The organism is Candidatus Venteria ishoeyi (assembly GCF_030378065.1).
Classification (GTDB): Bacteria; Pseudomonadota; Gammaproteobacteria; order Beggiatoales; family Beggiatoaceae; genus Venteria; species Venteria ishoeyi.
In genome coordinates this window covers 1-100,126 of sequence record NZ_JAUCGJ010000011.1, presented here as the reverse complement: position 1 = coordinate 100,126, position 100,126 = coordinate 1, and the positions used below count along the sequence as shown (strand labels likewise).

Sequence of the window (100,126 nt, the reverse complement as noted above, 5' to 3'; positions counted from 1 at the left end):
ACCTGGAACAGCATTTAAGCCAATTGCCAAAACAAGATGCAAAAACAGAAGCCATACTCAAGCAAATGAAAATTGATGAAAAAGAACATGCCACAACTGCCTTAAATGCAGGCGGCGCACCCTTACCAGCCCCGGTAAAATTCATGATGCACCAGAGTGCAAAACTGATGACCAAAACAACCTACTGGATTTAGAATCTGTCATGGAGCATAACCGAAGAACAAACAGCCATAGATAGTGCTTTTTTCTCGTTTTCCCATTCCCATGTTCCAACGTGGGAATGATACCCAGGCGCTCCAGCACCGAGTCCAATCTCACCAGAACTGTAGGAACGACACGAACCCGATGCCCCGCATTTTCTAACCAGCACTATCATCAACTAGACTCCCGTCTTCACCCGCCCCGATACGGTAAAAATCATCCTCGATAGCTGGCAGTATCTGTGGGAAAAACACGATGTTAAAATTTACGTTTCCCAACACTGCTTATTAAATTGAATCCAAATGAAAGTTCGCTGAAATTTCTGGATAAGCGAACACTGGCCCATCTTTACAAACAAATTTTTCCCCCATCTGACAATGTCCGCATTGTCCAATCCCGCAGTGCATATTACGCTCTAAACTCAACCAGATATTGTCATCGCTCATATTATGCTGCTGCAATTCTGTAATGGCGGCTTTCATCATCAGTTCCGGGCCACATAACATTGCCAGACTGTTATCCGGCCTTAAATCCAGTCGCTTGAATAATTGCACGACATTACCCTTTAAGTCACCGGGCCAATTCACATGATCGGGTAAATCCGCAGTCAGTAATACATTGACATCAGGAGCTTGCGCCCATTGTGCGTAACGCTTGCGCCAAATCATATCATCAGCATGTTTAACGCCTTGCAAAATATCAACATGCGCAAATTGTTCCCGTCTGCGCATGATATATTCGATCACAGAAACCAAAGGCGCACAGCCTAAACCGCCAGTAACCAGCAATAAATCCTTGCCTTCAGCTTCCAGCATGGGCCAGCCACGTCCAAACGGGCCACGTATGCCCACGCAATCTCTGGCTTTTAATTTCGATAAACCTTCCGTGGTGCGTCCCACCACGCGAATGGTATGAGCAAAAAAATGATCATCTAAAGGATCGGAAACAATGGAAATCGCCACTTCGCCCACACCATATAAATAGAGCATATTAAACTGCCCCGGCATGAACTTAAAAGCCTGGGTATTGTCTGCAAATTGCAGGCGCAAGGTGAAAATATTCGGGGATTCCTGAATCCGCTCTAAAATAATTGCTTCACTGGGAACATGGAAAGGACTCATACCGACTCTCCTGGCTGAGTTAAATGCTGCGCTTCTGCTGTCAAATCAATACCCACCGGACACCAAGTGATACAGCGTCCGCATCCCACGCAGCCACTTTTACCAAATTGTTCCAGCCAGCCGGTTAATTTATGACTTAACCATTGGCGATAACGACTTTTAATATCCGCCCGTACAGGATGCCCGTGTAAATTGCTGTGTCCATGACTGAAACAAGAGTCCCATTGTCGTACCTGGGTGGCATTGCCGCCATCTAATGCGGTTTCGGTATGGGCGCTGTAACAAAAACAGGTGGGACATACCATAGTGCAGTTACCGCAAGCCAGACAACGCTCAGCAATAGCTTGCCAATGCGGGTGTTCGGCCTGATTATAAAGCTGTTGGTGGCTGTTATCTTCCGGCAGGCAACGCTGCTGCATATCAGCAGCACGTTGTATGGCTTGTGTTGCAGTTTTTTGTTGCGTGGCTGTGGCGGGTGCTAAATCCAGTTGCGCAAGCAAAGCGCGGCCTTGCCTGCTACCCGGTCTCAGTAAAAAACCTTCAGCCAGTTCGGAAAGAGCTATATCAAAACCAGTTTGTAAGGCAGGGCCATCGTGAGTTGCCGCGCAAAAGCAGGTATTGGCAGGATGAGTGCAATCAACGCCAATTAAAAATAAAGCTTGCCGCCGTGCTTGATATTGTGGATCGGGCTGGGCTTTTTCCAGAAAATGTTGATCCTGCAAAGCCAGCGCCGCTAGATCACAAGCACGAACGCCAATAACTGCAGTTGCTGTTGGCTTTGCAGTCAGCGCAACAAAACCCAGTCGCCCCTGTTCATCACGCTGAGCCTGCCACAAGCTTTCTTTGGGTGAAAATAACAACGGTTTTAAGGCTTGCGCACCATTTGACCAGGCAAAAAACAAGTTATTGTCACTGGCCTCAAGGCTATATTGTCCAGGGTTTTGCTCAACCCTAATCCCCCGAGTAAGCGCATGAATATCGTTAATCGGCTGATATTGTATGGCTTCGTCTTTAACAACAGGGCCAATGATTTTATAACGTTGTTGCACTAATTCCAGAAATTGCTGAAATTGCGCAAGGGGTAAAAATACGGCTTTATCCGGGATCTGTCTATCTTGGGTCTGCCCATCAATATCTGACATCTCATCACCTCTTCCTGTAAACAGCTTGAGGGCGAAAGCGGCTTTCAGCGACTTTAGCGCTGAATGAAGCTTTCACCGATCTCAGGTTAAGATAAGAACACAGATTACTGGGTGAATGCAATATTTTTAAGCTATATTACGTCATTGCATTAACAATAAAACAGTTCATGCCCTGGTACAGACCATCAAAAACCAGGAGGCTGTCCGAGAACAGAGGCCGTAGCGAGGGAAAGCGGTTTTCAGCCATGTTACGGCTGAAAGAAGCTTACATCGAATTCATCTGATTAGATTGCATTATGCAAATCAATGCCACCGATCCGCTCTTTATTCTGGCTTTGTTTAACATTATCTGCGCGTTGCGACTCAATGCGATTCAGATAGGCATTATCAACCGAACCTGTAACATAATCACCATTAAAACAGGAGGTATCAAACGTTTTAATACCCAGGTTGCCTTTACTGGCCGCCTTAATCAAGTCTTCCAAATCCTGGTAAACCAGCCAGTCCACATCCAGTTTTTTTGAGATTTCCTCATCATTATGCTGGTGGGCGAGTAACTCTTTAACCGAAGGCATATCAATGCCGTAGACATTAGGATAACGCACTGGCGGCGCGGCAGAGGCAAAATAGACCTTGTTAGCGCCCGCCTCTCTAGCCATCTGGATAATCTGCTTGGAAGTGGTGCCGCGTACAATGGAGTCATCCACCAGTAACACATTTTTGCCTTTAAACTCCAATTCAATGGCATTGAGTTTTTGGCGTACAGACTTTTTGCGCATACTTTGCCCAGGCATGATGAAAGTACGCGGAATATAACGGTTTTTAACCAAACCTTCACGATATTTCACTTTTAATTCTTTTGCCAGCTCTAAAGCGGAGGTTCGGCTGGTATCGGGAATCGGAATCACCACATCAATATCATGATTCGGGCGTAGCTGTTTGATTTTCTTAGCCAGCAGTTTCCCCATACGCAAACGCGCTTTATACACGGAAATACCGTCAATAATGGAATCCGGGCGGGCAAAATAGACATATTCAAAAATACAGGGATAAGTCTTACTTTTTTTCACACATTGGCGGATATGAAATTTGCCATCCACTGTAATATAAATCGCTTCACCTGGTGCAACATCGCGAATAATCTCAAAGCCCTGCACCGACAAGGCTGCACTTTCTGAAGCCACAGAATATTCAAAGTCTTTCCCGACTTTACGTTTACCAAAAATTAATGGGCGTATGCCATGTGGATCGCGAAAAGCCACAATGCCGTAACCGGTAATCATCGCCACAACAGCATAAGCACCCTGACAACGCTTGTGTACACCAGCAACTGCGGTAAATACATCCTTTTCATTGATTTTGGGTTTGCCAATTAATTGCAATTCATGCGCAAAAATATTCAGTAGAATTTCAGAGTCAGAATTGGTATTAATATGTCTTAAGTCTTCACGAAATAAATCCCATTTTAAGCTTTCAGCATTGGTTAAATTACCATTATGCGCCAGGGTAATGCCATAGGGCGAGTTCACATAAAAGGGCTGTGCCTCTGCTGAAGAAGAAGTCCCGGCAGTGGGGTAACGCACATGGCCAATGCCCATATTACCCAGTAACTGAATCATATGCCGGGTATGAAAAACATCGCGCACCAAACCATTATCTTTGCGTAGATAAAGGTGTCGCCCCTTACAGGTCATGATACCAGCAGCATCCTGACCACGATGTTGCAGTACCGTTAAACCATCATATAAAGCCTGATTAACGCCAGCTTTCCCAACAATTCCGATGATTCCACACATAACAAGTCCTCATTGCAAGCGTTGCAGCAAATCGCTGATCACTATTGAATCCTGCCACCAGGTAAACTGACTACCCTGATTTAAGTAGAGAAGAAATATCACAACAAATAGCATTATAGCGCCCCTGAATATCCCCAGGAACAAGCTTAAGATAATTTCCAGCCAAGAATTATCTTCTGTTTCCAGTACTTGAATCAGCAAATAGCTAAACAAGGCAGTCAACAGTAAACTTAAAATAATTAATGAACTAAAAGCCAGACTTAAACGAATGGATAATACAGAAATTTTTGAAAAAAATAATACCGCTAATTCCTGCATAAACGTAAAGCTGATAAAACAAGCGAGTACCCAGCCTAACAAAGACAATACCGTCTGGGTTAAACCTTGCAGACCCGCTAACAAAATCGAGCCCAGCAAAACGCTCAAGATAATGTAATCTATCCAGTGCATCCATCCCTATCCCTGAATACGAAAAAAACCGCCAAGTCGAAACTTGACGGTTTTAGAATCAGATTAAAACATTATGAAGTTTTATTCTTCAGTCTCTTCATCATCATCTATTTCTGGCAATGGTCGATCAACCAGTTCAATAATCGCCATAGGTGCCATATCCCCTGGACGATAACCACATTTTAAAATCCGGATATAGCCCCCTGGGCGTTCCTGGTAACGTGGCCCTAATTCATTAAACAATTTGCTTACTGTTGGGCGATCACGCAAACGATCAAAAGCCAGACGCCGCTTGGCAACTTCATCTTTTTTTGCCAAAGTAATAAAGGGTTCTGCGAAGCTACGCAGATCTTTAGCTTTTGCTAAAGTCGTCCGAATCATCTCATGATGAAACAAAGAAACAGTCATATTCTTGAACATGGCTTTTCTATGACTTGAAGTTCGACTAAAATGTCGACCAGAATAACGATGACGCATTGTTTCTATTCCCGTCTACAAGGATTTGTTGAGCCAAATCCTGAAATAATAATATTTAACCTGAGTTCGATGTAAGCTTCTTTTTGTGCTAATGGCACAAAAAACTGCTTCTATTTCACGCTAAGCTCTTGATAGTAGATACCAAACTTAGGCAATTAACCCTAAAAAACTATCAGTCGATAGCCGCTTCTTCGCGTAAGTCTGCCGGTGGCCAGTTATCCAGGCTCATGCCTAAGGATAAACCACGTGAGGCCAAAACTTCTTTAATCTCATTGAGCGATTTTTTACCTAAATTAGGTGTTTTCAACAGCTCGTTTTCACTGCGTAAAACTAAATCACCAATATAATAGATGCTTTCAGCTTTCAAGCAATTTGCAGAACGTACTGTCAGTTCCAGCTCATCGACTGGACGGCGGAACACAGGATCCAACACTGGCACATCCACTTCGGGTGTTTCAACCACTTCTGCCACTTTCAGATCAACAATTACTGAAAGCTGATCTTGTAAAATGGTTGCAGCTCTGCGCACTGCTGCTTCTGGATCAACCGTACCATTGGTTTCCAGTTCAATAATCAAGCGATCCAAGTTGGTGCGTTGCTCTACACGCGCACTTTCAACTGAATAAGCAATGCGGCGAATTGGACTAAATGAAGCATCCAAACGCAACCAACCAACGGAGGAAGCGTCTTCATCACTTTGCAAACGCAGATTAGCGGGCTGATAACCCCGTCCAACCCCAACTTTTAATTCCATGTCCAACTCACCGGAATTATCCAGGTTAGCAATGACATGATCAGGATTGACTATTTCAACATCATGTTCTAATTCAATATCTGAAGCACAAACAACACCAGCGCCTTTTTTCTTCAGCTTCAGCGTTACTTCACTGCGCCCCAGCATACGAATCGCAACACCTTTGAGATTCAGCAAAATATCGATTACGTCCTCATGAACCCCTTCCAGGCTCATATATTCGTGATCAACACCCTGAATATTTACTTCTTCAATCGCTGAGCCAGAAAGGGAAGAAAGCAACACCCTGCGCAGCGCATTACCTAATGTATGACCAAAACCACGATCCAGTGGCTCAAGCGTTACTTTGGCAGTTGTTTCATTAATATTTTTAACATCAACAATACGTGGCTTCAATAATTCCATCATACCGGATTGCATAGAGCAGAAACCCCTTTCATACACCTGCCATCAAAATGGCAGGTAAATACCTAAAGATCTTAAAGAACAGATCAGAAAAACAAAGATACAGGTATCTGATTATTTATTTAGAATACAATTCAACAACCAGCTGCTCATTAATATCTGCAGATAACTCCATACGTTCTGGTACTACTTTAAATGTACCTGCCATTTTATTGACATCCACATCGATCCACTCAGGAAAACCAAAACCATCTGCTGCTTCTAATGCTGCTTTGATACGTAATTGATTACGACCTTTTTCAGTGATAGTGACTTCATCACCTGCCTTAATCTGATAAGAAGGCACATTAACCTTCTGACCATTGACTTCAATCGCTTTGTGACTGACTAACTGACGTGCTTCTGCGCGTGTTACCGCAAAACCCATCCGATAAACGACGTTATCCAGACGACATTCCAGCAAGGTCAGCAGATTTTCACCCGTTGAACCTTTGCGACGCACTGCTTCTTTATAATAATTGCGGAACTGTTTCTCTAACACGCCATACATACGGCGCATTTTTTGTTTTTCACGCAACTGCAACGCATAATCAGACAAACGTTGACGACGGTCACCGTGCTGACCTGGAATTTTTTCCAGGCGACATTTGCTATCCAGCGCGCGACCACGCCCTTTAAGAAATAAGTCCGTGCCTTCTCTACGGCTTAATTTACATGTAGGCCCAAGATATCTTGCCATAAGTTACACCCTGCGTCGTTTTGGTGGACGGCAACCGTTATGCGGAATTGGCGTCACGTCAGTAATTCCAGTAATCTTAAATCCATTTGCATTCAATGCCCGAACTGCGGATTCACGACCAGGCCCTGGCCCTTTAATCCGTACTTCAAGATTTTTCATGCCAAAATCTTTTACCATATTGCCCACGCGTTCAGCCGCAACCTGTGCTGCAAACGGTGTACTCTTACGCGAACCACGGAAGCCGCTACCGCCTGAGGTAGCCCATGCTAAGGCATTACCCTGGCGATCCGTAATGGTAATAATCGTATTATTAAAAGAGGCATGCACATGGGCAATACCTTCACTAATAGTCTTTTTAACTTTTTTACGCGCTTGTTCTTTAGCCATTGATCATATCCAACCGATTACTTGCGTACCATTCTGCGCGGACCTTTACGAGTACGGGCATTCGTACGTGTACGCTGCCCTCTTAAAGGTAAACCACGACGATGACGAATACCCCGGTAACAAGCCAGGTCCATCAAACGCTTAATACTCATTGCAACTTCACGTCGCAAATCACCTTCCACGGTATACTTTGCCACAGCAGCGCGCAAAGTTTCCAATTCCTGCTCAGACAGATCTTTTACCTTAGTGTCTGAAGCAATAGCGGTTTCCGCACAAATTTCCTGTGCTCGCGTCGCACCTATACCATAGATAGATTGCAATGCGATCACAATATGCTTGTGAACCGGAATATTAATGCCGGCAATACGAGCCATAGTGTAACTCCCTATGTATCACTGGCCTGTAAAATCAACAGTCTATGCCAGTTTTATTGTTTATGTTTATGAAAAAACATATTCAATTCAAAAAAACCCGAAATTGTAGCAGACAAAATAAATTACCGCAAGAAAACCCGGGGAACAATATACACACTGGCTTTATTCAAAGCAGAGTGTATCACTAACGAACAATTAACCTTGACGTTGTTTATGCTTCGCTTCGCTACAAATCACACGAACCGAACCATTGCGACGGATAATACGACAATTCCGACACATTTTTTTTACTGAAGCTCTTACTTTCATGGTATTTCCTGTTTAACAATGTAGGGTGAAATAACTCCAATTGGTGGAATACGCTACGCTATTTCACCCTACGCAAAAATAATGCTGACAATACTCTAGAAACGAATTTTTATTTCATTTACATTTCTTAGCGCAACATGGAACTGCGTTCCTGGCCCTTAAGATTGGCTTTTTTCATTAAGCCTTCATATTGATGCGACATTAAATGTGCCTGTACCTGTGCCATGAAATCCATGACCACAACCACAATAATCAATAATGAAGTACCGCCAAAGTAAAAAGGGACACTTAATTGCAAATTCAAAAACTCAGGCAATAAACACACTGAAGTCACATAAGCTGCACCAGCCAGCGTTAAACGTGACATCACCTTATCAATATAAGAGGCTGTTTGCGCACCTGGGCGGATACCCGGAATAAAGGCACCTGACTTCTTAAGATTATCGGCTGTTTCCTTTGGATTAAACACCAAAGCGGTATAAAAGAAACAGAAAAAGATAATGGCTGCAGCATAAAACAGAATATACAAAGGCTGCCCTGGAGACAAAGTCTGTGACAGATTCTGCAACCACTCCATACCTTCAGCCGCACCAAACCAACCACCTAATGTTGCTGGAAACAGGATAATACTGGAAGCAAAAATCGGAGGAATTACACCCGCCATATTCAATTTCAATGGTAAATGACTGCTCTGCCCTGCATAAACCTTGCGGCCTACCTGACGTTTTGCATAATTTACCGTAATTCGGCGTTGTCCACGCTCAACAAACACCACAAACGCAGTAACCATCAATACCAGTGCTAACAGAATAAATAAGGTAAAAACGTGCATCTGCCCGGTTCTGGCTAATTCCAGCGTACCACCAATGGCACCTGGCAATCCCGCAACAATCCCGGTAAAGATAATCATCGAAATACCATTACCAATACCGCGCTCGGTAATTTGTTCACCTAACCACATTAAAAACATGGTACCAGTCACTAATGTAACTGCGGCAGTCACCTTAAATCCAAGTCCTGCTGTAACAACAACATTTTGACTTTCTAAAGCAATAGAAATCCCAATCGCCTGGAATGTTGCCAATACCAACGTACCATAACGGGTATACTGCGTAATTTTACGCTGCCCTGATTGACCTTCTTTTTTCAATTGCTCCAGCTTTGGAGAAATCACCGTCAATAATTGAATAATAATTGAGGCAGAAATATAAGGCATAATCCCCAGAGCGAATACAGAAAAACGCTGCAAAGCCCCCCCGGAAAACATGTTAAACATGTCCAGAATGGTGCCTTGCTGTTCTGCAAATAACTGTGACAAACGCACAGGATCAATGCCGGGAACGGGGACAAAAGTACCAATACGGTAGACCAGCAAAGCGCCCATCAGGAATAAAAGGCGCTGACGTAATTCTGTCAGACGACCTATTTTACCTAATTCACCGCCTGCGGCTGAGATATTATTGCTAACCATTAGTCTTCAATACTGCCGCCAGCTGCTTCAATCGCAGCCTTGGCTCCTGCTGTAAGCTTTAAGCCTTGTACAGTCACTGCTTTACTGATTTGTCCAGAAGCAATCACCTTGGCATTCACGATGCGGTCTGCAATCAGGCCTGCTTTTTTCAAAGCATCCAGATTGACCACGTCACCATCAACCAGTTCTAACTCATGCAAACGCACTTCTGTGGATAAACGGCTTTTTCTTGCAGAGAAACCGACTTTAGGTAAGCGGCGCTGCAAAGGCATCTGACCGCCTTCAAAACCAACTTTGTGAAAACCGCCGGAACGTGATTTCTGACCTTTATGACCGCGCCCACAGGTTTTACCCCAACCACAGCCAATGCCACGACCGACACGCTTTGCAGATTTTTTTGTACCTTCTGCAGGTTTTAAAGTATTTAATCGCATCTTATTCTTCCACTTTCAGTAGATAGGATACTTTATTAATCATACCGCGTACCGCTGGTGTATCTTCCAGCTCAACAGTATGATGCATACGACGCAAACCCAAACCACTTACACAAGCTTTATGTTTAGGCAGACGACCATGAACACTGCGCACCAGCGTTACCTTAATTGTACTCATCGCTTACCCCTGAATTTCTTCTACAGTTTTACCACGTTTGGCGGCAATTTCTTCGGGAGAAGACATATCCCATAAGCCATTTAAAGTTGCTCTTACAACATTAATTGGATTAGTGGAACCAATTGACTTCGCTAACACGTTATGTACGCCAACCACTTCAAAAACAGCGCGCATCGCGCCCCCGGCAATGATACCAGTACCATCAGAAGCGGGTTGCATAAACACTTTTGCCGCACCATGACGCGAAGTGATCGGATATTGTAAAGTGCTTTCTTTTAAGTTTACGGATTTCATATTTTTACGCGCTGCTTCCATTGCTTTTTGAATTGCAACAGGCACTTCACGCGCTTTACCGTAACCAAAACCGACTTTACCTTTACCATCTCCAACTACGGTCAATGCGCTAAAGCTAAAAATACGCCCACCTTTAACCACTTTTGCAACACGATTTACGGTTACCAGTTTCTCCAGTAAATCGTCACCATTTTTGGTTTGAGCATCTTGTTTTGTATTTGCCATATTAACACCTAGAATTGAAGACCATTTTCACGCGCTGCATCGGCTAATGCTTTAACCCGCCCATGATATTTAAAACCTGAACGATCAAATGCAATCACATTGATATCAGCAGATTTTGCGCGCTCAGCAATTGTTTTACCAATTAACTTAGCCGCTTCAATATTTCCACCGTGTTTCACTTCTGTGCGACAGGCCTTATCCAAAGTAGAAGCACTGGCTAATACATTGCCTTCAGGGCTGATAATTTGCGCATAAATATGACTGGGTGTTTTATGCACGCATAAGCGGTGCATACCCAATACTTTAATTCGTTCACGAGTACGACGCATCCGGCGTAATCTGGCTGCTTTCTTATCCATACCGATTTATCCGTTATTTCTTTTTAGCTTCTTTACGCGCCACATATTCATCCGCATAACGCACCCCTTTACCCTTATAAGGCTCGGGTGGACGATAAGCTCTGATATTTGCAGCAACCTGACCAACAACCTGCTTACTGATACCTTTGACAATAATTTCAGTCTGGCTGGGGGTTTCAATCTGAATACCCTCAGGAATATTAAAATTAACAGGATGAGAAAATCCTAAGGTTAAGTTCAATATCTTACCCTGAACCTGGGCGCGATAACCGACACCAATCAAGGTTAACTTTTTCTCAAACGCCTGACTGACACCAACAACCATGTTATTGACTAAAGCACGCGTGGTACCTGACAAGGCTTTTGCATTTGCCACACCTTCGTGTGCTGCAAAACGAATTAGGCTACCATCAATAGTAACATCAATACAATCAGGCACTTGATGACTTAACTGCCCTTTTGAGCTTTTAACATCAAGCTGTTGATTATTTAACTGAACTTCAACACCCGCAGGTATTGTCACTGGATTATTTGCGATTCTTGACATGATTCAGCCTCAAAATACGTAACAGAGTACTTCACCACCATGTCCGGCCTGACGCGCTGCACGATCACTCATCAAACCTTTTGATGTAGAAATAACCGCAACACCCAAACCACCCATAACGCGGGGTAACTCATCTTTAGGTTTATAAATACGCAAACCAGGACGGCTTACACGCTGAATCGATTCAATGACAGGCACACCTTGATAATATTTTAATTCAATATTGAGATGTGATTTAGCGTCGTCAGTAACAGAATAGTCACTGATATAACCTTCGTCTTTTAAGACGACAGCAATTGCTTTTTTGCTCTTAGAGGCAGGCATCGTCACAGAGACTTTGTTTGCAGCCTGCCCATTACGGATGCGAGTCAGCATATCCGAAATCGGATCGGTCATACTCATAGTATATATATTCCTTAGACTTAGAAGTGAAAACACTTCCAGTATCTGTTCAAATCCATTTTATTAAAACTATTCAGGGCGGATTTGATAATGCCATGAATAGCAAAATACTAATAACTTAGTCTGAGCTATAAGCCTTTTTCATCAATACCATAGATGAAAGAAGCGGGTTACCAGCTGGCTTTTACAACACCGGGAATCATACCCTGCATTGCATATTCACGCAATTTATTACGTCCTAAGCCAAATTTCCGGTAGAAACCATGTGGACGTCCGGTAATCCGGCAACGATTGCGTCCACGTACAGGACTGGCATCACGCGGCATTTTCTGGAAAGCGATGCGCGCTTGCTCACGCTCTTCTTCACTCAAAGTCATATCAACGATAGCTTTCTTTAAAGCCATCCGTTTTTTGGCATATTTTTCAACCGTTTTTGCTCGTTTCAGCTCACGATTAACCATTGATTTCTTTGCCATAATAGTTCTCTATTTATTTTTTCAGAGGAAAACTGAAGGCAGTCAATAAGGATCGACCTTCATCATCAGTACGCGCAGAGGTCGTAATGGTAATATCCATACCGCGCAAGGCATCGATTTTATCATAATCGATTTCAGGAAAAATAATTTGTTCCTTAATACCTAAGCTGTAATTACCGCGTCCATCAAATGCCTTACCGCTGAAACCACGAAAATCTCGAATACGAGGAATCGCAATACTGATTAAGCGGTCAAGAAACTCGTACATACGCTCACTGCGCAAAGTCACCTTACAGCCAATCGGCCAATCTTCACGCACCTTGAAACCTGCAACAGATTTACGCGCTTTACAAACCACTGGTTTTTGACCGGCAATCGCAGTCATATCACCCAATGCTTTTTCAACGACCTTTTTGTCCCCAATCGCTTCACCAATGCCCATATTTAAAGTGATTTTTTCAATCTTAGGCACTTGCATGACAGTTGAGTATTGAAACTCTTCCATTAATTTAGGAACAACGGTTTCTTTATAAAAATCTTGTAACCTTGCCATATCAAATATCCACCACTTCGTTATTTGATTTAAAATAACGTACTTTTTTACCATCTTCCAGGGTCTTAAAACCGACGCGATCAGCTTTATTGGTCGCTGGATTATATAAACCCACATTGGAGATATTCAATGGCATTTCTTTTTCAACAATCCCGCCAGCTGAACCAGTAGCCGGATTTGACTTGGTGTGGCGTTTTGCGAGATTAATGCCTTCAACAATCACACGATCACTATCAACTATCTTAGTAACCTTGCCTTGCTTTCCTTTATCTTTGCCGGCAATAACAATTACATCATCGCCCTGTTTAATCCTGCGCATTATCGTAAACTCTAAAAAAAGCGAATTAAAGGACTTCCGGTGCCAGTGAAATAATTTTCATAAAGCGCTCACTGCGCAATTCACGAGTAACCGGCCCAAAAATACGGGTACCAATAGGTTGAAGTTGATTGTTTAACAATACCGCAGCATTGCCATCAAAACGAATCAAAGAACCATCTGAGCGCCGAACACCTTTACGGGTTCTAACCACTACCGCATTATATACGTCACCTTTTTTCACTTTTCCTCGCGGAATCGCTTCTTTGACAGTGACTTTAATAACATCACCAATATGTGCATAACGGCGATGAGAACCACCGAGAACCTTAATGCACATCAGGCGGCGAGCCCCACTATTATCTGCTGCTTCCAGCGTGGATTGCATCTGTATCATGATGAAACTCCAAAATTAAAAAGCTGATTTCTGAACATAATAGTTCAGCTCACCTGTTCTAAAACTTTGCATAAACGCCAGGACTTGGATTTTGAAATTGGACGACATTGCTCAATTTCAACTAAATCACCTTCCTGGCAGACATTATCAGCATCATGCACATGCAACTTAGTTGAACGCTTAATGTACTTCCCATACAAAGGATGCTTTACTTTGCGCTCAACCAGGACAGTGACGGTCTTATCCATTTTATTACTGACCACGCGCCCCATCAGAGTGCGTACCGTTACTTCCTCAGTCATGCCTGCTTACCTTTTTCATTTAAAACAGTTTTAACCCGCGCAATATTACGTCTAACCACCCGCAACTGATGATGACGATTCAACTGCTCCGCCCCCCGCTGCATACGTAAAGTAAACTGCTCACGCAACAAGGTTAATAACGCTTGTTTCAGTTCTTCTGTATTTTGTTCTCTTAACTCAATGGCTTTCATTTACATCACCGTTCGAGTGACAAAAGTGGTTTGTACCGGCAGTTTTGCTGCCGCCAAAGTAAATGCTTCACGCGCAATTTCTTCAGAAACCCCTTCAATTTCATAAAGCATACGGCCAGGCTGAATCTGGGCAACCCAATATTCAACATTACCTTTCCCTTTACCCATACGAACCTCAAGCGGTTTCTTACTAATCGGCTTATCAGGAAAAATGCGAATCCATATTTTACCGCCACGCTTTACATGACGACTGATTGCACGTCGTGCTGCTTCAATTTGACGAGAAGTAATACGACCACGCCCGGTTGATTTCAGACCAAACTCACCAAAACTGACTTTATTACCACGCAAAGCCAGTCCGCGGTTACGGCCTTTATGTTGTTTTCTAAATTTAGTGCGATTTGGTTGCAACATCGGCTGTTATCCTTTCTCCGGCTTTGTTTCCAACTCAGGGTGACCAATAATTTCACCTTTGAATATCCAGACCTTAACACCAATAACCCCATAAGTGGTATTGGCTTCAGCAAAACCGTAATCGATATCAGCACGCAAGGTATGTAAAGGCACGCGTCCTTCACGATACCATTCAGTACGTGCAATTTCAGCACCGTTCAAACGTCCGGCAACATTAATACGCACACCTTGTGCGCCTAAACGCATTGCATTACCTACTGCACGTTTCATCGCACGTCTGAACATAATACGGCGTTCTAATTGTTGTGCAACACTTTCTGCAACCAGATAAGCATCTAACTCAGGCTTACGAATTTCTTCAACATTAATATGCACAGGAATTCCCATCATTTCGGAAACTTCCTTACGCAACTTGTCGATATCTTCGCCTTTCTTACCAATTACAATACCTGGACGCGCTGTATGCACAATAATTCTGGCATTACGCGCAGGTCTTTCAATTCTTACTTCACTAACAGATGCCTGCGCCAATTTTTTCTTAATATATTCGCGGACTTTCAAATCGGTATTCAGATAGTCTGCATAATTATTGTTATTGGCATACCATTTGGAAGACCAGTCCCGAATAATACCCAGACGTATACCAGTGGGGTGTACTTTTTGTCCCATAAGATACTCTCTTTGAATGTCCCAATCAGCGATCTGCAACAGTCACTGTAATGTGACTACCACGTTTCAAGATACGATTACCACGACCTTTCGCCCGTGCTCTCATGCGTTTAAATGTAGGCCCTTCATCGACACAAATACGAGAAACCCGTAACTCGTCGATATCTGCCCCTTCATTATTTTCAGCATTCGCAATGGCAGAATCTAATACTTTTTTAACCATCGGCGCTGCTTTTTTATTACTAAAAACTAATAAGTTTAAAGCTTCTTCAACAGCCAAACCACGCACCTGATCTGCGACCAAACGGCACTTTTGCGCCGAAATGCGAGCATAGCGATACTTTGCTGATACTTCCACAAATATTCCCCTTAGCGCTTAGCTTTTCTGTCTGCCGCATGACCACGATAAGTTCGTGTTAATGCAAACTCACCCAACTTGTGGCCAACCATGTTTTCTGTAATAAAAACAGGGACATGCTGGCGACCATTATGTACAGCAATGGTCAAGCCAACCATATCAGGCAGCACCATAGAACGACGCGACCAGGTTTTAATCGGGCGCTTATTATTTGTTTCTCTTGCTGTGTCTACTTTTTTCAACAAATGCAGATCAACAAAAGGACCTTTTTTAATTGAACGTGGCATAATTCACCTTTTTTCCAGATAGAGAGGACAGACGCACTTCTGTCGTCTACCTTATACTTACTTGAGTTCAACGCAAACCCCATTTAGCACTCACGGCGCTAAAAACTGCTTCCGTCTTACGCTATTGAACCCAAGTTATCTTTGTGCCGATTATTTACGACGACGTACAATCATTTTATCCGTACGTTTATTCTTACGCGTTTTCGCGCCTTTAGTTGGGAAACCCCAAGGCGTTACTGGATGACGACCACCAGAAGTACGGCCTTCACCACCACCATGTGGATGGTCAACTGGGTTCATCACCACACCACGCACGGTAGGACGCACACCACGCCAACGTGACGCACCAGCCTTACCTAAAGAACGCAGATTATGTTCATGATTACTGACTTCACCAATCACGGCGCGGCAATCAGAAAGCACTTTACGCATTTCACCAGAACGTAAACGCAAGGTTGCATGACGTCCTTCACGCGCAACTAACTGTACTGAAGCACCTGCACTGCGCGCCATCTGCGCACCCTTACCAGGCTTTAACTCAATACAATGCACAGTACTACCCACAGGAATATTCCGCAACGGCAGGCAATTACCCGGTTTAATGGGAGAATGCTCTCCTGAAACTATTGGGTCACCTGCTTTAATGCCGCGTGGCGCAATAATATAAGTGCGCTCACCATCTGCATATAACAACAGGGCCAAGTGCGCGCTACGATTAGGATCATATTCCAGACGCTCTACCTTTGCTGGCACATCATCTTTATTACGCTTAAAGTCAACTTTACGGTAATGCTGCTTATGGCCACCACCTTGGTGACGCACCGTGATGCGACCATAACTATTACGCCCACCATTTTTTTTCTTGGTTTCCAACAAAGCTGCATGAGGTTTCCCTTTATGCAACTCCGGGGTCACTACCTTAACGACAAAGCGGCGTCCGGCAGAAGTTGGTTTTGTTTTAATAACAGCCATCTTTCACTATCTCCAGCTATTTTGCATGAATGCAAACAACCTTATTCGGTACCAAAATCAATATCGTAGCCTTCTTGCAAGCAAACATACGCTTTCTTCCAATTCACGCGCTTACCAGCAATCCGACCAAAGGTTTTACGTTTACCTTTCACCACAACAGTCTGAACGCTATTGACTTTAACTTCAAACAATAACTCAACTGCCTGCTTAACTTCTTGCTTTGTCGCATCAGAAGCCACTTTAAATACAAACTGGCGATCTTTATCAGCCTGCTGCATTGCTTTTTCAGAAACACGAGGAGACAATAATATCTCCATCAGGCGCGCTTGATCTATTTCATGAACCGCACTCATCCCAGTTTCTCCTCAAGCTGTTTCATTGCAGCAGGAGTGACCAGCACTTTATCTGCCCACAACAAATTGACCGGATCAACAGATACCGCATCAACCGCTGCTATCTTCACCAGATTCCTGGCAGCCAACATCATATTTTCTTCCAAAGCATCAACAACCAGCAATAAACTGCTGCCTTCAAATGCTTTCAATTGTGCAAGCAGTGCTTTAGTTTTTGGCTCACTCACTGAGAGACCATCAACCACAACCAAACGTTCTTGCCGAATTAACTCAGAAAAAATGGAGCGCAATGCGCCTCGATACATTTTTTTATTCAACTTCTGAGTATAATCTCTTGGTGACGCAGCGAAAGTTACACCACCACTACGCCACAAAGGACTGCGCACACAACCTGCACGCGCTCGACCCGTACCTTTCTGCCGCCAAGGTTTTGCTGTACTGCCTCTAACCTGTGAGCGACTTTTTTGTGCTTTGGTACCAGAACGTCCTGCTGCTTGATAAGCAGTAACAACTTGATGCACCAGCGTTTGCTTGAACTCAACCCCAAATACTTCTTCAGAAACATTGACGCTGGAGGATTCACCACCATTTAATGCCTGTAAAGCCAATTCCATGATAAGTCTCCCCTTACTTCGCTTTCACTGCAGCTTTCACAAACACATCACTGCCAGGCGCACCGGGGACACCCCCTTTGACCAGCAGTAAATTACGCTCCACATCAACGCGAACAACTTCCAGACTCTGTACTGTGCAACGCACATTACCCATCTGGCCAGCCATTTTCTTACCCTTAAAGACACGACCTGGGCTTTGGTTTTGACCAATAGAACCCGGCGCTCTGTGCGATAAAGAGTTACCGTGCGTTGCATCTTGCATTTTAAAGTTATGACGCTTTACAACACCTGCAAAACCACGCCCTTTAGAAGTACCCGCTACATCCACCTTAGCCACTTCCTGAAAAATATCGACTTTGATATCGCTACCCGTCTGCATACCTTCCACTTCTTTCTGGCTTAAGCGAAACTCCCAAAAACCACGGCCTGCTTCAACTTCAGCTTTCGCCAAGTGTCCAGCAGTCGCTTTATTAACACGAATAGGTTTGCGCGTACCACAAGTCACTTGCACTGCGCTATAACCTTCACTCTCTTCAGTTTTAATTTGAGTGATTCGATTCGGTTCCATTTCTATTACGGTAACCGGGACAGAGGACCCATCATCCTGAAAAATACGGGTCATGCCACATTTTCGACCAACCATGCCGATACTCATTATGAAATACTCTCCAATTAACCTTTACTCATATTCAATGAACAAAGATTAAAAAGCAAATCAGTTCAATTTAATCTGGACATCTACGCCTGCGGCGAGATCCAGCTTCATCAACGCATCTACTGTTTTATCTGTTGGATCAATAATATCCAACAAACGCTTATGGGTACGCAACTCATACTGATCACGCGCATCTTTATTAACGTGCGGTGAAATCAATACGGTGTACCGTTCTTTTTTTGTCGGCAAGGGAATAGGCCCTTTCAACTGCGCTCCGGTACGACGAGCAGTTTCAACAATCTCTTTTGCAGACTGATCAATTAAACGATGATCAAATGCTTTGAGACGAATACGAATTCTTTGATTTGCCATATGGATACCCAAAAAGAAAGCAGGCAATTATACACCAGTTAATAATAAAAATAAACAAAAAAAGCACCATCAACACAATGTTTGATGATGCTTCTTTACTTATTCAATAACTTTGGAAACAACCCCTGCTCCAACGGTACGACCGCCTTCACGAATTGCAAAGCGCAGACCTTCTTCCATTGCAATCGGCGCAATCAGGGTAACATCCATTTTCACGTTATCACCTGGCATAACCATTTCCACACCTTCAGGCAGTTCAACTGCACCGGTTACATCAGTGGTACGGAAATAGAACTGAGGACGATAGCCGTTAAAGAATGGGGTATGACGCCCACCTTCTTCTTTACTCAGAATATATACTTCAGCTTCAAAATGGGTATGCGGGGTAATGGAACCTGGCTTAGCCAATACCTGACCACGCTCAACATCTTCACGCTTGGTACCACGCAGTAACACACCTACATTGTCACCAGCAACGCCTGAATCCAGGAGTTTACGGAACATTTCCACACCGGTACAGGTGGTTTTGGTGGTTTCTTTAATACCAACGATTTCAATTTCTTCGCCGACTTTAACCACACCACGCTCAATACGACCCGTAACCACCGTGCCACGACCAGAGATAGAGAATACATCTTCAATCGGCATCAGGAAGGCTTGATCAATATCACGCTCTGGCTCTGGAATATAAGAGTCTAATGCTTCAACCAGTTTATTAATGGAAGGTACGCCAATATCACTCTGGTCACCTTCAATTGCTTTCAGTGCAGAACCGATAACAACCGGGGTATCATCACCTGGGAATTCGTAACTGTCGAGCAGTTCACGCACTTCCATTTCTACCAGTTCCAGCAATTCTTCGTCATCCACCATGTCCGCTTTGTTCATGTAGACAACAACATAAGGCACACCCACCTGACGTGCCAGCAAGATATGTTCACGGGTTTGCGGCATAGGGCCATCTGCTGCGGAAACCACCAGAATTGCGCCATCCATCTGCGCCGCGCCAGTGATCATGTTTTTCACATAATCCGCGTGTCCGGGGCAGTCAACGTGTGCATAATGACGGTTATCAGATTCATATTCAACGTGCGCAGTTGCAATAGTAATGCCGCGCTCGCGCTCTTCTGGCGCATTATCGATTTGGTCATAAGCCTTGGATTCACCACCATGGCGCTCTGCCATGCATTTGGTAATCGCTGCGGTTAACGTGGTTTTACCATGATCCACGTGACCGATGGTACCGACATTAACGTGTGGCTTGCCACGCTCAAACTTTTCCTTAGACACAATAAACCCCTTAAATTCCAGGAAATAATACTAAATTATTAAAGAACAAATTGCTTTCATTGCAAAGCAATGAAAGCTAAAAAATCAATTAAAGGCAATTAGCCCTGCGTTTTCTTGATAACCTCATCAGCAATACTACTTGGTGCTTCGGCATAACGCCCGAATTGCATCGTATAGTTTGCACGACCCTGGCTTAAAGAGCGCAAATCAGTGGCATAACCAAACATCTCAGCTAAAGGTACTTCAGCAGAGATTGTCTTACCGGTTGGAATTTCATCCATACCCTGAAGGATGCCGCGACGACGATTTAAATCCCCCATCACATCACCCATATATTCTTCTGGCGTTACCACTTCAACATCCATAATCGGCTCAAGCAATACCGCACCCGCTTTACGCGCACCTTCTTTAAAGGCCATGGAGCCAGCAATCTTAAAGGCCATTTCATTGGAGTCTACATCATGATAAGAACCATCAAATAAGGTTACTTTTACATCAACAACAGGATAACCGGCAATAACACCGTTTTCCATCTGCTCCTGAATACCCTTATCAACGGCTGGAATGTATTCCTTAGGAATTACACCACCGACAATCTGGTTAATAAACTCATAACCTTCACCAGGTTCACGTGGATCGATTTTCAGCCAGACATGACCATACTGACCACGACCACCAGACTGACGCACAAATTTACCTTCAATCTCAATCGCTTTCTTAACTGTTTCACGGTAAGCAACCTGTGGCGCACCCACATTGGCTTCCACATTAAATTCGCGGCGCATCCTGTCAACAATAATATCCAGATGCAGCTCACCCATACCAGCGATAATAGTCTGGCCTGACTCTTCATCAGTGGAAACCCGGAACGAAGGATCTTCTGCGGCTAATTTACCCAGTGCAACCCCCATTTTTTCCTGATCGGCTTTGGTTTTTGGCTCAACAGCAACTGCAATCACTGGTTCAGGAAATTCCATACGCTCAAGAATAATAATATTCTCTTTATCGCATAAGGTATCACCCGTTGTAACATCTTTTAAGCCAACGGCTGCGGCAATATCACCTGCGCGAACTTCTCTGATTTCTTCACGGCTGTTTGAATGCATCTGTACGATACGTCCAACACGCTCTTTTTTACTTCTTACCGAGTTAAAAACACTATCCCCGGAATTCAGCACACCGGAATACACCCGGAAAAAAGTTAGCGTTCCGACAAATGGGTCGGTTGCAATTTTAAATGCCAACGCTGCAAAAGGCTCATCATCTGATGCTTGACGCGAAGCTTCAGTCTCTTCATCATCAAGTAGACCCGTAATTGCTGGCACATCAAGTGGCGATGGCATAAAGTCAACAATGGCATCCAACATGGCCTGCACACCTTTGTTCTTAAAGGCAGAACCACATAAAGCAGGCACAATTTCATTATTCAGGGTTAAAGTCCGAATTCCGCTACGAATTTCTTCCTCAGTCAAGTCACCTTCTTCCAGGTACTTCTCCATGAGTTCTTCAGAAGACTCCGCCACGGACTCCAGCATTTTTTCACGCCACTCATCACAAAGATCGCGCATATCTTCTGCAATTTCACGCTCTTCATAACTCATACCCTGGGTTGAATCATCCCAGTAAATGGCTTTCATTTTAATTAAGTCAACAACCCCTTCAAAACCTTCCTCTGCACCAATAGGCAACTGCAAAGGCACAGGATTTGCTGCCAGACGGGTTTTAATCTGCTCAATAACGCGCAAGAAATCGGCACCCGCACGATCCATTTTATTAACAAATGCCATGCGTGGCACTTTATATTTATTACCTTGACGCCACACAGTTTCTGATTGTGGCTCAACACCACCAACTGCGCAAAATACAGCGCAAGCACCATCTAATACGCGCAAGGAACGCTCTACCTCAATGGTAAAGTCTACGTGTCCCGGGGTATCAATAATATTAACGCGATGCTCGGGAAACTGCTTATCCATCCCGCTCCAGAAACAGGTGGTTGCCGCAGAAGTAATGGTAATACCACGCTCCTGCTCCTGCTCCATCCAGTCCATTGTCGCGGCACCGTCATGAACCTCACCAATTTTGTGAGATAAGCCAGTATAAAACAACACACGCTCTGTTGTTGTTGTTTTACCTGCATCAATGTGAGCCATAATACCAATATTACGGTAGCGCTCGATAGGTGTTTTACGTGCCACGTTATCTAAACCTTCTTAAAAAAACTTTAAAACTTCAGCTGCGGGATCTTGAGCAACTTTCACTCATTCACAGTTAAAAGCAAATCAACTTAAAACCAAACTCAATTACCAACGGAAATGTGCAAAAGCCTTGTTTGCTTCAGCCATACGATGTACGTCTTCACGTTTTTTCATCGCTGTGCCTTTTTTCTCATAGGCATCCATCAGTTCGCCAGCCAGACGCAAACCCATACTTTTTTCACCACGACGGCGCGCAGCATCAACAATCCAGCGCATAGCCAGTGCAGTACGACGTACAGGACGCACTTCGACAGGCACCTGATAAGTTGAGCCACCCACACGACGGGATTTCACCTCAACCACAGGGCGAATATTATCTAGCGCTTTAGAAAAGATCTCTAAAATCTCTTCTTCATTGCTTAATTTTGCTTTCTCGCCTACTTGCTCTAAAGCACCATAAACAACACGCTCAGCAACGGATTTTTTACCACGCTCCATTACCATATTAATAAATTTCGCAATGGTCTCATCCCCAAATTTTGGGTCAGGTAAAATTGCTCGCTTAGCAACAACACGTCTTCTTGGCATAACAAATTCCGCAAATAAATATCAGGACAGAGTAAAAACAGGACAAAAGCTTAGGACTTAGGACGCTTAGCGCCATATTTAGAACGCCCTTGACGACGCTCGCCCACACCAGAGGTATCCAGACTTCCGCGCACGGTATGATAACGCACACCGGGTAAATCCTTAACACGACCACCACGAATCAATACAACAGAGTGCTCCTGAAGATTATGACCCTCACCACCAATATAGCTAGTCACCTCATGCCCGTTAGTTAAACGAACACGCGCAACCTTACGCATTGCTGAGTTCGGTTTTTTCGGGGTTGTTGTATAAACACGGGTACATACACCGCGTTTCTGAGGACAAGCATCCAACGCCGGCACATTACTTTTCTTTAGCTGCCGTTTACGTGGATTGCGTACCAACTGGTTAATTGTAGCCATGCCTACTCCAGATCAAATCTCTTTATAAAAGTCTCGCTCAAATCCAGAGGCTGTAAGGATTTGTAGCTTCAAAAAAATACAATAAACCCATTCAATAAAATCAGACCATAGAAAACACGCCCGACTTTGGGGAAGCGGCACAATATATATTTCAACAGCAACAATGTCAAGTCTAAATAATTTATTCTGCACGCTTTATTTGAATTTCAGATTATCATTAAATCAGCCTGAACAACAAAATTTCAGCTTGAAACCGTAATATGCAGCCTTAGCAGCAGCGATATAAACTCAATTAATTGCCAACTATTTTTATTTTTGCCTATGCTATTATGTATAATCTGAATTTGATATAAGCTTCATTCATCCACTTCGTTCCTGCAAAGCCGCTTACATCTCATGTTATTAATCTCCAAATGCTGGAGGTTTAGCATTTTTGGATAAAAACCCTTATATCGAACTCACGATTAGATAACAATCAATAATCTCCATACACTCAGGAGCAAACAGTAATGGCAGATCGCCGTTTACAAGTTTTTTATACCGTTGCGCGCATGCTAAGCTTTACCAAAGCAGCTGATGCATTACACATGACACAGCCAGCCGTGACTTTTCAAGTACGCCAACTCGAAGAATATTTTAATACCCGTTTGTTTGACAGAACCCATAACCGTATCAGCCTGACAAGTGCAGGAGAGCGTGTTTTTGAATATGCCGAAAAGATTTTTGACCATTATGCAGAAATGGAAAATGCGGTCAAAGAACTCACTGGCGATGTTAGCGGTGTACTTGTCATCGGTGCAAGTACCACTATTGCAGAATATATGCTGCCTACCCTGTTAGGTGATTTTAAACGCAAGTATCCAAAAGTCAGAATACGCCTGAAAATATCCAATACTGAAGGTATTGTTTCGATGATTGAAGATAATGTTATTGATCTTGGCGTTGTCGAAGCACCGGTCAATAATAAGAGTCTGGTTGTCGAGTTGTGCTGGCAGGATCACATGGTGGGCGTGGTACCGATAGATCACCCTTTCGCCAAAAATAAAACCGTATCAGTACATGATTTATTCACCGAGCCTTACATCTGCCGCGAAGAAGGCTCAGGTACCCGGGAAGTCATTTCCGAATATCTGGAAACCGCAGGTATTTCTGCCTGCAACCTCAATATTGTGATGGAACTGGGCAGCCCTGAAGCCATTAAAGGTGCGGTCGAAGCAGGTATGGGTGTTTCCATTTTATCCAGAGCAACCGTACAAAAAGAATTAAAACTTGGCACACTAAAAGCCGTAAAACTCAAACCCACATTACAACGCCCCTTTTCATTCGTACACCAGAAACAGAAATTTCGTCTGCGTGCAATGGATGAGTTGTTAACATTTGCTCGCCAATATTGCAGTGAACACCCGGATAAAGCTCAATAATGACAAACTTAAAAAAACGCCTATTGAAATGCTGGGATAAGCTACCACAGACAGAACGAGAGACCTTGCTTGCTTTTGCCGAGTTTTTGCACGCCCGTGCAGACATACCCGATCCAAAAACCTTGAAACCGGTTTTAATCGCACGCCCGGAGCAGGAGTCTGTCATTGCTGCCATTAAGCGACTATCAGCGAGCTATCCCATGCTGGAAAAATCAAAAATGCTCAATGAAACGGCAGCACTGATGAGTCAGCATATGATTCAGGGACGTGAAGCGAAAGAAGTCATTGATGAGTTAGAAATCATCTTTGAACAACATTACCAGGCATTTTTACAGCCTGCATAACACGGTTTGCAATGTTATACTCCCGCATGGCACGAATATTTCATGCGCTATACGCTTGCGAAATAATCGACAACTGATATAAACCCTTAACACGACATATATAATGATCCAGGTTCTAGGCGTCTGGTTTCGACGCTACTTATCCCATCCTCAGGCCGTATTGCTACTAATCTTGCTCTTGCTGGGCTTTACGGTTATTTTCACCCTGGGCAAAATCCTTGCCCCTATGTTTGCCGCCTTGGTTATCAGCTTCTTATTAGAAGGCTCGGTTTGTGGACTCACAAAATCGCTTAAAACCCCACGACTGCTAAGTGTCTGGTCTGTTTTTATGGCATTTATGGCATTATTAATGTTTATATTATTAATTATGCTGCCACTGCTTTCTTTGCAACTCAGTCAGTTTCTACAGGAAGTGCCAAATTGGATAATGACCGGGCACAGCTTATTACTGCAACTGCCAGAACGCTACCCAGACTTTTTCTCTATCGAACAAGTTGATCGCATCATCACTGATGCGCGTAGCAAAACCAATGATTTTGCACAAATGCTGCTCTCTTACTCCATCAACTCCATGCCACTATTAATCACTTTTTTAGTGTATCTGGTTTTGGTTCCGGTAATGGTATTCTTTTTTATGAAAGATAAAACCCTGATTTTGGGTTGGCTGAAAGGTTTTTTACCCGCAGAGCATACCGCTGCGCAACGCATCTGGGATGAAATGAATAAACAGATGGGGAATTATGTACGGGGTAAATTTTATGAAATTCTGATTGTAGGCAGTGGCAGCTATGTTGCATTTACTTTTATGGGTTTAAATTACGCGCCATTACTGGGAGCACTGGTTGGTTTATCCGTTGTCGTACCCTACATTGGTGCAGCCGTTGTCACCTTTCCCGTGGTACTGGTTGCCTATTTTCAGTGGGGCTGGGGGTCTGACTTTTTATGGTTATCCGCAGTCTATTTTATTATCCAGGCCCTAGATGGCAATGTCCTGGTACCCCTGTTATTTTCTGAAGCAGTCAATCTGCATCCGGTTGCCATTATTATGGCGGTATTGGTATTTGGCGGACTCTGGGGGTTTTGGGGGGTCTTTTTTGCAATCCCTCTGGCAACACTGGTTAAGGCATTACTTGCTGCTTGGCCCAGACTTAGTATTGAAGAAGACAATTTCTCCTCCTTACCAGCACCCTTATCCAAAAAACTTTAAGGGATGAGAGTATTCTGAAAACTCTGGAAAAGTCCGTAAATCATTGATTTTAGGTGATGCATATCCGCATAAGTCATTGATTTTATTAGAGGCAAAAAAGTTCTTCAGAGTTTTCAGGAGTATTAGTATGAAATCGTGGGCAACAATTGAAAATAGTTATAAATTTTATATTTATATAAAATAAATCTATTTTCATTTCAAGCAATTAACAACGATATAATAATATTCTAAATATAATAAAAGCACGACATACGAAAACACCTATCATAAAAGGAAATACCGCCATGCATAAAATTTCTCTTTCCATATTGTATTGCGCACTTGCGTCCTTAACCGCTGAATCAGCCTGGGCCAGAGGTGAACGCTGCTCTCCCAGCAATATTAATTATTGTTCTAAAGAAACCACCTTATTTGGGGGTAAGACCTACATCAAATACAATGTAAAATGTAAAAATGGCAGAAATCGCATTATTACGGCCTGGGACAAGCGTAAAAAATGGTGCGTTGGCACAAGCAAGAAGTGCAGTAAAAACCAACTAAAAACAGCAATTAAAGCCTGTTCCAGCTAAGCAAGCTGAGTTCAACATAAGATTTTTCCAGTCAAAATACTTGAATCAGACACGTACTATCAAGAATCAGATTAATTATTGATAGAGCGCGTCTGATTCCAGCATTAAAATCAGGCACGATAAATTTATCAAACACGGGTCAGTTAATCAGCACCAACCCTCCTTTCACCATCAAAATCGCCCCGGCTTTCACTTCACCCAGCAGTCCGGCCTTATTGGTCAACATCAGCCCACCTTCATTAATCATCATCACCCCACCTTTGTTTTTCATCATCACCCCGGCTTCATTTTTCATCATCACGCCACCTTTGTTATCCATCATCACTCCGGCTTTATTTTTCATCATCACCCCGGCAGTATTTTTCATCATCACCCCAGCTTTAATATCAATATTAACCCCGGCTTTGGTTTTGATATTAACCCCAGCCTGGGTTTGTATATTCATACCGGCTTTGGTTTTGATGTTCATGCCCAATTTGACATCGGCATTTTTTTTGCCTTTAACTTTAATATCCCCGGTAACATCCAGAATCAAATTACCCGTAACTTTCAAGGTGTAGTTGCCTTTCACTGTATGCGAAAAGTCTCCATCATTATTATGGGTTTCATCACTAACCACATGTAATAAACGGGTATCCTGAACCTTGTGGGTTTCCTTGCCTTTTTTCACCTGAATATCGCGGTTGCCCTTGCTGACGGTGAGTTTATAATCCTTTTCATCAATGCTAATGATGCGGCTGCCTTGATTAATCGTCAGTTTGTCGTCTTTTTCCTGGGTGGTAACGGTGCGTGCCAGTTTCACCGTCAATGTGCGATTACCCTTGGCAATGGTGAGCTTGTCATCTTTTTCTTCAATGGTGGTGGTGCGGTTCATTTTGATGTCGTTGATTTCATCATTATCCACCCGCTTGTGGCGATCATTTTCCACCATAATTTTCATGTCTTTCTGGGCATGCTGATAGAATTTCTCTTCGCCTTTTTTATCCTCAAAATAAATTTCGTTAAAATCCTCCACTCCGCCTTTTTTACTGGAACGGGTTTTCCAGGTACTTTTAGTTTTATTGGCAGGCAGGGCGTAAGGCACGGTTTGCTCGGCATTATATAAAGCGCCTGTCACCACTGGACGATCCGGGTCGCCATTGATAAAACTGACCAGCACTTCCTGACCGATGCGCGGCAGGAACAAACGCCCCCAGGCTTTACCCGCCCAGCTTTGATTAACGCGGATAAAACAAGTGGTTTTTTCGTCTTTTTTACCCAGTTGATCCCAGTGAAATTGAACTTTGATACGCCCATATTTATCGGTGTAAATTTCCTCCCCGCTGGGGCCTGTGACTATCGCAGTCTGGTGCCCGGAAATACGTGGCTTGCGGGCAACAACAGGGGGGCGAAACTGGCTTTTAGCAGGGATGGCTTCAAATGAATTCAGGTATTTACTGAGCGTAGCAGAAATGGACAGGGTGCAAATCGTATAACTGTCGTTAATGTCCTTGCGCGGATGTTCTTTTAAGGTGAACTTGCCACCCACGCCAAAACCGATGCAATAACTTTCACCGCGCAGGATTTTATTTTCCCATTCCAGCGATTCTATGCGTTTTTTGGCAATTTTATCGCCATCGGCTTTTTTATCATAACCCCCCTGGAATCCCTGATACTCATAAATACGCATCTTGCCATCCTCCCCGGAAACCTGACTGAGCAGGTCGGTGGATGGGGTTTCAAAATGAAAATCATCCACTGCGTATTTGCCGGTGGTGACGTTTTCTGACAAGGTGCAGGCAAATACAATATCTTCCGGTTGCGAAGCTTCATGCGCATCCCAGAAACGTACACTGGCATAGCCTTCCACATCCTTATGCACGCTGAGATCATCCGCCAATACCAGGGTATGTTTGGCATCGGTATGCTCAAAGAAATAATAAATACCTTCATCTTCCATCAGGCGGGAGACAAAATTAAATGCGGTTTCTTCGTATTGTACGCAGTATTCGCGTTTAGCGTAGGTGCCTTTTAAGCTGTCCTTAAAATCCTTAAAGCTTAAATCCCCAAAGATTTTTTTAATAATCTCCGGCGTACTCATATTCTGGAAAATTTCACTATTACGGGTCAGGGTCAACATCCATAACCAAGGCCGCAAAATAGCGCGGTAGGTGGTCATGTGGCTTTTTTTATCCGGCTCCTGATCGCTGCGGGATTGTTCAAAGCTGGCAACCAAGGCATGAATATAGCGTTTATTGCCGTCGGTGAATTCCAGGGTAACAGTGAGATTTTTACCAACGATAGATTTAAACTTTAAATCATTGGCTTCCGAGAGCATTTCCAGTTCATATTCAAACAGGCCGGAAAGTCGCTCGCTGCCGCGTATGCGCTTAAACAGCAGTTTATCTTTGCCCAGCGGCGTGGTAACACTGAAATATTGATTGTCCTGGGTAAAGGCCATGATTAAACATCCATCTCTGAAAACGGAAAAATGCTTACCATGCTACAACATACGCCACTTTTATGCATCGCTGTTATAAGAAACCCAGCAATTCCAACAACCAAGGCAAAATCACCGCCGTGGCAAAGGCTGACAGCGCCATTGCCAGACCGGAAAATGCACCCATTTCCTGACTCACCTGAAAGGCGCGGGCAGTGCCAACGCCGTGTGCGGCGACCCCCATCGCGATACCTTTAATGCTGTCGTCACGAATCCCTAACAGGCTAAAGACTTTAGTGCCTAATAACGCGCCAAGTATACCGGTCATCACCACCAGCACCGCCGTTAAGGAAGGCAGGCCACCGATGCGCTCGGAAATACCCATCGCAACTGGCGTGGTTACAGACTTGGGGGCCAGCGATAATTGGGTCTGGCTACTGGCACCGAGCAACCAGGCAATGCTAATTGAACTCAACGCGCCTGTCATTACCCCGGAAATAATTGCCAGTGTCACCGGCAACCATAATTTTTTAAGTTTGGAAAACTGACGGTATAAAGGTACGGCTAAGGCTACTGTCGCTGGCCCTAATAAAAAATGGATAAACTGCGCACCTGCAAAATACTGCTGATAAGAAATATCGAAAAGCAGCAGCATCAAAATCAACATGATAACGGCAGTCACCACCGGATTCAGCAACGGATTAGCGTTGACATACAGGTAAAAGCGATGGGCGAGACTGTAAGCCAACAGGGTGATGCTTAGGCCAAATAGAGGGGAGGCTGACAGATAAACCCAGATATGGGTGAAATCTGACTCAATCATTTTTGTCGTTTTTTAATAAAAGTCGCTGACTCATACGCATGATACCTGCCGTTATTATCAGCGTAATCACAGTGCTGAAAATTAAAGCCAGGGTAATAGGCAGCCACTCATTTTGTAGCCGCTGGAAATGTACCATCACCCCAACACCGGCAGGTACAAACAGCAGGGGTAAGTGAGTTAACAAAGCATTGCTGCTGGTTGCCAGTGACTCCGCCAGTTTATGACGCAGCAACAGGCTCAGAAACAGCAGCAACATGCCCACCACGGGGCCGGGTACGGGAATTTTTAATAATAAGACGCTGATTTCACCGATAAGCTGATACAGCAGCAAGATGGTTATGCCATTGATAAAATTCATGCGCCACCGGATTTATGCGCTGGGCTTGGTGCCGGAAACCCGCATCCATTCTTCTTGTTGCGCAATATCTATACGCTGTAGCTGGCTGCCATAGGCTTGCTGAATGGAATCGATTTGTGTATCCAAAATGCCGGATAAAACCAGAAAACCACCAGGTTTACATAAACTCAGCAAATGTGGTGCAAGCTCGCACAAAGGGTTTGCCAGAATATTGGCGAGGATTAAATCTGCCTGTCCACTGACATCTGCGGGCAATTGCTCAGGCAGGCAGGTGTGAAAATTTGTGCTGACCGTATTTTTTTCCGCATTATCCCGCGTTGATACCAGCGCTTGCGGATCGTTATCCACGCCCCATACGACTTTGGCACCCAGTTTTAAGGCAGCAACGCCTAAAATACCGGAACCACAACCATAATCAATCACCGTTTTTTGTGCCAACCAGTCGGCTTTGTCATCCAGCCATTGCAGACACAAAGCCGTTGTAGGATGAGTACCGGTACCAAACGCAAGACCGGGGTCGAGCAGAATATTTACCGCGTCCGCCTGGGGTGGTTGGTGCCAGCTTGGACATATCCACAGTTTTTTACCAAACTGCATGGGCTTAAAATCAGCAATGGAATTGCGTACCCAATCCTGATCCGGTATGTCCTCAAACTTTAACGGTGGCAGTTCTTTCCCCCACTGTACACGCAACTGGTCTAATAAATCATCTTGCTTGGTGTCTGCTTCAAATAAGCCAATCACCTGCGTGTGCGACCAAATCGGTGTTTCTCCCGGTGGCGGTTCGTACAAGGGTTGATCGGCGGCATCTTGCATGGTGACAGATAATGCGCCTGCTTCGCTAAGTAAATCAGATAAGGCATCAACTTGTGTTTGTTCCACTTCCAGGCGAATTTGTAACCAGGGCATAAGATTAGCAGCGCAGGGCGCATCCATTGATTGATGGGTTTTAGACCTTCCAGGTTTTCAAAACCTGGAAGGTCTTAGAGATATTAAAAATTCTGCCACTTAGTATGGCGTAAACTGGTATAAAATGGCAAGTTTTTCAATATTAAAAGTACTGAAAGCCACTTGTAATTTCTGTCATCTCATACGATTATAATTTTTCAGGTAAAAACAGTATGATAATACTAATGAGGATTTTGTTATGCAATTAAAATGGCTGGACATTCAGGATATTGCAATTTCACTTACTGAGAAGTATCCCGATACCGACCCGCAAACAATCAGTTTTCCTGATTTGTATCAGCGGGTGCTTGAACTTGAAGAATTTGAAGATGATCCCAAGCATGCCGGGGAGAAAATCCTGGAAGCCATACAAATGGCCTGGATTGATGAGCAGGATTAGCAAAGGGATAACACCCCCTCGAAGGGGTGCTATCCCTACAGGACACCGAATACTCAGGCAATTTTTGTCACAGAAAATAGCATTAACCTTGTATTAGGAGTGAGAATTTTATAACTTCAGCAACCTGGCTGGTCTTTTCCTCCATTTTCTGCGTTGTGAAAACAGTTACATAGCTTGCTATGCGCCTGTTTTCACGCCTTGAAAATGAATAAAAATCCTGCGCCCAGTTTCTGCATTTATTTCATCCTCACTCCTTAGTTATTTACAGACCGTTCCCTATCAACAGCTTCTGAATGAAACTTACATCGAACTCAGTTACCACCAATAACCTAGCATGAGATATCAGCGGTTTTCAGCGCCGTTTGCGCTGAATGAAGCGGGTATCGAACTCAGTTACCACCAATAACCTAGCGTGAGATATCAGCGGTTTTCAGCACCGTTTGCGCTGAATGAAGCGGGTATCGAACTCGTATATTAGGAATAAATCATGTCAACACATGCTTTTTCACCACCACAAAGAACTTTAATGGGGCCAGGCCCTTCTGATATTCACCATCGCGTATTACTGGCAATGGCTAAACCGACTATTGGACACCTTGATCCCTTATTTATCGGCATGATGGAAGAAATCAAAAGCTTGTTACAAATGGCGTTTCAAACCCAAAATGTGCTGACGCTGCCGATTTCCGGCCCCGGTTCTAGCGGTATGGAAGCCTGTTTTGTTAATTTGCTGGAACCCGGTGATAAGGTGATTATTTGTCAAAACGGTGTGTTTGGCGGACGCATGAAAGAAAATGCGCTGCGCTGTGGTGCCGAGACGATTATGGTGGAAGATGAATGGGGTAAAGCCATTGATTTGAATAAGGTTGAAGCCAGCTTAAAGCAGCATCCTGACGCCAAAGCTTTAGCTTTTGTTCATGCCGAAACCTCAACTGGCGTTCAATCCGATGCCAGAGCCATTGCTGGGCTGGCACAAAAGCAAGGGGTTATGAGCATTATGGACGCGGTGACTTCATTGGCAGGCACCCCGGTTGAAATTGATGAATGGGGTATAGACGCAGTGTATTCCGGTACTCAGAAGTGTTTATCCTGTGTGCCGGGTTTGTCGCCTGTCAGTTTCAATGAATGTGCGCAAAGCGTGATTAGTGGACGCAAGACCCCGGTACAGAGCTGGTTTTTGGATATGAATTTGGTGATGGGTTATTGGGGCAGCCAGAGTAAGCGCAGCTATCATCACACTGCGCCCGTCAACAGCTTGTATGCCTTGCATGAAAGCCTGCGCATGTTGGAGGAAGAGGGCCTGGAAAATGCCTGGAGCCGCCACGAACAAAATCATCAGGCGTTGCGCGCAGGTCTGGAAGTGATGGGTATACAGTTTGTCGTGGATAGCACCGACCGCCTGCCACAACTGAATGCGGTTGCCATTCCAGAGGGCGTGGATGAAGCACAGGTACGCAGCACGCTGTTAAATGATTATGATTTGGAAATTGGCGCAGGTTTAGGGCCGATGGCAGGCAAAATCTGGCGCATTGGTTTGATGGGATACGCTAGTAGAAAACGTAATGTTTTATTCTGTCTTAACAGTCTGGAATCGGTTTTGCTTGGTCAGGGCTTGTCACTGGATGCGGGTGTGGCGGTGAAGGCTGCGTTGGCGGTATACCAATAATAGTTCGATATCAGTTTTTTTCTCCAAAATGACTAAAATCCAGTACGCGCCATCAAGAACTCAGCGTGAGATTTTGGCGGCTTTCATCGCCACCAGCGATGAATGAAGCCTAAATTGAACTCAGGTTGCGTAAAAATATAGCACTAGCGCATAATTTTAGTTATAGTTTATAGCAACATTATTTAACTGATGTTACGCATCCACTTATCTTTGGTTTGCCTCTGTGACTGATTCAAACTGACCCAAAATCAGTGTGAAGCAAAAAGTGTTTTTTGCGTAACACCTATAATTTAAATATTTCAAGGAAAACAGGATGTCTGCCGCTTCCACATCATCATTTAAAAATAGTATATATCTGGTTTTTTCACTGATATTTATACTGATTTCACCAGTCGTTTCGGCTTATATTGTCACCATTGATGAAAATACAGTCTTAAAGCCGAACTATCCCGAAACCTATGTTGTGAAAAAAAATGATACGGTATTGGATATCGTGGATGTTTTTGTGGATAAACCCTGGTTGATGGAAAATGCCTGGTTGCCTGATACGCCATCTTTATATCCGGGTGATGAAATCAGTTTGGTGCAACATGCGGGGAAACCGGCATTTCAGATTAAACGCAATCGCGTGGTCAAACTCAGACCGGGTGTCATTCCAACCCGGACAACCCGTGCTATTCCCAAAATTCCCTTAGGTTCTATTCAACAGTTTTTATTTCGCCCGGTGGTGGTAGAAGCCGATGAGCTGGAAACAGCGCCTTATGTTATTGCCAATGCCAATGAACAATTGCTGATGAGTACCGGCGATCAGGTTTATATACGCAATTTGGAAGAAGAGCAGAAAGGTCAGGCTTATTTGATTGTGCGCCGGGGGCAGGAATACCGCGACCCGGTAACTGATGATGTACTGGCTTATGAAGCCGTCTATCTGGGAGAAGGGCGTTTAACAAAACCAGGCGTCATCGCAACTTTAAATATCACCTCCGCCAAGCAGGATATTCGCCAGGGTGATCGTTTATTAAGCTTGCCGGAAAGGGAATTTGAAGAGGACTTTATTCCCAGCGCACCGGATTATATTGAAGATGCCCGGATTATTGCGGTAGTCAATGGCATGACCCAAATTGGTCAGTATCAGGTTGTGGTGTTGAATAAAGGTCAACGCGATAATATGCAGCGTGGTGATTTATTAGCCGTTTATCGCGGTGGCGATCAGATCAAAGATCCCGTTACCGGGGATGAATTGATTTTACCCAGCATAAAAGCGGGCCGGATTTTATTATTTAAGGTCTTTGAAAGCGTCAGTTTTGCCCTGGTGCAAAAAATCACGCGCACCATTTATGTGGGTGATGAAGTGAATCTGCCTTAATGACAGTCAGTTCTATTGCAAAAGCCCCTCATATAACGGCAACGATTGCAGACGAATGGCCTTATTGGTTGGCTTTATTACATACACCCCACGTTGGCCCCGTGGTATTTGCCAAATTACTCAAGCAGTTTTCCAGCCCCAGAGCGCTATTAACCGCAGGGCGCAGCAGTTGGATGGAAGCAGGTATGCGTGGACGCTTGTTGGCGGCTTTGGAAAAGCCCAACTGGCAGGCGGTGGATGCTGATTTCACTTGGTTAAATGGACATCAAAAACGTTTTTTGCTGACCTGGGATGATCCGCGTTATCCGGCGCAGTTACGGGAAATTCATGATCCGCCACCGATTTTATTTGGTCAGGGTAATCCAGATTTATTGAGTCGTCCACAATTGGCGATGGTGGGTAGTCGTAACCCCAGTCGTGGCGGCGAGGAAACCGCGCAGGATTTCGCTCATCATCTCGCCCAATTAGGCTGGGTGATTACCAGTGGCATGGCATTTGGTATTGATGGGGCCAGTCATCGTGGAGCCTTATCAGCAACCGGAGCAACTGTCGCTGTATTGGGAACCGGGCCGGATAAGGTTTATCCGCTGCGTCATCGTGATTTATACAGCCGTATCTGTCAGCAGGGTGTGATTGTTTCTGAATTTTTCCCCGGCATCACGCCCCGTAGTGGTAACTTCCCCCGCCGCAACCGTATTATCAGTGGCTTGTCGCTGGGTACGCTGGTGGTGGAAGCCACTTTACACAGTGGCTCTTTGATTACCGCCAGACAGGCGGCTGAACAGGGAAGGGAAGTGTTTGCAATTCCCGGTTCCATTCATAATCCTTTAGCAAAAGGCTGTCATGCACTGATTAAGGAAGGCGTTAAGCTGGTGGAAACAGCAGAAGATATTGTTGAAGAACTGGCGTTGTTCGCGCCACCATTAGCATCAATACCTGCTACAACACAAAATCAGACTGTTAATGAGCCAGCGCCATTATCTGAACCAGAGAAAACAAACTTAGAAAACAACATCTTAAATAAAGATGAAGAAAAATATAGCCAATTATTAGCGGTTATGGTCATAGGTGAACCTGTTCCGGTGGACAGTTTGATTGAGCGTTCAGGATTGACGGCGGATGCAGTTTCCTCCATGCTATTAATATTAGAGTTGCAGGGTAAGGTCGATAGCGCTCCCGGTGGCTATATTCGTATTACATAAGGAAAATAATATGAAAGAGAATACGATAGACATCTTAATGTATCTGTTTGAGCATTATGCTGACGAAGAATCCCAGATACAGATGGATCACGAAATGCTCAAAGATGAGCTGAGTGGGGCGGGTTTTTCTGAGCAGGAGATTAATAAAGCCTTTGACTGGTTGGAAGTATTAGCTGATCGCCAAACCCAGAGCCGTGCTGAAAATGGCATGAGCTTACATGAAATCAGTAGTATTCGCCTGTTTCACCCCAATGAAATTGCACGGCTAAGCACTCAATCCCGGGGATTTTTATTATTTCTGGAGCAAATGGACGTGCTTGATCATGAAACACGGGAACTGATCATTGATCGTGCAATGGCACTGGATAATGAAGAAATCAATTTAGACCAACTCAAATGGGTTTGTTTAATGGTATTGTTTAACCAGCCGGGCTTGGAAGAGGGTTTTTCCTGGATGGAAAAACTGGTGTATGACGAAACCCCAAACTGCCTGCATTGATTCAGGGTGCGTAACATCGCCTGCATTAATATAAACGTGACATTTTAATTTTCTGGACACTATGAGCAAACATCTGGTTATTGTGGAATCGCCCGCTAAAGCGAAAACCATTAAAAAATATCTTGGCAAGGGTTTTGAAGTCATGGCCTCTTATGGTCATGTGCGGGATTTGCTGCCCAAAAATGGCGCAGTGGATACTGAGCATGATTTTGCTATGAAATATGAGCTGATTGAAAAAAATGCTCGCCATGTCTCTTCCATCAGCAAAGCAATGAAAGCGGCTGATGCCCTGTATCTGGCAACTGACCCGGATCGCGAAGGTGAAGCGATTTCCTGGCACTTATACGAATTACTCAAAGATCGGGGTTTGCTCAACGACAAGCTGGTTAAACGGGTAGTATTTCACGAGATCACCAAACAGGCGATTAATGATGCGGTCGCCAATCCCCGTGACTTGTCAATGGATTTAATCAATGCCCAGCAAGCGCGGCGGGCATTGGATTATCTGGTGGGGTTTAATCTCTCGCCACTGCTGTGGAAAAAAATTCGCCGTGGTTTGTCCGCAGGCCGTGTGCAGAGTCCGGCGCTGCGTTTGATTGTCGAGCGCGAAGAAGAAATCGAAAAGTTCAAACCCAAAGAATACTGGACAGTTGATGCTGACGTACAGGAACCCAAGAAAAAGGGTAAAAAACAATCCTTGCCATTTATTGGCAAGCTGAATCTTTATAGTGGTAAAAAAGTCAGCCAGTTTAGCTTAAACAGTGAAGAACTGGCACATGGTGCGCGTGACAGCTTACTGGCGACAGCCAATGGCAAACTGACTGTAAACAAAGTTGAAAAGAAACAGCGTCGCCAGCAACCTTCACCGCCGTTTATTACTTCAACCCTGCAACAGGAAGCCGCACGTAAACTGGGTTTTACCGCGCAGCGCACCATGTCGATTGCCCAGCAACTCTATGAAGGCATTGATACAGGTGATGGCGCGGTGGGTTTAATCACCTATATGCGTACCGACTCGGTGAATCTGGCACAGGAAGCCGTGGATGAGTTGCGTAATGTGATTACTCAACGCTATGGCGCAGAAAGCCTGCCCAAAAATCCGCGTGCCTTTAAGACCAAATCCAAAAATGCCCAGGAAGCGCATGAGGCAATTCGCCCGACTTCAGCCTTGCGCCACCCGGATGAAATTAAAGATCGCCTTAAACCTGAGCAACTCAAACTTTACACCCTGATTTGGCGACGTACCGTTGCCTGTCAGATGGTTCACGCCACCTTAAATATGGTGGCAATAGATTTAAGCTGCGGTGAAGGTAATAACTTTCGCGCTACCGGCTCCGTACTCGCTAAACCCGGTTTCCGTCAGGTTTACATGGAAGGCATGGATGACGATAAAAAACCTGATGATGAAGAGCGTTTGCTGCCACCCTTAAAAGAAGGCGAAGAAATTGATTTGCTGGGCATACGCGCCGATCAGCATTTTACCGAGCCACCACCGCGTTATTCTGAAGCACGTTTAATTAAAACCCTGGAAGAACATGGCATTGGCCGCCCTTCCACCTATGCCAGCATTATTTCCACCCTGCAAAACCGTGAATACGTGGAACTGGATAAAAAACGTTTTATCCCCACCGATGTCGGGCGTATTGTGAATAAATTTCTCACTGAACATTTTTCCCAGTACGTGGATTATAAATTCACCGCAAAACTGGAAGATGAACTCGATGCCGTGTCACGCGGTGAGCAGGAATGGGTACCGCTGCTGAAGCGCTTCTGGACCAAATTTGACAAGCTGATTAAGGATAAAACCGAATCGGTACAGCGCAAAGATGTCACCCATGAAGAACTCGATGAAAAATGCCCGGAATGCGACAGCCCCTTATCGATACGTTTGGGTAAACGCGGTAAGTTTATCGGTTGCACCAATTACCCGGAGTGCAAATACACCCGCAACATGGATGGCACGGAATCCTCCAACGAACCGGAAGTGGTGGAAGGCCGCACCTGTCCAAAATGTGATTCAGCGTTGCACATCAAATTAGGCCGTTATGGCAAATTTATCGGTTGCAGCGCCTATCCCAAGTGCAAACACATTGAGCCACTGGAAAAACCCAAAGATACCGGCGTAGAATGTCCAGAATGCAAACAAGCCAATCTGATGGAGAAAAAATCGCGTTATGGTAAGATTTTTTATTCTTGCTCGCGTTATCCAGATTGTAAATACGCCATCTGGAACCCGCCCTTAAAAGAACCCTGCCCTAAATGCGGCTGGCCGGTTTTGACCATTAAAACCACCAAACGCCGGGGTACGGAAAAAGTCTGTCCACAGAAAGAATGTGATTATGCAGAGCAAATACCAGGGGAGGATAAAGATGCAAACGATCCCCATTGAAGATGACTTGATGAGTAAAGCGGTACAAAAAACAGGTATTTCCAACCGCAAACTAATTGTTGAAGCAGGTGTGCAGTTACTTATTGCCATGGCAAATAAACAACCAGATATCATCGCTTTACTGGAAGACATGGAAGACATTCAAGATGCCGAGGCGGTGTTATCTCGCAATGAACCTAGTATTTCTTTAGCAGATTTGAGGAAAGAACTTGGTCTGGAGAATTGAATTTAAAGACTCTGCCCGTAAATCAATATTAAAGCTGGATAAATCAACACAAACAAGAATTCTGAACTTCCTTTCTCAGCGCGTGCAATCGAGTGAGAACCCAAGATTTTCGGGAAAAGCCTTGCAGGGTAACTTAAAAAAACTGTGGCGTTATAGAGTGGGTGATTACCGACTTGTTTGTGATATTCAGGATGAAACGATTACCATAACAGTTATTAAACTGGGTCATCAAAAAGATATTTATCGGCAGTGAGTATATTCATTGATGAAGGATAGTTAACTACTTATAATTGTAGGTATTATTCCTCCCCCGTAAAATCATAACCATAAAACCATATTTGGAGATAACACGTCATGTTTCAGGGCAGTATTGTGGCCTTAGTCACACCGATGCAGGAAGACGGCAGTCTGGACGATGCCGCTTTCCGGCGTTTGATTGAGCATCATATCGAACAGGGCAGCGACGGTCTGGTGATCGTTGGCACCACGGGAGAATCTGCAACCCTCAGTCATCAGGAACATTGCCAGTTATTGAAGACCGCGGTTGAACAAGCCAAAGGGCGTATCCCGATTATTGGCGGCACAGGTGCTAATGCCACGGCTGAAGCGATTGCTTTAAGCAAATGCGCAAAAGCTGCCGGGGTACAAGCCAGCCTTTCGGTGACGCCATATTATAATAAACCCACTCAGGAAGGTTTATATCAACATTTTAAAGCCATCAGCACAGCGGTGGATTTGCCGATCATTCTTTATAATGTACCGGGGCGCACGGGTTGTGATTTATTACCTGAAACTGTGGCGCGTCTGGCAAAACTGCCGGGAATTATCGGCCTGAAAGATGCCACCGGAGATTTGATGCGGGTGCGTTTGCAGCGGCGTTTATGCGGCGAGGATTTTCTGCTGTTCAGCGGTAATGACGACAGCGCTTTAGAACTTATGGCACTGGGTGGTAACGGCGTCATTTCAGTCACGGCCAATGTCGCACCAAAAGCCATGCATGACATGTGTCAGCAGGCACTGGCAGGTAATATCGCAGCAGCAGATGCCATTGATGTGACCTTACAAGGCTTGCACAGCAGTTTATTTGCAGAACCCAATCCCATTCCGGTCAAATGGGCAGTGCAGCAACAAGGTCTGCTTTCGGGTGTGATTCGCTTGCCTTTAACCCCCTTGTCTGAAGTCCATCATGAAGCGGTGAAAAGCGCGATGCAGCAGGCGGAGAAAGTATAACAAAACCTATAACGCTGAATTGGCCTTAGTTTCTGATTCGGCAACCTTTTATACCTCCCGCAGAGGCGCAGGGACGCAGAGAAAAGCTTAAAGACAGCTCTAAAGTCTCTGCACCTTTGCGTCTCTGCGGGAAATATTGATGGATTGATGAGCAAAGCCAATTAATTGCAAGTGGTTTTGTAACGTATTAGTTTTAAACCGTAAACCGAGTCCCCATCATGCCTTATTTTATTTTCCCTCTGTTATTTCTGTTTTCCTTATCAATTTCAGCGGCAGAAAGCTTTACCAATACCATCGGTATGAAGTTTGTCAAAGTTGGCGCATCCAAGGGCAGCGTAACGGATGACATCGCAGCCAAACGCCGCTGCAATCCCCTGTTTTTTGAGGATTGCGGTGGCGGTGGCAATAGTGCTTATCCAGGTGCTATTGATTATCCTTTATGGGTTGGCACTACAGAAGTCACCCAGGCGCAGTGGCAAAAACTGATGGGAGACAATCCTTCTCATTTTAAAGGTGATCAGCATCCGGTGGAGCAGGTCAGTTACCGGGATGCCGAGCAGTTTATCGCCAAATTAAATCAAACCGAGCCAGGGAAACACTATCGCCTGCCGACGGAGTGGGAATGGGAATATGCCGCGCGCGCAGGCAGTCAGGCTGATTATTGGTGGGGTACGCAAGCCCCTGTATGTCAAAAGGGCGCGCGTAATGGTGCCAGGTTTAACCAATGTGATGATAGTAGAACAGGATCGGTGAAATCTTATCAAGCCAATCCTTTTGGTTTATATGATGTACATGGCAATGTCTGGGAATGGACTTGTAGCTTGCATAAAAATCCCTATGCTAAAAAATGTGATGCCTCTGGCGCATCAGGCCCTCGTGTGTTGCGCGGCGGCTCCTGGGATAGCGATAGCGATTACCTGCGCCTTGGCTACCGCGTCAGCATCGACCCTGATGGGCGTAACTACGGTATCGGGTTTCGTGTGGTGTTTTCGGGTCTCGCCAGCCTACCCGGTTTGCAGAATATTGGTATTTATGGATACCAATAGCGTCATTTCGGGTATCCATGCGGTATTTGTCCTTGCCGCTCACGGATGGGTTTGCAAAATAAAATGTCAGGATGACGGGCAACGGGGTTGGTAGGTTTATCCGAAGACTCCGTTGTTATTAAATTTTCAGTGCGTGGTTTACCACAAATTTATAGATGATTAATGATGCCTTATTTTATTTTTTCTTTATTTACACTATTTTCCTTATCAGGTATGGCAGCAGAAACATTCACCAATTCTATTGGTATGAATTTTGTCAAAATTAGCAACTCAACCAGCGGCGTAACGGATGACATCGCAGCCAAACGCCGCTGCAATCCCCTGTTTTTTGAGGATTGCGGTGGCGGTGGCAATAGTGCTTATCCAGGTGCTATTGATTATCCTTTATGGGTTGGCACTACAGAAGTCACCCAGGCGCAGTGGCAAAAACTGATGGGAGACAATCCTTCTCATTTTAAAGGTGATCAGCATCCGGTGGAGCCGGTCAGTTACCGGGATGCCGAGCAGTTTATCGCCAAATTAAATCAAACCGAGCCAGGGAAACACTATCGCCTGCCGACAGAGTGGGAATGGGAATATGCCGCGCGCGCAGGCAGTCAGGCTGATTATTGGTGGGGTACGCAAGCCCCTGTATGTCAAAAGGGGGCGCGTAATGGTGCCAAGTTTAATGATGACAAACAATGTAATAATACAGGGACAGAACCGGTGAAATCTTATCAAGCCAATCCTTTTAGTTTATATGATGTGCACGGCAATGTCTGGGAATGGACTTGTAGCTTGCATAAAAATCCCTATGCTAAAAAATGTGATGCCTCTGGCGCATCAGGCCCTCGTGTGTTGCGCGGCGGCTCCTGGGTTACCGATGGCGTTGGCCTGCGCCTTGGCAACCGCAACTACTACGGCCCTGGTACACGTAGCAGCGATGTCGGGTTTCGTGTGGTGTTTTCGGGTCTCGCCAGGATAAAATAACCCTTTTTTCTTTATACTTTTACCCTTTTCAGTTGATGGTTTGCGGTCAAAATTATTGCTCGACAATCAACAACACGGGGGTATGGGGGCTGGCCCCCATTTTTTTAAAAATTTTCAGGAAACAAAATGATACGTTTTAAACTCACAGGATTGTTCCATTTGTTATGTATTTGTTCTTTCTTGCCATCCATTGCGCTGGCTGAATGTCGCCTGAATTCCAGCGAGCCGCATTGTCTTGGCCCTGCCGTCCATGTATTTGCAAATTATACCTATGCGCAAGAGGGTGTCCTGTATTTTCATAAAACCGTGTTTAACCAGGCTGATGTACGTTTTGATGAAGGTCAATTACTACCCTGGATTGCAAAAATGGCACAAGAACACGCGGCCTTGAAAAAAGCATTGTTATTGATTCAAAAACAATATGTTGATTTAGCGCAACGCCTGCATGATCTGGCTCAAGGACGGGCGGGTATTTTACGTGATTTCGGTGCGGATGCGGATGTCAGTGAAATGGATGCGGACGAGCGCAACCTTTCGGCAATGGGTATTAGACTTTCCGAAGTCAGCCAGAATTTTTTTCCTGCTATCAAACCTAAGTTATTACAATTGCGTAAATTGAGAGAACGCCAAAAAGTCCTGAAGGGATTACGGGGTTTTGAACAGTCTTTGGATGAAATGGCGCAAAAAATTTCGGGTAAATTAAACCAGTCAGGCGCAACAAATAAAGAATCTATTGATGTGATGAATGAGGTCATCGTTTCTTTGGAGCAGGCTTTACGGGATTTTGAGCAGGCAGTGAATCAAGGGAATTAATATTTACGGTTTTCCTCATTACCAAACGCTGCCTGGTAACGCCTGCTTTGCAAACTTTGCTTGATATACTGCAAGCTGGAGCTTGCGAGGTCTGCATTCCCAATGAGGACATTGGGAACGAGGTAAACCGTAAACCGTAAACCGTAAACCGTAAACCGTAAACCGTAAAATTATGAACATAAAAAATTCAATTATTATTATTTTATTCTGCTTTCCTGCCTCTGTGTTAGCGAGCGAGGTTTTTAAGGTTTCTCCAGAACTCATCCAGCAAATGTTCGGTTTGCAGGATAAAAACCAGCATGTGGCAAAACGTCCATTTAATTTGTCGGAATTAGAGCAGTTGTTGCAAACACCGGAAATGCATCAACAAGATGCAGAGGAATTGACGCGCCGTTATTTGGCGATTTGTTATCCGGCTGGAGAGGTTGCGTTGCAAAAGCTGCTGGATTCCGAGCTTTCCCTGGTAGTTAAAAAAACCTTATTAGGGGCTTCCCCCGCACAGGTTCGCTTTGGTGGTTCGGTTTCTTTGATAGCATTATTGCAGCAAAATGATACTGAATTATTAACCGCCATTGCAAATGCACCGGGGCTTCGTCTTTCTATGGATGTGCCAGTTAAAGAGATACTGGCATTTAATTCGAGCAATTACCAGGCAAATATATTTTACGGCACTTACGTGCCGATGCGGGATATTCAGCAAAAAGAGTATACGCTCAGCACTGCACGTGCTAAAAATCATCTGCTGGCTGCTTTTCTGGATCAAAATAAAAATCAGCGCCTGAATTATTTTTTCACTGCCAGGCATTGTAAACAATCTCGCTGTTTGTCACCTAATCAGGGGGTGAGTTTTGCTGCTTTTGAATTTGCTGATTTTTCCGCCTATGGTGTGAAAGCCGATGATCAACTGGTGGCAGCTTGTTTTTATGAGGGGCTTTATCGGCGTGATTATCGGGATAAAACTGAAATTGAATTGAAGTTTACAAATTGTAAGCTGACTCAAGTCAATGGCGCACCCCCGCAAACCACGCCATTGCTTGAAACGCTGAAGCGGGTTTCACCGTGACTTATTTAAAAATTTCACTCATTGCCTTATTGGTTTCCGGACTTTCAGTTTCTTTGCTCCCGCGTCAGGCTGATGCCTGGATTTTCGGTTTTTTTGCCCGTGGTTTTTTTACAACAACTGCGCGTGTTGCCGCTGGCGGCGTTTCCAGAGGTGTTGTGCGTAGTGGCTTCAGACAATTGGCTAAGGGTGGTGGTAAAAAAATATTACAGCGGCGCAGTGCCACTTTATTGAGCAAAGCAAAAACCCGGCGTGTTCATGTGCATCAGGGACAGGCGCGTATGCAGCGTTTATTTGGTAAAAAGCCTTATACGGTGCGTAATAAACAGGGGCGGATTATTTCCAGTGCAACGGTGAAGGGTGATAAGTTAATTTTCCGGGAGGCAGGAAAACAGACGGGCTTTGCGCAATGGGAAAAAAATGGTCTGATGCTATATCGTAGTGATGGTCAAAAGCTGGCACGCTTACATAACCTGGATAATCGCCTGCTTGCCTATGACCGTGATGAGCAGTATCTGGGGCAGTTCATAAAAGAGCAAATTGAAGATCAAATTATTAATTATTTTGTGGATGCCTTGGGAAACAGGCATGATTATATGCCCGTGCCACAAATTTCATCCGGGCAGCAGCTTCCTGAATCTGAGCGCATATACGGCTATGCAGACGATGGCAGCATCAGCGGTTATTCCAGTTTTAAGGACGGTATTTTATATGTTTATAACGCAAAAGGCGTGGAACTGGCGCATGTTGTCCGGGAGGCTGATATTTTGGTTGTTTATGATTTGCAGGGCGAAAAGCAGGGCAGTTTCAAACAGCAAGCGGATAAGATTTTAGCTTATGATGCGAATGATCAATTAGTGGGTTATATTGTAGATCAGGATGGCAAGGTGGTTTTTTTGGCACGTAGTTGAAGCCACTGTTTAATTGGACAGTTTTACATAAACTGAATTACAATATATATAAATAGGTAATTCATCCAGGTATTCCTAATGCGCAGCATCCAGAAGCCAAACTGTTATTCCCGCAGAAATCAGGCAAAAACTGCATCTATCCCCTTCTGGCAGGCTCGAATGGTTTATGTACGGTAATACCTTACATGTCGTTCCTGTCAAAGAAGATACGATTGCTGCATTTCGCGGACAGGGCAAAGAGGATTCGGTTGCACGTTTATTGGCGGAGCGTAGCAAGGATAACGCACACAAATGAAATCATATCTATTTGATACCTCTGCTTTACTGACATTACGGGATTTGGCAGATGCCTGGAAGCAGCCAGTGCGATGCCACGCTGGTGCATAAAGACCCTGAATTTAAAGCCTTAAAATGTCCGCAATTAGCGCTACCTTATAAACCCACTGTATAGCCTACAAATGAATACCCAAAAGGAATATCTGATGAAAAAAAACCACTGGTTAATGCCATTGCTGGGCAGTTTTTTGGTGCTGACACTGACAGCCTGCGGCATTACTGAAAAATATGATCGCCGCATTGAATACAAAAAATCACATGACATTAATCAGTTGGAAATCCCGCCTGACCTGGATGCCTCCATGGAAGATGAACTGGTTATTCCTGGCGGCAGCAAACGCAATAACACCTTGACTGGATATGAAAAAAATCAGGCCAAAGGCCGCCCTGGTAGCCACAATATGAAAAAAAAGGTGTTACCGATTGCCGATACAGTCCAGGTATTGCGTGATGGCAACAGTCGCTGGTTGCGGGTTAAGGCACCAGTGGATGAAGTCTGGCCCAAGGTTAAAACCTTCTGGCTGGAAGCGGGTTTTCTGCTGAAACGCGATCACAAGCAAGTTGGCATTATGGAGACCGAATGGACGGAAAACCGTGCTGATATTCCTCAGGATCTTGTGCGCCGTACCTTAGGCAAGGCACTGGACTTTTTCTGGGAAGCTTATACCCGTGATAAATTCCGCACCCGTTTGGAACACGCGCCGGATAATCAGGGCCAGACTGAGATATTTCTGACACATCGCGGTGCAGAACAAGTGTCTCAGGGTGAGAACTTTGTCTGGCAATACCGCCCTACCGATCCAGAGCTGGAAGTGGAAATGCTTAATCGCATGATGGTTTATCTGGGCTTGAGCGAAGAACAGGCAGTAGCACAGCAAGCCAAGGCGCAGGTGCAGGAAGCAAGCGCGGTGCTAGAACAACAGACCTTGCGAGTACGCAAGAATTTCATGCAAAGCTGGCGTTTAACCGGTTTAGCTTTGGATCGCAGTGGCTTTAGCGTGGAAGATCGCAATCGTGCCAAAGGTTTGTATTACGTGCGCTATGTTCCACAGAAAACCGTTGCCGACAACGATAAAGGCTGGCTTGACAGTTTAGCTTTCTGGCGTGGAGATGAAGCTGATAAAGCGCGTGATTTCCAGATTAAACTGGATGAAGCGAGCAATAATACAACCCAAATTAGTGTGCTGGATGAAAACGGCAAAGCCGTGCCGGAAGCGGTCAGCGTACAGATTCTGCAAGTATTGCTAGAGCAGTTGCGCTAATGAATCAGACCCTGGATGTATTGGTGGTTGGCGGCGGTCTGGTCGGTGCCAGCCTGACTCTGGCCCTGCTGCAACAGGGTTTTCATACTGGTTTGATCGAGGCTAAAAAGGCACAGCCTATTGAACCGGTCGATTTTTCCAGACCCGGTTTTGATCACCGGGTATTTGCCATTAGCCGTGCTTCCGAGCATATTTTTCGGGCATTGGGGGTCTGGGAAGCCATGTGCGCGCAGCGGGTCAGTCCTTATCAGGCCATGCAGGTCTGGGAAAGTTTTGGGGAAATTGGTTTTGATCACCAGGATATCGGGCAGGAAAACCTTGGGCATATTATTGAGTTGCAGGTCATACAATACGCCTTGCAACAACGTCAGCAGGATTTCCCGCAGTTACACGGCTATTTTGAGACCAAAGTCAGCCACCTGCAACAGCATGAAGATTATCTGGCAGTGCATCTGGATACGGGTGAAGTTTTAACAACCCGCTTGCTGGTGGGTGCCGATGGCGGTGATTCACAAATTCGCAAACTGGCGGGGATCAGTTGTGATATTCAACCTTATGGACATCATGCCCTGGTTGCCAGCATTGAAACTGCTTTGCCGCATCAGGCTACAGCGCGCCAACGCTTTTTACCTTCCGGGCCGCTGGCTTTTTTGCCACTGACTCAGCCGCATACCAGCTCTATTGTCTGGAGTCTGCCACCAGAACAGGCCGCAGCCATGCAAGCCTTAGATAAGCCAGCGTTTCATCAGGCATTAGAACAGGCATTTAATTCGCGCTTAGGTTCTGTACTGGAAAGTAGTGAATTATTTGCTTTCCCCTTGCGTCGCCGCCATGCCAAACCTTATGTGAAACCCCGTATTGCTTTGGTAGGGGATGCCGTGCGCAGTATTCATCCTTTAGCCGGTCAAGGCGTGAATATGGGGCTATTGGATGCCGCCAGTCTGTTTGATGTGATTGTACAGGCACAAACTAAACACCGCGATATTGGTGCATTGGAAACCCTGCAACATTATCAGCGTTGGCGTAAAGGTGAAAATCTAAAAATTTTGCTGGCAATGGATGGTTTTAAAAACTTGTTTGGCAACTCCTGGCTGCCGTTGCGCTGGGCGCGCAATATTGGGATGCGTTTGACTGATGCGGCTTACCCTTTGAAAAATAAATTGATGCAGCAGGCAATGGGTCTGGAAGGTGATTTACCGCGCTTGGCGCGGTAAACAATAAAAAAGCTCAATAAATATATTTAACAATCCTCATACTCTGTCACAAAATTTGGCGCTTCCAGGGTTTCCAAACAGGCGGGGTCAGGTTTGCGGTGGGGGTTACGAATAAAATCATACGCCACTTGTATGCCACATTCGCTGTTACTAATCACGGCATGACCCATATCGGGAAACTGAAAACGATAGCTGTTTTTTAATTTCCGGGCCAGTGCCTCCCCCCAAACTGCCGGGGTGACGGGATCGTAAAAACCATTCAAAATCAAGGTGGGGATATTAGATTCTACCGGCCAGTGAAAATCTTTTGCCACTTTGCCACTGCGCCAAAAACGACAGGGATCCCACTTCAACCCCTGCTCAATGATTGGCATCAGGCGGGGATAAGCTTGTGCAGCCGCCAATATATCCTGTTTTGTCAGCTTTTTATTCTGATCATGACATTCCACGGAAAGATTGGTCGCATAACTGAAACTTTCATCCATCAACATCCAGTAATACACGTCCGCCAACGCTTGCAATGCTTCCAGATCGCCTTGCCAGACAGCCTCTAAGGTGTAGGGCAGCATTTCTATCCACTCCCGGCTGTATAAGGCGTAAAACACCATATCCAGCAGACGGTGCGCAGAAACCGCCAGTTTCAGGGGTTCTTTTTCCTCCCCTTGGTATAGCAAAAGTTCGGGGGGTTGCTTGGCAAAACGCTTGAGCAATTCATAAAAATGGGCTTCCAGTTGCGGATAAGCCTGCTGACAGTTTTGATTTTCAGCACAGCCTTTAAACAGATTGTCAAAAGCGTTATGAATCACAAAAGCCAGGGTTTGCAGACTGTCTTTTTCAGGTGGGTACACGGAGTCCAGTATCACGCTGCGTATGCGTCCCGGATATTTACGCATAATATCCAGCGCCAGCCGGGTACCGTAAGAGACGCTGTATAAATTCCATTGCTGGCTGTCAAGCAATGCCATCAAATCCCGTACATCCTCAGTGCTTTTACGTGTAGTGTATTGTTCTAATTGTATACCCGCCGTTTGCAGTTGTGAATGACATAATTGGTAAGCCTGATACCACTGCCGTGTTTCCGCTTCCAGGCTCCATGGTTTGTTCAACCAGCTACGAATGGCAGCGCGTAAACTTGGGCAACGCAGCTCAGGCAGACTCATGCCCGTACCCCGCTGATCAAATAAAACCAGGCGGGAACTCCACTGATAAGCATCCATCAGCATCCACCAGGTTTCAATATTGTCTTGCTCCAGCGCAGTGGCAGACCCTGGGCCTCCGGCAAGAAACAATACCGGGCCTGGGTCTTTCTGTAACTGACCATTATTGGCCTGGAGCATTTTTTTCTGCGCCATCACCACTACAGGCAGACGCACCCTCTGATGCTCAGGCTGCTCAACAGCATGGCTTGGATAAAAATAAGCACATTGTGTGGTTTTACCCAGGCTCCAGGAGCGTTCAAACCAACATTGAGTCCATTGCAGACGCGCCCCATTTTGCAGGCTGGCGCTGGGTTGCTGGCTTGTTTGTAAAAACCAGAGCAAGGCCAATAAGAGCAACAGCGTGAATAAAAAAAACCATAACAGGCGCGAAATTTTGGGCATAAGAAAAATAGTATGGGCGGGCAGTCAAGTTCAAACCAGGGTTTTGTTGAAGGATGAATCGACTTGTTATTTGAAAAACAAACAGATATGATTCCTACTTAATGTAGATTGTACAGTAAAACAGACTTTAGGAATGCAGATAAAACAGGAAAGCGATCATGATACGCATATTGATAATATTGTCCATTCTCACACTCAACGCCAACCTGTTTATTTTGCAGAACAATGTGTGCGCAGCCGAACACAGCAAAGTGTTACAAATGCGTTGGCTGGACGATAGCGGCGAGCGTTTGCAACTGGTGTTTGATCTCAGTGAGCCTACACCGCACAATACATTTACATTGGCAGCGGAAAAAGATAAGGCCGAGCGAGTGGTGATTGATCTGAGCAATGCGGCGCTGTTAGGCGCATTACTACAAAAACCACAATACAGTGATTTATTGCTGAATATCCGCAGCGCCCCGCGTCACGAAAATGATCTGCGCGTGGTGCTGGATGTTGCCCAGACGGTTAAAATCAACAGCTTTACCTTAAAACCCGCCGGACGTTTTGGTCATCGTCTGGTCGTCACCCTGTCCACAATAAAGCCGCAAGCACCACTGCCACAAGTTCAAAAGCAGTTGGTCAAGCAAACACAAATTCGGCAGCGGCCTATGCAAACAAAGCGGATAAATTCCCTGCCAACACCGATGGCGGCAATGCAACCCATGACGACCTATCCACCGCTAAAAGCCACACAAAAAACCACACAAAAAGCCTTATTACCCAGCGGTAAGCGCAAGGTACTGGTCGCGATTGATGCGGGACATGGTGGCATTGATCCCGGCGCGGTGGGCAAACGCGGCGTGTATGAAAAAACTGTGGTGTTAGCCATTGCCCGCAAACTGGCAAAACGTATTAATCAGGAACCGGGTATGCAGGCGCTGATGGTGCGTAACGGGGATTATTATCTACGTCTGCGCGAGCGCATTGATTTTGCGCGCAGCCATCAGGCAGATTTATTTATTTCAATTCATGCTGATGCCTATGAAAAACGCAAATACCACCTGAAAGGTGCTTCGGTGTATATTCTGTCACAAAATGGCGCAAGCAGCGAAGCAGCGCACTGGCTGGCGCAAAAGGAAAATGCCTCAGATTTGCTCGGTGGCGTCAGTCTCAATGATAAAGAGGATATATTAGCTTCGGTATTACTGGATTTATCACAAACCGGCACGCTGGAATCCAGCGGTCAACTGGCACAATCGGTATTAACATCGCTGGGCGGTGTGGGCAGCATCTATCACCGGAAAGTGCAGCAAGCGGCATTTATGGTTTTACGCTCCCCGGATATGCCATCAATTTTAGTTGAAACCGCATTTTTATCGAATCCTGCTGAAGAGAAAAAACTCGCCTCTGCTGCCTATCAGGCAAAACTGGCAAAGAGTATTTTTGCAGGCATACGTCGTTATCTGCAAGATTATGCCCCACCCGGAACACTCATTGCGCGACATTGATTACGCAGTGTTAACTTTTTTGTGGCTTATGTCATAAAAAATGTGAGATTTTTAATATGGATACTGAACAACAAAAACGTTATGCCCGCCAAATCGCACTGCCCGGCATCGGCCCGGAAGGTCAGGAAAAACTCCTGGCTGCCAGAGTGCTGATTATCGGCATGGGTGGCCTGGGTTCACCAGCGGCGATTTATCTTGCCACTGCCGGTGTAGGTCATCTGGTACTCAGCGATTATGACCGCGTAGAACTGTCCAATCTGCAACGCCAGATTGTGCACAATACCCAGGATATTGGTGAGCTGAAAGTGGCCTCAGCCCGCCAGCACCTGCAATTATTAAATCCTGACTTAAAAATCACCACCCTGGACTATCAATTAGTGGATGAAGAACTGCACAGCCAGATACAGCAGGCTGATGTGGTACTCGATTGCAGCGATAATTTTAGCACCCGTTTTGCAATTAACCGGGTTTGCGTGAAAACCGGCACACCGTTAGTTTCCGGTGCGGCTATCGGTTTTGAAGGCCAGATTTCTGTATTTTTACCGGATCAGGCAGACAGTCCTTGTTATCACTGTATTTATCAGGATAATGGTCAGGAGGGTGACAGTTGTTCGCAACTGGGTATACTCGCGCCACTGGTGGGCGTGATTGGCAGTATGCAGGCGGTGGAAGCCTTAAAGCTGCTGTTGGGCATTGGCGACAAGCTCTGTGGACGTTTATTATTACTCGACGGCCTGCACATGGATTGGCGCACCTTGAAAGTCCGCCGCGATCCCAAATGCGCGGTGTGTGGGCAAGTGTCTCATGAAAATACGGTGTGAGTGCTTATACGCAGTATAGATAATCAACTACGATTCTCATATTTCCTATGGAGTGAGGATAAAATAAATACAGAAACTGGGCGCAGGATTTTTATTCATTTTCAAGGCGTGAAAACAGGCGCATAGCAAGCTATGTAACTGTTTTCGGAACGCAGAAAATGGAGAAAAAGACCAGCCAAGTTGCTGAAGTTATAAAATTCTCGCTCCTATAGCCATGATGAGTATTCCATAGGCATTGCCTATTCAGCGAACTTCTGCGTTTTCAGTGGCTTTATTAAGAAGATTTTTTAGCCGCAGAAGGCGCAGAAGTTCGCAGAAATAACAAGGCGTGTTATATTCTCGGACAGCCTTCAGGCAAAACATCCATAATGTGCTGAAAAATCTTTTGCCACTCCAGTATAATTTGGTATTTTTGAGCGCTTATTGTACGCTTTATCCCGTTGATGCAATTTATCCCTATCGGCATCATATTTTTTATTCCTTTCTTTCACAATACCAAGCAATGAGGTAACCGGCGATGACAGCCGCAACCATAATGAGCACGGATGTTATTTCTCTGAAAGCAGATGACAGCATCGCAGAAGCCCTACAACTGATGTGTAAAAATTCAATACACAATCTGCCGGTTCTGGATAAACGTGGTAATTTTCTGGGTTTATTCAGCTTGCGGCGTTTGTCACGAGAACTTCTGCCAAAAGCAGCAAAACTGGATGAAAATAGCCTGCTCATGCATATTAATTTTATGCCTGACAGTGCGGATGAATTATCAGAACGCTTAATTCAGTTAGGTCAGCGACCAGTATCAGATTTATTGGAAAAGAGTAGCAAATTGCGTTTGTGCAAGCCCGATACCACCTTACCCGAACTCTTACAATTGCTCTTTGAAAGCCCAGTCAGTCTGCCAGTTGTCGTGGTTGAAGGTAAAAAGAAAAGACTCGCTGGCATGGTTTCCAATTGGGATATTTTGACAAAATTAACCGTGAATCTTCTCAGTGATAAAGATAGCGATCCCTGTAAAAATACTAAAAAAATATAGCAACGGGCATTAAATAACCCGAACTCAAGGAATAAGTCGTGGATACCCACACCTCATCTGTCATATTCGGCTGGGACCCTTTATGGGTATCCAGCATCGTTTTTATCATCACCTATGCGATGGTTGTTACTGAAAAAATTAATCGCTCTATTATTGCACTATTAGGCGCAGGCTTGATGATCAGCCTGGGCATACTCAATCAGGAAACCGCAATCAATGGCATCGACTTTAATACCCTGGGTCTGTTGACCGGTATGATGGTCATTGTTGCGATTTCTCGTCGCAGCGGGGTGTTTCAGTTTGTCGCCGTGTGGTCAGCAAAAAAGGTCAACGCCAGTCCCTGGGGCATTCTATTCATGCTGTCATTGGTGACGGCCTTATTCTCTGCACTGCTGGATAATGTTACTACCGTCTTGTTGATTGCCCCGGTGACGCTGTTAATTACTGGAGAGTTAAAGGTTCACCCCTACCCCTTTCTGTTTGCCGAAATTTTTGCCTCAAATATCGGGGGCACGGCAACCCTAATCGGGGACCCACCCAATATCATGATTGGCTCTGCCGTCAATTTGAGCTTTAATGATTTTTTATGGAACCTGGCACCCATTACCCTGCTTATTTTTCCGATTACCATGCTGATTATTTATTTTATCTGGGGGCGTCATATGCATGCCGGTGATGAGGATAAGCAACGCATTATGCTGTTTAATGAAAAACAGGCAATCACCGACCCGCGCTTACTCAAACAATCCTTGCTGGTTATCTTTTTAGTGACGCTTGGTTTTCTTTTTGCGCACCAACTACACCTTGAGCCTGCCACCATCGCCATGATGGGGGCGGCTCTATTGTTACTGTTAACGAGTATTAATAGTGGTGCTGAAGAACAGAGTGAGCATGTTCATAAAAGTTTTGCTGAAGTTGAGTGGATCACGATTTTCTTTTTTATTGGTCTTTTTATCATCGTCCACGGTATAGAACATGCTGGCCTTCTGGATATATTGGCAAAAGAAGTATTAGCATTCACGGGGGGCGATCTCACCCTGACGGCAATGGCGATTATCTGGGCCTCGGCGATATTTTCCGCCATTGTTGATAACATTCCTTTTGTTGCCACGATGATTCCCATCATTGAATCCATGTCATCCACTTTTGGCGGGCAAGCGCAATTAATGCCGTTGTGGTGGTCACTGGCACTGGGTGCCTGCCTGGGCGGTAATGGCTCACTGGTGGGTGCCAGCGCCAACCTGATTGTTGCCGGTTTTGCTGAACGTGCGGGTTACCGGATTCATTTTCTCAAGTTTATGCTGATGGCTTTTCCATTGATGCTGCTGAGTATTTTAATTGCCAGTATCTATGTTTATTTAAGGTATCTCTAAAATGACTATGGATATACAAAGTGTTCTAATTCCAACAATTATTATTCACCCTGGCATGTATGTGCGGGATGTTTTTACCGAGTGTGGCAAGTTAAATATCCACGCCCTGCCTTATTATAATGAAAAGGGGAAACTCAGTGGCAGGTTGACGCTGAAAAATATTATGAAGTTTTCCTGCCTGCCGGAGCACATGATAGAACTGGCGCATTTACTGGGCAATCAGATGTCCTGTATCGAAAATGCTGAAGCCAAGGCGCAAGAGATTATCTGTAACCCGGTTGAACCCTATGTGCGAGAACTGAGCGAAACCATCTCAGCAAAGGAACCCTTGATTAAAGCGCTGGCAATGATGGAAAAAAATGAAACCAGCTATATTTTTGTCGTTGATGAAGAGGGAGAGTATAAAGGTCTGGTCACGATTCAGGGCATTGCCCGCGTCATGTCCAGTCTGGGCAAGATTTGTCCCATGAACTCATCCATTTAAGCCTTAGACCTTCCAGGTTTTTAAAAACCTGGAAGGTCTAAGGAGTGAGGATGAAATAAATGCAGAAACTGGGTGCAGGATTTTTATTCATTTTCAAGGCGTGAAAACAGGCGCATAGCAAGCTATGTAACTGTTTTCGGAACGCAGAAAATGGAGAAAAAGACCAGCCAAGTTGCTGAAGTTATAAAATTCTCACTCCTAAGACTCTATAAGCGCTTCAACCCCTTGCACCTGCTGAAAACCTCTGGGGAGCTTATGTCCGCGTTGCGCACGGCTGCCCTGGAAATTTTCCAAGTCACTGGGTTTCAGGGTTAAATGGCGTTTACCCGCCTGAATTTTTAATACAGCCTGTGCCGGTAGCACACAAACAAATTGAATAAACTCTTCTTTTTTGGGCTGGATATTCATTAGTTTCACGCCCTTGCCTTTTGCCATTTCCGGTAACTCGGCAATCGGGAATACCAACAAATAAGCCAGACTGCTAATGACCACTAATCTATCAGATTGTGGATTATTTACAGGTAATGGTGGCAGGGTCTGGCTGTTTGCTGGCAGTGTCAGGCTTGCCTTACCCGCTTTGTTTTTGGTTTGCAGGTGTGAAAACTGGGTCACAAAACCATAACCCGCGCTGGAAGCCAATAACCAATGGTCGTCATTTTCGCCACTCAGCAGGCAACAGATTTGCGCGCCATCACTGAGCTTCAAGCGGCCTGATAAAGGCTCGCCCTGACTGCGTGCAGAGGGCAGGCTGTGCGTTGGCAATGCGTAACTGCGGCCCTTATTGTCAAAAAATACTACATTTTGATCACTGCGCCCACTTGTTGCGTTTAAGAACCTGTCGCCACTGCGATAATTGAGTTTTTCCGGGTCTATATCGTGGCCTTTGGCGGCGCGTATCCAACCTTTTGCCGATAAAATCACGGTCAGCGGCTCGGCAGGTGCCAGATTTTGCTGGTCTATGGCCTGCGCCTGACCGCGCTCAACCAGCGGCGAGCGGCGCACATTACCATAGGCTTTGGTGTCCGCTTTGATTTCTTTTGCCACTTGTTGTTTTAAGTTTTGCTCGTCACCTAAGGTGGTTTCCAGCGCCTGGCGCTCTTTACTGAGCTTGTCCTGCTCAGCGGTGATTTTTTTCTCTTCCAGTTTCGCCAGTTGCCGTAATTTCATTTCTAAAATGGCTTCAGCCTGGGTATCACTGAGGTTAAAACGTGCAATCAATAGGGGTTTAGGCCGATCTTTCAGACGAATAATTTTGATGATTTCATCAATATTAAGAAACGCAATCAGCAGCCCTTCCAATAAATGCAGGCGTTTTTTCACCTTATCCAGGCGATAAGATAAACGCCTGCGTACCGTATTTGTGCGATATTCCAGCCATTCTGACAAAATGGTTTTCAGGTTTTTAACGCTGGGTCGCCCATCCAGGCCAATCATATTCAGATTAACCCGATAACTGCGTTCCAAATCGGTGGTGGCAAAAAGGTGCGCCATCAGGGTTTCAGTGTCAGTTTTTCGACTGCGCGGCACAATCACCAGCCTGACCGGATTTTCATGATCTGATTCATCGCGCAAGTCTTCCACCAGTGGTAGCTTTTTCGCGTTCATTTGCGCTGCGATCTGGGTCAGTAATTTACTGGCAGAAGTCTGGTGCGGCAGGGCGGTAATCACAAGCTCGCCCTCTTCCAGCGTATACACCGCACGCATACGCAGGGAACCATGCCCGGTTTCATACATTTTAAACAGCTCGGTACGGGGCGTGATGATTTCTGCTTCGGTGGGATAATCCGGTGCAGGGACATGCTTGCACAAATCAGCAACCGTGGCATCAGGGTGTTTCAGCAAATGTACGCAGGCGGCGGTGATTTCCTGGAGATTATGAGGCGGAATATCAGTTGCCATGCCCACCGCAATACCGGTACTGCCATTGAGTAATACATTAGGCAGGCGCGCAGGCAGCAGGGTGGGTTCTTCCAGAGTGCCATCAAAATTTGCACTCCAGTCCACCGTGCCCTGTCCGGCTTCTTCCAGCAACAGGTTGGCATACCCCGTCAGACGCGCTTCGGTATAACGCATCGCGGCAAAAGATTTGGGATCATCAATCGAACCCCAGTTACCCTGCCCATCTACCAGCGGGTAACGATAAGAAAATGGCTGTGCCAGCAATACCATCGCTTCATAACAGGCGCTATCACCATGCGGGTGGTATTTACCCAACACATCTCCAATCGTGCGCGCAGACTTTTTGAACTTGGCTGTTGCACTCAAACCCAGTTCCGACATGGCATAAATAATGCGGCGTTGCACGGGTTTGAGACCATCGGCAATATGCGGCAGTGCGCGGTCTAAAATGACATACATGGAGTAGTCAAGATAAGCCTGCTCAGTAAAAGCATGCAGTGGTTGGCGTTCCAGGTAATCAGGGTTTGTTGACATAGGGGATATTTATGGTAATTTTGCAGGCATTGGTAGCGAAGGGATAACACCACTGCGAGCGATGTTATCCCTATTCAGCACTAAAAGCGCTGAAAGCCGGATAATCAGGATTCTTCGGGTTTATCTTCTTGAGCGGCGTGCGCGGCTTCAATCATTGGCTTTAATTCGCCATTTTGGTACATTTCCAAAGTGATGTCGCAGCCACCAACCAGTTCACCATTAATGTACAATTGTGGAAAGGTAGGCCAATTGGCGTAACTGGGCAAATTTTGAAAAACTTCGGGATCGCTGAGTATATTGACATAGGCAAACGGCAGACCGCAGGCCTGTAATGCTTGCGCAGCGCGGCTGGAAAAACCACATTGTGGTAATTTAGGTGTACCCTTCATGTAAATAATTACTGGGTGACTTTTAACTTGCTCATCAATGCGCTCAAGAACATCTGACATCAGTTGGACTCCATATTAAATGATATATTTCAGGAAAAATGCTTAGCAGAAATGGGGGCTACCCTATATTTTATCAATAAACATTACGCAAAAGCTTCTTTTTTGTACTTTAAGGAGCGAGGATAAAATAAATACAGAAACTGGGCGCAGGATTTTTATTCATTTTCAAGGCGTGAAAACAGGCGCATAGCAAGCTATGTAACTGTTTTCACAACGCAGAAAATGGAGAAAAAGACCAGCCAGGTTGCTGAAGTTATAAAATTCTCGCTCCTAAGGAGTGAGGATAAAATAAAAGCAACTGCTTTGCATAACAGTAGTTATTAATAGTTTTCACGCAGGTTTTGCTTATGAAATGGAATATCGTACAGGCGGATCACATTGGCGGGCGGCAGGAACAGCAGGATCGCAGTCTGATACTCAGCGCCAGCAATGGCGAGCGTCATTGGCTGGTATTAGCTGATGGCATGGGGGGGCATAATGGTGGCGCTTTGGCTGCACAAGCGATTATTGATACCGCAAAACAATTATGGCAAGACAATGAAGAATGTAGAGCCATACTCAATCCACAGGTTTTTCTGAGCGATTTTTGTGCGCTGGCACACCAGGCTATTATTAATTTAGGCAAGGCTCAGAACATTTCGCCACACAGCACTTGCGTCAGTGCTTTTATTGAAGACCGGCAGGTTTATTTAATTCATGTCGGTGACAGCCGTCTTTATCATTTGCACGCATCACAAACCCAGTTTCGCACCCGTGACCATTCATTAGTACAAATGCTGGTGGATATGGGGCGTCTGAAAGAATCAGAAATGGGGCAGCATCCTGAGCAGAATTATCTATTGCGTGGCCTGGGCGGTGAAACCGAACCTGAACTGGATTTTCACCAATTACAGGTGCAAGCTCAGGATCACATTTATTTATGCAGCGATGGTTATTGGGAGCACGTTAGCCCGGAGCATACCGCAGTGCAGTTGCAAGTCAACAATCTTGAAATCAATGCCAGGCAACTGGTTGCCGAGGCGGTAAAATCAGGAGGTAAGCAGGGCGACAATGTCAGTTTGATTGCAGCAGTTTGTTATTAAGGAATGAGGATTTTATAATTCCCGAAACCAATCTGGTCTTTCCTCAATCAAAGTAGTTTACACTTTATTGTGAAATCTTTTTTCTTAAAAAATGTTACTTTTCCATGATTCCCGATACAGGATCGAGTATATTATCATTTGATTAAATTATACTATACTACCTATATATACCTGAGTTCGATATTAGCTTGATCAGCGCTAAATATGATGACAACAATAATTAAACCATTAGAAACTGACATTGAGTCAATGGACGATTGCCTGGAATGCATGGTGCGTGAATACGCGCCCTGCCATAAAGTCAGTAGTAATAACCTGCCCTTGTTACAAGTTTATCGGGATGAAAAATGTTCTTTTAAAGAAAAAAGCCATTTATATCGCCAGGGTAATCCCCACCCTATGCTGTATACCCTGCATAGCGGCTGGGTGATAATTTATAAAACCTTGCGCAGTGGGCGTCGGCAGATTTTAACTTATGCCTTGCCGGGGGATTTTATCGGTCTGCAAGGTAATTTTAACGCACCGGCTAATCATTCCGCGCTGGCATTGACAGATTGCAGCTTGTGCGCATTCTCCCGTGACAATATTCAGGAAATGATGCTTAAAGTGCCTGAATTCACTCTGGAGTTGGCACTACGCACCGCAAGAAACTATGAATTTCAAACCACAACCCGGCATCAGAACGCGCAGGAGCGTATTGTCACCTTGTTTCTGGATTTATATCACCGAATGCAGGCTCAGAATCCAGGCATTAAGGATGTTGTGGTTTTACCCATTACCCAGGAAGACATTGGTGATACGCTGGGTTTAACCCAGGTACACGTTAACCGCAGTTTGCGTAGTTTACGCGAGCAGGAACTACTCGATTTTCACCATCAAAAATTACATATTTATCAATATGAGGCACTGAAAGCCCTTGTCGCTTACGGCAATGCTTATCAATAATTATGGCTGATTTATTTAATGAACGCGCCCAAAACTGGGACGCCAGAACCATGAGCCAACAATTGTCAGCCGCAGTTGGCGAGGCAATACGGCAATATGTCCCGCTCCATCCGCAGATGGCAGTGATGGATTTTGGTGCGGGTACGGGACTGGTCTGCACCCAGATAGCCGAGCTTGTGAAAAATATTGCTGCCGTGGATATTTCCGAAGCAATGTTGGAAAAGCTGCGCACCAAACCTGAATTACAAGGCAAGGTGGCGTGTTTTAAGCAGAATATAATGCAGCACCCCTTAGACCAGCAGTTTGATTTAATCATCAGTGCGATGGCAATGCATCATATCGCAGATACGGATAAACTGGTGCAATGTCTTGCCGCGCATTTAAAACCCGGTGCCATGATTGCCTTAGCCGATCTTGACAGCGAAGATGGCAGTTTTCACGCGCCCCATATCAAAGGCGTTTATCACGCGGGTTTTGACCGCGCTGCCCTGACTCAGATTTTTGCACAGCACGGATTTAAGGACATTGATTTCGTAACTGCGCACCGCATAGAAAAAGAAGAAAAAAACTTTCCAGTATTTTTACTGACTGCAACTAAAAGTGCTTAACAGTACTTTTAGAAAATCTTTATAGATTTGTTTAACCCGGATATTTATGAAATATCCAGGTTAACCACCTGTTTCCGATTTATCCTCCCTGGTAAGTAACAAGGGGGATTATTACTGAAAGTAAAATGACCATGCCAAATCTCAACGAACAACTTCAACAATTAATGCAACAACGCCCGCTGATTCTTGATGGGGCAATGGGCACCATGATCCAGCGCCACAAGCTTGAAGAAGGCGATTATCGCGGCCTGCGCTTTAAGGACTGGGAGAGCGACCTTAAAGGTAATAATGATTTACTGGCGCTGACCCAGCCGGATATTATTGCGGGTATTCATCGCCAGTATCTGGAAGCGGGCGCGGATATTATTGAAAGTAATACTTTTAATGCCACCCGTGTTGCAATGGCGGATTATGGCATGGAGGATTTGTCGGCGGAAATTAACCGCGAGGCGGCAAAACTCGCACGCACGGTATGTGATGAATTCACCGCACAAAACCCCGATAAGCCGCGTTTTGTTGCCGGAATTTTAGGCCCCACCAACCGCACCGCATCGATTTCCCCGGATGTTAATGATCCCGGTTTTCGTAATATTCAATTTCATGAGTTGGTGGATGCTTATTATGAATCAACCCATGCTTTGATTGAAGGTGGCGTGCATATTCTGCTGGTGGAAACCATTTTTGACACGCTTAACGCCAAAGCCGCTTTATTTGCTATCGAAAAATATTTTGACGATCAGCAACAGCGCTGGCCGATTATGATTTCCGGCACGATTACTGACGCTTCCGGGCGCACCCTGTCCGGGCAGACCACCGAAGCATTTTATAATGCTTTGCGCCACGCCCAGCCCCTGTCGATTGGTTTGAACTGCGCCTTGGGTGCAAAACAACTGCGTCAATATGTTGCGGAGTTATCACGCATCGCTGATTGCGCAGTATCGGCGCATCCCAATGCGGGACTGCCCAATGAATTTGGTGAATATGATGAAACCCCGGAAGCTATGGCAGCAGAAATTGGCGAGTGGGCGCAATCCGGTTTATTGAACATTATTGGTGGCTGTTGCGGCACTTCACCGGATCACATACGCGCCATTCACGATACCGTGATGCAACATGCACCGCGAGCTATCCCAAGCATTGCCCCGGCATGTCGTTTATCCGGCCTGGAGCCGTTTAACATCGAGGCCGACAGTTTATTTGTCAATGTCGGGGAACGCGCCAATGTTACCGGCTCTGCGAAATTCAAACGCCTGATTATGGAAGGGGATTACGATACCGCGCTGGATATTGCCCGCACCCAGGTGGAAAACGGTGCGCAGGTAATTGACATCAATATGGATGAGGGCTTGCTCGATTCCCTGCCTGCCATGCAGCGTTTTCTGAATCTGATTGCTGCCGAGCCAGATATTGCCAAGGTGCCGGTGATGGTGGATTCTTCCAAATGGGAAATCATTGAAGCCGGACTGCAATGTATCCAGGGCAAAGGTATTGTTAATTCCATCAGTCTCAAGGAAGGCGAGGAAAAATTTATCGCCCAGGCGAAACTGGTGCGGCGTTATGGCGCGGCGGTGATAGTCATGGCTTTTGATGAGCAGGGGCAGGCCGACACCCAGGCGCGCAAAATTGAAATCTGTACCCGCTCTTATAACATTCTGACGCAGCAATTAAATTTTCCGGCAGAAGATATTATTTTTGACCCGAATATTTTTGCCGTTGCCACGGGCATAGAAGCGCACAATAATTACGCAGTGGACTTTATCGAAGCCACCCACCAGATTAAACAAACATTGCCACATGCGTTGATTTCTGGCGGCGTGTCCAATGTTTCCTTCTCCTTCCGGGGTAACAACCCGGTGCGTGAAGCAATTCATTCGGTATTTTTATATCACGCAATTAAAGCCGGTTTAGACATGGGTATTGTCAATGCCGGACAGTTGGCAGTGTATGACGATTTACCCGATGAACTGCGCGAGCGGGTTGAAGACGTGGTACTCAACCGCCGCGAAGACAGCACCGAGCGTCTGCTGGATGTGGCGGAAAAATATCGCGGTGATGGCAGTACCCAGGATAACAAACAAAATCTGGAATGGCGCGAGTGGGCGGTGGCAAAACGCCTGGAACACGCGCTGGTGAAAGGCATTGCTGATTTTATTGAGGAAGACACCGAGCAGGCGCGTCTGGCTGTCGAGCGTCCGCTGCATGTGATTGAAGGGCCGCTGATGGACGGCATGAACGTGGTTGGTGACTTGTTTGGCGAGGGTAAAATGTTCCTGCCGCAAGTGGTGAAATCAGCGCGGGTAATGAAAAAAGCCGTGGCCTGGCTGATGCCATTTATCGAAGCGGAAAAAGGTGGCAGTATTCAGCACAACGGGCGCATCCTGATGGCAACGGTGAAAGGCGATGTGCATGACATCGGCAAAAATATCGTTGCCGTGGTATTGCAATGCAATAACTTTGAAGTGATTGACATCGGGGTGATGGTGCCTGCCGAGCAAATACTCCAGGCCGCAAAGGAAAAAAACTGCGACATCATCGGCTTGTCAGGGCTGATTACGCCATCACTGGATGAGATGGTGTTTCTTGCCAAAGAAATGCAGCGGCAGGGTTTTGAACTGCCCTTGCTGATAGGCGGCGCAACCACCTCGAAAGTCCATACGGCAGTTAAAATTGCACCGGAATATGAACATCCCGCAATTTATGTAGCTGATGCCTCGCGCGCGGTTGGCGTGGCGCAAAGTCTGTTATCAGCAGAACTGAAAGCCCCTTATTTTGCCAATATCCAGGCAGAATATGAAGCCATCCGCATTGAACGTGCAGCGCGTCAGGGCAAACAGAAAAAAGCCACGCTGGATGCGGCTCGCGACAATAAACAAGCACTGGACTGGGACAACTATACAGCACCAAAACCACAGTTTCTGGGTAAAAAAGTCCTGGATGACTATCCACTGGCAGAATTGCGTGAGTTCATTGACTGGACACCCTTTTTCCAATCCTGGGAACTGGCAGGGCGTTACCCCAAAATCCTGCAAGATGAAGTGGTTGGAGAACAGGCACGCAGTTTATTTGACGATGCCAATAAAATGCTGGAGCAGATTATTGCTGAAAACTGGCTCACTGCCCGCGCTGTGTTTGGTTTTTTCCCGGCGAATGCGGTCAATGATGATGATATCACCTTGTATAGCAATGAGCAGCGTGATGATGAACTAATGACTCTGCACCACCTGCGCCAGCAGACTTTACGCCCGAAAAAATTCTACAATCATTGTCTGGCTGATTATATAGCACCAAAAAACACGCCTGATTATATCGGGGCTTTTGCCGTGACTGCGGGTATCGGTATTGAACAACATATCCAGCGTTTTGAAGCCGATCATGATGATTATCACAGCATCATGCTTAAAGCCATCGCCGACCGTCTCGCTGAGGCCTTCGCCGAGCGTCTGCATCAACGGGTACGTCAGGAATTCTGGGGCTATGCGCCGGAGGAAGGAATGGACAATAATGCGCTGATTACGGAACAATACCAGGGCATACGCCCAGCGCCCGGTTATCCCGCCTGCCCGGATCATACGGAAAAAGCCCTGTTATGGGATTTGCTGCAACCGGATCAGCACATTGGATTAACGCTGACTGACAGCTTTGCGATGCTGCCTACCGCCGCCGTTTCCGGCTGGTATTTCTCCCACCCGGACAGCAAATACTTTGGCATTGGCAAAATTGACCGCGATCAGCTTGAGGATTATGCGAAACGTAAGGGCTTATCCATTGCCGAAGCTGAGCGCTGGCTGGCACCGGTTTTAGCATAAGCGTTCAGGCCTTCAGCCTTGTTAACGCAGGACTGGCAGTCCTTTAAGGACTGCCAGTCCTGAAGTTATTATTTATTTTTACCAGTTACTGTACTTGCCGCATTCCCGAAGCAGGCTTATACCAACCGAGAAATGACTATTACAAAGCCCGGATTTTTTCCGCCTGCACCTGCAACTGTGCTTTAGAGGCATCCAGTTCCGCTTGGCGCTGCTGCTCTTTTTCCACCAGATGCTGTGGCGCACGTTCGACAAACTTGGGATTATTCAGTTTGCCCAATACTTTTTGCAGCTCCTTATCCAGCTTATCCATTTCCCTTTGCAGACGTTGCAACTCCGCATCTTTATCAATCAGACCCGCCAATGGAATCAGAATGTTCATTTCACCCGCCAGCGCGGTTGCTGATTCCGGCGCGGTTTCTTCCGCTTCCAGCCATTGTATACTTTCCAATTTTGCCAGAGTACGGATAAAGGCTTCGTTGTTTTGATAACGCTGACGATCATTTTCATCACCGTTTTGCAGCAATACAACCAAACGCTTGCCGGGATTGATATTCATTTCCGAGCGAATGCGGCGCACGCCCATAATCACTTGTTTCAGCCATTCCACTTCGGCAACAGCAGCGGCATCACGTTTACTTTCGTCTGCTTGCGGATACGCCTGCAACATGATGGTGTCACCGCTTTTGCCCGCTAAGGGTGCAACTTTCTGCCACAGTTCTTCGGTGATATAAGGCATGATGGGATGTAATATCCGCAGCAGGGTTTCCAGCACCCGTACCAGGGTGCGGCGGGTACCGCGCTGTACTGCCACCGGGGTTTGCTCATTAAACAACACCGGCTTGGACAGTTCCAGATACCAGTCACAGTATTCATTCCAGGTAAATTCGTATACCGTATTTGCCAGCAAATCAAAACGATAATCGGCAAAATGCTGAACGACCGTGGCCTCAGTGACCTGCAAGCGGTCAATAATCCAGCGATCTGCCAGGGTTAATTCATACGCTGCATCGCTTAACCCCGTATCTTTATCCTCACACTGCATCAGCACGTAACGGGTGGCATTCCACAGTTTATTGCAGAAGTTGCGATAACCTTCAATGCGCCCGGTGTCAAAGCGAATATCACGCCCGGTGGAGGCCAGTGCCGCGAAGGTGAAACGCAATGCGTCAGTGCCGTAAGGACGGATGCCATCGGGGAAATGCTTGCGAGTGTCGGCTTCGATTTTTGGAGCCATTTCCGGCTGCATCAGACCGCGACTGCGTTTTTGCAGCAAAGGTTCCAATTCAATGCCGTCAATCAAATCCAGCGGGTCAAGCACATTGCCTTTGGACTTGGACATCTTATCGCCATTGGCATCACGCACCAGGCCGTGAATATAGACTTCACGAAACGGCACGTCACCCATGAATTTCAGCCCCATCATAATCATGCGCGCCACCCAGAAGAAAATAATGTCAAAGCCGGTGACTAACACATTGGTCGGGTAAAAGGCTTTCAGGCGCTCGGTGTCATCAGGCCAGCCCAGGGTGGAGAAAGGCCACAGCGCAGAGGAAAACCAGGTATCCAGTACATCATTGTCCTGGCGCAAGACATCACCTTCGGGAATATTATATTGCTGGCGCACATCGGCTTCGGAGTAGCCCACATACACTGCGCCCGCTTCGTCATACCAGGCGGGAATCCGGTGTCCCCACCAGATTTGGCGGCTGATGCACCAGTCCTGAATATTATTCATCCATTCAAAATAGGTTTTGCTCCAATTTTCCGGGATAAACTTAATTCTCCCATCTTCCACCACTTTAATGGCTTCTTCCGCCAGCGGCTGGGTTTTAACAAACCATTGATCGGTTAAATACGGCTCAACAATGGCGTGGCTGCGATCACCTCTTGGCACCATTAATTTGTGTGGTTCAATTTTTTCCAGCAAACCCAGTTTTTCCAGGTCTTTTACAATTTGTTTACGCGCATCAAAACGATCCAGGCCACGATAAATTTCCGGTGCATTTTCATTGAGCTTGGCATCAATGGTAAACAGATTAATGATGGGTAAATCATGGCGCTGACCGATTTCATAGTCATTATGATCATGCGCCGGGGTGATTTTCACGCAGCCCGAGCCAAATTCTTTATCCACATATTCATCAGCAATAATCGGAATTTCACGCTTGGTCAGCGGCAGGGCAATGGTTTTGCCGATATAGGACTGATAACGCTCATCATCAGGATGCACAGCAACGGCGGTATCACCGAGCATGGTTTCCGGACGGGTGGTTGCCACCACCAGCGAACCGCTGCCATCAGTCAGTGGATACGACATGTGCCACATGGAACCATTTTCTTCGGTGGAAATCACTTCCAGATCCGCCAGTGCAGTGTGTAACACCGGGTCCCAGTTCACCAGACGTTTGCCGCGATAAATCAGCCCTTCACGGTACAAACGTACAAACACTTCCTGCACCGCTTTGGACAAACCTTCATCCATAGTGAAACGCTCATGTTCCCAATCCACAGAAGAACCCATGCGCCGCAACTGACGGGTAATGGTACCGCCAGATTCTTCTTTCCACTGCCACACGCGCTTGATAAATTCCTCGCGCCCTAAATCATGGCGGCTCTTGCCTTCCGCTGCCAGTTGCCGCTCCACCACCATCTGGGTAGCGATACCGGCATGATCAGTACCCATCTGCCACAGTGTATTATCCCCTTTCATACGGAAATAACGTGTCAGCATATCCATCAGGGTATCCTGGAAAGCGTGACCCATGTGTAAGGTGCCAGTGACATTGGGCGGCGGAATCATGATGCAATAAGCGGGCTGATCAGGCGCATCGTTGCGCGGCGTAAAATACGCCTTGTCTTCCCAGGTTTGATACCAATTTTTTTCGATGGCTTGAGGGTTGTAGGTTGTGTCCATATGCGGCTTCACTATTCCTTCGTTTATCTAAAATTGCTTTGCTAGATTCTACCATTAGAAAGGCAGTTGCGCTAAAATCAAAACCGCTTCATTATTGATCTTCATTAAACTTCTAATATTAAAAAAATAGCAGATACTTATAAAGCACTGATTTATAAAAAATAATTTTATTTATCGCGTAATTGTATTATACTTCGCAACACTGAGAAAATTGAAGTCTAATCTTAACTTCAATTTTCCAGCATTCAGAAGCGTTTGCAGTAAGCAACGCCTTCTGAAGCGTGTGTCCGCCAAACCGCCATTATTGAGGAGTCAAATAGTTCAATCATTCGGGCTATTTGAAATATAATAAAAAAGGAGCAGGCGTTATAATTGATTATCATCAATATAACGCCTGACTCCATATTCATCTGATAGCAATTAATTGATATTACGCAACCTGGCAAAGAGTTTATTAGATTCCTGAAACTTTGGTTAATGACTCATATTCGCGGTATCAATAAAAAATATACACAGCACATTAGTGCATACGCAAGAAAACATACAATATGAAAGATCTTGAGCAAAACCCCCTCCATGACGAAGATTTACTGAGCAAAAGTCAACAAAAAAGAGACGCGGAAACTTTACAGGCGTTGGGTACCCGCTTAGTCAATTTAGGCAAACCGATTCTGGATAAATTGCCCTTAGACGATACCTTAAAAGATGCTATTGAATTAGCGCAGCGCATTCGCAATAAACATGAAGGCTACCGCCGCCAATTGCAATTTATAGGCAAGCTCATGCGTAGCCGGGATTGTGAAGACATCATGCAAGCACTGGCCTTACACGATGCCAAGCAGCATCAGGCCACACATCATTTTCATCAGTTAGAACAAACCAGAGATGCCATTATCAACGAGGGTGATGAGGCTATTCAGTTATTTCTCAATGAACACCCCGCAGCGGATCGCCAACACTTACGCCAATTAGCGCGCTCGGCATTACGCGAACAGAAAAATAACAAACCACCCAAGGCTGCCCGTGCTTTGTTTAAGTATTTACGGGAAGTCAGTGAGAATGATGCCTGAGCGTGAGACGAAGGCGGTTTTCAGCGTCTTTAACGTTGAAAGAAGCCTGCGTCGAACTCTGGCTACTTGCTGGTATGCGTAAACACCCCGTCCCAGTCATCCCCTGGCTCATGATGCAGAAAATGTGCTATACGCTCCAGATAAATATGATACAGCAGGCGTTGCGGGCGGTGCATTTCCAATTCAATAAATAAGGCCTTGGCTTCCTGCCATTGCTGATGGCGATAGTGTTGCAGCGCCTGATGATATTGCTCCAGTTCTTCCATTTCCCAGGCGGGAATGTCGATTTTAAGCCCCAGCGGCTGGAAAATCGCAACCGGTTTTTCCTTGCCTTTGACTCTGACCCTGTCCAGCTCGCGGCAGGCGTATTCCGGCACGGCCTTGCGGGTGAATTCGCTGATAATAATGGATGCGCCATATTGTTTGGTCAAACCTTCCAGGCGCGAACCCAGATTGACGGCATCGCCTAAGATGGTATAGGCCATGCGAAACTCTGAACCCATGTTGCCGACATTCATCACCCCGGTGTTGATACCGATGCCAATCTTAATTTGTGGCCAGCCACGAGATTTGAATTCGCCCTGCATGGTATCCAGTTTATCTATCATTGCCATTGCCGCAGCCAGGGCGTGGCGGGGATGTTCGGCATCTCTCAGCGGCGCGCCCCAGAAAGCCATGATGGCATCGCCCATATACTTATCAATAGTGCCACGATGTTCATGGATAAGATGGGTCATCGGGGTTAAGAAGGTATTCATCAGTTCCGACAACTGACGCGGATTGAGGCTTTCTGAAATACTGGTAAAACCACGTACATCGGAAAATAATACCGTCATCTCCCGGCTGTCGCCTTCCATGGAAAACTTTGCACTGGGGTTCTGGCTCATTTCATCCACCAGTTGCGGCGGAATATATTGCCCGAATAAACCGGTTAACTGGCGTTTATTGCGGGTTTCCACAAAATAACCATAAGACAAGTTAAATAAAAACAAACCCCAAATCATTAATAGGGTGGGTGCCAGATTCAGCACCAGATTCAGATTTTCCCAGAAATAAAAATTACTCCAGATTAATCCCACGCTCAGTACCACTGCGGCAATTGTCGTCCACAGGGGAGTCACCCAGAGCATCAGTACCGTCATGCTCAGACCTGCCAGAATCATAAAAAATAACTCGCCACCCTTGCCATAATCAGCTTGCAGAATGCGGTTATCCAATATCCCGGCAATCAGATTGGCGTGAATTTCCACCCCCGGATACACTTCGCTGACCGGGGTTGCGCGTAAATCAAACAAGCCTTTAGCAGTAGTGCCGATTAAAACAATCGCGCCGCGTAAGCGTTCAGGCTCAACCTGGCGATACAAGACATCGACAATCGATACATAAGGATAACTGTCCTGTTCACCACGATAAGGCACCAGTGCTTCCAGGTGACTATTCACCGGGATACGGCGATTGCCAACCAGCAAGGCTTCCAGTTGCTGATAGTTGCCCTGATTGACCACATCCAGACCCAGTTCCGGTTCATTCAACAAGACCCGTGCTATTGCCAGTGACAGGGATTCATAATAATTACCCTGAAAGGCATAAAACATCGGCACCCGCCGGGTGATACCATCATTATCCGGCAGGGCGTTAAAATGTCCGCTGGTTACGCTGGCCTGTTCAAATGGGGCCATATTACTGGCAAAACCTGTGGCTTCAATAGGCTGTAAGGCATAGGGGCTGAGGGTTTTGGTGCTGAACGCAGGTTTTGGCAAGACCCCGGAGCGCGCTGCATCGTCCTCGTCTATCATCGCGTAACCCAGAATAATCCGGCGATTTTTCAGGCTTTGCGCAAAACGGCTGTCATAATCCAGGCCGGTGCGCAGTTTTTCCAAAACCGCCAGAAAATCAGCTTGATCTTGTAACTCGTTATTGGCTAAATTTTCCAGCGTTTCCAGACCCGAGCTTTTATCCGCTTCAGGAAACACGGCATCAAAACCCAACAAGTCAATTTGGTAATAATCAAATAATTGATCAACCACGCTGGCGAGAATATCGCGCTTCCAGGGCCAACGCCCGATGGCACTTAAACTTTTTTCATCAATATCAACAATGACGATACGCGAGTCCACGCCGCCCGGTTTGGTGAGGTTCAAGCGGGTGTCATAGCTGCGCAGCTCCATTTCATCAATAAAAGACCAGCGCAGATGACCGGTAACGTGGGCAGCAAAAAATACAATGATAACCAGGCTGATAATGGCCTGAAATCCATGTCGTTGTATGGCTGCCCAGAGGGTTTTCATGTGTCTTCCTTAAGTTATTGCACTCAAGCCAAATAATTGCCCCAGCGCAACACCTGGCTCTGGTGCGCGCATGAAAGCTTCACCGACCAGAAAACCAAAAATACCGGCATCGGTCATTTTTTGTACATCCTGCTGATTTAATATGCCACTTTCCGTAATCAGCAGACGATCTTCCGGCACCTGCTGCTGTAAATCCAGCGTGGTATCCAGTGAGGTTGCAAAAGTACGCAAATTACGGTTATTAATGCCAACCAGGGGCAAAGGTAGTTGCAGGGCGCGTTCTAATTCCGCTTGATCATGGACTTCGGTTAATACGTCCATTCCCAGTTGCGCGGCTAAATCCGCCAGTTCCCGCATTTGCTCATCACTGAGCGCGGCGACAATCAGCAAAATACAATCCGCGCCCCAACTACGCGCAGCATACACCTGATAAGGATCAATCATAAAATCCTTACACAATACCGGCAGCGAGCAAGCCGCCCGCGCCTGCTGCAAATAATCAGGCGCACCTTGAAAAAAATCCCGGTCAGTTAATACCGACAAGCAACTGGCACCATATTTGGCATAATCTTTGGCAATTTCAGCAGGTGCAAAGTTTTCCCGCAACAGCCCTTTACTGGGTGAGGCTTTTTTAATTTCCGCAATCACCGCAGGCCGTCCGGCGGCTATATTATTTTGCAGGGCGCGCACAAAACCGCGCGTAGGTGATGCGTTTGCGGCCTGCTGTTTTAATGCAGACAAGGAGGTTATTGCACTGGCTTCAGCAATTTCTTCCTGCTTGCGTTGCAGAATTTTTTTCAGAATATCAGGGGTTTTATCCATTGCGGAACTCATTGATTGGTAAATTGGATTAAATCCGTCATTTTAACAGCCGCCGCGCCACTTTTGATCACTTCATCTGCTTTTTCCATGCCTTGCGCCAGGGTCTCAGTTAAACCGGCGGCATAAATCGCGGCACCAGCATTAAGCTGCACAATATCCCGCGCACTGCCTGCCCTATCCTGCAACACACCGCACAAGAGTTCCAGACTCTGCGCGGCATTTTCTACAATCAGATCATCTAACGCCTGGGTTTGCAGGCCAAAATCTTCCGGCTTAATGGTATAGGTGGTGATTTCGCCGTTTTTCAGTTCCGCGACAAAAGTCGGCGCAGCCAGACTGATTTCATCCAGACCATCTTCAGAATGCACCACCAGCACATGCTCGCTGCCGAGATTACGCAATACTTCCGCCATCGGCTCCACCCAGTCACGGCTGAAAACGCCTAATAACTGACGCGGCGCATTTGCGGGATTGGTCAGCGGCCCGAGCAGATTAAAAATTGTGCGCACGCCCATGTCCTTACGCGCAGTAATTGCATGTTTCATGGCGCTGTGATGCATGGGTGCAAACATAAATCCCAGACCGGTCTGATTAATGCAGTCGGCGACCTGTTGCGTATCAATATCCAGTTTCACCCCCGCCGCTTCCAGCACATCGGCGCTGCCAGACTTGCTGGAAACCGAACGGTTGCCATGTTTGGCAACGGTTGCCCCCGCTGCCGCCGCCACAAAAATGCTGGCGGTGGAAATATTAAAGGTATGCGCGCCATCGCCGCCCGTGCCGACAATATCCACCACATGCGAGCCAGTGACCGTTACCGGCGCGGCTAACTGGCGCATCACTTTAGCGGCAGCGGTAATTTCAGTGACGGTTTCCCCTTTCATGCGCAGGCCAATGAGAAAACCACCAATCTGCGCGTTGCTGGCCTGCCCGGTCATGATGCTTTGCATGATGTCCGTCATTTCCGTTTCAGAAAAATCATGTCCTTCTAAGACTGCTTGTAATGCTTGTTTCATCATGAAAAAGAGAACTCCTGAATTTACTAAGTGATGTGGAAAATGCTTTATTTGATTATAATGAATTTCCCACAAAAACCTGACAAGTCTTCAAGACCTGTCAGGTTTTTTTGGCAGTTATTTACCTGAAAACCTATAGATGAGTCTCTATATTAATCCGTGTCTGATAAAACTACCAGCGCACATCTTCGTCAATGTCATCAAAACACAGACTGGCATAATAGCGCAAAACTGCTAAGTCACTGTAGTACATCAGCAACATTCTAGTGTCGGGCTTCATACCAAAGACCTGACAGGTTTTTAAAACCTGTCAGGTCTGCGCTTCCATCAAAATAAACTTGCTGGTGTAGTCGTCTGACATTCACTGATATTCCCGTTACAATAGCGTGCTAATGCAAAAATATGAAACAATAATATGAAAACTGATTCCGAAACAAATCCTCTGGACAAACTTCCGCCTCTGCTTAAGAAAGATTTAGACCAAAATCTATGCACCTGTAATGGCGTTCTTAAAATGGATATTATCAATGCCATCGTAAATGGTGCAGCAACTGTGGCAGAAATACAAAAACAGACCTATGCCACAAGCGGAATTGGTTGTTGCACCCAAGAGGTAGAGCGATTGATTGAATGTCTTTGCACGCCGGAAACGAAATAAACGAATACGAGAATGGGTTATCAATCCATCAAATTTTTTGCCGCAGATAATGACAAAGGTTTACAGTATCGCACTGTCCCGCACTATCCCGCTTTAAGTGAGCAACCATCAGCTTGTTTCAAGCCGCTTGCATAGATCGCTGGCAAAACCTGTGGCGGCTTCAGCGTAAATATTAAATACAAACTCCACACCCTGCGCCCTGAGCGCGTCTGCTTCATCAGGATACCTGGTTGTCGCGGCGATGCGGCAATTGACACCCTGTTTCATCAGTTGCCGCGCGGCAGTGAGGTTTGCCTGATGATTAGGCAGGCACAATATGACCCATTTCAAGCGTTGTGGTAATCCCGGTGCCCGTGACCAAAGCGCGGGGTTGGTACCGTCCGCCATGACCAGGAAATGCCCTTTTGCCTGATGCCTTTGAATATTTTGTTGATCGAGATCGATGCCTAGTACGCGCCCGGGGAAGCTTGCTGCAAAGCTGTCATAGGCCGCGCTGCCCAGTCGCCCCATGCCAATCACCACCACTTCAACCGCTTCGGCTTCGAGGTCGGCATCATCGCTCAGTCGTTGTTTGCGTTGAAATGTCTTGATTTGCTTGCGCCACCAGGAATAGAGCTTATCCCCACCGGAGGCCAGAGGTGCTGCCAGGGTAAAGGAAGCCGCCAGAATGATGGCAAAAACTGCCAGCCACTCTTTTGGCAGCCAACCTGATGTGGCGGCGATAGTGCCGACAATAAGACCAAATTCGCTGTAATTGGCAAGATTCAGAGAAGACTGCCATGCGGCATGGGCGCGTAGCTTGAACAGGGTGAAGAAACCGAAATAGAGCGCGACTTTAAGCGGCAGAAAAGTGAGCAGCAACAGGGCGGCAAGCAGTTCGGCCCAGCCCGGCATGGCTGTCATGCCGACGCTGAGAAAAAATCCCACCAGAAAAAGATCCTTAAACCCCATCAGCACCTTGGCTAACTCATTTGACTTGGGATGGCTGGTCAACAACATGCCAAACACCAGCGCCCCAAGGTCGGCTTTCATGCCCACCATTTCAAACAAATCAGCCCCGCCCAGCGCCATGACAATGCCATATAACACCAATAATTCCCCGTGACCGGTGCGCCCCAGTAGCCATTGAAAAATATGCCGCAGAGGAATTAACAAGAATAAGGCAAACGCCCAAACAGACGGGATCTTACCGGCTGACACGGCAATGAACGTCACGGCAGCAATATCCTGCACAATCAAAACGCCAATGGAGGTACGACCATGACGCGAGGCTGAAGCCCCCAGGGTTTCCAGCACCTTGATAGCAAATACGGTACTGGAAAAGGACAGCGCGAAACCAATCAACAAGGCTGTTTTTATATCAACGCTATCAAACAAGGGCAGGTTTAACTGTGCCAGAAAAAATATGAACAGGCTCAACAACAGCGTCACTGCGCCCATGTGAATGCTGGCAACGCCCCACACCTCAGGCCGGGTCAGGGAATTGATTTTGAGTTTGAGACCGATGGTGAACAGCAGCAGAGTGACACCGAGATCGGCAATTTCCCGCAGGAACTCGCCACTTTCAGCCCCGGCGGCATGGAGCACAAAACCGGCAATAAGAAATCCGATCAACGGCGGCAGCCCCACCAGCTTCACCGCCAGACCACAGGCAAAAGCAATGGCTATCCACAAGGGGTCTTGTGGGTTGATGGCGAGTAATAATGATTCCAAGTTTATCTCCTGATGTGTCTTTCTGCGTCTTTCTGCGTCTTTCTGTGTTTTCTGCGGCTTTTTTATTTTGCCGCTGAATACGCAGAAAAATGCAGAAAATTATTCACTTGAATATCCTCATTGGGATATAGAGAGGGCTTAAATTAAAACTATAGATTTTCAGGTAAATACTTTCCCGGCACCGATAGTATTTGCTGTGTTGTCAGCATTTGCTTTGGAAATTTAATAGCTGAAAATCTATATGACATGCCTTATGACAGCGGCACCAGTTCACGCAGCTTATAACCGGTGTTGCTGATTTTCATTTCTGCTTGTTGTTGGTGGAGGCTGACTTGTTGTTGGTTGGGGATAAGCTGGTGGTATGCGGCCTCTAGCAGGTGGGCATCTACGGCGTATAGTTCCATGTTGCTTGTGTTGATAATCGCCCAGGCTGCATCCAGGTCTTGGCGGGCTTTGTTGGTTTCGCCTTGTTGCAGTTGGAAGTTGGCGCGGCTTAGGTAGAATGATGGAGTAAAATCATAACGTTTCGATTCCTCTACTGCCTTCACTGCCAAATTGAAGCTGTTGCTGGCTGCTTGGTTTTGCTTTAACGCTGCCTGGGTGCGGGCGATGCTGAGGTGGTTTACAGCTATACTTAATAGGTCACGACTACCATTCATTACAAGATTCAAAGCATACTCCCCTCGCTCTAACACTTCCTGAATAGTTTCCTGGGGAGAACAGTCTAACAACAGATTTTCAATCCCAAACTTGGCAACTTCTGATTTTGAGTATTTATTGCGGTTGTTTGCAAGCGCAACCAGATCCAGCAAAAATGCACAATAATATGCACCATATCCAGAAGCTAAACGAGGATGTTGAGGATCATGTTGTGCCTGTTTTTCCTCGGCAGTCTTAAAGGCTGTTGCTGCCTGCTCTAAAAGTCCCTGGCGGTGTAATACGCTGGCAAGACGGGCATAGCTTTTCGTTTGCTCCCACAAATCCTCGGCTTGCTGTGCATAATCAATTGCTTGGCGTGCAGATGCTGCTGCTTGTTCCAGGTTTCCCAGCGGCAGGTACAGGTCGGTGAGGTTTTGGGCGGTAGCGGATGCATTTTTCCAGTCTTTGGTTTTAACACACAATTCCAAATCTGCTGCCCTCGGAGCCAGTGCCTCGGACAAACGCCCCAGAGACATCAGGCAAAATGCTGCTACTCCCAGCAACCATGCTTGATCAGCTACAGACAGGCCAGTATGTTCTGGTTGTTTCCAGCCCTGAGGAAAAAAGGCTGCTAAGGCACTGAGGTCTTGTGCATAAGCACCGAGTTTTTTGCAACTGTAGAATTCTTGTTCTCGGCGAATACGCTTATAATACACCTCATACATTGCTGCCTGATATTCCCCCGCCAAACAACCATGCCCCACTGCCCGATACAGTGGTTGTAATTCTTCCAGGCTATCTGGTTGCTGTTTAGCTGGTAGCTGCTGGTAATAGGCAAATAATACTTTTTGTGCCTGGATAAAGGCGGCTTTTTCGTGGCTTACAAAGGATTTTCCCGCCCAACTGCGGATTAAAGCATGGCAATCCCATTGCATTCGTGTGTTTTGCTGGCCATTAGTTGCGCTTGGATTTGGAGCCAATAAGCCTGCGGTTTCTAGTTGTTGCTCTAAGCTCTGTAATTGAGCTGTGCTTAAGTTTTTAAGCGGTTTACACCAGTCTGCCTTCTTAATTAATTCGTTTTTCTCTGCCCAGCCCAGCGGACGGTCAAATAATCCGAGCATAAATAAAAAGCGTTTATTATTTTCTGGCAGATTCTGTTGATACCAGCTTAAAATCCGCTGGCAATGTCTGTCTTCATTGCTTTGTGCATTATTGGCTTGCTCAAGTTCGGCATTAAGGGTTTTCCATTCTTCAACAATTTTGCCCTCATATTGTTGTTTTAATAAGGCGCCAAGCAGGGCTAAGGTCAGGGCATGATTTCCAGATTCATCGGCAAGTTGCTGGCGTTGTGTCTCTGTACCTACGACACCTTTGGTTTTTAATAATAAAGCCCCATCAGCCGAGCTTAGGTGTTTTAAGTTCAGGCTATGATAGCTGTCGTCTTGCCAGGTTTTTAATTCTACTAGCGGTTGGCGTGATGATATTAATACAAAACTTTGCTGTTGTTGTTGCAAACTGCGCGGTAGTTGAGTAAAAAACGCACGCAGGGCGGAGTCTTGCAAACTACCATCATTGCCAACATTGTCCAGTTGCAGGGGTTCTAAACCATCAAGCACCAGCAATACCGGCTGCTGTGCCAAACAGTCCGCCAACAACCGCCCTTTGTCGGTTTCATCAGTTGGAATATCCGCTTGTCCCAAAAACGGCAGCACTTCACGAAAAAAAGCCCCAGAGTCAGTATATAAACGATGATGCCCCTGACTATAAAACGACCAGCCAAACACCCTTGCGACTTCGCCATAATGCGGCGCGATTTGGCTTAACCACATTTCAGTCAATGCCGATTTGCCAGTGCCGCCAGAGGCGACTAATACCATTAGTCTTTGCTTTGGGTTTTTGAAGCTTTGGTTGAGTTGTTTGAGTTCTTCGGCGCGGCCTAGTAGTTGGCTGCTGGGAGTGGGCAGGTGCTGGATATGGATGTCAGGATGGGATGCCGCTTCCGGTTTTTTTACCTTGGCAAGCACTTGTTGTAACTTTGACAGTTCATTGTTATTTTCAGCATAACGTATGATTTCTATCGCACGCTGGGTTTGGCTGCCCGGATTCAGGTACTCTACCGGGATGCCATAATGAAAAATAATTTCTTCAAATTCTGCAAATAAGAGCTTTTTTAATTTTTTTAATAATTTATTGGTAGTTTTATCTTTGGGCATTAGCGTTTTCTCTGGCTGTCATCTATTTGGCTGCAACCCATTGTAGCCCATTACTTTAGCATAGCATACAGCCGTTAATTGATACTGATGGCAAGTTCAGGCTGGATTTCCACTAAACAACCACCCGCTAAAAGACGGGTGGGTTAGAGTGTTTGGTGGCTGAAAGCCGAGATACAGGGCGGACAAGCCCTGTTGTTTAGCCCCAACGGGGCGCATTAATATAGCCAGGGGCAACGCCCCTGGAATTGTATCCGTGCCATTCACGCCCTGAAAGGGCAGATTAAAATATTGCCATCATTTTAACCTGCCCTTTCAGGGCGTAAACATGTCATTCTCTACCCTGGGGCGTTGCCCCAGGCTGTATTAAAATACCCCTTTGGGGTGTTAGTGTTAAAACCTATATTTTAAGTTTTACCGTTAAACATTAGAGATAAATCTGTTCACCTGAAAGGCGAAGGTTTTAACCTTGTGCATGGAAAATAAATAAGTTGCCACACGACTTTAAAGGTTAGCATGGCGCTACCTGGAAGTGGTTTTCAACCGTGTAGCGGCAGACAACACTCACACCAAACTCAGCTCATTCCAGTTTTTTATCCAATGCTGTAATTTCCAGTTCTTTAATTTTACGGGTGATGGTATTGCGTCCCCAGCCTAATAATTTAGCTGCTTCCTGGCGGCGACCGTGGGTAAAGTTTAAGGCGGTGTTGATCATGACCCGTTCAAACCGGGGCAGAGCCTCATCGAGCAATGCGGAACAGCCACTTTGCAGTTGTTGTTCCGCCCACTGGTGCAATCCCTGCTCCCAATCATTATTCGCATTGTCATCATGCTGTTGTTGCTGTAATTCTTTGGGTAAGTCTTCCGGCAGTATTTCCTGACCCGATGCCATCACCGTCAGCCAGCGGCAAGTGTTTTCCAGTTGCCGTACATTACCGGGCCAGTCCAGTTGCTGTAAGCAGGTTTGGGTGTCGGGGTGCAGCATTTTAATTTCTTCACCCAGTTCTTTGGCGCTGGCACTGAGGAAGTGATTCATTAATAAGGCAATATCCTCACGGCGCTCACGCAAGGCGGGTAGCGGGATACGTATCACGTTCAGACGGTGAAACAAGTCTTCCCGAAATAGTCCCTCGCGCACGCGCTGTTCCAGATTTTGGTGGGTTGCGGCAATAATGCGCACATCCACTTGCAATGCGCTATGCCCACCCACCCGAAAAAAGCTGCCATCAGCCAGCACCCGTAACAGACGGGTTTGTAATTCTGCGGGCATGTCACCGATTTCATCCAGAAACAGGGTGCCGCCATCGGCTTGTTCAAAACGCCCGCGCCGTTGTTGCGCCGCGCCGGTAAATGCCCCGCGTTCATGCCCGAATAATTCAGATTCCAGCAGTTCTTTGGGTATGGCGGCAGTGTTCAGGGCGATAAAAGGCTGTTTGGCGCGGGGGCTGTGGCGATGCAGGGCATGGGCAACCAGTTCCTTGCCCGTGCCGGATTCGCCAGTAATTAATACGGTGATGTTGGAACGGGATAAGCGTCCAATGGCGCGAAAAACTTCCTGCATGGCGGGTGCCGAGCCTATCATTTCGCTGGATTCAATCAGCGTTTCTGTGGCAGAAGCTTCCTGGCGTTGCAGACGTTCACTGATAGCGCGTTGCGTCAAATCAACAGCTTCATCAATATCAAAAGGTTTGGGCAGGTATTCAAAAGCCCCGCCTTGATAGGCCGATACCGCGCTTTCCAAATCAGAATAGGCGGTCATTAAAATCACCGGTATATCGGGGTATTGATCACTTAAGTGTTCCAGCAAGGCAAGACCACTCATACCGGGCATACGCACGTCAGTAATAATAACGGAGGGCAGATTTTGCTCCAGGGCATGAATCACCTTATCGGCGCGATCAAAGCTCGTAACGTCCAGACCTGCCTGGCTCAGTGCTTTTTCCAGTACCCAGCGAATGGAACGGTCATCATCAATCACCCATACATTATTCATTTTATTTACCTTGTTTGCTTGTCGCTTTTTCTATGGGCAGAAAAACAGTAAATACCGTTTCTCCCGGTTCGCTGCGGCATTGAATCATGCCATTATTACGATGAATCAGGTTTTGGACAATCGACAGACCCAGACCCGTGCCTTCTGCGCGTCCTGTGACCATAGGGTAGAAAATCTGCTCCAGCATGGTCTCTTCAATGCCGGGGCCATCATCTTGTATATCAATGCGTACTGCCAGGCGGTATTGTTTAGATTTGGTTTGTGGATGCGAGAGGCTGAGATTGCGCTCAATGCGGGTGCGCAGAATTAAATGACCCTGGTTTTCCATCGCTTGTATGGCATTACGCATGATATTCAGCAATACCTGATGCAATTGATCCGGGTCAACAAAAATATCCGGCAGGCTGGGGTCATAATCAGCCAGAAAAGTGACATTATCCCCGGCTTCAGTGAGTACGATTTGGCGTACCCGGCATAACACTTTATGGACGTTAATCCATTCTTTTTGTGGCGGGGTATGCGAACCCAGCATCCGGTTAAGCAGATTTTGCAGGCGATCCGCCTCGCCAATAATAATTTCAGTATATTCGCGTTGATTCTCTGGTAGTTCCCGCGCCAGTAATTGTGCCGCGCCGCGCAGCCCCCCCAGAGGATTTTTGATTTCATGCGCCATGCCGCGCAATAAATTCTGGGTCGCCTGGTGCTGCAATAATAAGCTTTCCTCACGGGTCAGGCGCAGTTGCTGATCAATATTGACCAGTTCCACTAAAAAAGCACTGCCTTGTTGATCCTCTGCGCTCCAAATCGAAGTAATCGTGCAATCCACCATAATAAAGTGGTGACCCAATACGTTAAGACGCAGGCCATGCTCCGTTACTGGATGGGGTGTGGTGGGAGGCGTGAGTAAGCATTTGCAATCAGGAAACAGCGTTAATGCATGGATGCCATGTAATTTTTTAGCACTCAACTCCAGTAGCGCTTCGCCAGCCGGGTTAATGGCTTGTAAATGCAATTTGGGATCAAAACATAAAACGGCAGTGCTGAGGTGCTCAAACATCAAAGCGGGGGAAGGCATGGTGTTCATGGATTGGATAGCCATTGTAAAAATTATTGTATTGAGCTAGAGCAAATTACAAACCATTTTATTTAGAGATTATTTTTCTTTTTATGTCGTCATTTGCCTGAGCTGCAAGCACCGGTTTTTAAGGGGGGAAGGCTGGTAATATCACAATGATTATCAATCATTTAGCCTATTTTTTAATCTATTTCAGGATGCTTTGCATGGAACATAACTGGAAATAAAAATCAGTGAATTGATATGTTTTATTGTATCAGTAAATTATACTTTGCACCATTTTAGTGCAAAGTGCATTTATTTGATGCAAAGACCTGACAGGTTTTTAAAAACCTGTCAGGTCTATGGAACGCCCGATTTCAGAGGGATTTAGACTTTTAAAGTCTTTGCGCAACCCTTAATGTTGCACTACGGGCGCGGGGGTTTTGCTGTACTTCCTGTGGCGAAGGGCGTATGGCCTTGCCCAGGGTTTTAAACAGCCGGGTTTGGTTGATTTGCGCTTCGGTGACGGGTACGCCGGGAGGAAATTGTGCGCCGCGTGATTGTTCGCGCAGATAACGCTTAACAATACGATCTTCCAATGAATGAAAACTGATAACTGCCAATCGACCGCCCTGGGCCAGAATTTGCGGCATTTGCGCCAGTGTCTCTTCCAAGCCTTCCAGTTCACGGTTGATATAAATACGAATTGCCTGGAAACTGCGGGTGGCGGGGTGTTTGTGTCTTTCCCAGGCGGGGTGCGCGGTTTTAATGATTTCCGCCAGAACCGCAGTGCGTAAAATCGGTTGCTGCCCACGCTGATATACAATGGCACGGGCAATACGCCGGGAATAACGCTCTTCACCGTATTGATACAAAACATCGGCAATGTCTGAAGCTTGCGCCCGGTTAATCCAGTCGGCAGCGGAAATACCCTGTAAAGGGTTCATGCGCATATCCAGCGGCCCATCGCGTAAAAAACTGAAACCACGCTCGGGATCATCAAGTTGTGGCGAAGAAACGCCCAAATCAAATAAGATGCCGTTGACCTTGCCCAGCCAGCCCAGCTCGCTTAATACCTGGGTTATATCGTGAAAGTTGCTGTGTATAATTTGAAACCGTGAATCGGCTTGCGCCAGTTTTAAGCCGGTAGTGATGGCCTGGGGGTCTTGATCCAGACCTAATAATTGTCCCTGTGGCCCCAGTTGCGATAGTAAAGCCCTGCTGTGTCCGCCGCGCCCAAACGTGGCATCCACATAAATACCCGCTTCCTGGATTGCCAGCCCTTGCAGCGCTGCTTCCAGCAACACGGACTCATGTGCAAAATCCGTAGCCGTCATTGCTTGTCACTTGCCAGTAATACCGGCAAAGCTGCGCGTAAATAGCTCACCATTGACCAGAGGGTTAAAAATACTGCGATATACAGCAGCACATAACCGATTTCAATCACGGGGATCACGCCAAATAAAGGCACCTGATAAATCAAAAACAACATCGCCAGCATCTGTACTGTGGTTTTCCATTTGCCAATATCGGATACGGCAACTTCACTACGCTTGCCTTCTGCGGCCATCCATTCGCGCAGGGCGGAAATAATAATTTCCCGCCCGATGATAATCGCTGCCGGAATGCTCATCCACAGTGTCGGATAAGCACTGACCAACACCACCAAAGCCACGGCAACGATCAGCTTGTCGGCAACCGGATCTAAAAATGCGCCAAACGCGGTGGTCTGCTGGTATTTACGCGCCAGATAACCATCCAGCCAGTCGGTAAGAGAGGCCAGCAAAAACACATACATGGCAGCAATACTGGACCATGAAAAAGGCAGATAAAATACAAGAATAAACACTGGAACCAGTGCAATGCGTATTAAAGTCAGTATATTAGGTAGATTCATAACTACTTTGCAGGTAACTCAACACCTGAACTCAAGGTAAGGTTTTTTAAGTAAAAATACTCAAATTTAGCATACATTATCAATAAATGGTGTGAACTGGAAGCGGTCTTCAGCCAGGCAGTGGCTAAAAGAAACTGACACCAAACTCAGGCAGCCAATCGGGAAAGTGCAAAGGCATTCTACTATGTCAGGCTTGTTACATGTCTGAATTTTTTAATTGAAGCGTATTTTTAGTGTTTTTATTTGGCACAATGCGAACTCCCCCTCGTTGCTGGATAGATTTTACACCTTGACGTAACAAGCCGCTCGTATTTTGTTACAATTATCATTAACATTTGATAATATCTACGAAGTTATGAGGTGAATGCTATTTTGCTAGCAAAGAATCATGTTTGATGCAGTCATATTTCACTGATTTTGCCCACGCTATACCCTTGTAAATTTTGTTATAATAAAGCGATTCAAATACAGTGAAATTTTTAACAACATTCATATTGAATGTATTTTTCCGGTATTTGTGCAATGACATGAATGCTCAACTTTGAGGAGAATATAACGATGCCTATACTTGATATTTTATTAAAAGATCCAATTGGTCAGTTATCTTTATTTACTATTGGTTTTTCAACTTTAGTTGTTGTTGTGTTAACTATTTTCTTTATCATACGCAGCGGTAAAAAAGACGATACAGAATAACAATACCAGGGCTGAGTTTAGGAACGAGGATTTTATAATTCCCGAAACCAGGCTGGCCTTTTTCTCCATTTTCTGCGTTATGAAAACTGTGACATAAGCTGCTTGTGCGCCTGTTTTCATGCCTTGAAAATGAACAAAAATTCTGCGCCCGGTTTCGGTTCTTATTTCATCCTCGTTCCTATGATTTTAACCACGAATGCCACGACTGGTAACAGGCGGTGTTTGCACCGGTTTACTGGTCATTTCCTTGATTTCCGTTGCAGAGCGATCAGATAAATCTGTGCCTTCCAGCTTGGCTTTATATAAAATAGTATTAAATAAAACCGCACCTTTAAGTTTCGCAGCACTTAAGTCTGCACCTTCCAGATTTGCCCCGCTAAGGTCAGCGCCTTCCAGGTTTGCCCCCTTGAGATTTACATTTTTTAAAATTGCGCTGTTTAAGTTGGCTGCTGTTAAATCCAAACCACTGAGATCCATGCCTGACAGATCGCATTCCTGACAGGCTTTGCTTTGCAGCAATTGTTGTCGATTTGCATTTTTATCCTGTGCCGGTTTTGCAGCTTGTTTAATTTGCATGGGTGCTGTTTCCGGCGCTACTGTTGACTCTGCAAAACACAAGGGACTGAGTACAAAACTCATAAATAAAACAGTCATTTGATGGTTCATAATCGTGTTCTCTTAGTTAGGGTAACTTGTGATAAAGATATTTTTCAGTCTAAAGGCAGACGAAAATAAAAGCGACTGCCATGACCTGATTTTGATGCTACGCCAACATGACCCTGGTGCGCGGCAAGGATTTTTTTTACGATAGCCAAGCCCAGTCCTGTACGCTTATCATGACCAGCATCTTGGTCAACGTCTTGATGTTTAAGTGTAGCAAACTCACCAAATAAATATTTTTGTTCTTCTTCGGGAATGCCGGGACCCTCATCCTGAACAGACACTTCAATCATATTTGCAAATTGTTCTAAAGACACAATAATGCAACTGTCTTTGGGAGAAAATTTCAGTGCATTGATTAATAAATTATCAATGACTTGTCCCAGGCGTTGTGGGTCACAACGCATTGTCAGGGATTCAATGCCTTGCTGTTGAATCTGAATATTTTTTTGCTGGGCATTAAGACTATTTAAGTGGATATGATCTTGTAGTAGTTGCGCAATATCCTGTTGTTCCAGGCGTAAGTCAAACTGACCACTTTCAATGACACTGATATCCAGCAGTTCATTAACCGTTACCAGCATCTCTCGACTGGCCTTGTGAATAATATTGAGAAATTCCCGGCGACTGCTTTCCTCTAATGGCGTGTCTAATAATAACAGGCTGAAACCCATAATTGAGCTGAGGGGATTGCGTAAATCATGCGCTGCCATGCCCAGAAATTTATTTTTCTGCTCATCCAGTTCCAGGAGTTGTTGCTGGTAGCCCAGTATCCGGTTGCCCACGTTCAGCCGACTGCGTAATTCTTCAGGTTGTATCGGTTTACTGAGAAAGTCATCAGCCCCTGCATCCAGGCCGGTAATAATATCTTCTTTGGCATTTTTACTGGTCAGTAAAATGACATAAATAAAAGGAAATTTTTCGTGGTTTTTAATGTGCTGGCATAACTCCAGACCGTCCATATTTGGCATCATCCAGTCCACCAATAACAAACGGGGAATTGTTTCAATCGGACTTTGATTCAGATAATCCCAGGCCATTGCGCCATCTTCTGCAATAACCGGCTCATAACCCCATTCTTTCACCCATTCTTCCAGCATCATGCGGGAAGTGGCGGCATCTTCTGCAATGAGTAATTTCATGATAAAAAATGCTCCCAGTCTATTGCTTTCCAGGTTTTAAACAATGTTTCCAGTGCATCTGTCAGTGCGGGTAAGTGTTGTTCAAGCTGTTGGTAATCCTTGTGCTTTGCTGCCTGCTCACCTTGCCAGGCCAATTCACCTAGAGCCATTGCACCGACATTGCGACTCTCACCTTTTAGTGAATGCAGGCAACGCTGAATATCATTGGGTTTATCCTTATTTTGTAAAAGTTCTTTTAAGGTGTCCAGTTGATTTTGGCTGTCTTCTTGAAAAACATCCACAATTCGCTCAAGTAATGTCTGGTTGCCAATAACAATCAGGCGTAATTGTTCAGCATCAAATACAGGAAACTGTTCAATCGTTTCCTCAGGCGGGGGAAAGCGTTTTTTATCCACGGCTGATTTTTGCAGCAGGCTATCGCTATTATCGGGGGTGCCGTACTGTTTTCTCCAGTCTTGAAATACCTGTTTGATCTGATCAAAACTAAAAGGTTTGACAATATAACCATCCATGCCAATCGTCCGGCATTTTTCTTGATCTTCCTGCATGGCATTAGCCGTCAGCGCAATAATCATCACATGATGCTGCGTTTCATGTTCCACTGCTTTCTGGCGAATAACCTGGGTTGCTTCCAGGCCATCCATTTTTGGCATCTGAATATCCATTAAAATCAAGTCATAGGGATGGGCTTCGGTTAAGCCCTGTTCCCAGCTTTCTATGGCCTCCAGACCATTAACTGCAATTTCCACCGGACATTGCAATTGCTCCAGCATATTAATGGCAACCACGCGATTGATTTCATTATCCTCAACCAACAATACCCGGGTTTCAGGATAGGCTTCGATAATGCTGTCATTTGCCAGTTGTTCGTTGATGCCTGTGGACAGGGCGGCAGCATTATCGGTGTTGGCTCCCGGTAATGCTTGAGACAGCGGATCTTGCATCAACGAAATCCATTCCGGTGCCTGCTCTCCCGCAGCCTGCCAAGCGGCGTATAATACTTCCAGGCTTTCGTGTAATTGTTTCATGGGTAGCGGCTTTAAAAAAGCGGAAGAAAAGCCCTGTGTGCTTAATTTCTGGCTATTTGGAAAATTTGCCACCGAAGATAATAATACCAGGCAGGTATTTTTCAGCAGACTTTCCTGTTTGATTTTCAGCCCCAGTTGTCTGCCATCCATATCCGGCATCTGATAATCCAGAATTGCCAGCCAATAAGGGTTCTGCTCTCGTTGCGCTTCCCGCAAATAATGCAAGGCCATTTCACCATCACCCACCACATCACAACGCGCACCGGTTGCCGCCAGTTGTTGTTGGTATATTTTCCGATTCACCGAATTGTCATCAACCACCAGAATTCTGGAGTCTCGTAATACAATATGCGGCTGCTGGACATAGTTAGCAGTGGGTAACTCAATCACTTCCAGTGGCAAGGTAAAGAAAAAATTGGAACCTTGTCCCAGTTCGCTGCGGACGTTGATTTTTCCACCCATTAATGAAATCAACTGATGACTGATACTCAAACCCAACCCGGTTCCCCCAAACCTGCGCGTGGTTGAGGTATCCCCCTGAGTGAAGGCTTCAAATATCCGGGAAAGTTGATCTTTGGAAATACCGATACCCGTATCAATCACTTCAAAAGAAATCGCCAAGTGTTCCAGAGATATATCAGAAAACTGTTTGTCTAATTTAACCTGAATCAGTATATGGCCTTTTGCCGTAAATTTAATGGCATTGCCTACCAGGTTGGTTAATATCTGACGTAAACGGCCTGCGTCAACGACGACACCGCGCGGCACGTCAGGAGAAACATTAATCAGCAGTTCCAGGTTTTTTGCCCCTGCGCCCATATTTAACAAACGCACCACATCTAAAATCACTGTTTCCAGATCACAGGGTAGTGGGTCTAAGGTCAGCTTGCCTGCTTCAATTTTGGAAAAGTCCAACAGATCATTGATTAAAGTTAATAAGGCATGGGCGCTGCGATCAATGGTTGAGGTGTATTCCCGTTGTTTGTTGGTGAGCTGGGTTCCCATCAGCAATTCTGCCATGCCTACCACACCATTCATCGGCGTGCGAATTTCATGACTCATATTTGCCAGAAACTCACTTTTGGCGCGTGCCGCCATTTCAGCGTTTTCTTTGGCTTTTTTCAGGGTTGCTTCAACTTGTTTGCTGGCGGTAATATCATGCCCCACAGCCTGAATTTCACTGACTTCGCCATATTCATTAAATAAGGCGCGATAAGTCCATTGTTGCCAACGGATTGAGTGCTCCTGCTCGCCAATACGATATTCAACTGTGAGCAGCGGCTGACCCTGGCTTAATTGTTTTAATTTATTGGCTACATCGCTGCGATCCTCAATAAAAATTTCTGGTTCAAACAAGCTGTTAAGCAAGTCTTGCTCTATTTTACCAACATACTGGCAATAGGCATGGTTGACAAAAGTAATGCATCGACTGGGCAGAAAGCGGCAGATTAACTCGGTTTGATCCTGCACAATCGTGCGATATTGCGCTTCGCGCTCACGCAAAGTATTGGCAAATTGATCCCGGCGCTGTTCTGTGCGTCTGGCCCAAACTGACAGCATTAACATTAAAGCGGCAAACAGTGAAAAAATAAAAACCGATTGATCCCAGATATCCTGTTTTTTCTGCACTAACAGATAATGCGGTTGTAATGCCGCCAGAAGCCAATCACTATCGGCAATCGGCACTGAAAAAACCATTTGTCGGCGTTGTGCCGGTGTCAGGTATAAATCCTGTTGCGTAAGCCGGGTCAAACTATAACGTGAATTGAGCACAATCCGTTTGAGATTATTTTTATCCAGCAACAGTGTTTCATAACCATGTAATTTGCCTGTGCGTAAAAAACGGGCTAATAAGGTGGGTTGAAAACTGATACATAAAAACCCCTGCCGGATTTTATGCGTACTATCTGTGAGGCTATTGCTTGCTTTTGAATAAGACCAGGGGATTAACAAATCCATGGAATACCGGGGGGGGTGAGAAGAAATCTGCAAAGGTAAATCAGGTTGCTCGGCAAACAAGGGTAAACGTTCCTCGCAGGGATGCATTGACTTGTTAGCGGAATCATTAACCGCTTCTCCTGTGGCAACTGATGTTTTTTCAACAAAATTAAGTAAAGGCTTGCCATCCTGAGCGGAAAGATTAAAGGTTTGCGAGGTGGGAAAATAATCTTTAATCAAGGCAGATAAATACGTGTGTTGCTGGGCATTATCGGGAGTATCGGCTAACTGCGCGAGCAATTTTGCGTGGTGGCGGGAAAACAAAGATAATTGATGCTGCTGACTTTGTAGATGCAGGGTGATTTGATTAACGATGCCCGTCATTGTGCTTTTGACAATAAACTTCTGACCTGCTTCAAAATTTTCCAGACGGATACTACTTGTCCATAGCAGCACAAAAACCAGCAATAGCAGGATGAAAGCACTTAAGCCCGTGGTATAAATATTCGAAAAACCAGAAAATTTTTTTTTCATCACTCTCTTCATTTTTTAATAATGATATACTAAAACTGTGCATTAATATCAGTTTACCTCTATCACTAAAGTATAGTTAAAGTAAACTGAAGGTCATGCTGTTCTGGCTCTATTTTCCCTTCATTTAATTCCGGTTCAATATTTTATCATGTCTGAAACACATAGAAACATTCTTGTAACGAGTGCCTTGCCTTATGCAAATGGCCCTATCCATATTGGTCACTTGGTTGAATATATCCAAACTGATATCTGGGTGCGCTTCCAAAAGCTTCATGGTCAAACTTGTTATTATGTTTGTGCTGATGATGCGCATGGCACACCGATCATGCTACGCGCCCAGCAGGAAGGTATCACCCCTGAGGCGCTGATTTCCAGAAGCAGTCGCCAGCATAAAGGGGATTTTGCCGGTTTCCTAATCAATTTTGATAACTATTATTCTACCCACTCGCCGGAAAATCAGGCAATAGTTGAAAAAATTTATATCCGCCTGCAAGCCCAGGGTTATGTTCATACAAAAACCATTGAACAGGCCTATGATCCCGAAAAAGGTATATTTTTACCTGATCGTTTTATTCGTGGTACCTGTCCACGCTGCAAAGCTGAGGATCAATATGGCGACAACTGCGAAGCCTGCGGTGCCACCTATTCTCCCACTGAATTAATTAACCCGGTCTCTGCGATTTCCGGTGCGACACCAATTACCAAAGAATCCGAACATTTTTTTATTTCGCTCGCAGATTTCGAGCCAATGTTAAAAAAATGGATCAGCAGCGGTACCTTACAACCCGCAGTTGAGCGTAAATTACAGGAATGGTTTGAAACCGGCCTGCAATCCTGGGACATCTCCCGCGATGCGCCTTATTTTGGTTTTGAAATCCCGGAACAACCGGGCAAATATTTTTATGTCTGGCTGGATGCGCCCGTGGGTTATATCGCCAGCTTCAAAAATCTGTGTGACCGTGAAGGCATTGATTTTGATACCTACTGGGATAAGGATAGCAAAGCCGAGCTATATCATTTTATCGGTAAAGACATTATTTATTTTCACTCCCTGTTCTGGCCTGCAATGCTCAGCGGCAGTGGTTTTCGTAAACCCAGCGCAGTTTTTGTGCATGGATTCCTGACTGTGGACGGACAGAAAATGTCCAAATCACGCGGTACCTTTATCACCGCCAGCAGTTATCTGAAACATCTTAATCCTGAATATCTGCGTTATTATTTTGCCGCCAAGCTGGGCAGTGGCGTGGATGACATCGACCTCAATCTGGAAGACTTCAGCCAGCGCGTCAATGCCGACCTGGTTGGCAAAGTGGTGAATATCGCCAGCCGTTGCGCGGGTTTTATCAGCAAACGTTTTCAGGGCCGACTGGCTCCACAATTACATGACAGTGAGTTGTATCAGGCGTTTATTGGCGAAGGCGATGCCATTGCCAAAGCCTATGAACAACGTGAATACAGTCATGCCGTGCGCGAGATCATGGCCTTAGCGGATCGCGCCAACCAGTATATTGATCATCACAAACCCTGGGTGATTGCCAAGCAGGAAGGCCAGGAAGCGCAACTGCAAGCGATTTGCACCCAGGGCTTAAATTTATTTCGGGTCTTGATGGGCTATTTACAACCCATTTTGCCAAAAATGACCAATCAGGTGGAAGATTTTCTGGATGCAGCGGTGGTCTGGCAGCCAGAACCTTTGCTCGACAGCTTTATCCACACCTTCAAACCGCTGATGACGCGCCTGCAACCGCAACAGATTGAAGCCATGCTGGAGACCTCTAAAGCGGAACAACGGGAAATTGAACAAGCCGCTACCCAGCAGCCTAAAGCAGCGGCAAACAGTGCAGAAAAATCAGTCGCGCCCCTGAAACCCATTGTTGATTACGATACCTTTGCACAAACCGATTTGCGCATTGCTGAAATCATCCAGGCTGAACTGGTTGAAGGTGCGGATAAATTACTGCGCCTGACCTTAAATGTGGGCGAAGAAAACACCTGCAATGTGTTTGCCGGTATTCGTCAGGCGTATCCCGATCCCAAAGTGCTGGAAGGCAAACTGACTGTCATGGTAGCGAATCTGGCACCACGGAAAATGCGTTTCGGTGTGTCTGAAGGTATGGTGCTGGCTGCTGGCCCTGGTGGGGAAAATATCTTTCTGCTCAGTCCAGACGCAGGAGCAATGCCGGGGATGCAGGTGAAATAAACCCTGTCTAAGTTGAAAACCACAGTTTTTGTCATTCCCGTGCAGACAGGAATCCAGCCCTCGTGAACAGCGACTGGATACCTGCTTGCACAGGTATGACATTAATAGAATATTTTTGTCGATTTCAAAGTGGATGGGGTTTAACATGTTGACACAAATCAACCTGGTAAATTTTAAAAGTTTCAAAGAAGTAGAAATCAACTTTGGTCATATAGTTGTTATTGTTGGCACCAATGCATCAGGAAAAAGCAACCTAAGGGATGCTTTACGTTTTCTCCATGGTATTGGCCTGGGTTATACCTTGGTCGAAATCCTTGGAAAAAAAACAAATCCAGATGGTATATTGCAATGGAAGGGTATCCGGGGAGGTATTCGCGAAGCTGGTTTTCAAGGACAATCGGTATTTAAAATTAAATGCGTAATCAGAAAAGCGTATTCACCGAAAGGTATTTATTCTGAATATCATTACCAAGTAATTATTGAGTTATCAAATAAGTATCAAGAACCCAAAATTATAGGGGAGTCCCTGGATATTGAAACAAGAGCTGAAAAAACATCGCTGTCCACAAGAGAGCCGATATGGAGTTCAAGTCTTAAAGGGGCATTTATAACACAAGATAAAACGGACTTTATTCGTATTGCTTATCCAAGAGGTGGTGAATATGACGCTAAAGGTAAAATATCTGACTTTTATTCTGATCGTCCAGTATTATCCCAGCTTTGTAAACGCGAAAAAGAGCCAGAAAAAGCACAACACGCTTGCACAGAAGTTCTAAAAGCGTTAGAGCATATTCGTTTTCTTGATCTTGATCCTGATACAGTTCGTCAGCCTTCTATACCAGGTGCAAAAATACTTGGGGACAGGGGGGAGAATTTTTCATCGGTGCTTTTTAGCATTTGTCAGGATAAAAATCTTAAATTAACCTTACTTGATTGGCTGGACGCGCTCACGCCGATGGACGTTATAGATTTTAAATTTGAAACAGATCACTCTGGAGAGCTACTTGTTTATTTTATAGAATCCAATGGACATACAATTTCTGCGCTGAGCGCCAGTGATGGTACATTGAGATTTCTGGCCTTAGTTACTGCTTTATTAAATCCAGACTCAGGGCAAATCTATTTTTTTGAAGAATTTGATAATGGTATTCACCCTACACGTTTGCGTTTGTTGCTGCAATTGATTCAGCAAGTTTGTCAGCAGCAACAAATTCAGGTGATATGCACAACCCATAACCCGGTCATGTTGACTTTTCTTAATAAGGAAGTAGGCAACGATGCCTTGCTTATTTACCGTAATGAAGATACCCCGGATTCCAGAGTAAAACGTATCAGTACCCTTCCTGATATTGAAGAGGTATTAAAAAGCCAGAACTTGGCGCGTTTGCATGCTTCAGGCTGGCTGGAAAATGTTGCATTATTTTCTGAAGCTGATACTGACATCACTGCTGAAGAGAAACAACAATGAGTTTTAATGTACTTATTATTCCCGAGGATTCTACAAATGACCAGTTTATACTCAAACCGCTTATTCAAAAAATGATAAGGCAATTTAATCGCAACGCAATTGTAGATGTCTGCCTTGATCCTGTGCTGGGCGGTTTGGGTGAAGCACTGAAATGGGAGCGTCTGGATGAAATTATTGAACGTTACCCGATGGTTAAACTTTTTTTACTCATTGTTGATCGTGACTGTGAACAAAATCGTAAACAAAAACTGAATAACCTGGAAGCCAAAGCAATAGAAAAATTTGCGGCAGAAAGACCTGCAACCAAGTCACGTTATTTTTTTGCTGAACATGCTTGGCAGGAAGTTGAAGTATGGACGCTTGCTGGTCAAGCTGATCTACCAAAAAACTGGAGTATGAAAGAAATACGTGCAGATTGCGATCCCAAAGAGGCATATTATGAGCCTTATAAACGTGCTCACAATAAAACAAGGAAAACCTTAGGAAAAGAAGCAGCCAAAAATTATCGACGAATTCGACAACTATGCCCAGAGGATATTGGTGGGTTGGAATATCGGGTGAATGATTTGTTTAATAAGGAACGAGGGTTTTATAACACCTGAAACTAAATGGGGCTTATTTTATCCTCGTTCCTTATGCCGTTTAATAGTGGATGGGGAGATCCAGCTTTTCCTGTTGTAGCAGATTATGACGAATTTTTTTCAGTTGTCTGTTGTCAGGCACATTTTCTATCAGTTGCGATAAGCTTTGCAAAGCTTCATACCAGATACCGCTACGGGCATAGAGGTAAGGTTGCTGCTGTTCACTGGTGGATTTGATCTGGGCAAGTAACCCCTGAGAGGGCGCAATGCGTTGAATGCTGCCGGTGGCACTTAAATTTAACGATGGCATTTTATTGTCACACACCAAAGTCACCGACCATTCATATTCCTGCTTGGTTTTTAATTCAATCACATAATCACTTAACTTGAATGCGTGAATCCCCGCTTGTAAAGACAACTGACGGGTTTCATCCAGCAATGGTTCATATAAGCTGAAGGCTTCTGCATCACTGCTTAACGGGTTAATGGTAAAAATAAAATCACCTTGTACCGCCTGATTGATCGACCAATATAAAACGGGTTGTGCAGAAAGCGTGTAACCGGTCATGACAGGGCCAAGCGCTACAATCTTAAAGCTTTCACTAATCATGTTCGCCTCATTGCAAACCTTACCGCGCGTTCCCGCGCCCACACGCCTTGTCGGCGCGCCGACATTAGGTGGTATGTAAGAAATTTTAAAAGAAGGCATCTGCATGGGTTTTGTGCGAGGTTCAGAATTTAGCTCAGCCTGTACCGCAGGCATAACGCTTAAACCAGCGCATAACACAACACAAAGCAATCGATAACACTGCAAGAAAGGAATATAACTACTTTTCATATCTCCAGCCCCTAGGGAATGAGGATTTTATACAACCGGACTGGTCTTATTTCAGCCTCACGCCTAACAAGGCGATTGTTAAAATTCAATCGCTATAGTTTAACTATACAACAGTCTGCGGCTGGTTTCATGAAGCAGGAATAATACCCGGAAGATTTTGCATTCTAAAACAGGCAGCTATATTCGTTGACAAAAATGGCTTTAAGGAGTGAGGATGAAATAAATGCAGAAACTGGGCGCAGGATTTTTATTCATTTTCAAGGCGTGAAAACAGGCGCATAGCAAGCTATGTAACTATTTTCACAACGCAGAAAATGGAGGAAAAGACCAGCCAAGTTGCTGAAGTTATAAAATTCTCACTCCTAAGCCTGACAAACACTTAATAATTGCTCAATACTACGTTGCGCTTGTCCGGCATAAGCACCACCAAATAAATTTAGATGATTCAAAATATGGTACAGATTATATAAAGATTTTCGGGTTGCATAACCCGGATCTAATGGCCAGCTTTCCTGGTAAGCCGCATAAAAATCTGCCGGAAAACCACCAAATAATTCGGTCATGGCTAAATCTGCTTCACGATCACCATAATAGACGGCAGGATCAAACAATATTGGCACTCCCGTTTGGGTAATTGCATAATTACCCGACCAGAGATCGCCATGTAATAAAGAAGGGCGCGGTTGATAACCAGAGAAAAAGTCTCCCACACAAGCCAATAAACGCTCGCCCGTGCTTTGCAATTTACCCGTATAACCATTACGGGCTGCCAGAGAGAGTTGAAAACCCAGGCGCTGTTCACGGAAAAAACGAATCCATTGGCTATCGGGTGTATTGACTTGCTGAGTCGCGCCAATGGTATTTTCACGATGCCAGCCAAAATCTGCTTGCTGATGACGATGCAAAGCTGCCAATTGTCGGCCTAACTGACGAATGGCCTGTCCAGAGCCTGAACCCGTTTGAAAAGTGGACATCACCAAATACGCCTGGTTTTGCTCTATCCCCCAAGTCAAAGGTTGTGGCACGGCGATAACCCCAGGCGCTGCCAGCGCCATCAAACCTTCTGCTTCTGCGGCAAACATTTGGCTCTGTTCAGGCTGGTTGAGTTTAACAAAATAGCTCTGTGGTTTTGAGTTTTGTTGCCCTTCCAGTATCCAGGTTTCGTTAATACAACCACCCCCGACATAACGGGCGTGTTTGAACTCAAAGTGCTGAGCACTTTGCTGGTTCAGTGTGTCAACAATGCCGCTCCAGTTACGCATTATTTAATGAAGCCTAAATCGAACTCAGGTTACTTCATTTTCAACAAATGGGTTTCCGCCAAGCGAGCCGTTGCAGTGCCAGGATATTTTCCTTTCACATATTTCAACACTTGCCTGGCTTTTTTACGATCCTTCAGCGCGTCATAACTGAAGCCCATTCTCAACAAGGCATCTGCCTGTTTCTGGCTGTTGGGATACTTTTCCAATAATTGATTAAAGGCATTGAGTGCATTGCGATAATCCGCTTGCGCATAATAGGCTTCCCCCATCCAATATTGTGCATCCGGTGCCTGGATAGTCTGTGGATAATTTTGTAAAAATTGCTGAAAGCCAGTGATTGCCTGTGCGTATTGGCCATTTTGTAATTGCGCAAAAATCTGTTGATACGCTACCTGTGCCTTTGGATCAGCAATATTCGCCTGAATTTGTCCGCTGCTTACAGGAGGCGCTGCCGGAATCTCTGCGGGTGCTTGATGTGTCTGCTCCATATTTTGCTGCGTTGTCGGCGCTTGCGTCGTTGCCGGTTCAATGGCAGCAGGATTGGCAGCAGGATTGGCAACTCCTGGCGTAGCAGATTCAAGATTACGCAAACGCTGATCCATATCCGCCAGTAAATTACGCTGACTGTTTTCAAATTGAACGATGCGGTGTTTTAAGCTTTCGTTTTCACCGCGCAAGGTATTGAGATTTTGCTGTAGCTGTTGCAGTTGCTGCTCCTGATCCAGCACAATACTTTGCACTTGGTTTAACTGTGCCTGGGTTGCCCCCATAGGTGCAATTACGGGCGCAACAGCTTGTTGCGCCAATAACAATGAAGGATAAAGAGTAATAACAGCAATTGATAAAAATTTTTGCAGCATAGTGACACTCCAATTTGTCTGCTTAATAACTGATGTTACACAGTCGGTATTTTTGTACCAAATGGGATTTGGCAGGGAACAAATGAAAACCAGCGTGAAGTAAAAGCGGTTTTTTCATGTTTCAAAACCTGCGAAAAAGAAGCTTTTGCGTAACACCGGTTAATAAACAATTTCCACGCGGCGATTGCGTTGCCAACTGGCTTCCTCATGTTCTGAGGCCAGGGGTTTTTCTTCACCATAACTCAGCGTATCCATACGGGTTTTATCAATCCCGCTAATCATGAGATAACGTTGCACGGCCTGTGCGCGGCGGTCGCCTAAAGCCAGGTTATATTCCCGGCTGCCACGCTCATCGGCATGACCTTCCAAACGAATACGCGCCTGCGGATGTGCCAGCAGATAACGGGCATGAGCATTCAAGGCATCACGTTGATCAGGGCGCACATGACTTAAATCAAAATCAAAATACACCCTGTTTTGCAGCGGCGCACTCATGCCCGGTTGTATGGCAACGCCCTCAGCCGCCTGCTCACTGCCAAGTCCAACGGTTTGTCCACCAGGCTGAATAGTCGTTGCTATGCCACCGGGGGTTTCCGTGCTCGGCTTTTGTTGTTTACTACAGGCGAATAAGGCCAATAATAGTGGCAGGAATAAATAAGGTTTTAAGGACATATGGTTTTGCTCCCATGTAAAATCTTAAACAGTATAAAAATCATTGTTATTCCACCACTTTAATCAGTACATCAACGACAAGCGCGTTTAGCCGAGGTTAATTGGCTGTTGCTGCAAGAGTTGTCTTTACCTTTCCCTACGCACCATTTTCTCTTTTTTCTGGCACTCCAGGAAGTGACATGGCGCACCTTGCCATCAGAACAGCGCACGCTGTAATAACGATATTTATCTCCGGTAAAAGTCGTGTTTTTACCCGAATAAGTGATATTGGTGGGTTGCCCTGCCTGCGCGACAGAGAAAAATAAACCGTTTGTAACCATGCAAGCGGCAATCAGATAATAACGGATGTTCATCATGAAGTCCTTTTGATTCTGCATGGCTGAAGTGCTGAACATCATACCAGCACTCCAGCACAGTTTGTTATTGCACGCGTTTGAGGATAGCCCGTTCCAGATTGGCATTTTTCAGGTTGGCATTATTTAAGATAGCCCCTTCTAGTTGCGCGCCTTCAAGATTTGCATTTTCAAGATTAGCCCCGCTTAAATCCGCTTTACGCAGATTAGCACTTTGCAGGTTAACCCCTTCAAGATTTGCTCCGGCAAGGTTCGCGCCCATCAGATTCACCCGTTGCAAGGTTGCCTGCTCAAGATTTGCCCCCTTTAAGTTAGCCTCAATCAAACTGCCTCCAGTCAATTTTACTTTTTCAAGATTGGCACCGGAAAGCTGCGCATGGTCAAGATTGGCACGCTTCATATTACAACGCTCCATATTCGCGCCACTTAAAATCGCCCGACTGATATTAGCCCCCACCAGATTGGCCCGGAACAGACGCATGCCTTTCATCTCACAGGCTTTGCATTCATAAGTTTTTAATAAACGCTCAATATTTTCCAGGCGTTGGCTGTTCAGCTTCTGCGCATCCGTATTCTGCGCAATCGCCTGTGAAGTGGTTGTGATAGCAATTAATAGCATCGCAAAACCGATTTGTTTGAACATTAGGGGTTTCCTTTTTCTTGTAACAGCGTATGTTGCACATCAGTATCTTCTAAAACCGCGCCTTGCAAATCGGCACCTTTTAATTGTGCACTTTGCAAACTTGCGCCAACTAAACTGACCCATTGCATCTGTGCGCCACTTAAATCCGCCCAGTGCAGATTTGCGGCTGCAAAATTGGCTTCATTGAGCATTGCCGCAGATAAGTTTGCCCCTTCCAGGTTGGCACCTTCCAAATCAGCCCGAAACAGACGCGCGCCACTAAGATTTGCCCACAATAACTGCGTACCAGATAGTTTACAATCTGCACATTGACCCTGTGTTATCGGGCTATCCGGGGTTTCTAAAATGGCTGCATCCAAATCGGCATCTGCCAGTTCCGCGCGCTCAAACTCGCCGCCTTCAAGATGTGTTCCGCGTAGGTTTGTGGCCTTTAAACTGGTGCGCTCAAAGGAAATATCCGGTAACTGCGCCCCCTGCAAGTCGGCATAATTAAAATTAGCACCAATGACTGTGCTGCCTTTAATATTCGCACGATGCAAGCTTGCTTTTTCAAAATTGGCAATGCTCAAATTACTGTTAGACAGATTAACACCTTCCAGATTCGCACCCGTTAAATCAGCACGCTCCAGATTGGCCCCTTCCAGGTTAGCCCCTTTCAGATTACTCTGGCTTAAATTAGCACCTTTCAGGTTGGCTCCGCTTAAATCAGCGCCTTTTAAGTTCACGTCAGTCAGATTAGCCCGTTCCAGTTGCGCGCCCTGTAAATTAACCCCTTTGAGATTGGCATGAGACAGGCGCGCGCGCTCCATTTTCGCCTGTGCCATATTCGCACCCTTAAGCTTGGTGCGCTCCAGGTTAATCCAGGGCATATCCGCCTGTTCAAGCTGCGCGCCGGATAAATCTGCACGATACAGATTAGCGGCTTTCAGATTACATTGCTGACATTGGTTTTCTTTCAATAATAAACGGGTATTTTGTGCAATGAGTGCCTGCTCATCCACAGAGGTATCAGCCACCGTTTCCGCCCAACCCATTTGTGGCTGAAGCAATAACGATACGGATAAGGCAAGCGCAGGCAAGGCATAGCGCAAACACTTTTTCATTGGTTTCATAAGACTGGGTTCCTGTCGGGTTCACTGAAATTTGATGTTAAGGAATGGGAATTAAATAACTTGCGCAGTTGGCGCAGGATTTTTATTTGTATTCAAGGCACGAAAACAGGCACATAGTGGGCTATGTAACTGTTTTCATAACACAGAATACGGATAAAAAAACACATTAAATGCGCTAGTTATTTACTGACCGTTCCTAAGCTTAGCTCACTATCAATCAATTAGCGTGAGGTCTAAACCATTTATCAAGGTCTTTGGCACTGAAATCAGATTCTAAGGATGTGTTATTTTTTTGCAGTACAATAGCTTAATTAGAAGTTGTCTGTAAAGTGCGTGATAAACTTTTTATTATCAGTTGCGAGTCATGTTGAAAAAGCTTTTTTTCACAATAAACATATCTGCCAATTATTCAACAACGGTAATATGAGCGGCATCCGCAACACTGAACCCCAAACTATACAGATTTTCCGCACATGTTCTAGCCTGGACTAAATCACATGCAGGTGTTAGCAATTACTGCAACAAAGTTTTGATTTCACCCCACTTTTCTTATTTAATACTTAATTTTTGAAAACCTGCCTGAGTGAAATGTTTATCAAAAGTCAAGGCGTCTTCAATTTCCATTTCCCGCATAACCACAAATGATACACAATCAACCAGTCCCCAACTTTTATCTGCATGACTTTGATAAAGATCGAAACCGCGTTTAAAAAGCAGCGCATTGAGATGAATAACTGTTGTATCAGCAGAGTTTATGAAATAATCAATAATCTCAGTACCTTGAGGCTTAAAGCTCTTTGCCAGCGCATTACCGACTTCCAATAACACGGCATCGGTTGTCACAAAAGGATAGGTTTCATAGTATTCAGACAGTCTGAGTGCTTCAGCATGATGAGTATCCCGTTCATTCACCAGGCCGATGACAAAACCCGTATCAACAAAAATTGGCTTAAGCATCCTTTTCACCATTGATATAAGCATCAATATTTTCTGCAAAGTCTTCAGGCGCAGAGATTTTCACGGTTTTGAGTTTTGCCATTAAACCGGAAGGTTTTGCTGGCACAGTTGGTTGTTGCAGTGATTTGATAATGCGGTATAAGGTTTCCAGATACTGGGTATCAACCTCGTCAATTTCAGTTTTTAGCGCGTCTCTGGTAATGAGCATGAGGTTTTCCTTGATTGTCATAACAATTTAATAACTAATTTTTACGGTATTCTAATTTTTCCAGGGTCGGGAAGCTTAGCCGAATGCGACATGTATTGTCTACGTACTGTCACCAGAAGCAGTCATAATAGAATAATTAAACATGCTTACCCTTTCTGTATGTGCTCAATTGCTTGTTTAGCTGCTTTCCGTACCATCGCATTTTATCACCCAATAAAGGCAACAAATCTGTCTTAAATTCATACCGTTTCAGCTTATCCAGCACCGTAACCGTTCAGACCCCCAAAGCAAATATTGTATATCAGAACAATTTATGTAACAGTATAAAGCATAATCATTCAGGTTCTCACATAGCATATGACTCTCAGTGACAACGATTTACAACAGATAAAC

General features: G+C 45.5%; 101 protein-coding genes. 36 read left to right on the top strand and 65 right to left on the bottom strand.

Annotated elements, in window-relative coordinates; translation table 11 throughout:
- Window positions 1–194, top strand: a 194-nt coding sequence (locus QUF61_RS05515; protein ID WP_289680859.1) for a demethoxyubiquinone hydroxylase family protein, incomplete at its 5' end; no start/stop codon positions are given.
- Window positions 195–488: 294 nt separating this feature from the next.
- Here QUF61_RS05515 and QUF61_RS05510 read toward each other — a convergent pair.
- From QUF61_RS05510 to rpsL, 36 genes are all read right to left on the bottom strand, one after another.
- A complete protein-coding gene (locus QUF61_RS05510; protein ID WP_289680857.1) occupies window positions 489–1,322 on the bottom strand; it encodes an FAD/NAD(P)-binding protein in 834 nt (277 codons plus the stop codon).
- Window positions 1,319–2,464 (bottom strand): 4Fe-4S dicluster domain-containing protein, encoded by a 1,146-nt coding sequence (locus tag QUF61_RS05505; protein WP_289680856.1) that lies wholly within the window; start codon window positions 2,462–2,464, stop codon window positions 1,319–1,321. Before QUF61_RS05505 ends, QUF61_RS05510 begins: the two co-directional genes overlap by 4 nt.
- 284 nt (window positions 2,465–2,748) lie before the next feature.
- A complete protein-coding gene (purF, locus tag QUF61_RS05500) occupies window positions 2,749–4,260 on the bottom strand; it encodes an amidophosphoribosyltransferase (protein ID WP_289680855.1) in 1,512 nt (503 codons plus the stop codon).
- 9 nt (window positions 4,261–4,269) lie between these two features.
- Window positions 4,270–4,710, bottom strand: a complete 441-nt coding sequence (locus QUF61_RS05495; RefSeq protein ID WP_103919800.1) for a CvpA family protein — start codon at window positions 4,708–4,710, stop codon at window positions 4,270–4,272.
- An 81-nt stretch (window positions 4,711–4,791) separates the two neighbouring features.
- A complete protein-coding gene (gene rplQ, locus QUF61_RS05490) occupies window positions 4,792–5,187 on the bottom strand; it encodes a 50S ribosomal protein L17 (RefSeq protein ID WP_103919801.1) in 396 nt (131 codons plus the stop codon).
- A 172-nt stretch (window positions 5,188–5,359) separates the two neighbouring features.
- Window positions 5,360–6,361: a DNA-directed RNA polymerase subunit alpha gene (locus tag QUF61_RS05485; RefSeq protein ID WP_103919802.1), complete on the bottom strand. Its 1,002-nt coding sequence runs from the start codon at window positions 6,359–6,361 to the stop codon at window positions 5,360–5,362.
- A gap of 103 nt (window positions 6,362–6,464) precedes the next feature.
- On the bottom strand, window positions 6,465–7,085 hold the full coding sequence (gene rpsD, locus QUF61_RS05480) for a 30S ribosomal protein S4 (RefSeq protein WP_103919803.1): 621 nt from the start codon (window positions 7,083–7,085) through the stop codon (window positions 6,465–6,467).
- 3 nt (window positions 7,086–7,088) lie between these two features.
- A complete protein-coding gene (gene rpsK, locus QUF61_RS05475) occupies window positions 7,089–7,472 on the bottom strand; it encodes a 30S ribosomal protein S11 (RefSeq protein WP_103919804.1) in 384 nt (127 codons plus the stop codon).
- Between the two features lie 17 nt (window positions 7,473–7,489).
- Window positions 7,490–7,846, bottom strand: coding sequence for a 30S ribosomal protein S13 (gene rpsM, locus QUF61_RS05470; RefSeq protein ID WP_103919805.1), 357 nt, complete (start codon window positions 7,844–7,846; stop codon window positions 7,490–7,492).
- A gap of 195 nt (window positions 7,847–8,041) precedes the next feature.
- Window positions 8,042–8,155, bottom strand: a complete 114-nt coding sequence (rpmJ, locus tag QUF61_RS05465; protein ID WP_103919806.1) for a 50S ribosomal protein L36 — start codon at window positions 8,153–8,155, stop codon at window positions 8,042–8,044.
- Between the two features lie 127 nt (window positions 8,156–8,282).
- Window positions 8,283–9,626, bottom strand: a complete 1,344-nt coding sequence (gene secY / locus QUF61_RS05460; RefSeq protein WP_103919807.1) for a preprotein translocase subunit SecY — start codon at window positions 9,624–9,626, stop codon at window positions 8,283–8,285.
- Window positions 9,626–10,060 (bottom strand): 50S ribosomal protein L15, encoded by a 435-nt coding sequence (gene rplO / locus QUF61_RS05455; RefSeq protein WP_103919808.1) that lies wholly within the window; start codon window positions 10,058–10,060, stop codon window positions 9,626–9,628. Before rplO ends, secY begins: the two co-directional genes overlap by 1 nt.
- 1 nt (window position 10,061) lies before the next feature.
- Window positions 10,062–10,238 carry a 50S ribosomal protein L30 gene (rpmD, locus tag QUF61_RS05450; protein ID WP_103919809.1) on the bottom strand — a complete coding sequence of 59 codons (177 nt, stop codon included), beginning with the start codon at window positions 10,236–10,238 and terminating at the stop codon, window positions 10,062–10,064.
- 3 nt (window positions 10,239–10,241) lie between these two features.
- Window positions 10,242–10,757 (bottom strand): 30S ribosomal protein S5, encoded by a 516-nt coding sequence (gene rpsE, locus QUF61_RS05445; protein ID WP_103919810.1) that lies wholly within the window; start codon window positions 10,755–10,757, stop codon window positions 10,242–10,244.
- An 8-nt stretch (window positions 10,758–10,765) separates the two neighbouring features.
- Window positions 10,766–11,116 (bottom strand): 50S ribosomal protein L18, encoded by a 351-nt coding sequence (gene rplR / locus QUF61_RS05440; protein WP_103919811.1) that lies wholly within the window; start codon window positions 11,114–11,116, stop codon window positions 10,766–10,768.
- A gap of 13 nt (window positions 11,117–11,129) precedes the next feature.
- Window positions 11,130–11,663, bottom strand: a complete 534-nt coding sequence (rplF, locus tag QUF61_RS05435) for a 50S ribosomal protein L6 (RefSeq protein ID WP_103919812.1) — start codon at window positions 11,661–11,663, stop codon at window positions 11,130–11,132.
- 9 nt (window positions 11,664–11,672) lie between these two features.
- Window positions 11,673–12,065: a 30S ribosomal protein S8 gene (gene rpsH / locus QUF61_RS05430; protein ID WP_103919813.1), complete on the bottom strand. Its 393-nt coding sequence runs from the start codon at window positions 12,063–12,065 to the stop codon at window positions 11,673–11,675.
- Between the two features lie 170 nt (window positions 12,066–12,235).
- Window positions 12,236–12,541: a 30S ribosomal protein S14 gene (gene rpsN / locus QUF61_RS05425; protein ID WP_103919814.1), complete on the bottom strand. Its 306-nt coding sequence runs from the start codon at window positions 12,539–12,541 to the stop codon at window positions 12,236–12,238.
- A gap of 13 nt (window positions 12,542–12,554) precedes the next feature.
- Window positions 12,555–13,094 carry a 50S ribosomal protein L5 gene (gene rplE / locus QUF61_RS05420; RefSeq protein ID WP_103919815.1) on the bottom strand — a complete coding sequence of 180 codons (540 nt, stop codon included), beginning with the start codon at window positions 13,092–13,094 and terminating at the stop codon, window positions 12,555–12,557.
- Window position 13,095: 1 nt separating this feature from the next.
- On the bottom strand, window positions 13,096–13,413 hold the full coding sequence (gene rplX / locus QUF61_RS05415; protein ID WP_103919816.1) for a 50S ribosomal protein L24: 318 nt from the start codon (window positions 13,411–13,413) through the stop codon (window positions 13,096–13,098).
- A 25-nt stretch (window positions 13,414–13,438) separates the two neighbouring features.
- Window positions 13,439–13,807, bottom strand: coding sequence for a 50S ribosomal protein L14 (gene rplN, locus QUF61_RS05410; protein WP_103919817.1), 369 nt, complete (start codon window positions 13,805–13,807; stop codon window positions 13,439–13,441).
- A 44-nt stretch (window positions 13,808–13,851) separates the two neighbouring features.
- Window positions 13,852–14,109, bottom strand: a complete 258-nt coding sequence (gene rpsQ, locus QUF61_RS05405) for a 30S ribosomal protein S17 (RefSeq protein WP_103919818.1) — start codon at window positions 14,107–14,109, stop codon at window positions 13,852–13,854.
- Window positions 14,106–14,300, bottom strand: a complete 195-nt coding sequence (rpmC, locus tag QUF61_RS05400) for a 50S ribosomal protein L29 (RefSeq protein WP_103919819.1) — start codon at window positions 14,298–14,300, stop codon at window positions 14,106–14,108. The genes rpsQ and rpmC overlap by 4 nt, the downstream gene beginning before the upstream one ends.
- Window positions 14,301–14,714, bottom strand: coding sequence for a 50S ribosomal protein L16 (rplP, locus tag QUF61_RS05395; RefSeq protein ID WP_103919820.1), 414 nt, complete (start codon window positions 14,712–14,714; stop codon window positions 14,301–14,303). It lies immediately after the preceding gene.
- A gap of 6 nt (window positions 14,715–14,720) precedes the next feature.
- Window positions 14,721–15,383, bottom strand: coding sequence for a 30S ribosomal protein S3 (gene rpsC, locus QUF61_RS05390; protein ID WP_103919821.1), 663 nt, complete (start codon window positions 15,381–15,383; stop codon window positions 14,721–14,723).
- Between the two features lie 25 nt (window positions 15,384–15,408).
- Complete coding sequence (rplV, locus tag QUF61_RS05385) at window positions 15,409–15,741, bottom strand: 50S ribosomal protein L22 (RefSeq protein WP_103919822.1); 333 nt, start codon at window positions 15,739–15,741, stop codon at window positions 15,409–15,411.
- Between the two features lie 11 nt (window positions 15,742–15,752).
- The gene (gene rpsS / locus QUF61_RS05380) at window positions 15,753–16,028 is read right to left on the bottom strand and encodes a 30S ribosomal protein S19 (RefSeq protein WP_103919823.1); all 276 of its coding nucleotides are present in this window, start codon (window positions 16,026–16,028) and stop codon (window positions 15,753–15,755) included.
- A 150-nt stretch (window positions 16,029–16,178) separates the two neighbouring features.
- A complete protein-coding gene (rplB, locus tag QUF61_RS05375; RefSeq protein WP_103919824.1) occupies window positions 16,179–17,000 on the bottom strand; it encodes a 50S ribosomal protein L2 in 822 nt (273 codons plus the stop codon).
- 41 nt (window positions 17,001–17,041) lie between these two features.
- Complete coding sequence (gene rplW / locus QUF61_RS05370) at window positions 17,042–17,353, bottom strand: 50S ribosomal protein L23 (RefSeq protein ID WP_103919825.1); 312 nt, start codon at window positions 17,351–17,353, stop codon at window positions 17,042–17,044.
- Window positions 17,350–17,967 carry a 50S ribosomal protein L4 gene (gene rplD / locus QUF61_RS05365; RefSeq protein ID WP_103919826.1) on the bottom strand — a complete coding sequence of 206 codons (618 nt, stop codon included), beginning with the start codon at window positions 17,965–17,967 and terminating at the stop codon, window positions 17,350–17,352. The genes rplW and rplD overlap by 4 nt, the downstream gene beginning before the upstream one ends.
- A 13-nt stretch (window positions 17,968–17,980) precedes the next feature.
- The gene (gene rplC, locus QUF61_RS05360; RefSeq protein ID WP_103919827.1) at window positions 17,981–18,622 is read right to left on the bottom strand and encodes a 50S ribosomal protein L3; all 642 of its coding nucleotides are present in this window, start codon (window positions 18,620–18,622) and stop codon (window positions 17,981–17,983) included.
- A gap of 60 nt (window positions 18,623–18,682) precedes the next feature.
- Entirely contained in the window at window positions 18,683–19,000 is a 318-nt protein-coding gene (gene rpsJ, locus QUF61_RS05355; protein ID WP_455423313.1) for a 30S ribosomal protein S10, read from the bottom strand.
- Between the two features lie 93 nt (window positions 19,001–19,093).
- Complete coding sequence (gene tuf, locus QUF61_RS05350) at window positions 19,094–20,284, bottom strand: elongation factor Tu (protein WP_103921904.1); 1,191 nt, start codon at window positions 20,282–20,284, stop codon at window positions 19,094–19,096.
- Window positions 20,285–20,382: 98 nt separating this feature from the next.
- Window positions 20,383–22,482 carry an elongation factor G gene (gene fusA / locus QUF61_RS05345; protein WP_103921903.1) on the bottom strand — a complete coding sequence of 700 codons (2,100 nt, stop codon included), beginning with the start codon at window positions 22,480–22,482 and terminating at the stop codon, window positions 20,383–20,385.
- Window positions 22,483–22,587: 105 nt separating this feature from the next.
- A complete protein-coding gene (rpsG, locus tag QUF61_RS05340; RefSeq protein WP_103921902.1) occupies window positions 22,588–23,070 on the bottom strand; it encodes a 30S ribosomal protein S7 in 483 nt (160 codons plus the stop codon).
- A gap of 50 nt (window positions 23,071–23,120) precedes the next feature.
- A complete protein-coding gene (gene rpsL, locus QUF61_RS05335; protein ID WP_103921901.1) occupies window positions 23,121–23,495 on the bottom strand; it encodes a 30S ribosomal protein S12 in 375 nt (124 codons plus the stop codon).
- Between the two features lie 509 nt (window positions 23,496–24,004).
- Here rpsL and QUF61_RS05330 point away from each other — a divergent pair.
- The 3 genes from QUF61_RS05330 to QUF61_RS05320 all read left to right on the top strand — a co-directional run bounded on the left by QUF61_RS05330 (window position 24,005) and on the right by QUF61_RS05320 (window position 26,467).
- On the top strand, window positions 24,005–24,916 hold the full coding sequence (locus QUF61_RS05330) for a selenium metabolism-associated LysR family transcriptional regulator (protein ID WP_289680849.1): 912 nt from the start codon (window positions 24,005–24,007) through the stop codon (window positions 24,914–24,916).
- A complete protein-coding gene (locus QUF61_RS05325; RefSeq protein ID WP_289680848.1) occupies window positions 24,916–25,260 on the top strand; it encodes a Crp/Fnr family transcriptional regulator in 345 nt (114 codons plus the stop codon). The genes QUF61_RS05330 and QUF61_RS05325 overlap by 1 nt, the downstream gene beginning before the upstream one ends.
- 103 nt (window positions 25,261–25,363) lie before the next feature.
- A complete protein-coding gene (locus tag QUF61_RS05320) occupies window positions 25,364–26,467 on the top strand; it encodes an AI-2E family transporter (RefSeq protein ID WP_289680847.1) in 1,104 nt (367 codons plus the stop codon).
- A gap of 708 nt (window positions 26,468–27,175) precedes the next feature.
- Here the strand turns inward: QUF61_RS05320 and QUF61_RS05315 are convergent.
- The 4 genes from QUF61_RS05315 to prmA form a co-directional block, all read right to left on the bottom strand.
- On the bottom strand, window positions 27,176–29,476 hold the full coding sequence (locus QUF61_RS05315) for a type VI secretion system Vgr family protein (protein ID WP_289680846.1): 2,301 nt from the start codon (window positions 29,474–29,476) through the stop codon (window positions 27,176–27,178).
- A 73-nt stretch (window positions 29,477–29,549) separates the two neighbouring features.
- A complete protein-coding gene (locus tag QUF61_RS05310; protein ID WP_103921895.1) occupies window positions 29,550–30,278 on the bottom strand; it encodes an LrgB family protein in 729 nt (242 codons plus the stop codon).
- Window positions 30,271–30,636, bottom strand: a complete 366-nt coding sequence (locus tag QUF61_RS05305) for a CidA/LrgA family protein (RefSeq protein WP_103921894.1) — start codon at window positions 30,634–30,636, stop codon at window positions 30,271–30,273. Before QUF61_RS05305 ends, QUF61_RS05310 begins: the two co-directional genes overlap by 8 nt.
- Before the next feature lie 12 nt (window positions 30,637–30,648).
- Window positions 30,649–31,545: a 50S ribosomal protein L11 methyltransferase gene (gene prmA / locus QUF61_RS05300; RefSeq protein WP_289680843.1), complete on the bottom strand. Its 897-nt coding sequence runs from the start codon at window positions 31,543–31,545 to the stop codon at window positions 30,649–30,651.
- Between the two features lie 238 nt (window positions 31,546–31,783).
- On the opposite strand from prmA, the gene iscX reads away from it, so the two are divergent.
- From iscX to QUF61_RS05220, 17 genes are all read left to right on the top strand, one after another.
- Complete coding sequence (iscX, locus tag QUF61_RS05295) at window positions 31,784–31,984, top strand: Fe-S cluster assembly protein IscX (protein WP_103921893.1); 201 nt, start codon at window positions 31,784–31,786, stop codon at window positions 31,982–31,984.
- Window positions 31,985–32,471: 487 nt separating this feature from the next.
- Window positions 32,472–33,650: a pyridoxal-phosphate-dependent aminotransferase family protein gene (locus QUF61_RS05290; protein WP_289680842.1), complete on the top strand. Its 1,179-nt coding sequence runs from the start codon at window positions 32,472–32,474 to the stop codon at window positions 33,648–33,650.
- Window positions 33,651–33,963: 313 nt separating this feature from the next.
- Entirely contained in the window at window positions 33,964–35,016 is a 1,053-nt protein-coding gene (locus QUF61_RS05285; protein ID WP_289680841.1) for a peptidoglycan-binding protein, read from the top strand.
- Window positions 35,016–36,218: a DNA-processing protein DprA gene (dprA, locus tag QUF61_RS05280; RefSeq protein WP_289680840.1), complete on the top strand. Its 1,203-nt coding sequence runs from the start codon at window positions 35,016–35,018 to the stop codon at window positions 36,216–36,218. The genes QUF61_RS05285 and dprA overlap by 1 nt, the downstream gene beginning before the upstream one ends.
- 10 nt (window positions 36,219–36,228) lie before the next feature.
- Window positions 36,229–36,717, top strand: a complete 489-nt coding sequence (locus tag QUF61_RS05275) for a DUF494 family protein (RefSeq protein WP_103921889.1) — start codon at window positions 36,229–36,231, stop codon at window positions 36,715–36,717.
- Between the two features lie 61 nt (window positions 36,718–36,778).
- Window positions 36,779–39,106 carry a type I DNA topoisomerase gene (topA, locus tag QUF61_RS05270; protein WP_289680837.1) on the top strand — a complete coding sequence of 776 codons (2,328 nt, stop codon included), beginning with the start codon at window positions 36,779–36,781 and terminating at the stop codon, window positions 39,104–39,106.
- On the top strand, window positions 39,087–39,332 hold the full coding sequence (locus tag QUF61_RS05265; protein WP_103921887.1) for a hypothetical protein: 246 nt from the start codon (window positions 39,087–39,089) through the stop codon (window positions 39,330–39,332). Before topA ends, QUF61_RS05265 begins: the two co-directional genes overlap by 20 nt.
- The gene (locus tag QUF61_RS18180) at window positions 39,316–39,585 is read left to right on the top strand and encodes a type II toxin-antitoxin system RelE family toxin (protein ID WP_103921886.1); all 270 of its coding nucleotides are present in this window, start codon (window positions 39,316–39,318) and stop codon (window positions 39,583–39,585) included. Before QUF61_RS05265 ends, QUF61_RS18180 begins: the two co-directional genes overlap by 17 nt.
- Before the next feature lie 101 nt (window positions 39,586–39,686).
- Window positions 39,687–40,562 (top strand): 4-hydroxy-tetrahydrodipicolinate synthase, encoded by an 876-nt coding sequence (gene dapA / locus QUF61_RS05260; RefSeq protein WP_103921885.1) that lies wholly within the window; start codon window positions 39,687–39,689, stop codon window positions 40,560–40,562.
- Window positions 40,563–40,780: 218 nt separating this feature from the next.
- Window positions 40,781–41,608: a formylglycine-generating enzyme family protein gene (locus QUF61_RS05255; RefSeq protein ID WP_289680834.1), complete on the top strand. Its 828-nt coding sequence runs from the start codon at window positions 40,781–40,783 to the stop codon at window positions 41,606–41,608.
- A gap of 246 nt (window positions 41,609–41,854) precedes the next feature.
- Window positions 41,855–42,577 carry a formylglycine-generating enzyme family protein gene (locus tag QUF61_RS05250; RefSeq protein ID WP_289680832.1) on the top strand — a complete coding sequence of 241 codons (723 nt, stop codon included), beginning with the start codon at window positions 41,855–41,857 and terminating at the stop codon, window positions 42,575–42,577.
- A 126-nt stretch (window positions 42,578–42,703) separates the two neighbouring features.
- Window positions 42,704–43,390: a hypothetical protein gene (locus tag QUF61_RS05245; RefSeq protein WP_289680831.1), complete on the top strand. Its 687-nt coding sequence runs from the start codon at window positions 42,704–42,706 to the stop codon at window positions 43,388–43,390.
- A 172-nt stretch (window positions 43,391–43,562) separates the two neighbouring features.
- Window positions 43,563–44,453: a hypothetical protein gene (locus tag QUF61_RS05240; protein ID WP_289680829.1), complete on the top strand. Its 891-nt coding sequence runs from the start codon at window positions 43,563–43,565 to the stop codon at window positions 44,451–44,453.
- Complete coding sequence (locus tag QUF61_RS05235; protein ID WP_289680827.1) at window positions 44,450–45,361, top strand: hypothetical protein; 912 nt, start codon at window positions 44,450–44,452, stop codon at window positions 45,359–45,361. The genes QUF61_RS05240 and QUF61_RS05235 overlap by 4 nt, the downstream gene beginning before the upstream one ends.
- 106 nt (window positions 45,362–45,467) lie before the next feature.
- Complete coding sequence (locus QUF61_RS05230; RefSeq protein ID WP_407080047.1) at window positions 45,468–45,656, top strand: AbrB/MazE/SpoVT family DNA-binding domain-containing protein; 189 nt, start codon at window positions 45,468–45,470, stop codon at window positions 45,654–45,656.
- A 187-nt stretch (window positions 45,657–45,843) separates the two neighbouring features.
- Window positions 45,844–46,959: an outer membrane protein assembly factor BamC gene (gene bamC, locus QUF61_RS05225; protein WP_177428628.1), complete on the top strand. Its 1,116-nt coding sequence runs from the start codon at window positions 45,844–45,846 to the stop codon at window positions 46,957–46,959.
- Window positions 46,959–48,173: a UbiH/UbiF/VisC/COQ6 family ubiquinone biosynthesis hydroxylase gene (locus QUF61_RS05220; protein ID WP_289680824.1), complete on the top strand. Its 1,215-nt coding sequence runs from the start codon at window positions 46,959–46,961 to the stop codon at window positions 48,171–48,173. The genes bamC and QUF61_RS05220 overlap by 1 nt, the downstream gene beginning before the upstream one ends.
- Before the next feature lie 26 nt (window positions 48,174–48,199).
- Here QUF61_RS05220 and QUF61_RS05215 read toward each other — a convergent pair whose 3' ends face one another.
- Window positions 48,200–49,774: an alpha/beta hydrolase gene (locus tag QUF61_RS05215; RefSeq protein ID WP_103921879.1), complete on the bottom strand. Its 1,575-nt coding sequence runs from the start codon at window positions 49,772–49,774 to the stop codon at window positions 48,200–48,202.
- Window positions 49,775–49,932: 158 nt separating this feature from the next.
- Between QUF61_RS05215 and QUF61_RS05210 the strand changes: the two genes are divergently transcribed.
- The 5 genes from QUF61_RS05210 (at window position 49,933) to QUF61_RS05190 (ending at window position 54,981) form a co-directional block, all read left to right on the top strand.
- Window positions 49,933–51,267, top strand: coding sequence for an N-acetylmuramoyl-L-alanine amidase (locus tag QUF61_RS05210; RefSeq protein ID WP_289680822.1), 1,335 nt, complete (start codon window positions 49,933–49,935; stop codon window positions 51,265–51,267).
- Window positions 51,268–51,323: 56 nt separating this feature from the next.
- A complete protein-coding gene (locus QUF61_RS05205) occupies window positions 51,324–52,088 on the top strand; it encodes a HesA/MoeB/ThiF family protein (RefSeq protein WP_103921877.1) in 765 nt (254 codons plus the stop codon).
- 517 nt (window positions 52,089–52,605) lie between these two features.
- On the top strand, window positions 52,606–53,124 hold the full coding sequence (locus tag QUF61_RS05200; protein WP_103921876.1) for a CBS domain-containing protein: 519 nt from the start codon (window positions 52,606–52,608) through the stop codon (window positions 53,122–53,124).
- A gap of 38 nt (window positions 53,125–53,162) precedes the next feature.
- On the top strand, window positions 53,163–54,497 hold the full coding sequence (locus QUF61_RS05195) for an ArsB/NhaD family transporter (RefSeq protein WP_286019540.1): 1,335 nt from the start codon (window positions 53,163–53,165) through the stop codon (window positions 54,495–54,497).
- A gap of 1 nt (window position 54,498) precedes the next feature.
- Entirely contained in the window at window positions 54,499–54,981 is a 483-nt protein-coding gene (locus QUF61_RS05190; RefSeq protein WP_103921875.1) for a CBS domain-containing protein, read from the top strand.
- 198 nt (window positions 54,982–55,179) lie between these two features.
- Here QUF61_RS05190 and parC read toward each other — a convergent pair whose 3' ends face one another.
- Together parC and grxD are read right to left on the bottom strand one after the other, a co-directional pair.
- On the bottom strand, window positions 55,180–57,414 hold the full coding sequence (gene parC, locus QUF61_RS05185) for a DNA topoisomerase IV subunit A (protein WP_289680820.1): 2,235 nt from the start codon (window positions 57,412–57,414) through the stop codon (window positions 55,180–55,182).
- Window positions 57,415–57,518: 104 nt separating this feature from the next.
- Window positions 57,519–57,863, bottom strand: a complete 345-nt coding sequence (gene grxD, locus QUF61_RS05180) for a Grx4 family monothiol glutaredoxin (protein WP_103921873.1) — start codon at window positions 57,861–57,863, stop codon at window positions 57,519–57,521.
- A gap of 347 nt (window positions 57,864–58,210) precedes the next feature.
- On the opposite strand from grxD, the gene QUF61_RS05175 reads away from it, so the two are divergent.
- The 4 genes from QUF61_RS05175 to metH all read left to right on the top strand — a co-directional run bounded on the left by QUF61_RS05175 (window position 58,211) and on the right by metH (window position 64,304).
- Window positions 58,211–58,945, top strand: coding sequence for a PP2C family protein-serine/threonine phosphatase (locus QUF61_RS05175; RefSeq protein ID WP_289680819.1), 735 nt, complete (start codon window positions 58,211–58,213; stop codon window positions 58,943–58,945).
- A gap of 204 nt (window positions 58,946–59,149) precedes the next feature.
- Window positions 59,150–59,890 (top strand): Crp/Fnr family transcriptional regulator, encoded by a 741-nt coding sequence (locus QUF61_RS05170; protein ID WP_289680818.1) that lies wholly within the window; start codon window positions 59,150–59,152, stop codon window positions 59,888–59,890.
- A 2-nt stretch (window positions 59,891–59,892) separates the two neighbouring features.
- Window positions 59,893–60,498 carry a class I SAM-dependent methyltransferase gene (locus QUF61_RS05165; protein ID WP_103921870.1) on the top strand — a complete coding sequence of 202 codons (606 nt, stop codon included), beginning with the start codon at window positions 59,893–59,895 and terminating at the stop codon, window positions 60,496–60,498.
- A gap of 125 nt (window positions 60,499–60,623) precedes the next feature.
- Window positions 60,624–64,304, top strand: coding sequence for a methionine synthase (gene metH, locus QUF61_RS05160; RefSeq protein ID WP_407080046.1), 3,681 nt, complete (start codon window positions 60,624–60,626; stop codon window positions 64,302–64,304).
- A 139-nt stretch (window positions 64,305–64,443) separates the two neighbouring features.
- On the opposite strand, the gene QUF61_RS05155 is transcribed toward metH, so the two are convergent.
- Complete coding sequence (locus tag QUF61_RS05155) at window positions 64,444–67,218, bottom strand: valine--tRNA ligase (protein WP_289680816.1); 2,775 nt, start codon at window positions 67,216–67,218, stop codon at window positions 64,444–64,446.
- A 548-nt stretch (window positions 67,219–67,766) separates the two neighbouring features.
- On the opposite strand from QUF61_RS05155, the gene yjgA reads away from it, so the two are divergent.
- The gene (yjgA, locus tag QUF61_RS05150; RefSeq protein WP_103921868.1) at window positions 67,767–68,288 is read left to right on the top strand and encodes a ribosome biogenesis factor YjgA; all 522 of its coding nucleotides are present in this window, start codon (window positions 67,767–67,769) and stop codon (window positions 68,286–68,288) included.
- A gap of 62 nt (window positions 68,289–68,350) precedes the next feature.
- Here yjgA and QUF61_RS05145 read toward each other — a convergent pair whose 3' ends face one another.
- The 3 genes from QUF61_RS05145 to trpD are packed head-to-tail and all read right to left on the bottom strand — an operon-like array spanning window position 68,351 to window position 72,417.
- Complete coding sequence (locus tag QUF61_RS05145) at window positions 68,351–70,576, bottom strand: CHASE2 domain-containing protein (protein WP_103921867.1); 2,226 nt, start codon at window positions 70,574–70,576, stop codon at window positions 68,351–68,353.
- 9 nt (window positions 70,577–70,585) lie between these two features.
- Entirely contained in the window at window positions 70,586–71,398 is an 813-nt protein-coding gene (trpC, locus tag QUF61_RS05140) for an indole-3-glycerol phosphate synthase TrpC (RefSeq protein ID WP_103921932.1), read from the bottom strand.
- Window positions 71,399–71,406: 8 nt separating this feature from the next.
- The gene (trpD, locus tag QUF61_RS05135) at window positions 71,407–72,417 is read right to left on the bottom strand and encodes an anthranilate phosphoribosyltransferase (protein ID WP_289680815.1); all 1,011 of its coding nucleotides are present in this window, start codon (window positions 72,415–72,417) and stop codon (window positions 71,407–71,409) included.
- A gap of 412 nt (window positions 72,418–72,829) precedes the next feature.
- Between trpD and QUF61_RS05130 the strand changes: the two genes are divergently transcribed.
- Window positions 72,830–73,072, top strand: coding sequence for a (2Fe-2S)-binding protein (locus tag QUF61_RS05130; protein ID WP_103921865.1), 243 nt, complete (start codon window positions 72,830–72,832; stop codon window positions 73,070–73,072).
- Window positions 73,073–73,180: 108 nt separating this feature from the next.
- On the opposite strand, the gene QUF61_RS05125 is transcribed toward QUF61_RS05130, so the two are convergent.
- The 6 genes from QUF61_RS05125 to pgsA form a co-directional block, all read right to left on the bottom strand.
- Window positions 73,181–74,785 carry a cation:proton antiporter family protein gene (locus tag QUF61_RS05125; protein WP_289680814.1) on the bottom strand — a complete coding sequence of 535 codons (1,605 nt, stop codon included), beginning with the start codon at window positions 74,783–74,785 and terminating at the stop codon, window positions 73,181–73,183.
- A gap of 251 nt (window positions 74,786–75,036) precedes the next feature.
- The gene (locus QUF61_RS05120) at window positions 75,037–77,637 is read right to left on the bottom strand and encodes an ATP-binding protein (RefSeq protein ID WP_289680813.1); all 2,601 of its coding nucleotides are present in this window, start codon (window positions 77,635–77,637) and stop codon (window positions 75,037–75,039) included.
- Window positions 77,638–78,214: 577 nt separating this feature from the next.
- A complete protein-coding gene (gene glnG / locus QUF61_RS05115) occupies window positions 78,215–79,627 on the bottom strand; it encodes a nitrogen regulation protein NR(I) (RefSeq protein ID WP_289680812.1) in 1,413 nt (470 codons plus the stop codon).
- A 1-nt stretch (window position 79,628) separates the two neighbouring features.
- Entirely contained in the window at window positions 79,629–80,711 is a 1,083-nt protein-coding gene (gene glnL, locus QUF61_RS05110) for a nitrogen regulation protein NR(II) (protein ID WP_103921861.1), read from the bottom strand.
- 368 nt (window positions 80,712–81,079) lie between these two features.
- Window positions 81,080–82,021, bottom strand: coding sequence for a 16S rRNA (cytosine(1402)-N(4))-methyltransferase RsmH (gene rsmH, locus QUF61_RS05105; RefSeq protein ID WP_289680811.1), 942 nt, complete (start codon window positions 82,019–82,021; stop codon window positions 81,080–81,082).
- Window positions 82,018–82,581 (bottom strand): CDP-diacylglycerol--glycerol-3-phosphate 3-phosphatidyltransferase, encoded by a 564-nt coding sequence (gene pgsA, locus QUF61_RS05100; RefSeq protein WP_103921859.1) that lies wholly within the window; start codon window positions 82,579–82,581, stop codon window positions 82,018–82,020. The genes rsmH and pgsA overlap by 4 nt, the downstream gene beginning before the upstream one ends.
- 558 nt (window positions 82,582–83,139) lie before the next feature.
- Between pgsA and QUF61_RS05095 the strand changes: the two genes are divergently transcribed.
- Window positions 83,140–83,277 (top strand): hypothetical protein, encoded by a 138-nt coding sequence (locus QUF61_RS05095; RefSeq protein WP_177428627.1) that lies wholly within the window; start codon window positions 83,140–83,142, stop codon window positions 83,275–83,277.
- Window positions 83,278–83,463: 186 nt separating this feature from the next.
- Here the strand turns inward: QUF61_RS05095 and QUF61_RS05090 are convergent, their stop codons facing one another.
- The 3 genes from QUF61_RS05090 to QUF61_RS05080 are packed head-to-tail and all read right to left on the bottom strand — an operon-like array spanning window position 83,464 to window position 88,579.
- Window positions 83,464–83,943 carry a pentapeptide repeat-containing protein gene (locus QUF61_RS05090; RefSeq protein ID WP_289680810.1) on the bottom strand — a complete coding sequence of 160 codons (480 nt, stop codon included), beginning with the start codon at window positions 83,941–83,943 and terminating at the stop codon, window positions 83,464–83,466.
- Window positions 83,944–83,987: 44 nt separating this feature from the next.
- Window positions 83,988–85,079, bottom strand: a complete 1,092-nt coding sequence (locus tag QUF61_RS05085) for a hybrid sensor histidine kinase/response regulator (protein WP_103921858.1) — start codon at window positions 85,077–85,079, stop codon at window positions 83,988–83,990.
- Window positions 85,076–88,579, bottom strand: a complete 3,504-nt coding sequence (locus tag QUF61_RS05080) for a response regulator (protein WP_289680808.1) — start codon at window positions 88,577–88,579, stop codon at window positions 85,076–85,078. Before QUF61_RS05080 ends, QUF61_RS05085 begins: the two co-directional genes overlap by 4 nt.
- A 148-nt stretch (window positions 88,580–88,727) precedes the next feature.
- Here QUF61_RS05080 and metG point away from each other — a divergent pair, with 148 nt between their 5' ends.
- The 3 genes from metG (at window position 88,728) to QUF61_RS05065 (ending at window position 92,849) form a co-directional block, all read left to right on the top strand.
- A complete protein-coding gene (gene metG / locus QUF61_RS05075; protein WP_103921856.1) occupies window positions 88,728–90,779 on the top strand; it encodes a methionine--tRNA ligase in 2,052 nt (683 codons plus the stop codon).
- Window positions 90,780–90,924: 145 nt separating this feature from the next.
- Entirely contained in the window at window positions 90,925–92,247 is a 1,323-nt protein-coding gene (locus QUF61_RS05070) for an AAA family ATPase (protein ID WP_103921855.1), read from the top strand.
- A complete protein-coding gene (locus QUF61_RS05065; protein ID WP_103921854.1) occupies window positions 92,244–92,849 on the top strand; it encodes a hypothetical protein in 606 nt (201 codons plus the stop codon). Before QUF61_RS05070 ends, QUF61_RS05065 begins: the two co-directional genes overlap by 4 nt.
- 40 nt (window positions 92,850–92,889) lie before the next feature.
- Here the strand turns inward: QUF61_RS05065 and QUF61_RS05060 are convergent, their stop codons facing one another.
- The 9 genes from QUF61_RS05060 to QUF61_RS05020 form a co-directional block, all read right to left on the bottom strand.
- The gene (locus QUF61_RS05060; protein ID WP_289680807.1) at window positions 92,890–93,666 is read right to left on the bottom strand and encodes a DUF928 domain-containing protein; all 777 of its coding nucleotides are present in this window, start codon (window positions 93,664–93,666) and stop codon (window positions 92,890–92,892) included.
- A gap of 362 nt (window positions 93,667–94,028) precedes the next feature.
- Window positions 94,029–94,928 (bottom strand): fructosamine kinase family protein, encoded by a 900-nt coding sequence (locus QUF61_RS05055; RefSeq protein WP_289680806.1) that lies wholly within the window; start codon window positions 94,926–94,928, stop codon window positions 94,029–94,031.
- Between the two features lie 29 nt (window positions 94,929–94,957).
- On the bottom strand, window positions 94,958–95,788 hold the full coding sequence (gene ybgF, locus QUF61_RS05050; protein ID WP_289680805.1) for a tol-pal system protein YbgF: 831 nt from the start codon (window positions 95,786–95,788) through the stop codon (window positions 94,958–94,960).
- Between the two features lie 159 nt (window positions 95,789–95,947).
- Window positions 95,948–96,460 (bottom strand): peptidoglycan-associated lipoprotein Pal, encoded by a 513-nt coding sequence (pal, locus tag QUF61_RS05045; protein WP_103921849.1) that lies wholly within the window; start codon window positions 96,458–96,460, stop codon window positions 95,948–95,950.
- A gap of 71 nt (window positions 96,461–96,531) precedes the next feature.
- Window positions 96,532–96,858: a hypothetical protein gene (locus tag QUF61_RS05040; protein WP_103921848.1), complete on the bottom strand. Its 327-nt coding sequence runs from the start codon at window positions 96,856–96,858 to the stop codon at window positions 96,532–96,534.
- Between the two features lie 22 nt (window positions 96,859–96,880).
- Complete coding sequence (locus QUF61_RS05035) at window positions 96,881–97,456, bottom strand: pentapeptide repeat-containing protein (RefSeq protein ID WP_286019537.1); 576 nt, start codon at window positions 97,454–97,456, stop codon at window positions 96,881–96,883.
- Complete coding sequence (locus QUF61_RS05030) at window positions 97,456–98,568, bottom strand: pentapeptide repeat-containing protein (protein ID WP_103921847.1); 1,113 nt, start codon at window positions 98,566–98,568, stop codon at window positions 97,456–97,458. Before QUF61_RS05030 ends, QUF61_RS05035 begins: the two co-directional genes overlap by 1 nt.
- Window positions 98,569–99,117: 549 nt before the next feature.
- Window positions 99,118–99,525, bottom strand: coding sequence for a type II toxin-antitoxin system VapC family toxin (locus QUF61_RS05025; RefSeq protein WP_289680804.1), 408 nt, complete (start codon window positions 99,523–99,525; stop codon window positions 99,118–99,120).
- Window positions 99,518–99,733 (bottom strand): hypothetical protein, encoded by a 216-nt coding sequence (locus QUF61_RS05020; RefSeq protein WP_289680803.1) that lies wholly within the window; start codon window positions 99,731–99,733, stop codon window positions 99,518–99,520. Before QUF61_RS05020 ends, QUF61_RS05025 begins: the two co-directional genes overlap by 8 nt.
- Window positions 99,734–100,126 lie beyond the last annotated feature (393 nt).

What these genes read in the sequence shown, in the direction of transcription:
- QUF61_RS05510 (WP_289680857.1), bottom strand. Translation starts at nt 1,322, where the DNA reads ATGAGTCCTTTCCATGTTCCCAGTGAAGCAATTATTTTAGAGCGGATT.
- QUF61_RS05505 (WP_289680856.1), bottom strand. Translation starts at nt 2,464, where the DNA reads ATGTCAGATATTGATGGGCAGACCCAAGATAGACAGATCCCGGATAAA.
- purF (WP_289680855.1), bottom strand. Translation starts at nt 4,260, where the DNA reads ATGTGTGGAATCATCGGAATTGTTGGGAAAGCTGGCGTTAATCAGGCT.
- QUF61_RS05495 (WP_103919800.1), bottom strand. Translation starts at nt 4,710, where the DNA reads ATGCACTGGATAGATTACATTATCTTGAGCGTTTTGCTGGGCTCGATT.
- rplQ (WP_103919801.1), bottom strand. Translation starts at nt 5,187, where the DNA reads ATGCGTCATCGTTATTCTGGTCGACATTTTAGTCGAACTTCAAGTCAT.
- QUF61_RS05485 (WP_103919802.1), bottom strand. Translation starts at nt 6,361, where the DNA reads ATGCAATCCGGTATGATGGAATTATTGAAGCCACGTATTGTTGATGTT.
- rpsD (WP_103919803.1), bottom strand. Translation starts at nt 7,085, where the DNA reads ATGGCAAGATATCTTGGGCCTACATGTAAATTAAGCCGTAGAGAAGGC.
- rpsK (WP_103919804.1), bottom strand. Translation starts at nt 7,472, where the DNA reads ATGGCTAAAGAACAAGCGCGTAAAAAAGTTAAAAAGACTATTAGTGAA.
- rpsM (WP_103919805.1), bottom strand. Translation starts at nt 7,846, where the DNA reads ATGGCTCGTATTGCCGGCATTAATATTCCGGTTCACAAGCATATTGTG.
- rpmJ (WP_103919806.1), bottom strand. Translation starts at nt 8,155, where the DNA reads ATGAAAGTAAGAGCTTCAGTAAAAAAAATGTGTCGGAATTGTCGTATT.
- secY (WP_103919807.1), bottom strand. Translation starts at nt 9,626, where the DNA reads ATGGTTAGCAATAATATCTCAGCCGCAGGCGGTGAATTAGGTAAAATA.
- rplO (WP_103919808.1), bottom strand. Translation starts at nt 10,060, where the DNA reads ATGCGATTAAATACTTTAAAACCTGCAGAAGGTACAAAAAAATCTGCA.
- rpmD (WP_103919809.1), bottom strand. Translation starts at nt 10,238, where the DNA reads ATGAGTACAATTAAGGTAACGCTGGTGCGCAGTGTTCATGGTCGTCTG.
- rpsE (WP_103919810.1), bottom strand. Translation starts at nt 10,757, where the DNA reads ATGGCAAATACAAAACAAGATGCTCAAACCAAAAATGGTGACGATTTA.
- rplR (WP_103919811.1), bottom strand. Translation starts at nt 11,116, where the DNA reads ATGGATAAGAAAGCAGCCAGATTACGCCGGATGCGTCGTACTCGTGAA.
- rplF (WP_103919812.1), bottom strand. Translation starts at nt 11,663, where the DNA reads ATGTCAAGAATCGCAAATAATCCAGTGACAATACCTGCGGGTGTTGAA.
- rpsH (WP_103919813.1), bottom strand. Translation starts at nt 12,065, where the DNA reads ATGAGTATGACCGATCCGATTTCGGATATGCTGACTCGCATCCGTAAT.
- rpsN (WP_103919814.1), bottom strand. Translation starts at nt 12,541, where the DNA reads ATGGCAAAGAAATCAATGGTTAATCGTGAGCTGAAACGAGCAAAAACG.
- rplE (WP_103919815.1), bottom strand. Translation starts at nt 13,094, where the DNA reads ATGGCAAGGTTACAAGATTTTTATAAAGAAACCGTTGTTCCTAAATTA.
- rplX (WP_103919816.1), bottom strand. Translation starts at nt 13,413, where the DNA reads ATGCGCAGGATTAAACAGGGCGATGATGTAATTGTTATTGCCGGCAAA.
- rplN (WP_103919817.1), bottom strand. Translation starts at nt 13,807, where the DNA reads ATGATACAGATGCAATCCACGCTGGAAGCAGCAGATAATAGTGGGGCT.
- rpsQ (WP_103919818.1), bottom strand. Translation starts at nt 14,109, where the DNA reads ATGACTGAGGAAGTAACGGTACGCACTCTGATGGGGCGCGTGGTCAGT.
- rpmC (WP_103919819.1), bottom strand. Translation starts at nt 14,300, where the DNA reads ATGAAAGCCATTGAGTTAAGAGAACAAAATACAGAAGAACTGAAACAA.
- rplP (WP_103919820.1), bottom strand. Translation starts at nt 14,714, where the DNA reads ATGTTGCAACCAAATCGCACTAAATTTAGAAAACAACATAAAGGCCGT.
- rpsC (WP_103919821.1), bottom strand. Translation starts at nt 15,383, where the DNA reads ATGGGACAAAAAGTACACCCCACTGGTATACGTCTGGGTATTATTCGG.
- rpsS (WP_103919823.1), bottom strand. Translation starts at nt 16,028, where the DNA reads ATGCCACGTTCAATTAAAAAAGGTCCTTTTGTTGATCTGCATTTGTTG.
- rplB (WP_103919824.1), bottom strand. Translation starts at nt 17,000, where the DNA reads ATGGCTGTTATTAAAACAAAACCAACTTCTGCCGGACGCCGCTTTGTC.
- rplW (WP_103919825.1), bottom strand. Translation starts at nt 17,353, where the DNA reads ATGAGTGCGGTTCATGAAATAGATCAAGCGCGCCTGATGGAGATATTA.
- rplD (WP_103919826.1), bottom strand. Translation starts at nt 17,967, where the DNA reads ATGGAATTGGCTTTACAGGCATTAAATGGTGGTGAATCCTCCAGCGTC.
- rplC (WP_103919827.1), bottom strand. Translation starts at nt 18,622, where the DNA reads ATGAGTATCGGCATGGTTGGTCGAAAATGTGGCATGACCCGTATTTTT.
- rpsG (WP_103921902.1), bottom strand. Translation starts at nt 23,070, where the DNA reads ATGCCAAGAAGACGTGTTGTTGCTAAGCGAGCAATTTTACCTGACCCA.
- rpsL (WP_103921901.1), bottom strand. Translation starts at nt 23,495, where the DNA reads ATGGCTACAATTAACCAGTTGGTACGCAATCCACGTAAACGGCAGCTA.
- QUF61_RS05330 (WP_289680849.1), top strand. Translation starts at nt 24,005, where the DNA reads ATGGCAGATCGCCGTTTACAAGTTTTTTATACCGTTGCGCGCATGCTA.
- QUF61_RS05325 (WP_289680848.1), top strand. Translation starts at nt 24,916, where the DNA reads ATGACAAACTTAAAAAAACGCCTATTGAAATGCTGGGATAAGCTACCA.
- QUF61_RS05320 (WP_289680847.1), top strand. Translation starts at nt 25,364, where the DNA reads ATGATCCAGGTTCTAGGCGTCTGGTTTCGACGCTACTTATCCCATCCT.
- QUF61_RS05315 (WP_289680846.1), bottom strand. Translation starts at nt 29,476, where the DNA reads ATGGCCTTTACCCAGGACAATCAATATTTCAGTGTTACCACGCCGCTG.
- QUF61_RS05310 (WP_103921895.1), bottom strand. Translation starts at nt 30,278, where the DNA reads ATGATTGAGTCAGATTTCACCCATATCTGGGTTTATCTGTCAGCCTCC.
- QUF61_RS05305 (WP_103921894.1), bottom strand. Translation starts at nt 30,636, where the DNA reads ATGAATTTTATCAATGGCATAACCATCTTGCTGCTGTATCAGCTTATC.
- prmA (WP_289680843.1), bottom strand. Translation starts at nt 31,545, where the DNA reads ATGCCCTGGTTACAAATTCGCCTGGAAGTGGAACAAACACAAGTTGAT.
- iscX (WP_103921893.1), top strand. Translation starts at nt 31,784, where the DNA reads ATGCAATTAAAATGGCTGGACATTCAGGATATTGCAATTTCACTTACT.
- QUF61_RS05290 (WP_289680842.1), top strand. Translation starts at nt 32,472, where the DNA reads ATGTCAACACATGCTTTTTCACCACCACAAAGAACTTTAATGGGGCCA.
- QUF61_RS05285 (WP_289680841.1), top strand. Translation starts at nt 33,964, where the DNA reads ATGTCTGCCGCTTCCACATCATCATTTAAAAATAGTATATATCTGGTT.
- dprA (WP_289680840.1), top strand. Translation starts at nt 35,016, where the DNA reads ATGACAGTCAGTTCTATTGCAAAAGCCCCTCATATAACGGCAACGATT.
- QUF61_RS05275 (WP_103921889.1), top strand. Translation starts at nt 36,229, where the DNA reads ATGAAAGAGAATACGATAGACATCTTAATGTATCTGTTTGAGCATTAT.
- topA (WP_289680837.1), top strand. Translation starts at nt 36,779, where the DNA reads ATGAGCAAACATCTGGTTATTGTGGAATCGCCCGCTAAAGCGAAAACC.
- QUF61_RS05265 (WP_103921887.1), top strand. Translation starts at nt 39,087, where the DNA reads ATGCAAACGATCCCCATTGAAGATGACTTGATGAGTAAAGCGGTACAA.
- dapA (WP_103921885.1), top strand. Translation starts at nt 39,687, where the DNA reads ATGTTTCAGGGCAGTATTGTGGCCTTAGTCACACCGATGCAGGAAGAC.
- QUF61_RS05255 (WP_289680834.1), top strand. Translation starts at nt 40,781, where the DNA reads ATGCCTTATTTTATTTTCCCTCTGTTATTTCTGTTTTCCTTATCAATT.
- QUF61_RS05250 (WP_289680832.1), top strand. Translation starts at nt 41,855, where the DNA reads ATGAATTTTGTCAAAATTAGCAACTCAACCAGCGGCGTAACGGATGAC.
- QUF61_RS05245 (WP_289680831.1), top strand. Translation starts at nt 42,704, where the DNA reads ATGATACGTTTTAAACTCACAGGATTGTTCCATTTGTTATGTATTTGT.
- QUF61_RS05240 (WP_289680829.1), top strand. Translation starts at nt 43,563, where the DNA reads ATGAACATAAAAAATTCAATTATTATTATTTTATTCTGCTTTCCTGCC.
- bamC (WP_177428628.1), top strand. Translation starts at nt 45,844, where the DNA reads ATGAAAAAAAACCACTGGTTAATGCCATTGCTGGGCAGTTTTTTGGTG.
- QUF61_RS05220 (WP_289680824.1), top strand. Translation starts at nt 46,959, where the DNA reads ATGAATCAGACCCTGGATGTATTGGTGGTTGGCGGCGGTCTGGTCGGT.
- QUF61_RS05215 (WP_103921879.1), bottom strand. Translation starts at nt 49,774, where the DNA reads ATGCCCAAAATTTCGCGCCTGTTATGGTTTTTTTTATTCACGCTGTTG.
- QUF61_RS05210 (WP_289680822.1), top strand. Translation starts at nt 49,933, where the DNA reads ATGATACGCATATTGATAATATTGTCCATTCTCACACTCAACGCCAAC.
- QUF61_RS05205 (WP_103921877.1), top strand. Translation starts at nt 51,324, where the DNA reads ATGGATACTGAACAACAAAAACGTTATGCCCGCCAAATCGCACTGCCC.
- QUF61_RS05200 (WP_103921876.1), top strand. Translation starts at nt 52,606, where the DNA reads ATGACAGCCGCAACCATAATGAGCACGGATGTTATTTCTCTGAAAGCA.
- QUF61_RS05190 (WP_103921875.1), top strand. Translation starts at nt 54,499, where the DNA reads ATGACTATGGATATACAAAGTGTTCTAATTCCAACAATTATTATTCAC.
- parC (WP_289680820.1), bottom strand. Translation starts at nt 57,414, where the DNA reads ATGTCAACAAACCCTGATTACCTGGAACGCCAACCACTGCATGCTTTT.
- grxD (WP_103921873.1), bottom strand. Translation starts at nt 57,863, where the DNA reads ATGTCAGATGTTCTTGAGCGCATTGATGAGCAAGTTAAAAGTCACCCA.
- QUF61_RS05175 (WP_289680819.1), top strand. Translation starts at nt 58,211, where the DNA reads ATGAAATGGAATATCGTACAGGCGGATCACATTGGCGGGCGGCAGGAA.
- QUF61_RS05170 (WP_289680818.1), top strand. Translation starts at nt 59,150, where the DNA reads ATGATGACAACAATAATTAAACCATTAGAAACTGACATTGAGTCAATG.
- QUF61_RS05165 (WP_103921870.1), top strand. Translation starts at nt 59,893, where the DNA reads ATGGCTGATTTATTTAATGAACGCGCCCAAAACTGGGACGCCAGAACC.
- metH (WP_407080046.1), top strand. Translation starts at nt 60,624, where the DNA reads ATGACCATGCCAAATCTCAACGAACAACTTCAACAATTAATGCAACAA.
- QUF61_RS05155 (WP_289680816.1), bottom strand. Translation starts at nt 67,218, where the DNA reads ATGGACACAACCTACAACCCTCAAGCCATCGAAAAAAATTGGTATCAA.
- yjgA (WP_103921868.1), top strand. Translation starts at nt 67,767, where the DNA reads ATGAAAGATCTTGAGCAAAACCCCCTCCATGACGAAGATTTACTGAGC.
- QUF61_RS05145 (WP_103921867.1), bottom strand. Translation starts at nt 70,576, where the DNA reads ATGAAAACCCTCTGGGCAGCCATACAACGACATGGATTTCAGGCCATT.
- trpC (WP_103921932.1), bottom strand. Translation starts at nt 71,398, where the DNA reads ATGGATAAAACCCCTGATATTCTGAAAAAAATTCTGCAACGCAAGCAG.
- trpD (WP_289680815.1), bottom strand. Translation starts at nt 72,417, where the DNA reads ATGATGAAACAAGCATTACAAGCAGTCTTAGAAGGACATGATTTTTCT.
- QUF61_RS05130 (WP_103921865.1), top strand. Translation starts at nt 72,830, where the DNA reads ATGAAAACTGATTCCGAAACAAATCCTCTGGACAAACTTCCGCCTCTG.
- QUF61_RS05120 (WP_289680813.1), bottom strand. Translation starts at nt 77,637, where the DNA reads ATGCCCAAAGATAAAACTACCAATAAATTATTAAAAAAATTAAAAAAG.
- glnG (WP_289680812.1), bottom strand. Translation starts at nt 79,627, where the DNA reads ATGAATAATGTATGGGTGATTGATGATGACCGTTCCATTCGCTGGGTA.
- glnL (WP_103921861.1), bottom strand. Translation starts at nt 80,711, where the DNA reads ATGAACACCATGCCTTCCCCCGCTTTGATGTTTGAGCACCTCAGCACT.
- rsmH (WP_289680811.1), bottom strand. Translation starts at nt 82,021, where the DNA reads ATGACGGCTACGGATTTTGCACATGAGTCCGTGTTGCTGGAAGCAGCG.
- pgsA (WP_103921859.1), bottom strand. Translation starts at nt 82,581, where the DNA reads ATGAATCTACCTAATATACTGACTTTAATACGCATTGCACTGGTTCCA.
- QUF61_RS05095 (WP_177428627.1), top strand. Translation starts at nt 83,140, where the DNA reads ATGCCTATACTTGATATTTTATTAAAAGATCCAATTGGTCAGTTATCT.
- QUF61_RS05090 (WP_289680810.1), bottom strand. Translation starts at nt 83,943, where the DNA reads ATGAACCATCAAATGACTGTTTTATTTATGAGTTTTGTACTCAGTCCC.
- QUF61_RS05085 (WP_103921858.1), bottom strand. Translation starts at nt 85,079, where the DNA reads ATGAAATTACTCATTGCAGAAGATGCCGCCACTTCCCGCATGATGCTG.
- QUF61_RS05080 (WP_289680808.1), bottom strand. Translation starts at nt 88,579, where the DNA reads ATGAAAAAAAAATTTTCTGGTTTTTCGAATATTTATACCACGGGCTTA.
- metG (WP_103921856.1), top strand. Translation starts at nt 88,728, where the DNA reads ATGTCTGAAACACATAGAAACATTCTTGTAACGAGTGCCTTGCCTTAT.
- QUF61_RS05070 (WP_103921855.1), top strand. Translation starts at nt 90,925, where the DNA reads ATGTTGACACAAATCAACCTGGTAAATTTTAAAAGTTTCAAAGAAGTA.
- QUF61_RS05065 (WP_103921854.1), top strand. Translation starts at nt 92,244, where the DNA reads ATGAGTTTTAATGTACTTATTATTCCCGAGGATTCTACAAATGACCAG.
- QUF61_RS05060 (WP_289680807.1), bottom strand. Translation starts at nt 93,666, where the DNA reads ATGAAAAGTAGTTATATTCCTTTCTTGCAGTGTTATCGATTGCTTTGT.
- QUF61_RS05055 (WP_289680806.1), bottom strand. Translation starts at nt 94,928, where the DNA reads ATGCGTAACTGGAGCGGCATTGTTGACACACTGAACCAGCAAAGTGCT.
- ybgF (WP_289680805.1), bottom strand. Translation starts at nt 95,788, where the DNA reads ATGCTGCAAAAATTTTTATCAATTGCTGTTATTACTCTTTATCCTTCA.
- pal (WP_103921849.1), bottom strand. Translation starts at nt 96,460, where the DNA reads ATGTCCTTAAAACCTTATTTATTCCTGCCACTATTATTGGCCTTATTC.
- QUF61_RS05040 (WP_103921848.1), bottom strand. Translation starts at nt 96,858, where the DNA reads ATGATGTTCAGCACTTCAGCCATGCAGAATCAAAAGGACTTCATGATG.
- QUF61_RS05035 (WP_286019537.1), bottom strand. Translation starts at nt 97,456, where the DNA reads ATGTTCAAACAAATCGGTTTTGCGATGCTATTAATTGCTATCACAACC.
- QUF61_RS05030 (WP_103921847.1), bottom strand. Translation starts at nt 98,568, where the DNA reads ATGAAACCAATGAAAAAGTGTTTGCGCTATGCCTTGCCTGCGCTTGCC.
- QUF61_RS05025 (WP_289680804.1), bottom strand. Translation starts at nt 99,525, where the DNA reads ATGCTTAAGCCAATTTTTGTTGATACGGGTTTTGTCATCGGCCTGGTG.
- QUF61_RS05020 (WP_289680803.1), bottom strand. Translation starts at nt 99,733, where the DNA reads ATGCTCATTACCAGAGACGCGCTAAAAACTGAAATTGACGAGGTTGAT.